Here is a 115343-nt window from a genome sequence, read left to right as displayed (position 1 = left end):
GGTGTACCCGTTGTACCGGGCCGTGACCGAGCGCACCGTCGCGGGCACCTCGACCGAGGCGGAGCGCTGGCTCAGCGCGACCGTCTGGGTCCAGCCGTCACCCGAGAAGGTCACGGTCCCCGCGACGTCGCCGCGGTCGGCGGCCGTCACGGTCGCCGTCGCGGTCCGCCCCTGGGCGGTCAGTGCCGTGGTCGACGACACGGCGGCGACCGACGACCAGGTCCGCATCGCGGTCAGCACGCCCTGATCGACGCTCACGAACGAGCCGTGCCGCGGGCTGGCCGGCAGACCCCCGATGGGCCGGACGTTCCAGTCCGCCCGGCGCGACAGCCGGTCGCTCTGCGAGCTGCTGGCGATCGCCTGCCCCGTGGTCACGAACGCGCGGTAGCCGCCGGCGCTGAAGTTGTCCACCAGGAAGGCGTAGCCGTCGTTCGCCGCGTTGTTGTTGGGGTCGCCGGCGTTCAGCTTGATGATCTGCGGACCCTCGCCGACCTCGTTGGTCTCGAGGCGGGTCATGTACGTGTCCGTCAGCTGCCACGTCTTCTCGGGGTCGGCGTTCCAGTCCGAGCGCGTCGTCGGCGCGGTGAGCACCTTGGACCGCTCGAGGAAGATGTCCTTGCCCGCCTCGAGGCCGTCGGCGGCGCCGCCCTCCTCGTTCTTGGTGAAGCGGTAGTAGTAGTCGCCGATCTTCTGCACCGTGGAGTCGATGCGCGCGAAGCCGGTGTTCTGCCACTCGGTGGGCGGGTAGGTGAAGGTCTTGAAGTCGCGCGTGAGCACCGTGAAGACCCGCGCGTGAAGGTTGTCGGTGTTCGTGTGCGCCGCGTCCTTGTACAGGCGCGACGAGAAGTGCACGACGTACGACTGCAGCGCGTCGTCCCAGTACGCCTCGGGAGCCCACGTCATGCCGGCCTCCGGCTGGTTGATCGTGATGCCCTCGTTGGCGCCGTTGGTCCGGTCCCACGTCACGAGGTCGGTGGACTCCCACACCTCGATCTTGAGCGAGCCGTTCGACTGCGCCGGACCCCAGCCCGTTCCGCAGCTGATGCAGAGGTCGGTGGCGACCATGTAGTACTTGTCGCCGTCCTTCGACCGGAGGATGTACGGGTCGCGCAGGCCCTTCGTGTCGGTGGTCGACGTGATGACGGGCTGGCCGCCGTTGACCGGGGAGAACGTGAAGAAGTCGTTGCCCGACGTCGCCGCCTGGTAGATCTTCTCGTCGCCGTCGGACTTGAAGTAGGCCGCCGCGTAGCCGGCATCCGGAGCCCAGCGTCCCTTCTCGGCGACCGTGACGTCGAACGACTTCTGCGCGGTCTGCCCGTTCAGCGTGGCGGTGGCCGTCAGCGTGACCTTCGCGTCACCGGCCCCGTAGGCGGGACGCGACACCAGGCCGCCGCCGCGGAAGGGGTCGGCCACGCCGACAGCCGGGGCGACGTAGTCCGCCTTCGTCCCGCTGACGAGGGCCGAGTTCGACGACGTCCACGTGATGGCGGCGCCGTTGACGGCACCGGTGGTGGCCAGCGGCAGGTTCTCGGTGGTCCGGGATGCCAGGGCGATGGCATCCAGGTCGGCGGCCACGTTCGGCGCGATGACCGTGACGTCGAAGGTGAGCGTCCCGAGCGAGCTCGTCGCGGTGAGGGTGACCGGGGTGTTCGTCGTGATGCTCCGCGACACCACGCCCGTGGTCGAGACCACCGCGGGGTTCGAGGACGACCACGTCAGGGCGACGCCGTTCACCGAGGGGGCGAGGTTCAGGTTGCTCGAGACGCTGTCGAGCGAGGTGTTGGCGCGCAGCATCGTGGCGAGGACGTCGCCGCGCAGAAGAGCGGCGGTCGTGGAGGACTTCTGCGCGGCGGTGGGCATGCTGGAGCCGACCTGCTCGGCGGAGAGGGCGGTGTCCCAGACCTTCACGTCGCTGACGTCGGCGCGCAGCAGGGCGTCGCCCTGGTAGAGCGACCGGCCGAGGTAGCCGAGCACGTTGCCCGACGGGATGATCGAGCTCAGCGCGTTGCTGTGCGTCAGGGTCGAGATGACGCTGCCGTCGCGGTAGAGCGTCAGGGTCTGGCCGGAGCCGACCATGGTCAGGGTGGTGAAGCCGGGGTTGAGGCCGCCGCCCGCGGGCATGCGCGTCTCGCCGTTGCTGCTGCCGTTCTTGACGCGGATGGCCGCCAGCACCTGGTCGCTGTAGCCGCCCTGGGCGGAGCGCGGGCTGAGGAAGATGTGGTTGCCGAGCTGCGTCGTGTTCCACGGTCCGACACCGTCGCCGATGACCCACCCGAAGTGGTTCGCGGAGGTCTGCGACGCGACGGTGTACTCGACGGTGAAGTCGTTGTCGGTGCCCGTGATGAGGCCCTTGGGGAGGGCGGCGTAACCGTCGGCCTTGAACCGCAGCACGGCGTCGCCGGCCGCGTCGGCGAACGACGCGTCGGTGAAGCCGGTGAGCGCCGCGTTGCGGCCGTTCCCGGAGACGTCGAGCAGGGCTGCACCGGAGTGCGACATGTCGTAGTGGGCGGTGGGGGCCGGCACCTCGGCGGCGTGTGCGGCCGGGGCGATGAGGCTGAGCGTCGAGGCGACGAGCACGCCGGTCAGCGACGCGGCCACCGCCTTCGGCGCGCGGCGGGAGCGGACGGCTCCAGGGGGACGGGGGGCCAGTGATCTCATCGGCGAGACCTTTCTCTCGGATGCGGGGCCGATACCTCCGTCGCCCGCCGGGGAGCCGGGGCGGGGAGGGCGTGCCGAGACGCGCGGTCCGCTGCCGTCGAGCCGGGGCGGAGGAGCATCGGCCGGCGTCAGCCGGACCGTGAGACGGGCACCGATGCACTTCTGCGATCCGTCGACGGACAGCGGTCTCATCTTCGACGTTAGCGGTAACGAGGAGCCTCGACAACACATGCGCCGACCGAATCCGTCCGGTCGATACCGCATGACGGCTTTTCTCCTCGCGCACGGGCGCGAACGGGCAGACTGTACGCATGAGCAGTCGCGCAGGACAGCCCGCCGAGGCATCCGATCTCATCGACATCGACGACCTGATCGCCGCCTACTACGACCGCAAGCCGGATGCCGCCGTGCCCGAGCAGCGCGTCGCCTTCGGCACGAGCGGTCATCGCGGCTCGTCGCTGAGCACCAGTTTCAACGAGGACCACATCCTCGCCACGACCCAGGCGATCGTGGACTACCGCGCCGCGCAGGGCATCACCGGGCCGCTGTTCCTCGGCCGCGACACCCACGGGCTGTCGCTTCCCGCCGAGCGCAGCGCGATCGAGGTGCTCGTCGCCAACGGCGTGGACGTCCGCGTGGACTCCCGCGACGCGTGGGTCCCCACCCCGGCCCTCAGCCACGCGATCCTCACCTACAACCGCGGGCTCGCGGTCGACGACCCCGGCCGGGCCGACGGCATCGTCGTCACCCCGTCGCACAACCCGCCGCGCGACGGCGGCTTCAAGTACAACCCCCCGCACGGGGGCCCCGCCGACACCGACGCGACCGGCTGGATCGCCGACCGGGCGAACGAGCTCATCACGGCGGGACTGGACGGCGTCCAGCGCACCCCGCACGCCGACATCGACCTCGAGGGGCTCGGAAAGTACGACTTCCGCGACGCGTATGTGCGCGATCTGGCATCCATCATCGACGTGGATGCCATCAGGAACGCGGGCGTCCGGATCGGCGCCGACCCGATGGGCGGGGCGTCGGTGGAGTACTGGGCCCTCATCGCCGAGGTGTACGGCCTGGACCTCACCGTCGTGAACCCGGACGTCGACCCGACCTGGAAGTTCATGACGCTGGACTGGGACGAGAAGATCCGCATGGATCCCTCCTCGCCGTCGGCGATGGCCTCGCTCGTCGCGCGCCGCGACGAGTACGACATCCTCACGGGCAACGACGCCGACGCCGACCGCCACGGCATCGTGACGCCCGACGCGGGGCTGATGAACCCCAACCACTACCTCGCCGTCGCGATCGACTACCTGTTCTCGCACCGCCCGGGCTGGCCCGCGGACGCCGCCGTCGGCAAGACGCTGGTGTCGTCGATGATCATCGACCGCGTCGCCGCGTCGCTCGGCAAGACGCTGCTCGAGGTCCCGGTGGGCTTCAAGTGGTTCGTGCCGGGTCTGCTCGACGGCTCCGTCGCCTTCGGCGGGGAGGAGTCGGCGGGAGCGTCGTTCCTGCGCCTGGACGGCACCGTCTGGACGACCGACAAGGACGGCATCCTCCTCTGCCTGCTGGCGGCCGAGATCCTCGCGGTCACCGGCACGACGCCTTCGCAGCGCTACGCCGAGCTCGAGGCCGAGTTCGGGTCGTCGGCCTACCAGCGCGTGGACGCCCCGGCGACGCCGGCGCAGAAGTCCGCGCTGTCGAAGCTGTCCCCGGACGCCGTGACCGCGACCGAGCTGGCCGGCGAGCCGATCACCGCCAAGCTCTCGCACGCCCCCGGCAACGGCGCGGCGATCGGCGGGCTGAAGGTGCAGACCGAGTCGGCGTGGTTCGCCGCGCGGCCCTCCGGCACGGAGGACGTCTACAAGCTGTACGGCGAGTCCCTCCGCGGCGAGGAGCACCTGCGGGCGGTGCAGGAGGAGGCCCGCGCGGTCGTCTCCGCCGCTCTCGGCCAGGCCTGACCTCTCCGCCCGCAGCGGCGTCGCCCTCCGGGGCGGCGCCGCTGCCGCGTTTCCGGCGACGTCGACGGCTGGCGTCCCGCCACCAAACGCTTCCTCGCGCCGGAAACGCCGCGTCACGGCGTTTCCCCCGCGCGAGAGCGTTTACCCGGATCGAAACGGGAACGCCACGGCCCCGACGCTCCGCAGAACGTCGGGGCCGTGGCATCCCGATGTCAGGACGCGAGCGTGGCCGTGTCGATGACGAAGCGGTAGCGGACGTCGCTCTTCAACACGCGCTCGTACGCCTCGTTGATCTGGTCGGCCGAGATGAGCTCGGTCTCCGGGGCGATGCCGTGCTCGGCGCAGAAGTCCAGCATCTCCTGGGTCTCCTGGATGCCGCCGATGCCCGAGCCCGCGAACGAGCGGCGGTTCGCGAAGAGGGTGAACACCTCGATGGGCAGCGGCTCCGGCGGGGCGCCGACGTTCACCATGATGCCGTTGCGGGCGAGCAGACCCAGGTACTGCTTGAGGTCCAGCGGCGCGCTCACGGTGTTGACGATGAGGTCGAAGGTGTTCTTCAGCGTCGTGAAGGTCTCCTCGTCCTTGGTCGCGTAGTAGTGGTCGGCGCCCATCTTCAGGCCGTCGTCCTTCTTGCTGAGCGTCTGCGAGAGCACCGTGACCTCGGCGCCCATGGCGTGGGCGATCTTGACGGCCATGTGACCGAGACCGCCGAGGCCGACGATCGCGACCTTCTTGCCGGGACCCGCGTTCCAGTGGTGCAGGGGCGAGTAGGTCGTGATGCCGGCGCACAGCAGCGGCGCGGCCTTCTCGTAGGGGATCGACTCGGGCACGCGCAGCACGAAGTCCTCGTCGACGACGATCTTCTCGCTGTAACCGCCCTGGGTGATCGTGCCGTCGACGTCCTTCGCGCCGTAGGTGCCGATGTTGCCCTTCAGGCAGTACTGCTCCTCGCCGGCCTGGCAGTTCTCGCACTCGCGGCACGAGTTGACCATGCAGCCGACGCCGACGCGGTCGCCGACCGTGTGCTTCGTCACGTCGGAGCCGACCTCGGCGACCGTGCCGACGATCTCGTGGCCGACGGTCAGGGGGTAGGGCACCTCGCCCCACTCGCCGCGGATGGTGTGGATGTCGGAGTGGCAGATGCCGGCGTAGGCGATGTCGATGAGGACGTCCTTCGGGCCGACGTCGCGGCGCTCGATGGTCGTGGGCTCGAGGGGGGAGGTCGCGGACGACGCCGCGTAGGCGTTGACGTGCATGGTTCTCCTGGGGTCGAAGAGGGGTCAGGGTCCCATCCTGCGATATCGCCCCTCCCGTTCCGGAACCCTTGACGAGGGATGCCACGGCGTCCAAAGCCCGCCGACACCGCTCCGGGCAAGAGCAGCGGAGGGATGCCACGGCGTCCTGCACCCGCCACCGGACATGCCGGGAGGGGCGGCGACCACGTCGCCGCCCCTCCCGTCCTTCCGTCAGCGGCAGGTCGCCGCCGGCACCGCGACCGTGGTCGTCGACGGCGTGCCGCCGACGGTCGCGGTGATCGTCGCGGTCCCCGCGGGGACGGACGCCTGCCGGGTGGTGAACGACGAGGAGACGCGAGCGCCGGGCTCCAGCGCGCCGAGGCTCTTGACGCCGTACCGGGTCTCGACCTTCACGTCGGCACGGGTCGTGCCGGTGTTCTGCACCGTCGTCACGACGACCGCCTTGCCCGCGACGCAGCGGGTCGCGGCCGTGCCGGTCACCGTGGCCGCGGGGGCGCGGGTCACGGTCACCGTGTACGTGCGCTCCGTGCCGTCGGGCGCGGTCACCCGCACCGTGCCGACACCGCCCGCATCAGCGGGCTGGACGATCCGGACGACGGCATCCTGGTCCACCGCCTGCGCGTTCAGGACGGGCCAGACGTCGCCCCCCGAGGTGACGGCGTAGTCGGTGCGCGCCGGGTCGAAGCCCTCCACCGCCGACGGGCCGACCGTCAGCCGCGCGAGGTCGGCGATGCCGGCCGGCGACGGCGCCGAGGCGAGGATCTCGACCTCGGACACGACCATGTACGACCCGGACTTCGCGTTCAGCACGACGCGCACCTCGTCGGCGGTCGCGCCGTTCAGCGCCACCTCCACCTTGGGCGCGCCCGTCGCGGGCGTCGGGACCGTCTGCAGCGCGCCCTGGACCCAGGTGCCGCCCGCCGTGCGGTGGTCGACGCGCAGGGTGTCGGCCCAGCTCGCACGACCGTCGCGGTAGAACTGCACGGAGACGCGCTGCAGCGTCTCGGTGCCGGCCAGGGCGTACGTCAGCGTGTCCTGGGCGTTCGAGCCGTTGGAGCGCCAGTTCGACCAGCCCTTGTCACCGGTCTGGCCGTTGATGGTGCGCTCGACCGGGTAGCCGCTCTCCGTGAAGGTCGCGGACGGACGGGACTGCGGAGCGACGTTGCGCTCGACGGCCGCGGTGACGATGACGGTCAGCCGGGCCGGGAGCTTCTCGCCGCTCGGCCCGGTCGCGGTGCCGTTCACGACGACGGTGCCCGTCTTCGCGAATGCGGCGTCGGTCACGTCGCCCCAGGCCCAGACCACGTCGGTCCAGAAGCCGGCGCCGTCGGCGCGCACCTCGGCCTGCACCGAGCCGGGGGCGGCCGCCTTCACCGCCGCGAGGGAGGTTCCCGTCGCGACGGTCATCGAGAGGGGGCGTGCCGCGGTGTAGGCGCCGATCTCGACGGTCGCGATCGCCTCGACGGTCGCGCCGAAGACGTCCGTGCCGGTTCCGCGGACGGTGACGGTGCCCGCCTTCGACCAGTCCTTGCCGTCCAGCTGCCAGGTGACGGGGACCGAGCGGAGGGTCGCCCCGGCGTAGCGCGCGGTGACCTCGGCGGGCAGGCTGGGCGCCTTCCCGACCGGCGTGCTCACGGTGACCGGCTCGACGCCGAGGACGGCGGTGCCCGACAGGCGCCACGACTGGTTGCCGCCGCCGTTCGAGGTCCAGAGCCCCACGCGGGCGTCGGGCTGCGTGCTCGCGCCGTTGACGTCCAGCACCCGCTCCGCTCCGACGCTCAGGAGCGAGAAGGCCGCGCCGTCGGTGGTGGATGCCATCCACTGCAGGTTCCGATCGGCCGCGGCGGCCGCCGGGTCGGAGTCGACGAGGGTCGTGCCCCCGTTCGTCACGGCGAGGTACTGCCCCGCCGCGTTCTCGAGGGTGAAACGGTGACGGTTGGTGCCCGCGCCGCTGAGGGTGCGCACGGTCCACGTCTGCGTCGCGGCCGCGGCGGCGGTGGTGGCGGCCGGACGGATGGCGAGCGAGGAGCCGCCGTCCAGGACGAGTCCGCTCTGCACGCCGGTGAGCTGCACCGCCTGGCCGTCGCGGAACGCGGCCGCGCGGTCGGCCACGCCGGACACCCCGTCGATGACGAAGGTCGTCACGGAGCGGGCCGGCACGGTGAGCAGCGCCGTCTTCGTGGCCGGGTTCACGGTCACGGCCGTCCCCTGCCGCAGAGCGTTGGCGGTCGGGTCGGCGAGGGTGGACTGCGTGGTCACGATGGGGGTGACGGTGGCCCCGGGCGCCACGGTCCCGAAGTCGTTGAGGTCGATCTCGACGGTGTGCTCGGCCGTCTCGCTGTTCACGTGCACGACGGTCGCGCCGGTGCCGTCGGCGTCGATGGCCGCGGTCGACTGGTCATCGGAGCTGGCGACCAGGCGGTCCCCCGGCTCGATGTAGTGGGTGAAGTTGCGGACCGTGTTGAACTTCTCGTTCGTGAGCACCTTGCAGCTCGGGTCGGCGTCGCCGTCGCGCAGCCGCCGCTCCGAGTTCCCGTCGGCGTTGCAGTCGAAGTCGATGAAGACGCTGCCCCAGTTGAGCTTCTCGACCTTCTCCATGTTGTAGAGGTCCTCGACGGGCTGCCAGAACACCCACGCGTCGGGCTCGAGCTCGCGCAGGTCGTCGACGATGTGCTCGGCCATGCCGAGCCCGTTGCCGATGTCGACGGGGTTGAAGCCCGTCCCGGGGGTCCAGTTGCCCTCGACCTCGCTCATCCAGAGCGGCTTGTCCGCGGCCTTGGCGATGTCGCGCACCACCGGTCGGCCGCTCGTGCCGTAGGTGTGGACGTTGAGCTGCTCGACGGCGTTCTTCGCCTCGGGCGACCAGGTGTTCCAATTCGTCGCGAAGAGGCCGGGGTTCGTCTCGTCCATCGCGGAGATGACCGCGTCGGTCTGCGTGTCGGGGTCGGCCAGGCGGGCGGCGAGCACCTTGATCATCTCGTCCTGCCGCTGCGGCCCGATGTGCGCGCCCTCCTGGCGGCTCGCGCTCGTGGGCCAGGTCTGGCCGGCGGGGATGTTCGTCGACCAGTAGTTCGTGTTGGGCTCGTTGAACGGATCGATCGTGTCGAACGAGATGCCGTGCTCCTTCTCGAGCTCGTCGACGACGGTGGTCAGGTACCCCGCGAACTTCTCCATGTCGGCGGTGGCCAGCTGCTCGCTCGTGGCGTTGTTGATCCCGCCCGAGACGAAGCCGCTCTGGGTGAGGAAGTAGGGCGGCGAGTTGCTGAAGGCCTCCCAGTGGGTGACCTTGTCCTTCAGCGCGTCGATCCACCAGCGCTGCGCCTCGTCCGCCGTGAAGTCGTAATGGGTCGGGTCGTCCGGGTTCCACGCCGACTTGTACCGCTCGCGGTCCGCGTAGGTCGACGTGATGGCGCCCTGGGCGTCCGTGGCGGGCAGCTCGGGGTTCCAGAATCCCGGCACCGCGCCGCCGGGACGCAGGTAGGGCGGGACGTCGGTGGCGTTGCCGCCGCCGATGTTGTAGCGGGCGATGTTGAGGTTGAGACCCTCCTCGCCGAACACCGCGTCGAACAGCTGCTGCCGCACGTCGGCGGGATAGCCGCCGGTCGCGTTGGCGAACCAGACGAGGCTCGTCCCCCATCCCTCGAACGGCTCCGACGCCGTCGCGGGGTTGGGGGCGATGCGCACGGGCGGCGTGGCCGCCGCGCTGCTTTCCGGGGGCGACACGAAGGTCGCGGCCGTGACGGCACCGGCGGTGAGCGCCACCGCACAGGTCATGGCCAACAGTCGAGCTGACTTCATCGTCATTCCGATCCGGCCGCTCCGATGCGGCCTCAGGGGGATGTTGACGTCAACATGCGACGTCGAGCACAGCCTACGCGGCGGATGTGAGCGCGCACAAGAGGGGTCAGCGCGGCCCGGAGCTCGCCCGGACCACGAGCGACGTCGGCACGAGGGTGCGCTCGTGCGCTCCTCCGCCGCCCTCGATGTCGGCGATGAGGGCGCTCATCGCCTCCTCGCCCACGCGTTCGAAGCGCTGCCGCACGGTGGTCAGCGGCGGCCAGAAGTTGGATGCCTCCGGCATGTCGTCGAAGCCGACGACGCTCACGTCGCCGGGCACGGCCCGACCCGCCTCGTGCAGGGCCCGGATCACCCCGAGCGCCATCTGATCGTTCGCTGCGAAGACGGCCGTCACCGCCGGGTCCGCGGCGAGCGCGGTGCCGATGCGGTGCCCGGACTCCGCGGTCCAGTCGCCGATCTGCACCTCGGGCACACGGCATCCGCGTTCCTCCAGCGCCGCGCGCCAGGCGTCGCGCCGACGCTCGGCGGCGAAGGACTCCGGCGGGCCGGACAGGTGCCAGACCGTCTCGTGACCGAGGTCGAGCAGATGCTCGGTGGCCAGGCGCGCGCCCTGGGCCTGGTCGTTGTCGACGACCGCGTACGGGTAGTCGGCGCTGGAGTCGACGACCACCACGGGCAGCCCCGTCGGCAGCGACAGCTCGTTCTCGCCCAGGCGGTGGGTCTCGATGAGGATCGCGATGCCGTCCACCGCGTGCTCGCGCAGCCGCGAGAAGGCGCCCGACACGTCGGACTGCGTCGCCGAGCGGACCGTGATGAGGGTGATGGAGTACCCGGATGCCGCGGCGACCGAGGCCAGCGCGTCGAGGGTGCGCGTGTTGCCGTACGAGCCGAGCGAGAACATGATGACGCCGATGCTGCGGAACCGCCCGGAGCGCAGCGCGCGGGCCGCGCTGTTGGGCCGGTAGCCGAGCGTCTCCATGGCGTCGAGCACGCGCTGCCGGGTCTCGGGGTCGACGTTCGTGCGACCGTTGGCGACGCGCGACACCGTCTGTCCGGACACGCCGGCGGCCGCGGCCACGTCGGCCATGGACGCGTCGCGGCGTCTGCCGCGCGTCGACACCGCGGTCGACACCGTCGTCGTCTCGCTCACGTCTACCTCCAGGGATGTTGACGTTGACATGGTAGCGGCCCCGGGTTATGTTTACGTCAACATTCCGTCGACCCGGACGGAATGCGCATCACTGAAGAGGCACTGGACGATGACGACCACCGCGGCACCCCCTCCCGCCCTGCGCACCCCACCGCGCCGACGGCGCCGGCGCATCGAGGAGCGGGGCTGGCTCTTCGTCGCTCCATTCGCGATCGTCTTCGCCCTCGTGTTCCTCGCGCCGCTCGCCTACTCGCTCTACCTGAGCCTGTTCCGCGACCAGCTCATCGGCGGCAACGCCTTCGTCGGCTTCGACAACTACCTCACCGCCTCCGCGGACCCGAAGTTCTGGGAGGGCTTCGGCCGCGTCGGGATCTTCCTCGTCGTGCAGGTCCCGATCATGCTCGTCCTGGCCCTCGCCGCCGCCCTGGCGATCGACAGCGCACGCCTGCACGCCGCCGGCTTCTACCGCATGGTGATCTTCCTGCCCTATGCGGTGCCCGCGGTCGTCGCGGTCCTCATGTGGGGCTACATCTACGGCGACCAGTTCGGCCTCGCCGGCAACCTGAACAGCCTCCTCGGGTCCGACGTCGTCCAGCCCTTCGTCCCCGAATGGATGCTGGTCTCGATCGGCAACATCGTCACGTGGCAGTTCGTGGGCTACAACATGCTCATCTTCTACTCGTCGCTGAAGACCATCCCGAGCGACCTCTACGAGGCGGCATCCATCGACGGTGCGGGCGCGTGGCGCACGATCTTCTCGATCAAGATCCCCGCGGTGCGCGGCGCCATCGTCATCGCCACGATCTTCTCGATCATCGGCAGCTTCCAGCTGTTCAACGAGCCGAACATCCTGAAGCCCCTCGCGCCGAACACGATCTCGACGTTCTTCACGCCGAACATGTACGCCTACAACCTCTCCTTCGCCGGACAGCAGTACAACTACGCGGCGACCATCGCGATCATCATGGGCGTCATCACCGCCGTCATCGCCTACGTCGTGCAGCTGCGCGGCTCACGTCAGGAGGCGCGATGACCACCGCGACCGCACCCCGCACCGACACCGTCGCCGTCACCACCGGTCGCCGCTCCCCCCGCACCGGAGGCCGGCCCTCGTTCGCCCGCACCTCCCCCTCGCAGGGACGCAAGTCGCTCGTCCTCAGCATCGTGATGGGCCTGTACCTGCTCTACACGCTGGTCCCGCTGTTCTGGCTCGTGATCAACGCCACGAAGACGCAGCCCGACCTGTTCTCGTCGTTCGGGCTGTGGTTCGGCGACAGCTTCGCGCTCGGCGACAACATCGTCCAGACGCTGACCTACCGCGACGGGATCTTCGTCCGCTGGCTCGGCAACACGCTGCTCTACGTCGTCGTCGGCGCGGGCGGGGCGACGCTGCTGGCCACCCTCGCCGGCTACGGCCTGGCCAAGTACAACTTCAAGGGACGCAAGGCCGTCTTCGCCGTCGTGCTGGGCGCGATCGCCGTGCCCGGCACCGCCCTCGCCGTGCCCACGTTCCTGCTCTTCAGCCAGCTGGGCCTCACGAACACCCCGTGGGCGATCATCATCCCCTCCCTCATCAGCCCGTTCGGCCTCTACCTGATCTGGGTCTACGCGACCGACGCGATCCCCACCGAGCTCCTCGAGGCCGCGCGCATGGACGGGGCGGGCGAGTTCCGCACCTTCTTCACCATCTCGATCCGGCTGCTCATGCCCGGCATCGTCACCGTCCTGCTGTTCGCCGTCGTGGCCACGTGGAACAACTACTTCCTGCCGCTCATCATGCTGAGCGACCCGGCCTGGTACCCCCTGACGGTCGGTCTCAACCAGTGGAACGCCCAGGCCACGGGCGTCGGCGCCCAGCCGATCTACAACCTCGTGATCACGGGAGCCCTCCTGTCGATCATCCCCATCGTCGCCGCATTCCTCGTACTCCAGCGCTTCTGGCAGTCGGGTCTGAGCGCCGGAAGCGTCAAGCAGTGACCGCGCCCCGAAGCGCCGGTCGCCGCTGACGCACACCCCACCAGCACCGGAGCGCCCTGCTCCGGACTCCAAAACAACGAAGTGAAGGAATCCCGATGACATTCATGCGCAAGGGCACCGCCGTCCGGCGGGCCGCGTTCGCCGTCGCCGCCACCGCGCTCGCGGCCGGCTCGCTCGTCGCCTGCTCCTCCGGCAACGCCGGAGGCGGCAACGGCGGCAGCGCGGAGGACATCGAGGCGGCTCTCGAGCAGGGCGGCGAGATCACGTACTGGTCGTGGACGCCCTCCGCCGAGGCGCAGGTCGCCGCGTTCGAGAAGGCCTACCCCAACGTGAACGTGAACCTGGTCAACGCCGGCACGAACACCGAGGAGTACACCAAGCTGCAGAACGCCATCAAGGCGGGATCGGGCGCTCCCGACGTCGTGCAGATCGAGTACTACGCGTTCCCCCAGTTCGCCCTCTCGGACTCGCTGCTCGACCTCGCCCCCTACGGCTTCGGCGAGCTCGAGGACGACTACAGCCCCGGCACCTGGGGCGCGGTCGACTTCGACGGCGCGATCTACGGCCTCCCCCAGGACTCGGGCCCGATGGCCCTGTTCTACAACAAGGAGGTCTTCGACCAGTACGGCATCGCCGTGCCCACCACGTGGGACGAGTACGTCGCCGCGGCCGAGAAGCTCCACGCAGCCGACCCCACCAAGTACATCACCGCCGACACCGGCGACTCCGGCTTCACCACCAGCATGATCTGGCAGGCGGGCGGCCAGCCCTTCCAGGCCTCGGGCACCGACGTCACGATCGACCTGCAGGACGAGGGCTCGCAGAAGTTCGCCGACAACTGGAACCGCCTCATCGAGGGCGGTCTGCTGTCGGACACCCCCAGCTGGTCGGACGAGTGGTTCAAGGGCCTCGGTGACGGTTCGATCGCCTCGCTCGTGATCGGCGCCTGGATGCCGGGCGTGCTCGAGAGCTCCGTCGCCGACGGCGCCGGCAAGTGGGCCGTCGCGCCCATCCCGACGTACGACGGCGAGCCGGTGACGGCGGAGAACGGCGGCGGCGGTCAGGCCGTGACCAAGCAGAGCCAGAACCCGGCGCTGGCCGCCGGCTTCCTCAAGTGGCTGAACAACGACGAGGAGAGCCTGCAGATCTTCGCCGAGTCCGGCGGCTTCCCCTCCACCACCGCGCAGCTGAGCGACCCCGCCTTCGTCGACGCCGAGAACGAGTACTTCGGCGGCCAGAAGATCAACCAGGTGCTCACCGAGGCGTCCAGCCAGGTGCGCGAGGGCTGGAACTACCTGCCGTTCCAGGTCTACGCCAACAGCATCTACAGCGACACCGTGGGTCAGGCCTACGCGAACGGCAGCGACATGAACGCCGGTCTCGAGGCGTGGCAGGAGCAGCTGGTCCAGTACGGCAACGACCAGGGCTTCAGCGTCAACAAGTAAGTCCGGACACGGGGGCGGGTCGCATCGTTCGCGAGCGGCCCGCCCCCGCTCCATCCGCGCCGCCATCCCGAGGCGCGCGCGCCCCATCCCTCCCAGGAGAGACGAATGACCTCCCCCACCCGCATCTCGGTCGATCGCACCGCCCTCGGCGCCGTGGTCCCCCGTCGCCTGTTCGGCACGTTCGTCGAGCACATGGGCCGCTGCGTCTACGACGGCATCCATTCGCCGGATCACGCGACGGCGGACGGCGCGGGCTTCCGGGCCGACGTGCAGGAGCTCGTCCGCGAGCTCGGGGCGACCGTCGTGCGCTACCCCGGCGGGAACTTCGTCTCCGGCTACCGCTGGGAGGACGGCGTCGGGCCCCGCGCGGAGCGTCCGGTGCGCCTGGATGCCGCCTGGCACAGCACCGAGACCAACGAGGTGGGCCTGCACGAGTTCGCCGACTGGGCGGATGCCGCGGGCCTCGAGGTCATGGAGGCGGTCAACCTCGGCACGCGCGGCGTGGCCGAGGCCGCCGACCTGCTCGAGTACGCCAACCACCCCTCCGGCACCGCGCTGAGCGACCGCCGCCGCGCGAACGGCCGCGAGGAGCCGTTCGGGATCCGGTTGTGGTGCCTCGGCAACGAGATGGACGGTCCGTGGCAGATCGGCCACAAGACCGCCGACGAGTACGGCCGTCTCGCCGCCGAGTCGGCGCGCATGATGCGCTTCCTCGACCCGTCGGTCGAGCTGGTGGCCGCGGGCAGCTCGAATCACGAGATGCCGACCTTCGGAGAGTGGGAGCGCACCGTGCTCCGGCACACCGCGGGCCTCGTCGACCACATCTCCGTGCACGCCTACTACGAGGAGGACCCCGCGGATGCCGCGAGCTTCCTCGCCAGCGGCGTCGCCCTCGACCGGTACATCGGCGAGGTCGCCGACATCATCGACGAGGTCGGGGCGACCGGCCCGGACGGCCGTGCGATCGGCATCAGCGTCGACGAGTGGAACGTCTGGAACCAGACCCGCTGGAACGAGGTCGACAAGCCCCGGGTCTTCACCGGTGACTGGCCGGTCGCGCCGCGCCTGATCGAGGACGACTACACCGTCACCGACGCCGTCGTCGTCGGGTCCCTCCTCATCACGCTCATCCGGCGGTCCGACCGGGTCTCGATGGCGAACCTGGCACAGCTCGTGAACGTCATCGCCCCCATCCGCACGGAGCCGGGCGGCGGCGCCGCCTGGCGGCAGACCACCTTCCACCCGTTCGCCCTCACCGCGGCGGCGGCGACGGGCCGCGTCGTCCACCCCCGGGTCGACGGAGCGACGATCGACACGGCCCGGCACGGCGCCGTGGACGCGGTCGACGCCGTCGCGACCGTGGACGGCGACGCCATGACCGTCCTCCTCGCTCACCGCGAGCTCGACGCCGCCACCGACGTCGAGCTCGACCTGGGCGCCGTGACCGACGTCGAGGCCGTCGTCCTCACCATCCCCGACGGCGGCGACCGGCACACGACGAACGCGGCCGGCGCGGAGCGCGTCGCGCCCGTCGCGCTCCCCGTCGAGGTCGGCGCCGACGGCATCCTCCGCTTCCCCCTCCCCCCGCTCGCCTGGGTGCGCCTGCGCGCCCGCCTGCGCTGAACGCCCCCGCGCGGAACCCCCGACCCGAAAGACACCGTGACCACCTTCACCATCGGCGACACCGACTTCCTGCTCGACGGACGGCCGTACCAGGTCATCTCCGGCACGCTGCACTACTTCCGCATCCACCCCGAGCACTGGCGCGACCGCATCCGCAAGGCGAAGGCGATGGGCCTGAACACCATCGAGACCTACGTCGCCTGGAACGCCCACGAGCCGGTCCGGGGCGACTGGGATGCCACCGGGTGGAACGACCTCGGACGCTTCCTCGACCTCATCGCCGACGAGGGCCTGCACGCGATCGTGCGCCCCGGCCCGTACATCTGCGCGGAATGGCACAACGGCGGGCTGCCGGTCTGGCTCACCTCGACGCCGGGCATCGGCATCCGCCGGTCGGAGCCGCAGTTCCTCGCCGCCGTGTCGGAGTACCTCCGCCGCGTGTACGAGATCGTCGCGCCCCGGCAGATCGACCGCGGCGGCAACGTCGTGCTCGTCCAGATCGAGAACGAGTACGGCGCCTACGGCTCCGACAAGGACTACCTCCGCGAGCTCGTGCGCGTGACGAAGGACGCGGGCATCACCGTGCCGCTGACCACCGTCGATCAGCCGATGCCGTGGATGCTCGAGGCCGGCAGCCTGCCCGAGCTGCACCTCACCGGCTCCTTCGGCTCGCGATCCGAGGAGCGTCTGGCGACCCTGCGCGAGCACCAGCCCACCGGTCCCCTGATGTGCTCGGAGTTCTGGGACGGCTGGTTCGACTGGTGGGGCAGCATCCACCACACGACCGACCCGGCGGCATCCGCCCACGACCTCGACGTCCTGCTCGCGGCCGGTGCCTCCGTCAACATCTACATGGTGCACGGCGGCACGAACTTCGGCACGACGAACGGCGCGAACGACAAGGGACGCTTCGACCCGATCGTCACGTCCTACGACTACGACGCCCCGCTGGACGAGTCCGGCCACCCCACCGCGAAGTACCACGCCTTCCGCGAGGTCATCGCGAAGTACGCGCCGGTCCCGGACGAGGCCCCCGCCTCCCGCCCCGACGCCCCGGCGTTCGAGGTGGCCCTGTCGGGCGAGGGCGAATGGATGCCGCCCGCCCACGACTCCGCCCCCGCCGACGCCCCCGCGACGTTCGAGCAGCTGGGTCACCTCGGGGCGCTGGTGCGTTACGACGTCGACCTGCCCGCGTTCGACGGCGACCGGGCGGTGCTCGCTTTCGACGAGGTGCGCGACATGGCGTGGGTCCATGTCGACGGCGCCTTCGTCGGGCGGCTGTCCCGCACCCTGCACGAACGGGCAGTGGCCATCCCGGCCGGCGCCCGGCTGACCGTGCTGGTGGAGGACCAGGGCCGCGTCAACTATGCGGACCGCCTCGGCGAGCACAAGGGGCTGCACGGCGCGGCGACGCTCGACGGCCGCCCGCTCACCGGGTGGACCGCCACCCCGATCGACCTCGCGGCCGCCGCGGGCACCGGCGACGGCGCGGCCGGTCGCGCCCTCCTGCGCGGCTCGTTCGACCTCGACGCCCCGAGCGACCTGTTCCTCGACACCGACGCGTGGACCAAGGGCTTCGCCTTCGTCAACGGCTTCTTCCTCGGCCGGTACTGGCGGCAGGCGCCGCAGCGCACGCTGTACGTCCCCGCCCCGGCGACGAAGGCCGGCGCGAACGAGCTCGTGCTGCTCGAGTTGGAGCAGGCGCTATCGCTGACGGCCCGGTTCGTGGCCGAGCCCGCGCTGGGGCAGCGCGAGGAGTAGGCCGTCGCGAGAACAGGCGTGTACGCCGAGAACAGGTCGATTCCGCGTGGATCGGCCTGTTCTCGTGGCATCCCCTGTCCTCGTCGCTCCCCCTGCGCAGGCGCGTTCGAGAGGAGCAGGATGGAGGCATGACGATGGCTGCGGGGATCCGGTCGATCCCTCCCTCCGTGTGGGGGCGGGAGAGCGACGAGTGGCAGCCGTCGACTCCGACGACCGAAAGCGGGAACCGATGAGCGACTACGAGATTACCGAGATCGGCGGACTGGGCGACTGGCGCGACCATTTCGGGGGTTTCGCCCCGGCACGCTCCCGCGATGGGCGGCGCGTCGTCGATCAGGAGCTGACCATGCAGTTCATCGGGATGACGGCGAACGCCCTCCTGCCCGGCGAAGAGGCCGGCTATTGGCACACGCACACCCGGGTCGAGGAACTGTACGTCTTTCTGGAGGGGCGCGGACAGATGGGTCTCGACGACGACGTGGTCGACGTCGGTCCCGGCAGCGTCGTGCGGGTCGGACAGAACGTCTGGCGCACCTGGCGCGCGACCCCGGGCGGCGACAGCGAGCTGCGGTGGCTCTGCATTCGCGCGGGCGGCGAGGCGCTCTCGCCCGTGCCCGACGACGCCTCCCGCGACCCCGAGCGGCCGATGCCCTGGAGCGACGAGGCCTGACGGCGGCTTCGCCGCGGGCTCGCGATCTCGCGTGGTGGCGCGTGACGCGGTTGCGGTCGCCGTAGCCGGCGGCGAGCGCGCCGCACCGGCCGAGGCGAAGACGTCAGGCCGTCATCGCGACCTGGATGCGCCGGTCGAGGTCATCGAGCTCGGCCAGCAGTTCCGATGCGACCCAGACACGATCGCGTTTGCGTCCCGTGATCTCCCTGAGGAATCCGGCCCTGGTGAGGTGATCGATGGCCGAGTAGGCAGCGGGCCTCGGCGGGTGTCACACCGTGATTATCTGAGACGTTAATAAACTTTGCAATGACCAAACTAAAATAACAAGAGTCTTACTTCAGGTCGCACCGTGCGCAGAATCGGATCACGGCTGCAGAGTCGGACGCACTTCAGCATCTCGTCCGACTCCGCGGCCGTCATCCGATTCCGCCGACGCTCCGAGCCGCGACGGACTCGCGAAGCGCGCCCGCCCGATGACCACGGCCGCGGCGAGCATGAGCACCGCCCCCAGCACGTACGGCGACGCGTGGGCGATGTGGGCGTAGAGCAGCCCCGCCAGCAGCGGGGCGACGGCGCCGACCGCGGCGTTGACCGACTGCGCGGCCCCGGCAATCCACCCCTGCTCGTCGTCTCCGACGGCGGTGGACAGCAGCCCGTCCATCGTCGCGGTGGCCGCCCCCTGACCCGCGGCGAGCGTCAACGCCCCGACGGCGAAGAGCCACGGCTCCGCCAGAACGGAGGCGACCGCCGCCAGGGCGACGAGACCGACGGCCTGCGTGACGATGCCGCCGACCACCACCCCGCGCTCCCCGATCCGGGGCAGCAGAAGACCGAGCAGCGCGCCCTGGATGACGATGTCGATCACGCCGACGCACGCGGTGAGCAGGCCGATGGCCGTCGGGGTGGCGCCGATGGCATCCAGTCCCAGGACGCTGAAGTTGTTGACGAAGAAGCCGAAGGGCAGGCCGACGAGCACGAGTCCGAGCATGAGCGCGCGCAGCTCGGGGCGGCGCAGCACGCCGCGGAAGACGGCGAAGGGGTGCACCTGCCGGAGGTCCAGGGACGCGATGCGCTTCTCCGGCGCAAGGCTCTCGGGGAGGAGGGAGATGCTCAGGACCGCCACCGTCGCCGCCAGAGCCGCCGTCACGAAGACCGGCAGGTCGAGGTCGATCGCGGCGAGCGTCCCGCCGAGGGCGGGACCGACCATCGTGCCGATGCCCGCGGTCGCGCCCAGGACGCCGAACCGTCGCGCACGCTTCTCGGGCGGGGTGATGTCGGCGAGGTAGGCGAAGAGCGCGGGCAGGTCTCCGGCCGTCACGCCCTGCACGACACGACCGAGGAGCAGCACCCAGAGGGCGCCGCCGAGCCCGAAGAGGACGAACCCGACGGCCGCGCCGAAGCCCGCCACGATGATGACCGGCCGACGGCCGAAGCGGTCCGAGAGACGTCCGAGGAAGGGGGCCATCAGGAAGGCGCACAGGGCGTTCACCGTCTCGAGAATGCCGACCCACACGGCCAGGTCGGCGGGGTTCGAGACGTAGCGGAGGACGACGAAGGGCAGCACTGGGAGGACGACGGTCATGCCCGCCGTCGTGAGCGTCGTGATGACGACGAGCATGATCCACGCGCGGCGTCCGTTCCCTGCTGCGAGAGGAGGAATGGTTTGCGAAGTCATGCCGTAACTGTAGTCATACCAGTTTCGGTGTCAAGACAGTTTCGACATCGCGCCAGTAAGATGGTCGACATGAGCGAGACGATCGGGCGTCGGGAGCGCAAGAAGGCCGCGACGCGGAAGGCGATCTCGGACGCGGCGACGGCGCTCTTCCTCGAGCGCGGGTTCGACGAGGTGAGCATCCGGGAGGTCGCGGATGCCGCCGACGTCTCCCCCACCACCGTGTTCGCCCACTTCCCGCAGAAGGAGGCGCTGGTCTTCGACGAGGACGACGCCCAGCGCGACCTGCTCGTCGACGCGGTGCGCGATCGCGCACCCGGGACCACGGTGTCGCAGGCGCTGCGCGACCTCTACCGTCGCGAGCTCATCGGCCTCGCCTTCGACCCGGACGGCGAGCACCGGCGCCTCTTCATGCAGCTCATCGACTCGACCCCCGCCCTGCGGGAGTACGCCGGCCGCATGTGGCTCCGCCACGAGGACGCCCTCGCCGATGCCATCGCGGAGACGACCGGCCACGCGGAACCCGACGCCGAGATCCGGGTCTACGCGCGGATGGTCCTGCAGCTGCAGATCCTGGCGTTCGAGCACGACGACGCTGCGGCCACGATCGAGGCCGGGTTCCGCATCCTCGACCGCGGCTGGCACGAGGGCTGAGCCCCTCGCAGGATCACAGATCCCGCCGCGGAGAGTGCGAAGAAGGGATGCCGCCGCGAGAGACGCGTGTGCCGGCGGGTGGTCAGCGGCTCCCGCTGCTCGCGCGCACGACGAGCGACGTCGGCACCGACTCGGCGACGGGCGCACCCCCCTCGATCGCCGCGACGAGGGCGGCGACGGCACAGCCACCCAGCTCGTCGAAGTCCTGGCGCACCGTCGTGAGCGGCGGTCGGTACTGAGCGGCATCCACGATGTCGTCGAAGCCGACGACGGCGACATCCTCGGGAACGCGTCGACCCGCGTCGGTGAGGGCCCGCAGGACGCCGAGCGCCATCTGGTCGTTCGCGACGAAGAGCGCCGTGGCCCGGTCGAGGTCGTCGACGGCGGCGTACCCGGATGCCGACGTCCAATCGCCGCGCACGGGATCGGGCATCGCCGCCCCGGCGTCCGCCAGCGCCGCCCGCCATCCGCGCTCGCGCTCGGCCGCGGCGAAGGACCCCACCGGTCCGGCGAGGTGGTGCACGGTGTCGTGACCGAGGGACAGCAGATGCGCGACGGCCGCCCGCGCTCCGCCGGCATGGTCCGTCTGCACGATGGAGTACCGCGCGTCGGCCGGCGAGTCGACGACCACGAGGTGGAGGTCGGCGGGCGGGTCGACGTCGCGGGCGAGCTCGGTCGCCTCGTTGAGCACGACGGCCCCGTCCACTCCCTGCGAGCGTAGGCGGGCGAAGGCGTCGCGGATGCCTCTCTCCCCGACGGTCACCACGGCAAGGGCGTAGTCGCGGGCCGCGGCCGCTTCGGAGATCGCCTGCAGCATGCGCGAGTTGCCGACGGAGGCGAGCGTCGAGACGACGAGGCCGATCGTGGAGGTCTGGCCGGTGCGCAGCGCACGAGCGGCGCGGTGCATGCGGTAGCCGAGGTCGCCCATGGCCTTCTCCACGCGGAGGCGCGTACCCGGGTCGACGCGGGGGCTGCCGTTCGCCACGCGTGAGACGGTCTGCGCCGAGACACCCGCCCTCCGGGCCACATCGGCCATCGACACCGGCATCCCACCACCTCCATGTTGACGATAGCACGCGCGGGATGTAGCGTGTTATCGTGAACACGGAGACCTCCCCCGCCGTGACCCTCGGCAACGGTGTCGTCAAGCGCTCGACCCGCCTCGCCGACGGCCGCGAGCTGCTCTACTTCGACGACCCGGGCACCGCGCTCGGCGCCGAGCGCGCCGTCGACGCCCGCACCCTCGACCCGCGCCCGGCGACCGCGACCATGCGGCAGGACGTGCTGACCGGCGACTGGATCACCGTGGCATCCAATCGTCAGAACCGCGCCTTCCTCCCGCCGGCGCACCTCGATCCGCTGTCGCCGCAGACGCCGACGAACCCGTCCGAGATCCCCTCGCTCTACGACGTCGCCGTCTTCGAGAACAAATCGCCGTCGTTCGGACCGGCCCTGGATGCCGCCACCGCCGACGCACCCGCGGCCGACGACCCGCCGCGCAGCGCGGACGACCTCGAGCACCTCGGCCTCGGCCGCACCCGCACCTCGGTCGGACGCTGCGAGGTCGTGTGCTTCAGCCCGGCGCACGAGGGGTCGTTCGGCTCCCTCACCCGGACCCGCGCCCGCACCGTCATCGAGGCCTGGGCCGATCGCACCGCGGCGCTCTCGGCCCTCCCCGGCATCCGGCAGGTCTTCCCGTTCGAGAACCGCGGCCAGGAGATCGGCGTCACACTGCCCCACCCCCACGGCCAGATCTACGCCTACCCGTACGTCACCCCTCGCACCCACCGCCTGCTCGACACGCTCTCGCGCACGTCCGACGACCTGTTCGCGCGCATCCTCGAGGTCGAGAGCGCCGGGGAGCGCGTCGTGCTGCGCGGCGAGCACTGGACGGCCTTCGTCCCCTTCGCCGCCCGGTGGCCGATCGAGGTCCACGTCCTCCCCCACCGCCACGTTGCGGACCTGGCGGAGACGACGGATGCCGAACGCGACGAGCTCGCGCCCTTCTACCTGCGGCTGCTCCGCGGCATCGACGCGCTGTACGAGACCCCGACCCCGTACATCGCCGCGTGGCATCAGGCCCCGGTGGACCGCGCCCGCGAAACCGTCCGCCTCAGCCTGCAGATCACGTCGCCCCGTCGCGCCGCCGACAAGCTGAAGTACCTCGCCGGATCCGAGGCCGCCATGGGCGCCTGGATCGGCGACGTCACCCCCGAGTCGCAGGCCGAGCGCCTGCGCGCCGCCCTCGACACCGTTCCGGAGGTGACGGCATGACCGCCGTCGACGACGCCCGCGCCCTGCTCGCCAGCCTGACCGATGCCCCGCCGGCCGGGGTGTGGTCCGCCCCCGGACGGGCCAACCTCATCGGAGAGCACACCGACTACAACGAGGGCTTCGTGCTCCCCTTCGCCATCGCGCAGCGGACCGCCGCCGCGATGTCCCTGCGCGACGACGACCTGATCCGCGTCCGGTCGACCTTCTCGTCGACCGGCGTCGACGTGTCGCTCGCCGACCTCGACGCGCGGATCGCCGCGGGCGGGCTGGACTGGGCGGGCTATCCGCTCGGCGTGGCGTGGGCGCTGCGCGCCGAGGCTCCGGATGCCACCCCTCGCGGCCTCGACATCGCCGTGGCCTCGGAGGTCCCCGTGGGCGCCGGGCTGTCGTCCTCCGCGGCGATCGAGGGCGCCGTCGCGTCGGCGCTGAACGACCTGTGGGACGCCGGACTCGACAAGGTGTCCCTCGCCCGCGTCGGCCGCATCGCCGAGAACGACGCGGTCGGGGCACCGACGGGGATCATGGACCAGATGGCATCCATGCTCGGCGTCGCCGACGCGGCCACATTCCTCGACTGCCGCACGCTCGCGACCCGGCCCGTCGCCCTCGGCTTCGCCGAGGCGGGGCTGCAGATCCTGGTGATCGACACGCTCGTCGAGCACGCGCATTCCTCGGGCGGGTACCGCGAGCGCCGGGCGTCGTGCGAGAAGGGGGCCGCCGCCTTCGACGTCGCCGCGCTGCGCGACCTCGGCGTCGACGACCTGCCCCGTGCGGCGGAGATCCTCGACGACGTGACGTTCCGGCGCGTCCGGCACATCGTCACCGAGAATCAGCGCGTGCTCGACACCGTCGCCGCCCTCGACGCGGACGGGCCCCGGGCGATCGGAGACCTCCTCACGGCGTCGCACGTGTCGATGCGCGACGACTTCGAGATCTCGGTGCCCGAGCTCGACCTCGCCGTCGAGACGGCACTGTCGTCCGGCGCGCTCGGCGCCCGGATGACCGGCGGCGGGTTCGGCGGCGCCGCCATCGCGCTTCTCGACAGCGAACTCGTCCCGGTGGCCACCGAGGCCGTCCTCACCGCGTTCGCGGCAGCCGGGTTCCGCCGTCCGAACATCTTCACGGTCACGCCGTCGGAGGGCGCGCGCCGCGACGTCTGAGGTCGCCCCGCCGGTCCGTTCCCGGGGTCGGGGGCGTCGCCTCCGCCGGCGCGGACCAGGCCGTTGGGGGCGGTTTTCACCTCGGCCCTCACCCGCTCACGCGTGGCGGTTCACCCCTTTCGGCCTGTTCCCCCGTCGACGCGTCGGCGACCGGCGGCTGCGCCGTCCGCGCGCGGGCCGGCGGACGCTCCCCGAGCGGGTCCAAGCGGACCCCGATCGTCGGTGCGGCCGAAGCTTCGGCCGGCTGCGCGGCGACGGGCGGTGCCGGCTCGCCGCCCTCGAGTGCGTCCCGGATGATGCGCCGAGGGTCCATCCGGCGCGGGTCGTACGACCGCCAGTCGGGCGCGAACTGGTCGAGCTCCCCCACCACCTGCGCCTTGCCGGCGCGATAGGCCTCCCGCGCGCGGCCGAGGAACTGCACCGCCGAGCGGCTCCAGCCCATGAGCCGCTCGGGACCCGCCACGAGTCCCACGAGCATCGCGACCAGCAGCAGCTTGTCCCATCCCATGTCGAACATCAGCGACGCCTCCCGTTCGCGGTGATCGTGCGACGGTATTCGCGCCGCGTCACCGGCGGCGGAGCCCCGGTGGCGCCGTCCCCCGGCTCGGCGCGGCTCGCCACGACCAGGGACGGTCCCGTTCCCCGGGCGTCGACGCCCGCGGCTCCGCTCCCCGCCAGAGCTCGCCGGAGCCCGCTCACGACGGCGCCCGTCCCTCCGGAGACGCCGCCCGGACCGCCGTCCGCGAGCCGGCCCGGCAACGCGTTCCCGGACGCCAGGATCGAGGACACCGCCTGCACGCTCTGGCGCTCGAACGCCTGCCAGACCGAGGGCGGACGCGAGACCGGGTCGACGATGCCGTCGTCGCCCTCGGCAACATGTCGGTCCTTCGTCCGCAGCGACGCGGCGGCCGCGACGAGGGAGTGCCAGTCCGTCGGCGAGAGTCCGGCTCCGCGGACGGCCTCGAGGAGGCGCCCGAACTCCCGCACCGTGAACACCGTCGAGACGAGGTCGGGACGCATCCGCAGGACCGCGCGGCGGTGACGCCGCTCCGCGCAGAGGATGACTGTCTGCCCCTCGAGGGCCGGTTCGACGAGACGCTCCGCCCGATGCGCGGAGAGGTCGAGGCCGTAGACGCGTGCGACGTCGAGCAGTTGCGCCTCGGCCGAGGTTCCGAACCGCGCGGAGACGCCCGCGCTCGTGACGACGACCGGGCCCGCGGGCGTCGGGTGCAGGCGCGTGCGCAACAAGGCCGCGACGAACGGCGAACGGATGACGTTCGCCGTGCACACGACGAGGATGCGCGTGGTGGGTCCGCTGCGGATCGGCATGTACTCCCCCTTCGCCGTGGACTGCGGCATCGCGACAGTCAAGCCGCCGGCGTACACGAGGCCGGCGAGCGGTCACGTTCCGAGAGCGGGTGAATTTCCGGGGTCGGCCGGGCGATGTTCCCAGTGGATACGGGCGAAACCGGGAGCGAGTCCTCGACCATGGACCCTTCGCACCCCACCGACCGGAGGTTTCCCGTGGGCATGTTCGGCAACGCATTCTCGGGATGGCATCTCATCCTCATCCTCGTTCTCGTCCTCCTCCTCTTCGGCGCGGCCAAGCTGCCGGCGCTGGCCAAGAGCGTCGGAGAGTCCGTGCGCATCATCAAGAAGGAGTCGCGCACCGCCAAGCAGGAGCAGGCGGAGGATGCCGCGGCCACGACCGCCGCCCCCGCGGCCGTCACCCCGGCACCCGCTGCCGCCCCGGCGACCGCTGCCCCGGCGCCGACCGCTCCCGCGGAGAGCGGCCACCGTCCCGAGTCGGGCAGCTCATCGCCGGCGTGACCCTCGCGCCGCGGCGTCGCTTCCTGGGCTCGGCCGGCCGGCCGAGCGACGGAGCGATGTCGCTCCGCGAGCACCTGCGCGAGTTCCGCACCCGCGCGATGATCTCCGCGATCGCCGTGCTGGTGACGGGGATCGTGGGCTTCCTCCTCTCGGACGTGATCATCCAGGCGGCGGCCGCGCCGCTGTCGGAACTCGACCTCGGCGACCACGCCGCCCTGAACTTCACGCGGGTCGGCGAGGCTTTCGACCTGCGGTTCAAGATCGCGCTCACGGCCGGGATCGTGCTGGCGACCCCGGTCTGGCTCTACCAGCTGTGGGCGTTCCTCGTCCCCGGCCTGACTCCGCGCGAACGCCGGGCCGGTGTCCTCTTCGTGGGCACCGCCGTGCCGCTGTTCGTCTCGGGGGCGGCGTTCGGGTGGTGGATCATGCCGCACATCGTCGTCATGCTCGCCGGCTTCGCGCCCGAGGGATCGACCACCCTGCTCAGCGCGACCCAGTACTACGACTTCCTGCTCAAGCTCGTCGTCGCCGTCGGGATCTCGTTCGTCTCACCGCTGGCGATCATCGCCCTCAACGCCGTCGGAGTGCTGTCCGCGCGGAGCATCGTCCGCGGGTGGCGCGCGGCGCTCGTCGTCATCATCATCTTCTCGGCCGCGGTGACGCCCGCCTCCGATCTCCTGAGCATGGGACTCGTCGCGCTCCCGCTGTGCCTGCTCTACGCCGCGTCGGCCGTCTGGACCACCCTGCACGACCGCCGCCTGGCGCGCCGCACGGCAGCTGCATCGGCATGACGTCCCCCCGGCCGCGTCGCGTCCTCCACGTCGTGGACCGCATCACGGGCGGCGTCCCCGTCGCGGTGCGCACGTACATCGCGCATTCGCCGCCGGACGTCGAGCACGTCGTAACGTCCCCCTTCGTCGACGGGGCGCCCGCGGCCGTCTGGCGCGCCGACGACGGTGCCGCCGCCACGTTCCTCGACTGGGACGTCCGCACGCCCGCGCACGCCGCGGCGGCGCTGTACCGTCTGCTGCGGCGCACCGACGCCGACGTCGTCCACGCCCACTCCAGCTTCCCCGGCGCGTACGCCCGTCTCGTCCGCTCGCGCAGCGGACCGCGGCTGGTCTACACCCCGCACTGCTTCGGGTTCGCCCGCACGGACATCTCGCGCCCCGCCCGCCTCGCCTATCGACGCGTCGAGCGCCTCCTCGCCGGCCGGACCGACGTCCTCGCCGCCTGCGGCCCCGGCGAGGCGGCCACCGCACGGGCGCTCGGCAGCCGCGTCGGAACCGTCACGGTGATCCCGAACGTCGCCTCCCTCGTCCCGCTCCCCTCGCCGGGCGACCGCCGCCCCGGGCCGCTGCGCGTGGGCATGATGGGCCGCTGGTCCCCGCAGAAGGATCCCGCGTACTTCGCCGCGACCGTGGATCGCCTGCGCCAGGAGATCGGGACGGTGGATGCCACCTGGATCGGCGGCCCGCCCGACGACACCGCCGCGGGGATCGAGATCACGGGCTGGCTCGACGGCCCGGACGTCGGCTCCGCCCTCGCCTCTCTGGACGTGTACCTGCACACGGCGGCGTGGGAGGGCTTCCCGATCGCGTTGCTGGACGCCCACGCCGCCGGTCTCCCGATCCTGGCGCGGCGGATCGCCGCGCTCCCCTGCCTGCCGGCGCCGCTGACGATCGAGGACGGGCTGATCGACCTGGTCCGCGCCGTCCGGACGGACGACGTCGACGCCTGGCGCGCGCGCACGGTCGCCGCGTGGGACCACTACCTGGACGGCAACACCGTCGACGCGCAGCGCGCGGCCCTCGGGAGGGTCTGGGCGCCGACCGTCGATCTCTGGCCCCGCCGCTGACGTCGGCGGCATCCGGAACACGACCCGGGCGAGCGGGAGCGGACAGCCGGGCACCCATCGTCGGATGGGCACCCGGCGTCCGTGTCACTCGTATCCGAGCTCGCGCGCGATGGCGACCGGATCGGTCGCCTGACCGTACGGGTGCCGGGCCGGCACGTTACTGCGCACCCGGGCGCCCAGGCGCATCTTCCACAGCTTCCACGGCACCCGCTCCAGCGGGGCGATGAGCGTCGTCAGGGGCAGACGCGCGCGCCACTTGCGCCGCATGTACCGGTGGGCGAGGGCGTACCCGCCGCCCAGCGACGTGATCGGCTTCGCGTGGTGGACGATGCGCATCGGCAGCGCGTACGACGTCGCCCCCGCGCGCTTGGCGTTCTGGACGATGTCCACGCCGTAGAGGTGGAAGTGCGGCAGGGCGGTGTCCACGAACGGCAGCGCGCGGCGGGACAGCACGAGGAGGCACTCGTCGAGGCACTCGATCGGCGCGGGTCCGGCGATCGGACGGCCCACCACCATCCCGCGGTCGGTGCTCCATACCTCGCCCTTGTCCTCCAGCGCCGCGTCGCGTCCGATGGCGCCGACGACCGCCCAGGCGGGATCGGTCTCCTCGAGCTCGGCGAGCTGCCGGGCGAGGATGTCGAAGAACCCCGTCGGCAGGTAGACGTCCTGGTGCGCGTAGACGACGAAGGGCACGTCCATGTCGGTGAGGGCGTCGGCGATGACGGTGGGCGCGGAACGGGCGTCCAGGACCGTCCGGAGGCGCACCGTGCCGTCGGCGATGTCGGGGGATGCCGCCAGGCAGCGCCGCAGCGTCTCCGGCTCGTTCACGGGGGAGACCACACCGAAGCTCTCGGGGGAATACGGGTTCACCTGTCGTCCTGTCGTCGCCGGGTCGGGGATGCTCACTCTCACACCGCCTCCGTCGACGGTTCCGCGACGGGGCACCCCGGGGCGGGCGGGTGAACCTCCTCCGCGAACAGGCGGGTCAGCGCGTCGCGGAACGCCTCGTCCGAGAACTCGCGCCGCGCCCAGTCCCGCGCGCGGTCGGCCACGGCCGTCGCGTCGTCGGGCGAGAGCGCCGCGTCGATGAGCCCTCGGGCGAAGGCCTCCGGCGTCTCCGCCTGCCGCCAGACGAGGGCCGGGTCGTCCGTGATGCCCTCGAGTCCGACGGCCGTCGAGACGACGGGGCACCCCTGGAGCATGGCGACGACCGTCTTGAACTTCACGCCGGCCCCCTGTCGCATCGGGATCGCGACCGCATCCGCGGCGAGATACTCCTCGTCGAGGCTGTCGAGGTAGCCGGTGACCGTGACGGTCTCGTCCCGCGCGGCGAGGCCGCGCACCTCCTCGGTCGGGTCGCCGCCCGCCAGGACGAGCCGGGCGTGGGGCAGACGGGCGACGACGCAGGGCCACACCTCCCGCGCGAGCCAGAGGGCCGCGTCGGCGTTGTCGCTGCGACGGAACCACCCGACCATGAGGACGCGGAACGTGGATGCCGCCCCCGCCCGCGGGGGCCGCTCCTCGATCCCGGCGGCGAGCGGAGGGCGGACCACCGTCACCACGTCGCTCCCCCGCCGGCGGAGAACGCGGGCCTGAGCGGCATCCTTCTCGCTGAAGACCACCACGGCGTCGGCGCCGGCGACGGCCCGCCGTTCGACGGCACGCACCGCGAGGTGCTTCAGGAGGCGCTGCGCGCGGAGGCCGAGGGATGCCGCGGTGTCCGCGAGCTGTCGGCGCGTCTGCTGCGTCATGACGTCGTGCAGCACGACGATGCGACGCGCGGTGCGGAATCCCCGGCGGGAGAGACACCGGGCGAGGGTCGCGGCCTGCGTCCACTGGTACTCCACGGCATCCGCGAGGGCGACCTGACCGCGGACCGCCGGGTCGCCCAGGATCGCCCGCCGCTCCCGAACCGTCACCACGGCGGGAACGATCCGCAGGAGCAGGCGCTCGGCGCGGGTCAGCGCGGAGAGGTCCCCGTCGCCGTACAGCAGCACGCCGTCGGGGGCGAGGGCCGCGGCGCGCTCGTTGTCGGCGGTGCGGGGCGCGACGATCGTCACGCGATGGCCGAGGGACCGCAGGGCGGTGACGTGGCGCAGGTAGTACTCGCCGCCGGCGTGGGTGATGCCGGGGTGGGGCACAGAACGGGTGACGCTGACGATGTGCATGGGGTCTCTTCGAGGCGGGGAAGGGGCGGGCGGGTCACCGTCGGAGGACGAACTCGCGAAGCGTCCGGAGATCGCCCCGGCCGCAGACTGCGCTCATCATGAGGGCGGCGGCCGCCCAGGCGCCGACGCCGATCACCAGTCGGGTGAGGTCGTCGGCGGCCCCCGCCCAGACCGATGCCGCCCCCCACCCGGCCAGGCCCGCCGTGCCGAAGATGACCACGGGACGGATGCCGGGAGCCGCGAGCGCCCACCCGTCCAACCCCGCCCGCGGGAGGAACACGGTGGTGGCGACGAGCCAGATGAGGACGTGTCCCACCGCCAGCGCCGCCGCCACCCAGAGCGGGCCGAGAGGCACGAGGGCGACGGCGAGCACGATCATCGCGATGCGGCCCGCGGCCTCGGAGATCAGCAGCATCCCGGACCTGTCGCGCGAGACGAAGCCCCAGTAGCCGACGTACCCGAGGGTCTGGAAGAGCGCGCCGATCGCGAGGACCGGCACGTACGGGGCGGCATCCCTCCAGGCGCTTCCGAGCACCGTGACGATCGCCGGCTCGGCTGTCGCGACGAAGACGCTGAGGTAGGCGAGCACGGGGTAGCAGAGCACGGTCTGGAAACGACGGAGACGGGACAGCAGGTCGTCGGCGTCCACGGCGTCGACGAGCCGGGGGACGACGATGCGGGTGAGGGGGGTCGCCAGCTGGTCGATCGGAAGATTCACCAGCTGATTCGCCCGACCGAAGAATCCGACTACTCCGTTGCCGAACTGCTGGCCGATCACGATCGTGCCGACGTTCGCCGAGGCGTAGTTCAGCACGTGCGTGGCGAAGGTGTTCCCGCCGAACGAGAGCAGCCCCCGCATCTCGGCGTCGCGGCGCGGCCGGCCCGGCCGCCATCCGCTCAGCACACCGGCCACGACGAGGGTGAGCAGCGCCGCGACGGTGCCCTGCAGCGCGAGGCCGACGTACCCCGCCCCGGCGAGCGCGAGGGCGGCCGCGACGACCAGGCCGAGCGCGTCACCCGCGAACTCCGACACCGCCAGGCGTTCGAGCCGGTGCGACCGGTTGAGCTCGACGCGGAACTGCACGCTCGCCGCCCGCAGCGCGAAGGCCGGCGCGAGCAGCGCCATCACGACGACGAGGCGCTCGTCGCCGTAGAGGGCTGCCAGGGGCGCGGCGAGCGCGACGACGAGCCCGGCGGCCACCAGGCCGACGACGGTGTTGATCCAGAAGAGGTTGTCGCGCTGCGCCGGGGAGAGCGTCGGCGCGCGGAGGGCGGCGAGACTCAGACCGAAGTCGCCGAGCACCGCGGCGAGTCCGGCGAGTGCGGCGCCGAGGGCGACGAGCCCGAACTCGTCGGGCGCGACGAGGCGCGCCAGCAGGACGATCCCGCCGACCTGCAGCGCATAGCGCCCCCACTGGGCGACGAGCAGGGCGATCGCGCCCCGTCGCCTCGAGCGCGACTCCACGGCGGCGGTCATGCGGTCTCCCCAGGATTTGTACTGTGTCGGGCGTGCACACAGTAATGACGGCCGCGCCGGTCGCCTCCCCCGCCCCCGCAGCGCCGCGGGGGTTGAATCCGGGCCCCGTTCCTCGCCGGCTGCTCGTGGCGCTGCTGTGGCTGTACTCGACCGCCGGGCCGATCGCCGAGGCCCTCACCACCAACCGCGCGTTCTATACGGAGGGCGAGGCGGTGGTCGCAGCGCCGCCGGTCGCCCTGACGTACTCGCTGGTCGGCATCGGCGTACCGCTCCTGGCCCTCGCCATCGCCGGCGTCGCTCTGCTGTTCACCCGCGTCAGCCTCCTCGCGGTGACCGTGGTGACGCTGCCGTCGGCGGTCCTCCTGGTGTCGCAGTTCCTCTTCGAGAGGGGTCTGGTCGTCTCGATCCTCGTTCCCGCGGTGGTCGGGCTCCTCGTCGTGGCCACCGGCATCCGCCTGTCCGACCTCGTCGTGCTGGGGTATCTCGGCGGCCTCGTCGCCGTGGTGTCGCTGGTGGGGACGGTCGTCGCTCCGCAGAACGTGTTCATGTCGGCCGGCCTCGCGCAGGTGGAGAAGTCGATCACGGGAGCGCCGCTGCTGGCGGGCATCTTCTCCCACTCGAACATCCTCGGAATGTTCCTGGCGATGTCGCTGCCTTTCGCCTTCCTGGTGAAACGGTGGGTGATTCAGTTCGCGATCGTCGGTGCGATCGGGGCGGCCCTCGTGCTGACCTCGTCGCGGACGGCGCTGTCGGGGGCCGTGGTCGTCCTCGCTGTCGTGGTGGTCGGCTGGCTCCTCCCCCGCGCGCCGTGGCGGGTCCTGTGCACGGCTGGTTTCGCGGTCGCCGTGGTCGCGCTGTTCCGCATCCCCTTCGGCGAGACGGACCCGTCGGCGTACACGTACCGCGGCGGCATCTGGATGTTCAACATCGAGAGGTGGCACGAGAACGAGCTCTTCGGCCTCGGGGCGACCTGGTACACCGACCACTACGCCGAGCTGCGCCGCTACCTCTCGAGCGCCGCGAGTCACGCGCACAACGAGGCTCTGACGCTGCTCGTCCAGGGCGGCGTGGTGCTCGTCGCCGCGGTGGCGGTCGTGGTCACGCTCGCGTTCGTGGGAGCGGCCCGCCAGACCCGCCGCTCGCGCGGCATCGCGGCGATGTCGTTCGTCCTCGGCTTCCTCGTCATCAGCTTCACCGAGACGACGTTCCCGATCCTGAAGTACGGGCCGACCTCCGCCGTCTCCCTCGTGCCGCTGCTCGTCCTCGCCGTCGACGCCTGTCGGCGAGCGGCATCCCCGTCTCCGCTCGCACCGCCGGCCCTCGACGGCGACCCGGCGGCGGCGCGCTGGCGGTCCTGGGCCCGTTGAGGCCCGTCGCGCACGGCGGACGACGCGCACGGCTCGACCTCTGCGCGCCGTGCCACCTCTGAGAAGAAGCGCGGGATGCCACGGGCCGCAGCCGCGCGACCCGTGCGCTACCGGTGCAGGGAGGTCCGCAGCCATCCGCGTGCGCCGCGCACGATACGACGCAGCCGCGCCCGCACCGATCCGCCCGCGCGGTCGCCCGCGCGACGCGCGGACTCCGCGGCGACGTCGGCGTTCGGCCACAGCAGCCGGAACATCAGCCGGAGCCGCAGCCACAGCCGCTGCTCGCGCAGGGCCACCCAGTACGCGCGGACACGGTCCGGCTGGCCCCGCCAGACCCAGTCGCGCGGGGTGCCCTGGTCGTATCCCCGCAGCTCGGACGGGGACACGACCTCCAGCAGCTCGGTCCGCAGAGCGACGACCGCGCCCAGGTCCTTGGCGCACGCCAGCGTCCCCGGCCGGGACAGGAGCCGGACGGCGTTCTCGGACGCCGCGGCGTCCCGTCCGAGGCGGCCGATCTCCGGCCGGACGCCGTGCAGCGCCGACACGACGGCGTGCATCGGCGGAGTCGGGACGCGCACGCGCACCCCCGCGAAGGAGACCTCCGAGGAGTGGCGCCAGAGCGCGGCGAAGGCGCGCTCGTCGTCGTGGACTGCGCCCGGCATGCGCCGGTGGACGTCGATCTCACACCCCCAGAGGAGGGGCGTCATCGTGGCCGAATGGTTCACGCTCGTGCCGCGCCACGGGTCCGCCTCGCGCCGCCACCCTCGCGTGGCGAGGGCCTCGGCCAGGTCGTCCCAGCGGTCCGGCTCGCACCACACGTCGACGTCGCCCGAATGCTCACGCTCCCGCAGCCCCTGCAGGTGCAGGGTGGGCCCCTTGATGAAGACGCAGCGGATCCCCCGCTCGCGGGCGACGTTGGCCACCACACCGTAGACGAGCTCGTGCAGCGGCGACGACAGCGTCGGCACGCAGAGGTCCGTCACGACGGTCGGCGGCCGCCCGCCGAGATGGGTCAGCCCCACGACGCGCATCTCCTCCAGGAGCGAGACGTCCGCGGCATCCAGGGCGCTCGGCTCCCACGGGCCGCTCCCGATCAGTCGTCGCCACAGCTCCGCGCCGTGGCCGATGAGCGACACGGGTTCGACGGCTCCGACCGGGACGACGACGATCTCGGCGCCGCCGTCGAACGCGTCGGATCCGCGCACGTCGAGGGAGCCGTCGGCGACGGCCCACCAGGCGACGCGACCGTCAGCGGGTCCGGGGAGGGCGGCGTCAGATGTCGGCATAGCGGGGCAGCGCCGGCTCGCGGCGGGAGGAGACGGAACGGATCGCGGCGACGATGCCGCGCAGATGCTCGCCGGTCCGCGCGGAGGCGAACGGGACCAGCGGCACGCGGAGGAGGAGGGCCGCGACGACCACGCGCGACGCTCGGCGTTCCGCGACCCCGACGGCGCAGAGATACCGGAACGCGGAGAACGCGATGGCGGGCAGGACGGTCCGGATGTGCTGCCCCGTGCTCGCGGACTTCTCGTGGCGGATCCCGACGTCCACGCAGACCGGCTCCCGACCGCCCAGGGCCCGGTGCCGGCGGACGAAGAACGCGTCCTCGTAGCAGAACACGAACCGCCGATCGAGGCCACCGACGCGTCGCCAGGACGCGCGCGAGATCGCGACCGCGCTGAAGGAGCGATAGGTGGATGCCACCCCCTCGCGGCCCCGTCGGGCGGAGCGACGCTCGCGCCCCGCCTGGTCCGCCCGTCCGAAACGGTGCCGCAGCGCGTCGAGCAGCGACACGGAGGCGAAGACGCCGCCGACGGTCGGCAGCGCCCGCGCCGGCTCGTCGTCGAGGTGCACGATCGCCGCGTCGGCCTCGTCGTGGTCGGCCAGGACCCGGCGGATCGCGGCCGGTGCCGTGGGAGCCAGGTCGAGGTCGTCGTTCATGAGGATCAGCCAGTCCCACGCGGGCGCGCCTTCGAGCGCGGCGACGATCGAGCGGGAGAAGCCGGGGTTGGCCCCGGTGTCGACGACCGTGGCGGACAACCGCGGGGCGCAGGCCGCGGCAGACGCGGAGTTGGCGACGACGCGAACGTCGAACCCCTCCGCCGTGAGCGCGGCCAGCCAGGTGCGAGCCCGCTCGAGGCGGGACGCGCTGATCGACGGCACGAGCACCGTGACGCGGACGGAGTCGCTCACGAGGTCGCCGGCATCCGGTCGTAGAGCTCCGCGTGCGCGTCCACGACGGCCGACCATCCGAGCGCCGGGTGCACGAAGTCGCGCGCCCGTGCGCGGATGGCGGGGAGCTCGTCCGAGGTCAGGAGCTCCAGGATGCCTCTGGCCATCTCACCCGCCCCCGCCCCGCGGGCGATGAGGCGGGGCGACAGCCCCCTCACGACCTCGGGATTCGCGCCCACCGGGGTCACGAAGGCCGGCGTCCCGCAGGCGAGGGCCTCGACGGTCGACAGTCCGAAGCCCTCCAGTGCGGCGGTCGGGGTGACCGCGAGGTCGGCTCGTCGGTACCAGTCCCGCAGCTCGACCTCCGACACGCGGCCGAGGAGCCGCACGCGGTCGCGCAGTCCCCAGCGGTCGATGTCCCGTTCGAGCTCTGTGCGGAGCGGTCCGGCGCCGGCCACGACGAGACGGGCCCGTGGCTCGCGCGCGAGCACGTGCGGCATCGCCCGGACCAGACGGTCGACACCCGTCCGCTCGACCAGACGCCGGGCCGTGAAGAGGACCACTTCGTTGGACGACCCGCCCCGGACGGCTTCGTCGGGGGAGAACCAGTCCGTGTCGAGACCGCCGGGGATGCGGACGACGCGGTCGGCGGCCAGCGGGCTCAGCTCCGCGACCTCGGACCGGACGAAGTCGCTCAAGGCGATGAGGGTGTGGGCGCGATGGATGACGCGCCGCTCCGCGGCCCGAAGACCCGCCACGGCCGCCTTCTGCACGGGAGCGGGGAGGAAGTACGACCCGCGGCGCTCGGACAGCACCTCCTTGTAGACCGGCGCATGACACGTGTACACGTACGGCCCGCGCCGGGTCGTGAGACCGAGCATCGGGACGGGGAAATGCCCGTGCACGATGGCCCTCCGGGCACCGGCGTCGGCGAGCGCGGCGCGCATCGCGCGGTCGACTCCCCGCGTCACGGCGAGGGGGTAGCGCACGCCGAAGAGGGGGTCGGACTTGGACGGCGGCACGTAGCGACGTATGCGGACGCCGTCTTCCCCGTCCTCGACCAGGGGCTGCGCGGCATCCGTTCGCTTCGCGACAACGGTGACGGTCGTGCCGATCCGGACGAGTGCCGCCGACAGCTCGCGGACGTATCGCTCGAGCCCGCCGAGCTTGTCCGGGGCGACGGCGTTGGTCACCATGACGACGTGGGGGGACGTACTGCTCACGCGGGGTTCCTCACTCCGGTGCAGGGATGACGCTCGCGCGTCGGCGGATCCCTGGACTCACGAGAGGAATACCCGGGTGCGGCCGGCCTCCCCGCCCGGGCGCGGCTCTGATGCGGTCCCCGGCCCCGCGTTTCGCCGTGCACCTCACCCGGTGGAGCTTCCGCGTTCACCCGGCTCGCACGGACGCCGTTCCGCCCCGTTCTCACCACCCCAGGTGACCTGCTGACCGGCGGGCGGACCACGCTGCGGGTGAATCCGGGCAGGCGGTTGCCGCGCGGTGCCCCGCGCCGCCTCGCGGCGGCGGCGATCGCCCGGAGCGGCGCTCGTACGCTCCCCGGATGCCGGCTCCCGCCCCCTCCCCCTCCGAACCCGCGACCCGTCGCCACGCCGCCCCGACCTGGGCCGACCGACGACGTCGGCGGCGCCGCCGACGGCTGATCGTCGTCGGCTCGGCGACCGTGCTCCTCGTCGCCGCGGGGGCCGTGGGTGTCGCGGCCTGGACTCTCTGGGGAGAGGCGCGCACCGCGCGCGACCACCTGACCGCAGCGAGAGAGGCCGCGGGCGGGATCGCCGCCGCCGTCCGCGACCGCGACGCCGACGCCGTCCGCGCCCTGACCGCACAGGTGTCCGACCAGATCCGGGCAGCCGACGACATCGTCCAGGGCCCCCTGTGGGAGGCGGCCGCGAATCTCCCCGCGGTCGGGCCGAACATCGACGCCGTGCAGACCATGACGGGCGCCGCGACGGTGATCGACGACAAGGCCCTTCCGGCCGGCGTGACCCTCATGACCGACCTGTCCACCGGATCCCTGTCGGCCGACGGGGCGGGGATCGATCTGACGCCGCTGCGCCACGCGAAGGACGCCGTCCCTGTCATCTCCGCCGCCGTCGACGAGGCCGCTGCCATGATGACCGGGGTCGACTCCACGGCGGTGGTCCCCGAGATCGCGGACGCGGTGACCTCGTTCTCCACGCTCATCGGCGACCTGCGTCCGACGCTCGACGACCTCAGCGCGTCGCTCCCGACGCTGCTCGACATGGCGGGCGCGGACGGCCCGCGCTCCTACCTGGTCCTCTTCCAGAACAACGCCGAGGTCCGTGCCACGGGCGGCAACCCGGCCGCGATGACGCTGCTGCGGGTCGACGACGGCCGCCTGTCGCTCGACGAGCAGGCGGACTCGTCGACCTTCTATGCCGCCGGTCTCGTCGGACGCGACATCGCAGAGATCCCGGCGGAGACGCGGGCCCTCTACGAGCGCGACACGTGGCAGTTCCCGCAGAACTACACGCGGACCCCGGACTTCCCCCTGACCGCCCATCTGTTCGATGCGATGTGGACCGAGGTGACCGGCAGCCCCGTCGACGGGGTCGTCTCACTGGACCCCGTCGCCCTCTCGCACATCCTCGAGGTCACCGGCCCGGTCACGCTCGACGACGGCGAGGTCATCAGCTCGGACAACGTCGTCACGGTCCTCCTCCGCGACGCCTATGTGCGCTTCGGGGCGGACGGGCCCGCAGCTGACGCCTACTTCCAGCGGGTCGTGCGGAGCATCTTCGCAGTGCTGTCCAAGGGCCAGTGGGCACCGATCCCCATGATCGAGGCGCTCTCCCGCGGGGTCCAGGAGCAGCGCGTGATGGCCTGGATGCGCTCGGAACCGGAGGAGCAGACGATCGAGCGCGCCGGCCTGGCCGGGACGTTCGCCGCCGACGGTCGCGACCTGGGCGTCTTCGTCAACGATGCGTCCTACAGCAAGCTCGAGTACTACCTGGCCTCGTCCGTCACCGTCACCTGCGACGCGGCCGCGGGGACCGTCCAGACGAGCATCGCGCTCACCAACAGTGCGCCCCGCGACGGTCTTCCCCCGTACACCGAGGGGCACCGCAACAGGTCCATGGGGCTGCCCACGAGCACGATGCTGCTCGACGTCCTGTTCTTCTCGCCGCGCGGGCAGACCGTCCTCGCCACGGATCCCGCCCAGGGCGACGTGCCGTCCTGGGACCGCAGCGGCGTCGACGGGGGGCGGAACGGACGCAGCGTGACCGTCGCCGTCCCGGCCGGCGGAAGCACCACGGCCACCGCCACCTCGACGTACGACCCCGCCGCGGGGATCGGCTCGGTCCGGACGACGCCCGGCATTGCGAACACGCCCGTCTCGGTGTCCGAGACGTGCCGCTGAGCCGGTCTTCACCCGCCCCGGAGCCGATCGCCGCCGTCCGGGCGACCCGCGCCGGGCACGGCAGTCTTCCCGAGTCACCCGCCACCCTCCTGCCGTCTCCTCCCTCGAGCGCGGCCCCAGGACGACGCTTTGGAGCACGATGGACCACAGCCTGTCGACGATGACCCGCCCGACGACCATCCGGCCCGCACGGACGAGCACCCGTCCGTGGCAGAGCCGATACGCGCTGCTGCTGCTCGTGGCGGACGTGGTCGCGGTCTTCATCGCGGTGTACGGCATCCAGGGCCTGTGGGTCGGCCTGCACCAAACAGAGGTCGCCGGGTCGCCGTTGAGCTACGAGCTCTTCTCGGCCGTGCTGGGGCTCGCCTGGGTGGGGGCCCTGACGCTCTTCAACACCCGCGCGCCGCGCGTGGTGGGCTACGGCGCGATCGAATACCGCCTGGTCATCAGTGCGTCCCTGCACCTCTTCGGTCTGGTGGCCATCGCCAACTACCTGGCGGACACCGAGCTCTCGCGCGGCTACTTCCTTCTGACGCTGCCGCTGGGCACGGCCCTCGTGGTCGGCGGCCGGCTCCTCTGCCGATGGTGGCTGCGGGCGGAGCGTCGCCGGGGGCGGATGTCCGCCCGCGTCCTCCTCGTCGGCGACCGCGACGAGTGCGCCCGCGCGATCTCGGAGCTCGAGCGGCAGCCCGGCTCGGGTCTGCGCGTCGTCGGCACCCACGTCACCGATGTCGGCGACAGCGACGGCGAGTGGTCAGAGACCGACACCCGCCGTCTGCGCGACTCCCTGGCGACGGTCGACGCCGACACCGTCCTCGTGTCTGGAGGTGCCGCTCTCGGCGCGCACCAGATCCGCCGGATCGGCTGGAGCCTGGAGCCCGGCCGGCAGCATCTCGTCGTCGCGGTCGACCTCGTGGACGTGGCCGGGCCTCGCATGCACACGCGACCCGTCGCGGGTCTGCCGCTCGTCCACGTCGAGACACCGCGCTACTCGCATCGCCAGTTCCTCCTGAAGCGGGGAATGGACATCATCGGCGCAGGCGTGATCCTGCTGCTGCTCTCGCCCGTGCTCGCCACCGTCGCCGCGCTGGTGCGCCTCTCCGGCCCCGGGCCGATCCTCTACCGGCAGCGTCGCATCGGCCAGGGCGGCGTGCCGTTCGACATGGTCAAGTTCCGGTCGATGGTGGACGGCGCCGACGCCCGCCTCGGCGCGCTGCTGGAGGCGCAGGGCCGCGCCGACCAGCCGCTGTTCAAGGTCACCGACGATCCCCGGATCACACCTATCGGCCGCATCCTGCGCAAGTACTCCCTGGACGAGCTCCCACAGCTGTGGAACGTGCTCTGCGGGCAGATGAGCCTGGTCGGCCCGCGTCCGCAGCGGGAGGCCGAGGTGGCCTTCTACGACGATGCCGCGCGCCGTCGCCTGATCGTCCGGCCCGGCATGAGCGGGCTCTGGCAGGTGAGCGGTCGCTCCGCTCTGTCGTGGGACGACGCGATCCGCCTCGACCTCTTCTACGTCGAGAACTGGTCGCTGGTCGGCGACATCCAGATCCTCGCCCGCACCTTCAAGGCCGTCCTGTCCCCGGGCGACTCCGCCCACTGACCGTCGGCCACGGGGGGATCGCCAGTCCCTTCCGTATGTATGCATGCTGTTTCACCCGCGAAATCATCACACCGCTCGTCAGGCGCCGCCCGTGCGCTGAGGTCGAGCGACCCCTCCGAGAGCTCCGACGGACGCGCCACCCTGGGACTCCACTCATCACGGAGGAGACACCATGCCTCGTTCTCGCCCCACGTCCCCGAGCTCGTCGGCGCCTGATCTCGTCATCAACGGACGGTTCCTCACTCAGCCGCTCACCGGGGTGCAGAGGTTCGCCCTGGAGATCACCCGGCACCTCGCCCATCTGCGCCCGGTCGAAGTGCTCCGCCCACCCCTCCCGGGTGGCACCCTTCCGGTGGACCCCGCGACACTCACCGTGGTCGGTCGTCGGTCCGGGCAGGCCTGGGAACAGTTCGAGCTTCCCGCCGCGCTGCGGCGCCGCGGGCGCCCGCTGCTGTTGAACCTGGGGAGCACGGGACCTCTGGCGTACGGACGACACATCTCGACCCATCACGACATCACGTACGTGCGCCACCCGGAGAGCTTCTCGCGGCTGTTCCGAACGCAGTACCGCGCGATGATCCCTCCGCTTCTGCGAGGGGCGCAGCGTGTGCTCACCGTGAGCGAGTTCTCCCGCGGCGAACTGGCAGTGCACTTCCACCTCGACCCGACCCGGATCGAGGTCGTGAACAACGCGGTCGCACCGGTGTTCACGGAGGAGGGACCACTCCATCGGGAACGCGAGCCGTATCTGCTCGGGGTGTCGTCGCCCAACGCCCACAAGAACTTCCGGCGTCTCGTCGAGGCGTTCCGACGGGCGACGCGGCATCGCATCCGACGGCTCCTCATCGTCGGAAGCCAAGCCCCCGCCTTTCGTAGCGCGTCGCTCGGCAACGACGACGAGGTGGTCATGCTCGGACGGGTGGGCGACGACGAGCTCGGGCGGCTCTACCGTGGGGCGGCGGCCTTCGCCTTCCCGTCGCTGTACGAGGGGTTCGGTCTCCCGCCGCTCGAGGCGCAGGCGTGCGGGACGCCCGTGATCGCGGCACGCGCAGCCTCGATCCCCGAGGTCCTCGGCGACAGCGCCCTCTACTTCGACCCGTTGTCCGTCGCCTCGATCGCGGAGGCCATCGAAGCCGTCGACGCCTCTCCCGCCGTCGGTCGACGTCTGATCGAGGCGGGGCGGCAGAACGTGCGGCGCTTCTCGTGGGAGCGGTCTGCGGAGATCGTCTCGAACGTCGTCGACGACGTGCTCGCAGCCTCCGCTCGCGGGACGCGCGCGACATGAGGGCTGCGGCGACGTCAGAGCTCCCGGCGTCGGCCCAGCCGTCCGGTCACTCCGTCGCGGACGGCGTGCAGGATCACGCGCGCCTTGTCGCCCCTCCGGGTGAGGACGAGACATGCGCCGCACAGCACGACGAAGAGCCCAGCGTTCACGACGCGCGCGGTCGTCCACCGGGGGCCGGAGCGCAGCTCGCGGACGACGCGGTTGCGAAGGAAGTAGTAGAGCAGAGCGTCGTTGCGAGACCGGAACATGGCGAGGACCTCGAACCCGGGAGGCATCCATCTGTCCCCCCGGGGGTCGACGACGACCGCTTCCGGCACGAGCTCCAGGCGCCCGCCGGCCGCCGGGATGCGGGACGTGTACTCGAGATCGTCCCCGTAGAGGACGAACGACTCGTCGGGAGCACCGATGGCCTGGACGACGTCGGACCCGATCAGCAGCCCGCCGTATGGAGCGGACTGCAGTGACGACGAGCGGGCGGGCCTCGGCCGTCGCAGGCCCGTCCGCTCGAGCAGCCGCCGCACGAACACCCGGGTGTCGACGCCGGCGAAGGCGACGGCGTCGCGAACAGGTTCGCGCGCGCTGTCGTCGGCGATGGCGCGCGCGACGACGTCCGGCTCCGCGGTCGCCGATCGCGTGGGAGCGACGGCGCAAACGCTCCGCCCGGCATCGCGCAGCGCCTGCTCGCGGCGACGCAGAGCCGTCAGCGCGCCCGGGACGGGGAGGTTGTCGTCGTCCAGGAGCCATATCAGGTCCGCTCCGGCCCGTCGTGCTTCCGCCAGCGCGGCGGAGAACGCCGGCGCGGAGCCGTCGTTCCGAGGACGGCGACAGAGTGTGATGACGCCGGCGTGAGCGTCGCGGAGCGTCTCCAGCGCGGACGACGAGGACGGGGCCGAGCCGTTGTCGATGACGACCACGTGGTCCACCCCCTCCCCGAGCATGGCCTCGACCGTCGCGCGACACGAGGCGGAGCGGTCCGCGTAGGTCACCGTCGCCCCCACGACGCGGGCCCGTCGGACGGTGGGGCGAGAGGCATCCATCAGTCTTCTCCTGATCGTGTTCGGTAGAGCGCGGCAAGGTGCCGTTCGAAGCGTTCGGGCGAGAACTCGGCCGCGGCCTCGCCCTGGACGGCGCGTGCCCGCTGCCGGGCCGCGGCGGGGTCGTCGAGCGCACGGCAGACGGCGTGCGCCAGACCGGCGGCGTCATCGGCCACCGCGAAGGCACGGATGCGGTGGTCGTCGACGATGCCCTCGACGCCGACGGAGGTGGAGACGACGGGGATGCCGCGGACCATCGCCTCGACGGTCTTGAACTTGACGCCGGCACCCGACCGCAGGGGCACGAGCACGACGGCCGCCGACTCGTAGAACGGCTCGAGATCGCGCACCCGGCCCGTGACGTGGATCGTCTGGGCCTCGCGTTCGAGCATGGACGGCGGAGGATGCGCGCCCGCGAAGACGAAGCGGGCATCGGGATGCCGCCGATGCACCAGCGGTGCGATCTCGGTCATCGCCCAGACCGCGGCCTCGGCATTGACCGACCGGTCGAACGCACCGACGAAGAGGACGTCGCCCGCGGTCGACGGTGCCGTCCGTTCCCGCACGGTCACCGCAAGCGGAGGACGGACGACCTCGACGGCAGCCGCTCCCGCGGTCACCCGGTCCACGAGACGCGCGTCCTTGGAGCTGAAGACCAGCACGACCGACGCTGCGCGGTAGATGCGCGCCTCGTCGCGGCCGACGGATCGGACGCGCCACGCGGCGAGAACGCCGCGCGGGGACGCCCTCCGGCGGACCAGGGCTCGGTGCCTCTCGTAGGACTGCGTCAGCACGTCGTGCGCGACGACCACGGTGCGTGCGTCCGTCCATCGGCGCAGCCCGCGGCCGATCCAGGCCGTCTCGGTCCACTGGAACTCCACGACGTCGGCCTCACGAAGAAGCCGCACCAGCGAAGGGGCGGAGAGAGACCGGGGATGCCAGTCCACGGGGCGCGCGGGATGGAGGCGGCGGGCCCAGCGCGCGCGGATCCGACCCGCCCGCGTCGTGGGCGAGCGCGCGGGGAGCAGGACGACCGCGATGCCGTCAAGACGGGATCGCGCCTCCCTGTTCTCGGCGGTGTCGAGCGCCACGACGGTGACCTCAGCACCACCGCGGCGGAGGGCGCGCAGGTGTCGCAGGTAGTACTGCCCCCCGGCGTGCGCCACCTCCTCGCTCGGCACCACCGGGGACACGCTCACGACCCTCACACCTTCTCCTTTCCGTCGGCCGACGCCCTGCGATCCAGCGTGTCTGATGGGGGGCGGGAGGGATGCCGTCGCGCGGACGAGCGGAACGGGTGAGGCCGGCCGGTAACACGGATGAGGCGCCGCATGAATCTGGAAGGTCTCGCACCGTCAAGGTCGTCGCCCCGCCCGGTCGTGACGCTCATCCGCGCCTACCCTCGCCGGGACGGAGGAGCCGCGGCTCCGTGCATGCAGCCCGGTCCTCACGGCGCCGCAGCGCGGTCCGGCGGGAAGGAGACGATCGTGCGGGTGACCCACGTGCACAGCTCACTCGTCGCTCCGCTCGGCGGGGCCGAGGCCTATGTGATGACGCTGGCGTCGGCCCAAGCAGCTCGTGGGCACAGTGTGCGCATCGTATGCGGCGCCGCGGATGCGCAGACGGTCGCTGACGCGGCTGCGGCCGGCGTCACGGTGGACGTCCGCCCCGTCTGGCGCCCCTATCCCGCCCATCGACACGGTGCACGCGTGATCGAGCGCCTCCTCTTCCATGCCCTCGATCTGGTCGGCGCGGTTGCCACGCCGGCTGCCTACCGGCATGTGCAACGGTCGTCGGACGTCGTCCACGTCCACCGCTTCCAGGGCATCGGCGCCCGTGTGCTCCGGTCCAGGCACAGCGCGGTCGTTCACACCACCCACGACTACGGGCTCGTCGACACCCGATCGACGACCGTGCGGGACGGGCGTTGGCCGGACCGGCTCGAATGGGTGCAACGCCGACGGGCGGCCCTGCTCTGGCGGTGCGCTCGGCGCGCAGACGTCATCGTCTTCCCCAGCGAGCGCACGCGCGCTCGTCATCTCGAGCTGGGCCTTCCCGTCGACGAGACCCTCCTGCACGTCGTGCCCCACGGATGGCCCCGCCCGGCCGGCCGCAGCCGCATGCGGCAGCGCTCCCGCCCTCGCTTCGTCTTCCTCGGCAAGCTCGAAGGCGTCAAGGGCATCCACTTGCTTCTCCGGGCCTGGGAGCTCGCGGGCATCGACGGGGAGCTCGTCATCGCGGGCGACGGGCCCGAACGCGGGCGGGTCCAAGCGGCGGTGGGGCGGACCGTGACCTACGCGGGGTGGGTGGACGGCCTCGAGAAGACGGCCCTCATCGCCTCTGCCACGGCGCTCGTCTTCCCCTCGCTGTGGCCCGAGACCTTCGGGCTGGTCATCGCTGAGAGCATGCTCCTGGGGCGTCCGGTGGTGGCGACGCACGCCGCCGCCGGCTCCCTGGTGAGAGACGGCGAGAACGGGGTGGTCAGCGCGGACACGACACCCGCGGCGTTCGCCGCAGCGCTGCAGAGGATCGCGGAGGACTCCGCCCTGCGCCGGACGTTGGCGCGCGGTGCCGCCGCGACGGCCCGCGAGCTCGGTTTCGCCCTGCACGTCTCGCGCATCGATGAGGAGTATCGCGTGGCGCGCGAGACATTCGCGGCGGCTGGTCCGGACGGCATCGGGTGACTCGCGGGCACCCGGAACGTTCCGGGCACCCGCTCAGCGCTACCGCTTGCCGTGCTCAGCGCCGGGGCTGCTGAGCACTCGGACCGGCCCCGTCGTCGCCGATGCAGGCGCGGGGCGCAGCAGCTCCTGCAGACCGACCTCGATCCCCGAGCTGTCGGCGTCGATGCGCGGACCCTCCTCGAACGTCCGTCGACGAGCCGCGCGCGACGCCGTCGACGTCGGCGGGCCCGACTCCGTGCGGGCGGCAGGCTTCCTCGCTCGACGCTTCCGCGCCTGCACGAGTCGCTGCCACCTCGTCTGCGCGTCGTGATCGTGTCCGTAGTACCGCGAGTACTTGCCGTAGTACCCCGCGTCGACGCTGCGACGCGGGACGCGGTTCATCACCACGCCGAGAAGGTGCCCCTTGGTCTTCGCGATGTTGTCCACCGCGCGCTTGAGCATGTCGTCGGTGGTGCGGCCGGCCGTCAGGACGAGGAGCACCCCGTCGGCCCAGCTGGCGATGATGGCCGCGTCGGCGACGGCGAGCGTCGGCGGCGAGTCGATGATGACGATCATCTCCTCGCTGATCCGCCGGACCAGGGTGCGCATGCGCTGCGACCCCACCATCTCGCTCGGGTTGGGGGGTGTACGCCCCGCGGCGACCACGAAGAGGTTCCCCTCGTCATCGACCTTGTGGGCGACGTCCTCGATCTGCGTCCGTCCCGCGAGGACCTCCGACAGGCCGACGTCGTCGGAGAAGCCGAAGATCCCTCCGACGACGGGTCGGCGCAGATCGGCGTCGATGAGCATGACGGCCTGCCCGGTCGCCGCGATGCTGACGGCGAGGTTGGCGGCGGTCGTCGACTTGCCGTCGCCGGGAAGCGGGCTGGTGACGACGATGACCCGGGCGGGATCGTCCACGTCGACGTACTGGAGGTTGGTGCGCAGCTCCCGCATGGCCTCCTTGTGGGCGAACGATCCGCGCCCGTCACGGACGTCGTCGAAGGAGAACACTGCGCGCTCCCCGACGAGCTCCTTGTCGAGCGGGAGCATCCCGATGACGGAAGCGCCGCAGCTCTCGGTGACGTCGCGGCTCGAGCGCAGCCGACGGTCGAAGGTGCGACGGATCAGTGCGAAGAGGATGCCGCTCAGCAGACCAGCCATCAGGCCTGCGGCGACGGCGATGCGCACGTTCGGCGACGACGGTCTCTGCGGCAGCTGCGCCGAGTCGCCCGCGATGAGCTGCACAGCGCTTTCGCCCTTGTCGTCGGCCTCGAGCCGGTTGATCTCCTCCGTCATGGCCCGCAGCCACGCCTGCGCGAGGTCGCGCGCCGCCTCCGGCGTCGGACCGGACGCCTCCGCCCGCAGCGTCGCCGTCTGCGCCGGGTTCGTCACCTTGACACGTCGGCTGAGCTCGTCGACCGAGTCGGTCAGCCCGAGCTGCGCCTTCGCGGACTCGGCGACCGACCGCCAGCGTCCGATGTCGATGTAGGAGAGCACCTTGGACTTCGCGAGCTGGTCGCCCGCAAGGGCGGCTCCGGTGGACGCCTCCGACTGCACCGCCGAGACGTACCCGGTGGCATCCGCCGTATAGACACGGGGCTGCACCGCGCTCCACCCCCAGCCGGCGGCGGCGCCCAGCACGGCCAGGACGAGGATCGTCACCCAATACGCGCGCAGGATGCGCACCATCTTCAGCAGGTCCACCCGTTGTTCCACCCTTCTGCGGCCTCGCAGAGCGCGACGGCCGTCTGCACAGTACGCAGAGCCTTCGCCGAACCACCCGCCGGGCGGCGAGCGCGACCACCGGGCGATCACGGGGGCCTGAGCCTCTTTGCCTACCACCGGGCGGAGCGGGATCTCCGGCCGCTTCGCGGGACGACACGCGGGGGCGGGCCGGGCTTCGTTCTTCGCCTCACCCGTCCCCACGCAGAACCTCACCCGTTGCCGTTCGCGGGCGTGGGCGGCATCCATCCGCCTGGCACCCGCATGCATCTGCATAGGGTGCTCGCCATGCAGGTCGCCCACATCGCCGCCCTCGGCCGCCGCCTCGCGCTGCACTTCCCCGACGGCGCCGACTCGTCGCTCGAGTCCGCCGTCCGCCGGGCCTGGACGGGGGCGATGCTCCCCGACACCGTCTCGACCGCCGACGTCGACGTCCACGTGCCGCCGCCCGGCGCCCACGCCGAGCAGGCGCTCTCGGACCTGACCGCCACGGTCACGCGCCGGGCCATCGACCGGCGCCGTGGCGAGATCTGGATGACGCACGCCGGCGGCGTCGCCGATCCCGACGGCCGGGTGTGCATGCTCGTCGGCCCGTCGGGCGCGGGCAAGACCACCGCGACGCGCCGCCTCTCCCGACGCTTCGGCTACGTGTCCGACGAGACGGTCGCCGTCGAGCCGGGCGGACGGGTGCTGCCCTACCGCAAGCCGCTGTCGCTCGTGGTCGACGGGGAGAGCTGGAAGCGGCAGATCGCCCCCGAGGAGCTGGGACTGCGGGCTCTGCCGGACACCCCGTTGCGGCTGAGCGCGGTCATCGTCCTCGACCGCTCGCGGCACGCCCCCGCGACACCGCGGGCCGTCCCGCTCGACACCCTCGACGCGCTGATCGCCGTCGCCGAGCATTCGAGCGGTCTGAGCAGTATGCACCGCCCCCTGGCGACGATCGCCGCGTGCCTGGCGGCCGCTCCCCCGTATCGACTCGAGTACCGGAACGACGCGGATCTGACCGGGATCGTCGAGGACCTGCTGTCCGCACCGAGCCCGCGCCGCGCGGGCGTCCGGCACGAGTCGCCGACGGACGAGGTCGCTCGCGCCGCCGACCTCCCCGGCCTCCCGCCCGGGTTTTACCGCCGCGCGCCCTTCGTGGACGCCGTGTCCGACGACACGCGCCTCGCCGTCCTCCGCCACGTCGGCCACGGCGAGGGCGAGCTGACGGTGATCAGCGGCATCGCTCCGGAGATCTGGCGGCAGTGCGCGACCGACTCCGACCTCCGCACCATCGGCGAGCGGATCGCCTCGGTGCACGGTTCTCCCCCTCCGGGTGAACCCGCGGATGAGCTTCTGCAGGTGGGCCTGGACGACCTGGTCCGGTCCGGCGTGCTGCTCCGCGGCTGACCCTGCGCAGGGGTGAAGACGGGAGGGATGCCACTCCCCCGGCTCTCACCAGGGTGACCCGGAATTTCGCCTTCTCGGCGGCCGAAGGGTGAGAAACAGGGTGATATCACTCTCGCGAAGATGAGAAGCGGGAGCCGACAGCCGAAATATCGGACTCGATACAACCCGACTGTTTCACCCGCTCGGGACGACGTCGCTCCGCAGCCGCACGGGGCGGCCGAGACCCGGCTCACCCGTCAGGAGTCCCATGCTCATCGATTTCGACGCGCATCTCGTCAGCCCTCGTGGATCCCGTCGCCTCAGCCGATTCTGGGCCCCGCGCACCGACACGGTCGCGCAGATGCGGGAGGCCCTGGCCCACGACATCGTGCTGCTGCGCGGTCCCGCGGGCGTCGGCAAGACCTCGCTCCTGCAGCAGTTCGCCTTCGAGCTCGGAGAGGACCCGACGGTCGGCGTCCAGTTCGTCAACGGCCCGGCCACCACCGCGCAGTCCCTGGCCCGCGTGGCGGGGGGGTTCCGCGGCGGGCCGGCCGAGCACGTCCTGATCGTCGACTCGCACCGCGACGACGGCCTCGGGATCACCTCGGACGACCTGCTGGGGCTCCTCCGCGAGGACCCGTCGCTCCGCATCGTCGTCGCGACCCGTCACGTCACGGGGCTCGAGAGCCCGCTCATCGCGCTCGAGTTCGACTCGTTCGTCCTGCCCGCGGCGAGCATGCTGATGACGCGCGAGGAGATGACCTCGGTCCTGCGACGCAATGGCATCCATTTCAGTGATGACGCCGTCGAGACCCTCTACGAGCGCACGCACGGATGGCCCGCCCTGGTCCAGCTCGCCGGCGCGCACCTGCGCCTGGAGGACCTGTCGATGCGCACGCAGGAGGAGGCCGAGGCGATCGCCGACTACGCGGCGTACGCGTTCACGTCCGACATGGAACGCCGCCTCCCGGGGTGGGCGGCCAAGGACCTGACCATGCTCGCGATCCCGCCGTACGTCACGCCCGACGTGGCCGAGGCGGTCGGCATCGACGCAGACACCGGCTCGCTCGCCGACCTCATGGACGCGCTGCGCGAGGAGGGCTTCGTCTGGCCGAGTGCGACGCGGCTCGTGCTCGCCGAGCCGGTGCGCGACCGGTGGCTGCGGCAGGTCCTCCGCGACCGGCCGGAAGCGGTCGAGGACGCACGGCTGGCGCTGTCGGCCTACCTCGTCTCGGCGGGCGAGCCGTTGCTGGCCGCGCGACTGGCCCAGGAGTCAAAGAACTGGCCGGGACTCGCGTCCATCCTGCGCTCGGCCGGACCGCAGATCTGGCTGCGCGACGCCGACGCGTTCGCCGAGCTGGTGAGCGCGCTCCGTCTCTTCGGCGGGACCGCGCCCGACGTCGCCGAGGTCCTGCTGACCCTCGACCCGGAGGCCGCGCAATCGCAGGACGCGCCGAGCCTCGCCGTGGCGGCGCTGGCGAAGCTGCCCGACACGAAGACCGCCGCGCAGACCGACCCGGCGGCGCTGGTGTCGCGCATTCACCTGCTGCGGGCGTCGGGGCGCTTCGCCTTGGCCGCCGAGGCCGTGACCCTCCTGGTGGACGGCCTGCGCCGCCGCATCTCGCCCGACGGGGTGTTCCTCGCCGAGGCCTGGTACCAGGTGGCGATGACGCACCTCGCGACGGGCAAGCTGCGCGACGCGAGCATGGCCCTCGGGCTGTCGTTGCGTTCCGCGGAAGGGCCGGCCCGGCTGCGCACGCGCGGCGCCGCCGCGATCATCTCCCTCCTCGAGGGCGACGTGAACACCGCCGAGGCCTTCGTCGCGGGACCCGACGGCGACCAGTGGCGGGAATCCCCGTGGGGCGAGCCGACGCGCTTCGCCGCGGCGTGGCTGCAGCTCGAGAAGGGCGAGCCGGATGCCGCCCTCGAGTCGCTCTCGCGTGTATCGATGACGTTCACGGCTCGCGAGTTCTGGCCCATGGCGGCCGCTCTCAACGCGATCGCGCTGCTGCAGGCGGGTGTCTCGGCGGACGCCCTGGGCGCGCTGCGCCTGTGGTCCAAGCGGACGCGGATCACGCCGCCGTCCCACTACCACTCGACCCTGGTGCTGGTGGCCCGGGCGAAGGTCATGATCGCGCTCCGTCAGGCGCGCAAGGCGATCGCCCTGTTCGAGGGGCCCTTCGGTCTGTCGCCGATCACCGCCCCCACGATCGCCCTGTCGTTGCTGTACGCGGGCCGCGCCCACGACGCCTACGTCATGGCGATCAAGTGGGGGATGCAGACCGACGCGACGCCGCGCGCGAGCCTCGAGTGCCTCGTCGTCAGCCTGATCGCCGACGTGCGACTGAACGGCCCCGGCTCTCCTCGCCAGTCCAGCCGACGTGCGGAGGCGCTGAGCTCCCGCAACGCCCTCTGGAGCCCGTGGAGCGTGGTCGGACCGGAGGATCGCACGCCGCTGTTCTCGATGCTGTCCGAGCCCGCCCAGCGCGAGGTCGCCCGGCGCCGGTCGGTGTTCGAGTCCGCGGTGAGCGTGCCGCACCTCACCCGCCGGGAGCAGGTGGTCCTGAACCAGCTCACGCCGAACGCCACGATCTCGGACATCGCCCAGGTGCTCGTCGTGTCGCCGAACACGGTCAAGACGCAGCTGCAGAGCCTGTACCGCAAGCTGCGTGTGACCGACCGGTCGAGTGCGATCCGCGCGGCTCACGCCTGGGGGCTCATCACGCCGACCGGGACTTCTGACACGCGTCGCGACGCGCACCGCCGCCCCGTGTCTTCCGGGGCGGCGGTGCCGTTTCCGGCGGCCTCCCCGAGGTCACCAGACGCTTCACCCCAGAATGGATGCCACTCTCCCGAGCCTCACCCTCCCGCGGTCGCGCCGGGGGTCGGCACCGGTGTCGGGGGCGCCGTCGGGGAGGCGAGGGGGGTCGCGGTCGGCTTCGTCGTGCGGGTGGGCGTCGTCGCGGGGGTGGGCGTCGAGGTCGCCGGGGGCGGCGCGTCCGTCGCAGCGGAGCCCGGGTCGACGGAGCAGGCGAAGACGAACTCCTCGGACTCCGCCGTCACCCGCGGACGGACGTCCAGCGTCACCGAGCAGAAGCGATCGGTCTGCGCGTGCAGCGGAACCCAGAAGCCGATGTCGCCCGTCACGCTCTCCCCGGGGCCGACGGTCTTCGACGTGAAGGCGTCCGGCAGCCGCACCGGCGTCTCGGCGATCTGATGACTCGACACCGTCCACCCCGCCGCGGCCAGCGTCGCGTCGAAGATGGACGGGCTCGCCCGCTCCGTGCTGACGTTGGTGGCGGTGAGGTGGACCACGGCCCAGCCGTACCCGTCCGGGACCGACGGGGCGTGGGGGTTCGCGGCGAGGATCGACGGGGTCCGGTCCCAGAGGACGGGGCCGACGATCCACGACCAGCGTCCGGCCGCGACCGGTGTCCCCGGCGGCAGGGTCGCGTCCGTGGGGATGGCGGTGGGCGTTCGGGCGACGGCGGGCAGGGGTCCGCTGCCCGTCGCCGCGGGGACGGACAGCAGCCCGCAGCCGGCGAGGAGCGGCAGCACGGCGAGCAGCAGGGGGGCGATGAGGCGGCGGGGCATCTTGTCTCACAACGAAGCGCGAACGGAGCAGGGCTGCGCCGAGGGTAGGAGCGTGAGGAGAAGCGCTTCCGTGGACCGCTGTCCGCGGGGACCGGGTGAGAAGAATCGCCGAGCGGGCGGTACACCGGGTGAAGAATGCGCGATCGCCACCGGAAAAGAGTGCGGCCGCTTCCGCTCCGCTTCCATGCTGAGGGCAGAGCCCGTCAGCACCGCCATCTCGTCCGGTCCCACCCGGGCCGCAGGGAGAAGAATGAGCGCCGCCTACATCGTCCTCGCCGCCGTCGCGGCGCCGTTCCTCCTCGTGAGCGGCGTGGGGAAGCTCGCCGCGCTGGACGACGCTGCAACGACCATGCGGTCGCTCCGTCTGACGCTGCCTCTCCCCCGACTGCTGGTCGGAGCCGTCTCGATCGGCGAGATCGGTCTGGGCGTGCTCCTGCTGGTGTCCGACGGCGTGACGCGCATCCTGGCCGCCGGCGTGGTCACCCTGTCGATGCTGGGCTTCTGGGCCATCGCGAGACGTGCGGTCCGGGCGGGATCGACGGCGGACTGCGGATGCCTCGGTCGCGTCGCCCCGACGCCGCTCTCCCCCGCGGTCTCCCGCCGCAATCTGCTCTTCGCCATGCTCGCGGGCGCGATGACCACCGCTGCCGTCCTCGCGACCGCCGAGCAGGCGTCGTCGGTCGTGGGTGCGCTGTTCCAGAACCCCGTCCGTACGTTCGCGCTGATCGTGGCATCCCTCGTCGTCGCCCTCGTCGCGGGCATGACCGTGGCGGCGACGCACCGGCCGGTTGCCGACGCGTCGCCGCTGGCCGCGCACCCGCGTCCGGTCCTCATCCGTGAGGACGGGCTCGTGGTCGACGTGGTGCAGGCGGCTCTGCGGGAACGGGCGCAGCTGCTGCTGTTCTCGCAGCCGTTGTGCGGCCGATGCGAGTCGGCGCAGGCACTGCTCGACCGCGACCACGCCGAGCTCTCCTCCTTCGTCGACGCCCGCATCGTGTACGCCGCCGGCCACGAGGTGGACTGGAACGGTCCCGCCCGTTCGGCAGACGGTCCGCGCACCCCCAGTGCCATCGACCCCGCCGGTCTCCTCGCCCACACGCTCGAGATCGGCTCGGAGCGCCCCGTCGCCGTCCTCATCGGGACCGACGGCCGACCCGTGCGGCCCTACGCGAACGGCCCGGAGGAGCTCGACCAGCTGCTCGCGGTGCTCGCGGCGTCTCGCACGCCCGAGGTGGTGCAGGAATGACGGACATCATGGCGTTCCCGACGCCGACGTCCGAGATCCCGCTGGGCTCGTGCCTGTCCGACGTGGTGGTCGACGCTCTGGGCGCGAAGGTGGCCCTGCGCTTCTCGCCCGACATGACCACCGGGTTCCACGACGTGGTCAGCCGAGCCTGGGAGGGCGCCTGGGCTCAGGATGCCGACAGGCCCGACCTCGTCGTCGAGGTACCGGATCCGCGACTGGACGGCGGTCATGACCGCGCGCTGTCCGCCCTGTCGAACGAGGTCACCCACCGCGTCATCGCCCACCGACGGGGTCAGGCCTGGATGGTCCACGCCGGTGGCGTCGCCGACGCTCGAGGGCGGGTGTGCATGCTGGTCGGCCCGTCGGGTGCCGGCAAGACCACGGCGGTCCGACGGCTGTCGCGGGCCTTCTCGTACGTCTCCGACGAGAACGTCACCGTCGAGAGCGACGGACGCGTCCGCCCCTACCGCAAGCCTCTGTCGATCGTGGTGTCGGGTGAGCGGTGGCGCTGCGAGATCCCGCCCCGCGCTCTGCGGATGGGCGACCTGCCCGACGAGGACCTGCGACTGGCGGTGGTCGTGTTCCTCCGGCGTTCGCCGGGCGCCCCGGCGACGCCGCGTCCGACGCCCGTAGACACGCTGACCGCGATCGAGGAGGTCGCGCGCCAGTCGAGCAGCCTCGTGCGCCTGCCGGCACCGCTCGCGACGATCGCCGCACACCTCCGACGGGCTCCGGTATTCCGTCTCGAGTACCGCGACAACACGGAGCTTCGGCCGTACATCGCCGAGCTGTTGAACGGCGATCACGCCGGGCCCACGACCGAGGTGACCGTCGAGCCCGCCTCGTTCGAGCTCGCACAGACCCCGCTCGCGGGGAGGCTCGTGACCGCACCGTTCGTCGACGCCGTCTCGGACGCGTCGGACATGCTCGTGCTGCAGCGGACGACGGGGGATGCCGGAGCGGTGACCCGTCTGACCGGGATCGCCCCGACGATCTGGCGGGCGTGTCACGGAGGCGCGACCCATCGCGAGATCGCGGCCGCCGTCGTCACGGCACACGGGCTTCCGCCGATGGGGGTGCCGTTCGCCCGCTCCCTGCAGTCGACGATCGACCTCATGCAGCGCGGCGGCCTCCTGTTCGACTAACGGAGTCGCGGGCAGCTGATGCGAGACGAAGAACGGTGGTCCCCGCAGCTGCGGGGACCACCGTTGTATCCGCCGGTGAGGCGGACCGCGTTCCCGGGGTCAGGTCAGGTCAGCACGTCAGCTTCTGACGCCACCCGAAGATCTTCTGGTTCTTCGAGCCCCAGTTGGTGTACTCCGCCTGAACCGCCTCGACGTCCTTCGCCGCGATCGAGCCGTCGTCCCCCCGGTAGATGGTGGTCCCGGACTGCCAGTAGATTCCGCCGGCAAGGGGCGTCGCGTTGGACGGGATCTTGTCGCTCGGAGTGCCCGCCGAGGGATCGGACCCGGAGGTGTGCACCTCGTTGTGGAGCTTGCCATCCGAATCGGTCCAGGCGACGACCGACTGGTTGGCGGTGCCCCAGTTGTTGAACGTCGCAGAGACCTTGGCGGCGTCGGTCGTCACCTTCGTGCCGTCCTGACGGTAGATCGTCTTGCCGTCCTGCCAATAGAGACCGCCGGCGAGCGGGGTGGACTTGTCGGGGATCTTCCCGCTTGCGCTGGCGTCCCCCTGGGACGGGTCATCTCCGGACGTCCAGACCTCCTCCTTCAGCTTCCCGGAGGTGTTCGTCCAGGCGATCCGCTTCTGGTTCTTCGTACCCCAGTTCGTGAAGTCCGCCGAGACGGTGTCCACATCCTCGGCGACTTTCGTCCCATCCTGACGGTAGACCGTGTTCCCGGACTTCCAGTAGTACCCGGCAGCCAATGGCGTCGCGCCGCTCGGGATCTTGCTGTTCGCATCGGCCTGCGCGGGATCCTGGCCTTGCGTCCAGACCTCGTACTTGTTCTCACCCTTCGAGGTCGTCCACGCCAGGTTCCTCTGATTGCCGTCACCCCAGTTGTTGAAGTCTGCGGTGACCGTCTTCGCATCCGTGGTCGCGACCGTGCCGTCTTGACGATAGATGGTGGAACCCGACTGCCAGTAGTACCCACCGGCCAGCGGGGTGGCGTCCTGGGGGATCTTGTCGCTGGGCTGATACTGCGCGGGGTTCGAGCCGGATGTGAACACTTCGAAGTGCAGCGGATTCACCTTCGGCGATGTCGCGGTCGAGCTCGCCGAGGTGGACCCCGAGGTCGCGCTGAGGGGAGAGTCGCCGCCTTTCGCAGGAACCTTGATGTCGGGCAGGGTGATCGAGCCGTCGGCTCCGGATGTCCCGGTGTAGCTGGTCGAGCCGTCACTGAACGTGTAGCCGTTGCTGAGCGTGACGGTGATCGACTCTCCGGGTGCCGCGACGTTGTTCCGGGTGGCCGTGACCTTCACCCCCGAGATCGTTCCGCAGGCCTTTCCGCTGTACGAGGTCTTGTCGAACGCCAACTTCAGATCGTTCGTCGCCGCGAAGGCGGGGCTGGCCGTGGCGACGGCGATGACGGGAACGCTCCAGGCCGCACCGGCCAGGATCGTTCGTCGCTTCATGCCGGCGGCGACGTCGTCGCCGACCGGTGCGGTGGTGTCACGCATGGTTCTCCCTCAGGGATCGGGTCGAGCGGCCGGTTGCCGGTATCGACGGGCCTCGCTTCGCCCCAGGTCGGGCCGCGATGGACTGCACACACTCTCGGCAACCCGATCCCCCGTCGGCCGTCTCGGGTCGCGAAATCCTGACTGTGTCCGTAAGACCTGTCGGACTTCACCCCTCCGTCACTTGTCGCCTATTTCGAATGCGCTCCCCTCACTCATAAGGAGGTCGGGAGGTGAAGCTCGAGACGCTGAGGGGTGAACCCGCGGATGTGGTCAGCGGGCGAAGCAGTCACCCCGCATCCTCACTGAGTCACCGTGGGGGAGGTGAACAGAGGGAAGGTCCGGCACGTGAGACAGACGCAGGTCCCCGGCGCCCCAAGCACCGTCGCCGGGGTGGGCCGCTGGTTCGACGACCACGGATGGACGGCGGACGTGCGGGGTAACGCGCCGTACTGCTTCGCGGACGAGGCCGCGCATCTGACGACGACCGTGCGTCGTATCGCCCACTCCCCGCTCGCGGCGACGCGCCGGGTCACGCCCGCATCGAAGATCCTCGTGTCGATGCAGGCCGAGGGCGAGACGACCTTCTGCACCCGGGACGGCGCGACACATCACGTCGAAGAGGGCGGCGTCCTCGTCTGCGCCCTGCCGCACGTCCTGGAGCTCCGCGCGGACGGACCGTCCGCCCGAGTGGAGGTCGAGATCTCCGCCGACGTCGCCGCTTTCGACCTGCCCGACACGGTCGTGCTCACCGCGCCCGCCCACGACTCCCGCGCCGTCCACACCCTGAGCGCCGTGGTGATCGCCAGCCTCAACGTGACCCGGCGCGTGTCGCCGACCGTCGACGCCCACCTGCAGGCGGCGGTCGCCCACCTCGCGGCATCCGTCGTCGATGAGCTCGTGGCGCGCGGCATCCCTCCCGCTCCCGACGAGGCGCGCGACCTGCTCGCCCGGGCCCGCGCCCTCATCGACGCGCGCGCCGGCACGCCTGGCGTGACGGTGCAGGCGTTGGCGTCCGAGCTCGGCGTGACACCGCGCCACCTCGCTCGGGTCTTCCGGATCGCCTTCGCCGCCCCCAAAGCGGCGCTCACGGAACGCCGGTCGATCGCCGCGCAGCTCCTCATCTCGGGCGGGACGGATGCGTCGCTGACCACGATCGCGCACGCCAGCGGCTTCCCCTCGGCGAGCGCCCTGCGATACGCCCTGGGGAGGACGGTCGAGGGCGCTGAGGTGCTCGACCCCGCCATCGGGTGAATTCGTTCTTCCGAGCGGATGATTTCCTCGTCCGCGCTCGATCCCTGCGGCGACTCGTGGCAACGATCAAAGGACGCCTGCTCGCCCGAGACGGCCCGACCCCTGGAAGTTCGATGACGACTGCCGCCAGCCGCCCCACGCGCTACGAGGGTGCGGCGATGGAGGAGTGGTTCTCGGAGCACGGATGGCGGGCGACGACGGACCTCGCCGTCAGCTACGCCTTCGTCGACGAGGCGCAGCTGCTGTCGACGGTGCTGCGACGGGTGTGGCACACCGCGTCGGCCTTCGAGCGTCGGCCGAGCAGCGAGCCGCGGCAGCCTGTGATCTGCGCGCTGCTCCAGATCGAGGGCGAGACGCACCTGCGGACGAACCTCGGGGAAAGCCTCACCCTCTCCCAGGGGTCGGCGCTCGTCTGCGTCGCGGCACAGCTCACCGCACTGCTCTGCACCGCGCCCTCTGCGCGCATCGAGGTGGAGCTGCGCGTGGCATCCCCGGATCCCGACCGCACCCCTCTGACGGCCACGCGGATGGACGAAGGCGTGCCGTGGGCCGCCTTGACGTCGGCGGTGAACGGCATCTTGAACTCTCGGCCGGATGCTTCCCCGACCACGGGCTTCGCTCTGCAGGCGGGCATCGTCGGACTCGTCTCGGCGCTGCGGGCGGAGATGACCGAGAAGGTCCGCCGGGATGCTTGGGTCTCGCCGGATGCCACCCTGTACGACAAGGCGCTCGCGTACATCGACGAGGGCTCGAGCGATCCGGACTTCACCATCCAGACGCTCGCACGGCGCCTGGGGGTGAGCCCGCGTCACCTGTCCCGGACGTTCGAGGAGCACGGTGCCAGCCCGCGCGAGGTCCTCGCCCGGCGCCGGCACCGGGCCGCCCTTCTGCTGATGCAGGAGGAGCCGCGACCGCCGCTCGCGCAGATCGCGCGGGAGGCGGGGTTCTCGTCCGCCGACGCCCTGCGCTATCAGCTGCGGCACCGGCGCGGTCGGAACTGAGCGAGCGCCCGCCTCACGAGTGGCGGACGGCGATCCCGGGGTAGTCCACGATCAACCCGGCGCCGTCGTAGCGCAGCTTGCAAGCGAATCCGAACGTGGTCGACGCGTAGTGGAAGGTGAGCGAATCGGCCGACCTCGCGAGCAGCGTGTATCGCTGTTCGAGCCGTTCCACGCGGAGGTCGTCGGCGCGGACGAAGACCGCCGGGACGTCCACGCCGACACCCTCGCCGAGGGCGAGGCGATGAAGCGGGAGCGTGTTCGTGACTGCGGACGACTCGAAGTCGACGTCGTGGCATCCATCGAGGTCAGGTCGGAACTCGCCGTCCACCGACCACCTGCCGCCGTCGCACCGCAGCGCGACGTCCCGCTCGCCGCCCTCTGTGAGCGTCGTCGCCCGGACACGGGTCGTGGTCCAGGCGGCATCCACCTCGACCTCGTACCCCACCGACCACCTCGTGGAGTCCTCGTCCGCGGACGTGTGGCCGCTGATGCGGTACCCGGAACCGAGCGGGCGGAAGAAGGCCACCTCGAACCCGTCCCTCGCCCCGCGATGGGACCACGCCGCACCCTGCGGCAGTCGCTGCAGCTCCATGATGCGACCGGCCCGCGGGGTCAGGAGCCGTGGGCCTCCTCGGACACCGGCTGCCACTCGCGCCAGGTCTGCAGACGGGACTCGTAGTCCTTCTCGGCGATGCCCAGGGGCGCCTTGCCGAAGAAGATGCGCAGCGGCGGGTTCTCCGCATCCACGACCTTCAGGATCGCGGCACGGGTCGCCTCCGGCTTGCCGGGGTCGGCAGCCGAGGGACGCTTCGACGCCTGCTCGCGGACGTCGGCGTAGGCCTCGATCTCCTCGCTGCGCTTGGCGGACGGGCCGGACCAGTCGGTGGAGTACCCGCCCGGCTCGACGAGGGTCACATGGATGCCGAACCCGGCGACCTCCTGCGAGAGCGACTGCGACAGTCCCTCGAGGGCCCACTTCGACGCGTGGTAGGCGCCCACCGTGGGGAACGCGCTGATGCCGCCGATGCTCGAGACCTGGATGATGTGGCCCGAGCCCTGCTCGCGCATGACGGGGAGGGCGGCCTGCGTGACCCACAGGGCGCCGAAGAAGTTCGTCTCCAGCTGCGCGCGCACCTCGTCCTCGGTGAGCTCCTCGACCATGCCGAAGTGGCCGAAGCCGGCGTTGTTGATGACGACGTCGAGCCGCCCGAACTTCTCGTGGGCCTCACGGACGGCATGCCGGTCGGCCGAGCGGTCCGTGACGTCGAGCTGCAACGCGAGGAAGTTGTCGGGGTAGGCGTCGACGAGCTCCTGCACATCGTCGAGGTTGCGCGCGGTTCCGGCGACGTTGTCGCCCCGCTCCAGCGCCGCCTCGGCCCACTCGCGGCCGAAGCCCTTGGATGCGCCGGTGATGAACCAGGTCTTGCTCATGGGAGTCCTCCGAACAGGTGAGGGGGTGAACGCGGCGACGCTACGCCCCTCCCCTGCGCCCGCGGCGGGCTTGACACCCGGGGTGGTCGGGGGAAGGGCGCCGGCCCCGATGGGATCCTCCGCGTGGGCGAAGGGACCCGCCGGGGCCGGCGCTGTCGTCAGGAGGTCAGAGACCGTCGTGGTGCATGGCCTGCACGAGGCGGACGTTGCGGTCGAAGTTGGTCTCGTTGTACTCGTTGGAGTAGTTCAGGCCGTAGGGCCAGAAGTGCGAGCCCCCGCAGTTGATGCGCGCGTCGGGACCGTCCCACGAGCGCAGCAGGGGAAGCGCCGACGGCCAGTCCTGCGCGTCGCACTTGGCCTGGAAGTGCCCGGCGGTGCCGACGCCGACGGTGTGCGAGATCTCGTGCAGAGCGGTCCCCTCCTGCATGAAGCCGCGGTTGGAGCCGAAGCGGATGTTGCCGTTGATGCTCGCGTCGGCCGTCTGCACCCACGGGGCGTACTCCACCGTCAGGTGCCGGTGGGTGTTGTTGAAACGGTTGTAGCGGGCGACGGCACGGTCCATCGCGTCGGTGATGCGGGCGTAGGCGTCCGCCTCGTCCTCGGTCGGGTTCGCCGACCGCGCGAGCGAGTAGGTGAGCTTCGACACGTTCGGGTCCGTCAGACGCCAGCGCTGAACACCGGAGTTGTTGCAGGTGGTCTGCACGAGCAGTCCGCCGTCGGTGGGAGCGGTCGCGCTCTGCAGGCAGAGATTGTTGTAGCGGTTGCGGATCTCGGTCCACCCGCCGCCGACGTCGGTCAACGCCCACTGCTGCACCTCGTTGCGGAGGCAGGTCCACTGCCGGACCTCCGACCCGGGGGCGGTGGCGAAGTTGAAGTTGTCCAGGCAGAGGTTGCTGTGCCTGTTCTTGATCTCGGCGAAGCCGTTGCCGAGGTCGGTCACGGCCCACAGCTGATTGACGCCCTCGAGGCACGTCCACTGGCGGACCTCGGCGCCGGGCTGGGTGTTGAATCCGTAGTCGTCGAGACAGAGGGTGTTCTGCTGGTTGCGGATCTCCTGGTTGGGACCGGTGCCGACCGGCGCGGCCGCCGAGGCGGGCGCGGTCGCGCCGAAGGTGGTGAAACCGATTGCGAACGCGACGACGAGCGCGCCCAGCGCCCGGGTCCTCGTGTACCGCTTCGGACGGGTGGACGTCGATGTCCGGAACATGGTGTGCCTCTCAAGCACGGAGCCCGTCAGGGCTGGAGTGGGGGAATCTCGCGCGCGCACGCCGAGGCATCGGAGTGCACGTTCGAGCACGGGGCGACGTCTCCTCCTCGAGACGACGAGACGGCCGGGGGACCGCCTGGGTGTGCCAGTTCTCTTCGGGATGATCGCTCATGTTTGCGCTAACATCCTGCCGGAATCATGGCAACGAGCGCTTCGCCTGTCAAGGTCCGGCCGCCGACGAAGCGTGACATTTTTCGCTCGCAACCCATATGATGGCTGACGCCTGACCACTGCCGGTGGTCGCCAGGAAGAGCGAAGGAGCTTCTCATGACCGCCGCCTACACCGTCACCGTCCTGGGGCTGGGGGCGATGGGCCTCCCCATGGCCACGCGTCTCGCGACCGGACTCACCGTCCACGGCTTCGACATCGCGGAGGCCCGTCTGCGCCTCGCGGAGGAGCAGGGCGTGACGCCGTTCCCCTCCGCGCGCGAGGCTGTCGCGGACGCGGACGCGGTCCTGCTCGCCGTCCGTGACCAGTACCAGCTGGACGACGTGCTCTTCGGCGACACCGGCATCGCGACGGCGCTCCGCCCCGGCTCGGTCGTCATCCTCACCAGCACCGTCGGCACCGCGGGGATCCGCCCCGTCGCGGAGCGTCTCGCCGCCGACGGGATCGACCTCGTCGACGCTCCCCTCTCGGGCGGCCCCGTCCGCGCCGGGCAGGGCGACCTGCTCATCGTCGTGGGCGCCACCCCGGCCGCGCGTGAGAAGGCCGCCCCGGTGCTGGAGCTCCTGGCATCCACTCTCACCGTCGTCGGCGACAACGCCGGAGACGGACAGGCGCTGAAGACCGTCAACCAGCTCCTCTGCGGCGTCCACATCGCCGCCGCCGGAGAGGCTCTGGCCCTCGCGGACGCCCTCGGACTCGACCCCGAGAAGACGCTCGAGGCCCTCATGGGCGGGGCCGCCGCCTCGTTCATGCTCGGCAACCGCGGTCCGCGCATGCTGCAGGCCTACGACGAGGAGGGCGCCGAGGTGCTGAGCGCGCTCGACATCTTCGTCAAGGACATGGGGATCGTCGGTGACGCCGCCCGCCGCGTCGGTCTGCCCACCCCGGTCGCGGCCGCCGCCGAGCAGCTGTACCTCACCGGTCGCTCGCAGGGCCTCGGCTCCCGCGACGACTCCTCCGTCATCCGCGCCGTGGCCCCCGAGCGCCGTCGCGGCTGACCCTCACCTCTGCCCGGAATCGAAGGAGATCCCGACGTGTTCATCCACACCGCGGACACCCCGCCCATCGCCCCCGCCGTCGAGTTCGGCACCGGGGCGCTGCTCGCCATCGCCGCGGCCGGCATCGCCCTGCTGCTGGTGCTCATCATCCTGTTCAAGGTCCACGCCTTCGTCGCGCTGCTCATCACGAGCGTCGCGGTGGCGCTGTCGGCGCAGATCCCCGCGGGCGACGTCTTCACCCTCGTCGGGAACGGCGTCGGCTCGACCATGGGCAAGGTGCTCATCATCATCGCGCTGGGCGCCATCCTCGGTCGGTTGATCGAGGTGTCCGGTGGGGTGCAGCACCTCGCCGAGAGCTTCACCGACCGCCTCGGCCCTCGCCGGGTGGCCGTCGCGCTCACGATCGTCGCGTTCGTCGTCGCCATCCCGGTGTTCTTCGAGGTGGGCGTGATCGTGCTCGTGCCGATCCTCTACGCCTTCAGCAAGATCGCGGGCGTCAAGCCGATCGTCTTCGGCCTGCCCATGTTCGGCCTCATGCTCGCCGTGCACGTCGCCGTCCCGCCGCACCCCGGCGTCGTCGCGGGCGCCGGCGTCTTCGGCGCCGACCTGGGTCTCGTCACGGCGATCTCGCTGCCGATCTGCGCCGTGCTCGGACTCCTCTGCTTCTGGGTCGCGCGGATCATGAACCGCACCGACTACGCCCTGGCTCCGCGGGTGGCGGCGCAGATGGCGGAGTTCGGCCAGACCAGCACGGTCATCGAGTCCCGTCGCCCGGACGGCACCGTGATGGCCCCGCCGCGCGCCGGCACCGTCATCGGCCTCATCGCCCTGCCGATCGTGCAGATCCTCGTCGGCACGGTGCTCTCGCTGAGCCTGCCGGCCGACTCGGCCGGGCGCGGAGTCGCCACGTTCATCGGAACGCCCGCCCTCGCCCTGCTCGTCGCGGTCCTGGTGGCGTTCTTCGTGCTCCCGGTCCGCCGTCGCTGGGGCCTGGCCCGGACCAACGAGGTGTTCGAGAGCTCCATGCCCCCGATCGCCTCGATCCTCCTCGTCGTCGCCGGCGGCGGCGTCTTCGGAGCCGTCCTCCAGGCGTCGGGCATCGGCACCGCCCTGTCGGTCACCCTGGAGAACCTCGGCGTGCCCCTCCTGGGGGCGGCGTTCCTCATCACGCTCGCGCTGCGCGGAGCCCAGGGCTCGGCGACCGTGGCGATCGTGACGACCGCGAGCCTGCTGTCGGCGGGCGTCGCCGAGGCCGGCTACAGCCCGCTGCAGATCGCCGCGGTCGCGGTGGCGGTCGGGTTCGGCTCGCTCGGCCTGTCCATGGTCACCGACGCCGGCTTCTGGATCGTCACGCGCTACCTCGGGCTCACCGTCGCCGACGGCCTGCGCACCTGGACCGTGCTCACGACGATCCTCGGTGTCGCCGGGTTCCTGCTGACCTGGGCGGTGTTCGCCCTCGCCGGCTGAGGTCTGCCGCTCCGCCGGGGCGGGGACGCATCGCGGTGGGTCCGAGGCGGTGTTCGTGCATCGGGCGGGGTGAGCGCACCCCAATGCAGGAACGCGCCCCGGACCGACCCGATCTTCCCCGGCCCGGCGATTAGGTTGGACCGGAAAGGGGATGCCATGGCACGACGTTCACGCGTCGACGAGGTCGTCGACGGTCTCTTCGACGACATCATCGCTCAGCAGCTGACCGCCGAGCAGGCTCTCCCCAGCGAGGCCGAGCTCGGCGAGCGCTTCGACGTCAGCCGCGTCACGGTCCGCGAGGCCATCAAGACCCTGCAGGCACGCGGCGTCGTCCGCGTCGAGAGCGGCCGCGGGTCGTTCGTGCAGCCCCTCGCCCGGTGGACCTCGCTCAGCGCCGTCCTCGCCGCCACCTCCGCCAGCGCGGACGCGTCCGCGGCGGAGCAGCTCATCGAGCTGCGTCGCATCTTCGAGACCGGTGCGGCCGCGCTGGCCGCCGAACGGGCGCAGGACACCGAAGTGGATGCCATCGAGGCCGACCTCGCGTCGATGAGGGAGGCGCACCGGGCCGACGACCTCGACGCCTTCGTCGCGGCCGACCTGTCCTTCCACGACCGGATCCTCTCAGCATCCCGGAACCCGTTCCTGCGGGTGATGTTCGCGCCGCTGACGGAGGTGCTCTCGGAGCGGCGGGCGCAGACGTCGCGGGTCCGGGTCATCCAGGAGCACGCCATCGCCGAGCACGAGCGCGTGCTCGAGGCCATCCGCAGCGGCGACGCCGACGCCGCGCGACGGGCGATGGACGGGCACATGCAGCAGACGCTCGACGACCTGCGCCAGCACGTCCTCCGCGCGGGCGACTGACCGGGCGCGCGGCGGGAGCCGTCAGGCGTGCACGTCCGCATGCGGGAGACGCTTGCGCATGACCGCCACCGCGTCGGCGTTGTCGTCGATGAGCACGGAGCGGCGGCCGAGCGGCGACGCGACCGCCCCGAACGTGCCGCTGCCGGCGAACATGTCGAGCACCCGGTCGCCCGGACGGCTCGAGGCCTGCACGATCCGGCGCAGCACGCCCTCGGGCTTCTGCGTCGGATACCCCGTCTTCTCGCGGCCGGTGGTCGGCACGATCGTGTGCCACCACACGTCGGTCGGGAGCTTGCCGCGGGCGGCCTTCTCGGGCGTGACGAGGCCCGGCGCCATGTACGGCTCGCGGTCCACCGCGTCGGTGTCGAAGAAGTAGCGGTCGGGGTTCTTCACGTACACGAGGATCGTCTCGTGCTTGGTCGGCCAGCGCCGCCGCGACTTCGCCCCGTAGTCGTACGCCCAGATCAGCTCGTTCAAGAAGCGCTCGCGCCCGAACAGCGCATCGCACATGACCTTCGCGTAGTGCACCTCGCGGTAGTCCAGGTGGAGGTACAGCGTGCCGTCGTCGGCGAGCAGCCGCCACGCCTCCACCAGCCGCGGCTCCAGAAAGCCCCAGTAGTCGTCGAACTTGTCGTCGTACGTGCGCAGGTCCCCGCGCAGCCGCGAGTACTCGCGCCCGTGGAAGCCCCGCTGCACGACGGGAGCGGGCGCCTCCTCGTCGACCTCGCCCGGGAGGAGGAGAGGGGATGCCACGGGCTCGGGGGCAGCGGCATCCGGGGTCTCGTCCGCCGGAGGCGTCCACTTCGCGGACTCGACCGCCTTCTGACGGGTGCGCCCCGTGTTGAAGGGCGGGTCGAGGTAGACGAGGGTGAACGTCCCGTCGGCGAACGTGCGCGTGACGTCGAGGTTGTCGGCGTGGTGGATCTCGACGGCGCCCTCGTCGAGGATGCCGTCGATCGTCTCGGCGCTCACGGGACGCGCTGCAGCCACGCGTCGGTGGCGAACTTCGACGCGACGAGGGCCTCGGCCTCGGCGTACTCGTCCGGAGTGACGTTGCCCGGGGTCGCGCCGTACAGCGTGGTGAACGTCTGGATGAAGCGCTCGATGATCTCCTCGCGCGACAGACCGGTCTGGCTGCGGAGCGGGTCCACGCGCTTGGCGGCCGAGACGGTGCCCTTGTCGCTGAGCTTCTCGCGGCCGATGCGCAGCACCTCGGTGAGCACCTGGCCGTCCATGTCGTAGCTGAGCGTCGCGTGGTGCAGCACGCCGCCGTTCGCGAGACGCTTCTGCGCCGCACCGCCGATCTTGCCGTGCGGACCGGCGATGTCGTTCAACGGCTGGTAGACCGCGTCGATGCCCAGCGAGCGGAGCGCCTGGAGCACCCAGTCGTCGAGGAACGCGTACGAGTCGGCGAACGTCATTCCGGCGACGAGGGATGCCGGGACGTAGAGCGAGTAGGTGACGATCGAGTTCGCGCCCATGAGCATCGCACCGCCGCCGGAGATGCGGCGGACGACGTCGAAGCCGTGCTTCTGCGCCCCGGCCGGATCGACCTCGTTGCGCAGCGACTGGAACGAGCCGATGACGACGGCGCTCTCGTCCCACTCCCACAGGCGCAGCGTCGGCTTGCGCAGGCCGGCGCCGACGCGGGTCGTGAGCACCTCGTCGAGGGCGAGGTTCATGCGGGGCGAGACGGGGCCGTCGTGGACGACCTCCCACTCGAAGTCCGCCCAGCCGGGGGCGGTGACGAGCGCGCGTCGGATGGCCGTGGCGACGGCCTCGGGCGTGAAGCCGAGCAGCTGCGCCCCCTCGGGCAGGGCGGCGCGGATGGCCGCGGCGATCGTCGGGACGTCGGACTCGATCGGGAGTCCGTTCACGGCCGCGTCGATGTCGTCGAGGGCGTCGTCGGGCTCGAGGAAGAAGTCGCCCGCGAGATGGAAGCCGGAGATGCGTCCGTCGCGTTCCTCGAGGTCGACGACGACCAGCTTCCCGCCAGGGACCTTGTACTCGCCGTGCATGCGTTCAGCCTACGCGGGGCGTCGGCGAGGTGCCGTCGGGGCGCCGTCGTGCGGGGTCGGGGCGCCGTCGTGCGGAGTTCACGGCCGACACGCCGGTACGGCCGAGTCTGCCCGCGGCGTGTCGCCCCGAACTCCGAAGGACGGCATCGCGGGGGCCGCGGGAGAGGACGGCGGCGGGTCCGCGGCGGGGAGCGGGCGGACGGGCCGGGAGCCGGGCCACCAGTTCGCCCGTCCGAGCAGGGTCATGACCGCGGGCAGCAGCAGGCCGCGGACGACGGTCACGTCGAGGACGACCGCGACGACCATGCCCACGCCGATCTCCTTCATGGCCACGAGCTCCCCGAACGCGAAGCCGAGGAACACGATGCAGATGGCAGCCGCGGCCAGGGTCACGACCGGACCGGTCCGCGCGATCCCGTGGCGCACGGCCTCGGCGTTGGCCCGGCGGGGGTCGACCGCGCGGTCGCGGGCGCGCCAGCGCTCCGTGATGCGCGCGAGCAGGAACACCTCGTAGTCCATCGTCAGGCCGAAGGCCAGCACGCCGATGAGCAGCGGGGTGGTGAGGTCGAGCGCGCCGGTCGGGGTGAACCCGAGCAGCGCCCCGCCCCACCCCCAGGAGAACAGCGCGACGAGGACGCCCAGCGTCGCGGACACCGTCAGACCGGCCAGCAGGAGCGCCTTCACCGGGACGATCAGCGAGCGCGTGAGGGCGAACAGCAGGGCCACGGCCGAGACCGCGATGACGATCGCCGCCCACGGGGCGCGCTCGCGCAGATGGTCGCGGGAGTCGACGAGGAAGGCCGCCGGCCCGGTCACCCGTACGGCGACCGCGGCATCCATCCCCCGCACCTCCTCGACGAGGCGCACGGCCTCCGCCCCCGTCGCGGAGTCCCCGACGGGACGGAAGTCGACGACGGTGACGTCCGCCGGCAGGCCCGTGACGAGGTCCGCGTCGGCGACCTCGGGACGCGCGGCGATGCGGTCGAGGAGGTCGGTGACGGCGGCATCCTGGACCGAACCCTCGACGAGGACCGTGACGGGCTCGACGCCGAGACCCGTGAACCCGGTCGTGACCGCCTCGTACGCGCGCCGCTCCTCGGCGGCGGCGGGCAGGGACCGGATGTCGGAGGAGTCGAGGGAGAGGGATGCCAGCGGTGCGGCGAGCGCGAGCAGGGCGGCCGTGGCGCCCACGGTGACGAGCAGCGGCCGTCGCTGCGCGAGCCGGGTCGAACGGACCAGGAGGCCCTCGCGGGACCGCCCCGGACGGCCGGCCCACGGCCGGGCCCAGGTGCGGGCGTGCCGTGCGGGGAGGGCGCGGCATAGGTAGGACAGGGCGGCCGGGACCAGGGTCAGGCCGGCGAACGTGGCGAACAGGACGACGACGGCCCCGCCGAGCGCCATCCCGGACAGGAGCGGGTCGCCCAGGATCAGCAGGCCCAGCAGCGCCACCCCCACGGCGAGCCCCGACACGAGGACGGCCCGGCCCGCTCCGGCGAGCGCGCGGCCGACGAGGTCGTCGACGGGCGCCTCCGGCGTCGCGGCCCGCTCCTCGCGCAGCCGCAGGACGACGAGGAGGGAGTAGTCGACGGCGAGGCCGAGGCCGAGGATCGTGACGACGTTGACGGCGAACTCGTTCACCTCGGCGATGCGGGCGAGACCCCCGAGGACGGCGAGGGTCGGCGCGACCGCGGCGAGCGCCGCCAGGACCGGCAGCAGTGCGATGCGGATCGAGCCGAGGACCACGGTGAGCAGGGCGACCAGCCCGAGGAGGGCGATCCCCTCCCCGACGGCCGCGTCGGTGGTGGCGCGGTCGACGAAGGCCGCCTCCGCGAGCAGCTCGCCGCCGACGAGCACCTCGGGAGCGTCGATCGTCCGCAGGACGTCGGCGACACGGGATGCCACGGCGTGGGCCTCGTCGCCGTCCAGGCCCTGCGCGAGCTCGACGACGACGAGGGACGAACGGCCGTCGTCGCCGATCGCGCCGCCCGCGGTATAGGCGTCGGTGACCTCGCCCACGCCGGGCAGCGCCCGCACCTCGGCCATGACGGCCGTGGCGCTCTCGCGCAGCGCCGGGGCGAAGAAGTCCTCGCCGGAGATGACGGCGGTGACGATCTCGCCCTCGGGGTCGAGGGCGTCGAGGCGTTCCTGGGTCGTGCGGGACTCCGACCCCGCGGGGGCGTCGGCGACGGAGACGGCGCGGTCGAACACGTCGCCCGCGAGGGCGGAGCCGCCCGCGACGAGGACCGCCCAGGCGACGAGGACGAGGAGGCGGTGCCGGCTCATCCGGCGACCGAGGGAAGCGAGCATCGGGGGTCTTCCTGAGAACGGAGGAGCGCCTCCGGCGACGGGCTCGGAGGAGCCCGCCACCGGAGGCGCGTGGGGGATCAGCCGCAGCTCTTGGCCGCGTACGCGGCCGTGGCCTCGCCGGTACGACCGTCAGCGGTCGCGCTCACCGTGGCCTCGCCGGCCGGGACGGACGCGGCACGGGTGGTGAAGGTGTGGAACACGGACTTGCCCGGCTGCACATCCTCGATCACCCGCTCGCCCCACGCCGAGGTGAGGGTCACGTCGACCGGCACCGTGTCGGTGTTGGTCGCGCGCACCGTCAGCGACGCCTTCTTGGCGAGGCAGCGCAGCTCCGCGGACGCCGTCAGCGCGAGCGGCGCCGGCTCGTCGATGTCCATGACCCGGATGTTCCGGTAGGACACCGCCTCTCCACCGCCGTGGTTCTGCACGCCGATGAAGCCCTGAGAGATGTCGCGCGCCGGGTCGGTGCTGGTGAAGTCGTTCACCAGCGTCCCGTTGAGGAAGACCTTGATGGTCTGCCCCCGCACGACGATCTCGTAGGCGTTCCACGAGCCGACGGGGTTGAGCGCGGCCTCCACGGCATCCAGGTCGGCGCCCTGGAACGTGTAGATCGCCCCGGTCGTGCGGTCGTCGGCATCCGTCGCGTCGATCTGGATCTCGTAGCCCTGGTTGACCGCCACCCACGGGTCGCCCTTGGGGTCGGGGAACCCGACGAAGACGCCGCCGTTGTGGTCGGCCACGAGCTTCCAGTCCAGCTTGAGGCTGTAGTCCTCGAGCTCGCCGCCCTGGTGCCAGAGCAGGCCGAGCCCGCCCTCGCCGCGGATGCTGCAGTCGTCCTGACGTCCGAAGCCGCCGGGGCCGGCCATGCGCCACCCGTCGAGGCTCGTCAGCGTGCCGTCGAAGAGCGGACGGTACCCCTCCTCGATCTGCGCCGGCGTGCAGATGTCCGCCGCACCGAGCGAGAGGACGTCGACGTTCAGGTTGCCCTTCGTGCCGGTGTCGTACTTCAGCGCGATGGTGTTGCTGCCCGCCTGCAGGTCGAGGTCGCGGGTCACGGTGCGCCACGTCTTCCAGTCCGTCGTGGAGGGGAACTCCCACGGGCCGATCTTCTGCCCGTTGACGTAGAGGTTGACGTCCTTCGCGCCCGGAGCCGGGTTCGGACCGTTCGCGTACCGGACGTTCACGGGGTAGGTGCCCGCGGCATCCACGTCCACCGTGAACTCGAAGGCCGAGCCCACCGACCACATGCCGCCGGCGAAACCGGCGCCCGAGTAGCCGCTGTGCTCCCAGTCGACCTTGGCGCCGCCGGTGAGACGCGCCTCCTCGGCCTCGTACCAGCCGCGGTCGGCCGGGGAGACGTAGCCGGGCAGGCTGTTCAGCGTGTACCAGGCCTCGGTGCTCCACAGCTTCTCGCCCGTCGCGGACGCGAAGGGCTGCGGCGAGCGCAGGTGGACGACGCGTCCCTGCTTGAGGCCGTCCAGCGTCAGCCGCACCGTCCGACGGTCCTCGGAGACGGTCGCCGCCGACACGCTGAGCACCTCCTCGTCGAGCTTGGGCCCGCCGTAGGTGGACGTGGGGAGGTAGCGCCACTGCTGCGCGCGGTAGGCCCGCGCGATGTTCGCGACGGTCTCGTCCGAGAGCGGCTGCGTGTAGGTGACGTCGAAGCCGCCCTCGACGACCTCCATCGAGACGATGTCGAACGCGTTGTTCTGGTTCGGCACGAGCTTCTGCAGACCGTACGTCAGCTTGCCCGCCTCGCCCCAGTTGCCGCCCTCGCCGGTCCCGCCGACGTAGAGGGACTTGTCGGGGCCCTCGATGACGCGGTTGACGCCGACCTCGAAGCCCGCCGAGTGACGAAACACGGCGCCCTGGAACTCGCCGTCGACCTTCTCGAGGAAGGCGCGCTGCAGGCCGCCGTAGGTGACGTCGCCGAACATCATCTGGCCGGCGAACGGACCGTTCTCGAGGAGGATCGGCGTGCTCGGGGAGTTGCCGATCTCGTTCTGCGGGATCCAGACGGCCGGCTGCGTCACCGGCTGGTCGTCGAAGGGTCCGGCGGGGTTCGTGAAGTGGTTGAAGAACCGTCCCTGCTCGACGTGGACGAGCTTGGAGCTCGGCAGCCACGCGCCCTGGTTGTCCATGGCGAACAGCTCGTCCTCGGGACCGAAGGCGATGCCGTTCGGGGTCCGCAGCCCACCGGCGACGTACTCGATCGCACCGGTGGCGCGGTTGATCTTCACCGTCGTGCCGCGGTTGGCCGCCGGCTGCGGGTTGGTCGTCGCTCCCCCGTTGTCGATGGCGACGGAGAGGTTGACGTAGAAGTTCTCGTCGTCGTGGATCAGCCCGAACGCGAACTCGTGGAAGTTGTTGCCCGAGGGGTAGGAGGCGACCGTGCGCTTGCTGTCGAAGACGCCGTCGCCGTCGGGATCGCTGAGCTCGGTGAGCTGGTAGCGCTCCGAGACGTAGATCTTGTCGCCGATGACGTCGATGCCCATGGGGTTCTGCAGGCCGCTGGCGATCTCCACCGCGGTGACGTCCTCCGGGCCGTCGGCCGCCTGGACGTTCTTCATCAGGAAGACCTTGCCCGGCGTGCTGGTGTCCCATCCGCCGGAGTTGACCGATCCCGTGGTGAGCACCGCGAGGTCGCCCGCGTCGGTGAAGTCGAGAGCGGCGACCTTGGGCGTGAAGCCGGCGGGGCGCAGGTCGACCAGCGTGTAGTTCGGGTTGACGGCATCCAGGCGGAGACCGTCGCCGGCGGAGTCGGCGCTGCCCTCGCAGTACTTCGTGCCGGGCGCCGTCACGCGGACGACGCCGGTCTCGGTGCTGAGCACGTTCGCCGGGATGACCGTGAAGCTCGAGCTCCCCGGCGTCTTCCACTCGACCGTCAGCTGCTGGCCGTTGGTCGCCTCGAACATCTCCACGAAGAGGTCGTGGACGCCGACGTCGAGCGTCGCCGTGCCCTCCACGGCCTCCGGGCCGTGCAGTCCGTCGTTGTCGATGATCTGCGTGCCGTCGAGCGTCAGGCGGGATCCGTCGTCGCTCGTGAGGCGGAAGGCGTACTCGCCGGGCTGACTGACCGTAAGGTTCGCCAGCGCGTGGGTGATGAAGTTGTCGCCCGCGCCGAACTGCTCGTCGGTCGTCCAGTCGATCGTCGACATCAGCTTGTCGACGTTCGGGGTCTGGCCCGATTTGAGAGTGCACACTTCGGTGAGGGGCGGGGTGCTGTAGGTGCGCAGGGTCACGCCCTGCTCTTGCTGGGGGAGATCCGCCGGTGTGTTGACGGCGGGGTCGACGGCGGCGCCGGCGGGCAGGATCGCTCCTGTCGCCACGAGCGCTCCGCCCAGGAGACCGGCCGCGAGGGTCCTCGCGACGCGGGTGCTGCGCCGGCGGGTGCCGGTCGAGGCAGCGGGTATGGGCATCATTGCTCCTTCGGATCGTCGTCGCGGCCGACGCACGATCTCCGTCGCCCTCGACGGTCGTCATCGTAGGTGGCTTTTACCAACACGTCTACAAAACCTGGCAGATAGGCGTTTAGAATCAGCAGCACTACTGGGGTTGTGGGTCCACCGCTCCGCTGCATTGGTGTACGGTCAAAGGATTTTTCCCGGCTGCAGGCGTTTTTACCGGCTGGCTCGGCTGTTCGACGTGCGTGCATCTTTTGCTTGACCGTTGTGTGATGCGGGGCTACTGTCGGCTCGAACCCGCAGAACCGACCCGTGACAGCGCCGTCACGAGGCTTCCAGCCGACGTGCGCCGCCGACGACCGGCATCTCGTTCAGCGGCCGTCCCCGGCGGCCGTTCCCCACCACGAGTCGCCTCGTGCGACAGCACCGCCCCGGCGGTGGCAGAACGGAGCTCCCCATGTCCACGACCCTTCGCCGCAGTCTCCTCGCCCGTCTCGGCGCCGCCGGCCTCGGCGTCTGCGCGCTCGCCGTCGTCGGTGCCGGCGCCGCCGTCGCCGCCGACGAGGACACCGTCGACGTCCGCGTCGAGATCGCCCCCGACGCGGAGCCCGGCGTCCTCGCCCTCACGGTCGCGAACGACTCGACCTCCCTCACCGAGGCCGAACGCGACGGCACCGACCGCACGTTCACCGGAAAGCTGCCGACCGTGACCGTGACCGACACCCGCCTCCCCGAGAACATCGACCCGTCGTCGTACTGGTACGTCATGGGGTCCATCACCGACTTCGCGGGCACCGCGGGTCAGCCGCCCATCCTGGCGGCCGAGTCCTTCGGCTGGTACCCCGACATCGTGTCCGGCAACCCCGAGGGCGGCGACCAGGTCGTCGCGCCCGGCGACCCCGTCGACCCGGGCATCGGCGGCTTCGTCGAGGCCGAGCTGCTGGCGAGCGTCGACAGCGCGAGCGACGCGGCGGGCGGCGCCTACTCCGCCACCGCGGACCTGCTCCTGCGCACCCCGGCCGACGTCGCCGCCGGCTCCTACGCCGCGACGATCACCCTGACCCTGCTGCAGGACTGACCCTCGGGCGGCGGGGCGGGCGGACGGCTTTCGGGCCGTCCGCCCGTTCGTCTTCCCGTCCGTCCGTCGTGCGGTCCGCCGCCTTTTCGTCCGTGGTCGTGAGGTCCCGCCGTCGTGCGGAGAATCGGGCGACACGCCGACCCCAAGGACCCGATCACCCGGCGTGTCGGCCGCACCTCCGCAGGACGGTGAGAAGGGTGGATGCCGTTGCCGTGGCATCCATCCCTCACCTACCCGCGACCGGCCCCACCGTCGTGCGGAGAATCGGGCGACACGCCGCCCCCGACGACCCGATCACCCGGCGTGTCGGCCGGATCTCCGCAGGACGGTCCAGCAGAAGCCCGGACCGACGGTCCCGCAGAGGGCGGGGTCGACGGCTCGGCAGAAGGAACGACCGGCGGCACGACAGGGGGCCGGACCGACGGCTCGGCGCGCAGCGCCTCCCGCACGATGCGCCGCGGGTCGTACCGGCGGGGGTCGAGACGTTGCCAGTCGACGTCGGCGGCCTCCGGGCCGAGCTCCTCGCGGAGACGCCCCTGCGCGGCCTGACCCCATCCCCGCGCCCGGCGGGTGAGCCGTCCGAGCGCCTCGGCCGCCGCGGGCAGCCGCTCCGGACCGATGATGAGCGCGGCGAGGACGGCGATGAGCAGCAGCTTCTCGATCGTCAGCCCGAAGGTCACGCCGCCACCTCCGCCTGCGCCGGCGCCGGAGCCAGGGCGCGGGCGCGCCGCCGGTCGAGCAGGAGCGCGACCCCGGCTGCCCCCAGGTAGAACAGCGTCAGCGTGCCGGCCAGCAGCAGCATCGACATCACGTCGGCCGCCGGGGTGGCCAGCGCGGCGAACACGGTCGCGACGAGCACCGCGACGCGCCAGCCGCGGAGGATGGTCCGTCCGCTGAGCACGCCGGCGACGTTCAGCGCCACGAGGAACACCGGCAGCACGAACGCGACCCCCACCGCCAGCAGCAGCTTGAGGACGAAGTCGTAGTAGACCGCGGCACCGTAGAGCGCGGCGCCCTGCGCCGGCACGAACCGCGCCATGAGCTCGATGATGTGCGGCATCAGGAGGAGCCCCGCCGCGCAGCCGGCGAAGAACAGCGGCACGGCCGCGCCGACGAACGCGAGGCTCCGCCGCACCTCGCGGCGGGTGAGGCCCGGCATGACGAATGCCCAGACCTGCCACAGCCAGACCGGCGCGGACAGGAGGATGCCGACGGCGAACGACATCCGCATCCGCAGGTCGAACGCGGCGGTGACGGAGTCGAAGTTGAGCGCGACGAGGTCGCTCTCGCGCGCTTCGGAGACGGCGCGGATAGGCGCGGTGAGCACGGCGATCAACGGGTCGGTGCAGAAGAACGCGATCACCGTCCCGACGACCACGGCGAGCGCCGCGATCGTGAGTCGCCGCCGGAGCTCGACGAGGTGTCCCCCGAGCGAGAGGCGCCGTTCGCGCCACTCCGGGGACCTCCGGATGCGGCGCATCATCGCGTCAGGGGGTGCGCGGGGGCTCGGGGAGAGCCGTCGCCGCGGCGGGGGACGGAGGGGTGGATGCCACTCCCTCGGCGCCGTCGTCGGCCTTCATCGCCTGCATCTCGCCCTTGAAGACGCGCGCCGACTGTCCGACGCTCTTGGCCAGCGCCGGCAGCTTCGCGGCGCCGAACAGGAGCAGGATCACCGCGAGCACGATCAGCAGATGCCATCCGGTCATTCCATGGAGCATGAGCCCTCCTTCGGGCTGGCCGGCCTCATCGCTCGGCACATCGTGGGGGAATGCGATGCCGTGGGGCACCGGGTGGGCCGATGCTAACCCTGGACGATCAGGGATAACAAGACTCGCGTCATGTATTCGATTCCTGATCGCACATTACGCAACTTTTGATTGACCGATGGACGAACTTCGGTCAGGATGACCACCAGAGCAGCCCCGCTTCATCCCCTCGCGGAGCACTCGTCCCCCCACCCCGGGTCGTCCACGTCAGCCGCCGTACGAGGCGCTGCTCGTCGATCCGTCCGAACTCGATGAAGAGCGGAGGAGAACAGGCGCGCGGCCGGACGCCGCCGCTGCGAAGGGCCCGGGTCGCCACGATCAGCCGTTGAGACCGGCTGGTGACGACCCGGTGAAAACAACTCGAACGCATTCACAGGAGCTGTTTCACGATGCACTCTACTTCTCGGCATCCCGCCGTGCGGTCCCGGTTGACGGCGGTCTTCACCGCCGTCGCCCTCGGGCTGACCGCCGTCGGCGCCACCTCATTGCCGGCCGTCGCCCACGAGGGCCACGACCACGGGACCGACCCCGGCGGCGATCACGGCGATCCCACCGACCCGGGCGTCCCCGACCCCGATCCCGGCGACGGCGAAGGCGCCCTCGACTGGTCCAACTACGAGCGTGTGCTGCTGACGAAGGACGTCGGCGAGCCGATCGACCTGGCCGTCCTGCCGGACGAGCGCGTGCTGCACACCGCCCGCAACGGCGACCTGCGCCTGACCGACCCCTCCACCGGCGTCACGACGGTCGTCAACACCCTCCCGGTGTACCTCAACTCCGAGGACGGCCTCCAGACGGTCGCGCTGGATCCCGACTTCGAGGAGAACAACTGGGTCTACCTCGTCTACTCGCCGCTCGACGCCGACGGGGACGGGCAGAACGACGTGCCCACCGGGAACGCGCCGAACACCCTCCCCGCCGGGGCCGACGAGTCCTACTGGGACCAGTGGAAGGGCGTGAACCGTCTCTCGCGCTTCCAGTGGAACGGCTCTTCCCTCGACACCGCGTCCGAGCAGGTCATCCTCGACGTCGAGGTGCAGCGCGGGCAGTGCTGCCACGTCGGCGCCGACATCGACTTCGACGGCGACGGCAACCTGTACCTGTCCACGGGCGACAACACCCCGGCATCCACTCCGGGCGCCAACGGCTTCGCGCCGAACAACGACGCTCCCGGCTTCAACCCGGGCTTCGACGCGCGCCGCGGCGCCGGCAACACCAACGACCTGCGCGGCAAGATCCTGCGCCTGCACGTCGAGGACGACGGCTCGTACACGATCCCCGAGGGCAACCTGTTCGCCCCGGGCACCGAGCTGACCCGCCCGGAGATCTTCGTGATGGGCGTGCGCAACCCGTTCCGCATCGAGGTCGACCCCGCCACCAACTCGCTCTCCTGGGCGGACTACGGTCCCGACGCGACCAAGGCCGTCGCCGAGACCGCCGGTCGCGGCCCCATGGGCTACGTGGAGTGGAACGTCGTCAGCCTCGACGAGCCGCACAACGCCGGCTGGCCGTACGTCCACGCCGACAACTTCGCCTACAACGACTGGGACTTCGCCACGGCGACCCCCGGCACGTTCTTCGACCCCGAGAACCTCGTCAACGAGTCCCGCTGGAACACCGGACTGAGCGAGCTGCCGCCCGCCAAGGCCGCCACGCTGTACTACGGCGACAGCCCGGGCGACCAGCCCTGGGACGAGCTCGTGAACTTCGGCGCGGGCAACGGCCAGGGCCCCATGGGCGGTCCGGTGTACCACTACGACGAGGCCAACCCGTCGGAGACCAAGCTCCCCCGCCACTGGGACGGCAAGGCCTTCATGGGCGAGTTCTCGCAGGACTACATCGCCGCGTTCACGGTGGACTGGGATGCCTTCGACGTGACCGCGATCGAGGACTTCCTGCCCAACGCCGCCCTCACCGCCAACGGCCAGCCGCCGCACGACAACCCGATGGACATGGAGATCGGCCCCGACGGCTCGATGTACGTGCTCGACTACGGCGACGGCTTCTTCCGCGCGAACCCCGACGCCGGCCTGTACCGGATCGACTACGTCGCCGGGAACAAGTCTCCCCAGGCGAGCTTCACCGCCACGCCGACGTCGTCGTCGACCGCGCCGCTGACCGTGGAGTTCGACGCCACCGCGTCGGTCGACCCCGATGGCGACGAGGTCACCTATCAGTGGGACTTCGACGGCGACGGGACGTTCGACGCCACCGGCGCGACCGCGTCGCACACCTACACCGAGATCGGCAACTACACCGCCCGCCTGCGGGTGTCGGACCCGGCCGGCCGCTTCGGCCTGACCACCCGCACCATCTCGGTCGGCAACCAGGCGCCCGAGGTGACGATCGCGTTCCCCGAGAACGGGTCGTTCTTCGACTGGGGTCAGGCCATCCCGTTCCAGGTGACCACCTCGGACGCCGAGGACGGCGACGCCACCGACTGCGCCCGCGTGGCGTGGACCTACGGCCTCGGCCACGACGAGCACGCCCACCCCGAGGTCTCGGGCACCGGCTGCACCGGCGTGTTCCGCACCGACCCGAACTCGCCCGAGCACGGCCCCGGCGCCCTGCTCTACGGCGCGGTCGTGGTGACCTACACGGACCGGGGCGCGAACGGCCTGCCCGCCGCGACCGGTGAGGCGACCCTCCGTCTCAACCCGAAGGAGCAGCAGGCGGAGCACGCGATCCGTCGCCAGGGCGTCGTGAACTACGCGGATGCCACGGCCTCGGGCGGCAACGCCGTCCGCGGTCTCGGCGCGGGCGACTTCCTCGCCTTCGACCCGGTGAGCTTCGCCGGCATCGACGGTGCGGTCATCCGCGCCAACGGCGCCGGAGAGGTGCAGCTGCGCTGGGGCGCGGCCGACGCCGAGCCGTTCGCCACGGCCGCCATCCCGGCGGGCCAGGGCTGGCAGGACGTCGAGATCGCCTTCGACGCCCCGGAGGGCACCGGTGCGCTGTACGTCACGTCCGGCGACGAGCTCGCCCTGGACGCGCTGACCATGGTCGGCGACGGCGTCGGCGACGTCACGGCTCCGACCGTGGCGCACACCCTCGCCCCCGCCGCCCCCACGGGCGTCGGCGGCGTGTACAACGAGCCGGTCCGCTTCTCGGTGCAGGCCGCCGACAACGGCACCCTCGCCAGCGTCCAGTACTCGCGCGACAACGGCGCGACCTGGTCGAACCTGGCCGCCGGCGAGCAGTACGGCGTGACGTTCTCCGAGAACGGCACGTACGACATCCGCTACCGCGCCACCGACACCGGCGGCAACGTGTCGGAGCTCGGATCGGCGACGTTCACCATCGACCTCGACGCTCCGAACGAGCCGACGGTCGAGAGCCGGACGCTCGTGACGCTCGCCTCGCCGCGTGCCACCTACGGCGCCCCCGGTGACGTGACCGTCTCGGTCCGCGGCGACGGCGGCGTCCCCTCCGGCGAGGTCGTGCTGACCGCCGGCGAGCGCGAGCTGGGCCGGGCGGCCCTGGACGCGGACGGCAACGTCGTCTTCGCCCTCCCGGCCGACCTGCCCGTGGGCACGCACACGCTGCGCGCGACGTACGGGGCGGACGAGACGTTCATCGGCTCGGCCGGCATCGGTCGCCTGACCGTCTCGCAGGCCCGGTCGACGACCGCGCTCGAGGTCGCACCCAACCCGGTCAAGCCCGCCGTGGCCGCGACCGCGACGGTGAAGGTCACCTCCTCGACGGGCATCGCGCCCACCGGCGAGGCGACCGTGACGGTGCGCCGCAACAACGCGGTCGTCGCCACCCTCACCGGCACCCTCGGCGCCGACGGCAGCGTCCGCGTGACGCTGCCGAAGCTCGGCACCGTCGGCAGCTACCAGGTGCAGGCGGCCTACACCGGTTCGACCGGCGTGGCCAAGAGCAGCGCGATCGCCGGACTGACCGTCGCGCGGTAACACCCGGCGGGGGTCGCGTCTCGACGCGGCCCCCGCCCCCCGGCCGACCCGGGTCCCCCGGGCGGACACACCTCAAAGGAGAGTCATGAGTCACCACCACGACCACGCGCACCCGACGGTCTCGGCGAAGCCGATGAGCCGCCGGACGCTGCTGAAGGCACTGGCCGCTTCGTCGGTCGCCGTCGGCATCGGCGCCGCCGCCGCTCCGGCGGCCACCGCCGCCACCGGAATCGGCGCCCGCGCCGCCGCCCCCAGCGTCAGCGCCGGCAAGCGCCTCGTGCCGGTCAACCGCATCGGCATCCAGCTGTTCACCGTCCGCGACAAGGTCAGCTCCCTCGGCTTCCGCGCCGTCTTCGAGGAGCTGGCGAACATCGGCTACTCGGAGATCGAGTTCGCCGGGTACACGCAGGGCCAGGTCGGCGCGATCACCCCGCAGGAGATCCGCCAGCTGCTCGACGACAACGGCCTGCGCGCCGCCGGCTCCCACGTCAACCTGACCCCGGCGAACATCGACCAGCAGCTCGAGATCGCGCACATCCTGGGCACGCCGCACCTCGGCCAGGGCGGACCCATCGCCGGGGGCTACGGCGGACCCATCCCCCGCGACCAGTGGGTCTCGGCCATCGAGACCTGGAACCAGATGGGCGCCAAGGCCAAGGCATCCGGGATCAAGCTCTACTCGCACAACCACGCGCAGGAGTGGGGCTTCACGTCGGACACCAACGAGCGGGTGTACGACCTGCTCTGGGACGGCTTCGACCGCGAGTCGGTGTTCTTCGAGATGGACGTCTACTGGGCCCACGTCGGCAAGCACCTGTACCCCGGGTTCGAGCCGATCGACTACATCAAGCGCGACCCCCGGCGCTTCCCGATCCTCCACCTCAAGGACGGCAAGCTGAACCCGGAGAGCGCCAACGGCTACGACATCATCGAGTTCGGCGCCGGGAACATCGACTACACCGCCTTCCTGTCGCAGCTGCGCGACCGCGGGCAGCGCTACGGCATGTTCGAGCAGGACAACGCCGCCACCTCGGCCGTCGGCGGCAACCCGCTGAACTCCCTGGCCAACGCCGACCGCAGCTACGACCAGATCGCGTCCCTGCGCGCCTGAGGGACGAGGAAGAAGAGATGAAGAACCTCACCAAGATCACGACCGTCGGCCTCCTCGTCATCGGGGGCAGCGTCGTCGCGGTCCCCGCGTACGCGGCCGACCTCTCCTGCACCGGCGACCTCGGCAGCCAGACCGTCTCGGGCACCCTGACCGTCCCCGGCGGCGTGGACTGCGTGCTCGGCGGCGCGACCGTCGAGGGCGACATCATCGTCGAGCCCGGCGGCTGGCTCGACGCGACGTCGGTCACCGTCACCGGCGACGTCATCGCCACCGACGCGTACGGCGTCTCCCTCGACGGCACGAGCGTGGCCGGGGACATCAGCGCGTACTCGGCCGACACGACCGTCGGGTTCCTCTACGTCACCGACCTGCGGGTCGGCGGCTCGGTCGAGGCCGGCGGCATCGACGTCGAGGTGACCGACAGCGCCATCGCCGGGTCGCTCACCACGCAGCAGGCGACGTACGTCGACCTCGTGCGCACCTCGGTCGACCAGGACGTCTCGATCGACGGCTCGGCGTGGGGCGTCTCGCTCACCGGCGCGATCGTCGCGGGCGACGTCTCGGTCAGCGGCAGCGGACGGGACGTGCTCATCGGCGCGACCGCCGACGGCGGAGCGGATGCCTTCGCGAACACGATCGGCGGAGGCCTGACGCTCTCGGGCAACAACGCCAACCTGCGTGTCGCCGCCACGACCGTGTACGGCGCTCTCGCGCTCGACGGGAACACCCCGGCCGCGGCGTTCGGGACCGGCGTCCGCGCCGGCTCGACCACCGGCGACTTCACCGGCGAGGCCCCCACGGCCCCGCCCGCGGGCGACCAGTCGATCGCGGTCACCGTGCCCGACCAGGGCTCCGGCGAGCTCACGTGGTCGATCGAGGGCACCTCGAATCTCGTCGACCTGGGGGTGGCCGAGGAGAAGCTCGATCACTACCACGCGGCCGGTTCGATCGTCCCGATCCGCATCCAGGACACCCGTCCCGGCAACCCCGGCTGGTCGCTCACCGCGCAGGTGTCCGACTTCCTCGCCGGCGGCGAGGCGGTGTCGAGCAAGTACCTCGGATGGACGCCCGAGGTGCTCGAGACCCAGGGCGGCGCCGTCGCCGGCGCTCCGGTGCCCTCGGGCTTCGACAGCGGCCAGGGCCTCTCGGTCGCGCGCACCCTCGCCCAGGCCAACGACGGCCACGAGCGGGGCTCCTCGCTCGTGAGCGCCGACCTGGATCTCAAGCTCCCGCTCGAGACCCCCCGCGGCACCTACACCGCGACCATCACGCTGACCGCGCTCAGCTGATCCCCCCGCCGGGGCCGTGGACCTGCTCCACGGCCCCGGCCCCTCTTCCTCTCGCAGAAAGCCCCGCCCATGTCCCTGGCGCCCCGCTCCCCCGTCCTCTGCTCCCCGCTGTCCACACCGTCTCCTGCCGCCCCGATGGATGCCACGGGGCCCGCGCTCGTCGAGGCCGCTGCCCCGTCCGATGCCCTGACTTGCCGCAGATGTACGCCGCGCGGCGGTGTCGACGTACATGTGCGACAAGTCAGCGCTGCGAGAAAGGGGCTTCGGGCCCGGGCGGGGGTGCTGGCGGCGGCGGTCGTGCTCGCACTGGCGGCACCCGCCGCGGCGGCCGCACCGGCGGCGGCGGCGGTGCCGGCGGCGTCATCCTCGGTGCTGCGGGCGGCACCCTCGGTGCTGGCGGCGGCGGCGGCGGACACCGCCCCCGACACGACCGTGACCTGGAGCGTGCGCCCGGCGGACACCGCGCAGGGGCGCGACCGCCCCAACTACGGCTACGACCTGGCCCCCGGCGGGACCGTCGGCGACGCCCTCTCCGTGACCAACCGCAGCGCCGAGCCGATCACGCTCGCCGTGTACGCCGCGGACGGCTTCCTCACCGCCGACGGAGCGCTCGACATCCTCGCCGGCGGCGAGGAGTCCACCGAGCTGGGCAGCTGGATCGACATCGCCACCCCGCAGCTCACCCTCGACAGCGGTGCCACCGCCGAGGTGCCGTTCTCCCTCGCCGTCCCCGCGGACACCCCGCCCGGGGACTACGCGGCCGGCGTCGTGGCATCCATGCTGGTCACCGGCGACGACGGCACGGTCACCGAACGACGTCTCGGGTCCCGCGTGCACCTGCGCGTGATGGGCGACCTCGCTCCCGCGCTGTCCGTGACCGACGTCGCCGTGGACTACCACGGCACCCTCAACCCGGTCGAGGCGGGCAGTGCGACCGTCACCTACACGATCCACAACACCGGGAACTCGCGCCTGGACCCCGACGTCGACGTCGCGCTGGGCGGTCCGTTCGGGTGGGCCGCGGTGACGGCCGAGGACGACGCCCCCGAGCTGCTGCCCGGCAGCACGCTGGAGCGCACCGTCGAGGTGGCGGGGGTCCTCCCCCTCGGCCTGCTGGCCGCCGACGTGACCGCGACCTCGCAGGTCGTCTCCCGCACGCTGGAAGGCACCGAGGCGTCGACCTTCGACCCGCTCGTCACCGTCGGCTCCGCGTCGACCGCGGCCGTTCCGTGGACGGCGCTCGCCCTCCTCCTTCTCGTCGCCGGGTTCGTCGCGTGGCGCATCGTCGCCGGACGCCGCCGGAAGGCCGCGCACGAGCGGGAGATCGCCGCCGCGGTGGCCGCCGCGACCGCCGGACGCGAGGACGGCACCGGTGCGGGTCACGACGCGCCGTCCGAGTCCGTTGCCGCCGTCGTCGCCGCCCAGGGAGTGCCGGCCGCCGGCCCCGACGGAGACGCGGATGCCGCCACGACCGCACCCCGGTCGCCCTGAGACCACCCGCGGCGCCGAGAGGGACACTCTGCGCCGCGGGTGACCCACCCGACGCCCGTCGCGCCCCGCGCGGCGGGCGTCCCCATGCCGTGACTCGGCGCACATGTACGCCGCGGCGGGGGCGGGGCGTGCATTTGGGGCAAGTCACGGCAGCTGTGTGGGGCCTCGCTCGCATGCCGTGACGTGGCGCACATGTACGCGAAAGCCGGTGCTGCGCGTGCATTTGGGGCAAGTCACGGCATCCTGACCAGGCTCCGCTCGCGTGCCGTGGGTGAGGGAGAGGGTGAAAAGACGGCCGGAGGGCGCCGGCCCGTGACGAGATCGTGTGTCGTGGCGGGTGGCATCCCTGCATCCCACCCGAAGGGACGGTCCCGTGCTGCCGTTCGTCCTCGTCCGCGCGCTCGCCCACCGCGAGGTCCGCCCCCGCCCCTGCCGCTACTGCGGCACCCCCGTCACGCTGCGCGGGTCCACCGCCGCGGGGCATCGCGGCTTCTGCAGCCGCGAGCACGCCGCTCTCGAGCAGGAGGAGACGCCGTTCTGACCACCGCGTCGCCGGGCGTCTGCAGGACCCGTGGGGCTCGTGCGACCTGCGGGGGCGGGTGAGGCAGCGACGAAGGCATCGGTCCTGCAAACCGACGATTCGGCGAACCGCCGCGCGTCTGCAGGACCGGTGGGGCGGGTGCGACCTGCGGGGGCGGGTGAGGCAGCAACGAGGGCACCGGTCCCGCAAACCGACGATTCGGCGAACCGCCGCGCCGGCGTCAGACGCGGAGGAAGCCCGTGCTCAGCGACTCCGGCGACAGGGCGTGCTCGACCGCGAGCATGCTCGCCCCGACGACGCCCGCGCGCTCCGCGGCGACCGACTGCACGATGGAGAGGTACTCCGTCGCCAGCGGCGTCGACCGCGTGTACACGACCTCGCGCACGCCGGCGATGAGGTGCTCGCCGACGCGGGCCATCGATCCGCCGATCGCGATGACCGAGGGGTTCATCAGGCTCACGCAGGTCGTCAGCACCTCCCCGATGTCGCGACCGGCCTGACGGACCGCCTGGATCGCGTCGATGTTGCCGCGCTTGACCAGGTCGACCACGTCCGTGCCGGTGTGCGCCTCGATCCCGTCGCGTCGGAGCGCGCGGGCGATGGCGGGTCCGGATGCCAGGGCCTCGAGGCATCCACGGTTCCCGCACTGGCATGGGATGTCCGCGCCGCGCGCGACCTGCACGTGGCCGATGTCGCCCGCGATGCCCTGCGCGCCGCGCTGGAGCTCGCCGCCGGAGATGATCCCGGTGCCGATGCCGGTGGCGACCTTGACGAACATGAAGTGGTCAACGGACGGCCAGGCGACGCTGCGCTCGCCCAGGGCCATGATGTTCACGTCGTTGTCGACGAGCACGGGGACGGCGAGGTGCTGGTTGATCCAGCCGGGGATGTCGAAGCGGTCCCACCCGGGCATGATCGGCGGGTTGACCGGCTGCCCGGTCGAGTGCTCGACGGGTCCGGGGACGCCGATGCCCATGGCGGCGACGTCGGATGCCGAGCGGCCCGAGGCCGCCAGCAGCTCGGTCGTCGCCTCGACGAGCCACGACAGCACCGGCTCGGGGCCGAGCGCGATGTCGAGGGCGCCGGTCTTCTCGCTGAGGACCTTGCCGGTGAGGTCCGCCATGGCGACGATCGCGTGCGAGGCGCCGATGTCCACGGCCATGACGACCTTGGCCGCGGGGTTGATCGCGAACTGGGACGGCGGCCGTCCCCCCGTCGAGACGGCGTCGGCCACGGGGGTGATGAGGCCCATGCGCATCAGCTCGTCCACCCGGACCGCGACCGTCGAACGGGCCAGTCCGGTCGACTTGGCCAGCTCGGCCCGCGTGCGCGGTACGCCGTCGCGCAGCAGCTGGAACAGCTGGCTGACACCGGTCACCGGCGCGGCAGAATCCGTGGTCATCCTTCTCACGCCCTCAGTACACCATTAGTTGATCTGGATCCGATCCATCTACCGACGGCGACTGTCCGTGAAACGCAGTCGCCGTCGGTGTCGACGGGGTCAGCCGCGGCCCGGCGGGCGGGAGAAACGCTGCTGCAGGAGGACCGCGACGACGATGATGACGCCCTTCGCGACGGCCTGCACCGACGACGACAGATTGTTCTGGACGAACACGTTCGACAGCGTCGCGAAGATCAGGACACCGAAGACCGTGCCCGTGACCGTGCCGCGACCGCCGATGAGCAGCGTACCGCCGACGACGACCGCGGCGATCGCGTCGAGCTCGACGAGCGTGCCGTGGGTCGAGGTGCCGGCCGTGGTGCGACCGAGGATCATGACGGCGGCGATGCCCGAGCACAGGCCGGTGAGCGCATAGAGCAGCATCGTGTGGCGCTTTACGTTGATGCCGGCCAGGCGTGCGGCCTCGCGGTTGCCGCCGACGGCGACGGTGCGACGGCCGAAGGTGGTGCGGTTCAGCAGCACCCAGCCGAGCGCGGCGACGATGGCGAAGATCCAGATGAGGATGTCGACGCCGAGGATGTCGCCGTTCATGAAGGTGATGAAGCCGCGGTCCTGGACGACGAGGGTCCGGCGCTCGGCCAGGATCTCGGCGAGACCGCGCGCGCCGACGAGCATGGCCAGCGTCGCCATGAAGGCGACGACGTTCCCGTAGGCGATGACGATGCCGTTGATGAGACCGGCGCCGACGCCCACGGCGAGGGCGATGACGATCATCACGCTCCAGTGCAGCGAGTCGGCGAGGTCCTGCACCGCCGCGAGCGTGGCGACGACGGAGGCCAGGCCCATGACCGAGCCGACCGAGAGGTCGATGCCGCCGGCGATGATCACGAACGTCATGCCGATGGCGATGACGCCGATGATGGAGGCCTGGCGCAGGATGACCAGCATGTTGTCGAGGCTGGTGAAGGACCCCTGCGCGGTGACGGCACCGATCACGACGATCAGCAGCAGCGCGACGACGAGGCCGAGGTTGCGTCCGGCGGAGCCGGAGAGGAGGCGGCGCCACGCGGGGACGGCCTCCGGGGCCGGCGTGACGCCGGTCTCGGTGGGCACGGTCCGCGCACGGGTCGGGGTGGTCGGCTCGCTCACGCGGCGGATCCTTTCATGACGAGGTCGAGCACTCCGTGCTCGTCGATCTGGTGGGAGGGGAGGGTGCGGAGGATCCGGCCGTCCGCGACGACGAGGACGACGTCGGCGAGGCCGAGCACCTCCTCGATCTCGCTGGAGACGACGACGACGGCGTTGCCTGCCGCGGCCAGGTCCCGGATGAGGGCGTAGATCTCGGCGCGGGCGCCGACGTCGACGCCGCGGGTGGGTTCGTCCAGCAGCAGCACGTCGGTGCCGTGCACGAGCCAGCGGGCGAGGAGGATCTTCTGCTGGTTGCCGCCCGACAGGGTGCGGGCGGGACGGTCGGGGTCGGCCGGGCGCAGCTCGAAGGCGTCGATCTGCTCGCGGGCGATCTTCCGGGCGGCGCGGTCGTCGAGGAAGCCGCCCTTGGCGAAGCGCTTCATGGATGCCAGGGAGATGTTGACGAAGATGGGCTCGTCGAGCACGAGTCCCTGGCTCTTGCGCTCCTCGGGCGACAGGCCGATGCCGGCCCCGACGGCGGCGCGCACCGACCCGCGGGGCAGGACCTTGTCACGGACCCGCACGCGTCCGGCGGTCGCCTTGCGCGCGCCGTAGACGGTCTCGAGGATCTCGGACCGGCCCGAGCCCACCAGACCGGCGAGTCCGACGACCTCGCCCGCGCGGACGGAGAACGACACGTCCGAGAACACCCCGTCCAGCTCCAGTCCCTCGACGTCGAGGACGACGGGGGCATCGGATGCCACGGGGGCGCGCTCCGGGAAGACGTTGGCGACCTCCCGGCCGGTCATGAGCCGGATGAGCTCGGCGGTGGGCGTCTCGGCGGCGGGCAGGCCGACCGCGGTCGTGCGTCCGTCCTTGAGGACGGTGATGCGGTCGCCGATCTCGCGGATCTCCTCGAGACGGTGCGTGATGTAGACGACGGCGATCCCGGCTCCGGTCAGCTCGCGCACGACCGCGAAGAGGTTCTTCACCTCTTCGGTGTCGAGGACGGCTGAGGGCTCGTCCATGATGATCAGCTTGATGTCGTGCGAGAGCGCGCGCGCCATGCTGACGATCTGCTTGTTCGCGGCGCTCAGGGAGCCGACCTCGGTGTGCGGGGACAGGCTCGCGTGGCCGAGTCGCCGCAGCAGCTCGGTGGTCTGCCGAGCCGCCTCGGACCGTCGGGTGAAGCCGCCCTTGGCGATCTCGTGCCCGAGGAAGATGTTCTCGGCGATGCTGAGGCCGTCGACGACGTCGAGCTCCTGGTACATGGTGGCGATGCCGAGCTCGATGGCCGCCTGAGGGCTGTCGATCTCGACGTCCTCCCCGAGCCACGAGATCTGCCCGCCGTCGGGACGGTGGACCCCGGCCAGGGTCTTGATCAGCGTGGACTTCCCCGCGCCGTTCTGGCCGAGCACGCAGTGCACCTCGCCGGGCCGCACCTCGAGGTCGACGCCCCGCAGGGCGCGCACGCCGCCGAACGACTTCGTCACGCCGCGGACGTCGAGTAATGACGATGTATGGTCAACTTTGATCACCCGGCGAACATAACACGCCGCTTCTCCGTCGCGCGACCCCTCTTCTCCGGATGCCGCCCCCGTCCGGCCCACACCGCTCCCCCGGCGATCTTCCGCGTGGTGAAGGGGATACGAGAGGGATACGGAACTTATAACCGTGAGATAACAAAAGTTGACCACCGAACCGTCACTTCTGCTAGCGTGACCGAGGTCAGAGTGGACCCTCCCGTACGGATGACCCGGGGCCTCGCTGACCCCTGCTGCATCACATTTCAAGGAGGAAACACATGCGCACTCGAATGACCTCGCGCTCTCGCCTGATCCTGACCGGCGCGGCCATGGTCGCCGCCGTCGCCCTGCTCGCCGGCTGCACGGGCTCGGACGGCGACAGCGAGAACGTCGTCGACCAGGGCACCAGCGCCGAGGAGAACGCCGCCGAGGGCGACACCGTCACCATCGGCTTCTCGGGCCCCGCCGCCGACCACGGCTGGCTCGGCGCCATCAACTCCGGCGCCCTCGCCGCCGCCGAGAGCTACTCGGACGTCGACCTGCAGGTCGCCGAGGGCACCAACGACGTCACCGCGCAGATCGCCGCCGTCGAGACCTTCATCAACGACGGCGTCGACGCCATCGTCCTGCTGCCCAGCGACGGCGCGGCCCTGACCGAGGTCGCCATTAAGGCGATGGAGGCCGGCATCCCCGTCATCAACGTCGACCGCGAGTTCTCCAGCCCGTTCGCCGCCCGCACCACCGTGCTCGGCGACAACTACGGCATGGGCGTCAGCGCGGGCACCTACATCTGCGAGCAGCTCGAGGGCCAGAGCGACGCCGTCGTCGCCGAGATCGCCGGCATCGACTCGCTGCCGCTGACGCAGGACCGCTCCGCGGGCTTCGCCGACGCTTTGTCGGACTGCGGCCTCGAGGTCGGACCCCGCGTCGCGGCAGACTTCACCGTCCAGGGCGGCGAGTCCGCGACTTCGCAGCTGCTGTCGGCCAACCCCCAGATCGACGCCATCTGGAACCACGACGACGACCAGGGCATCGGCGTCCTCGCCGCCATCACCGCCGCGGGCCGCGACGAGTTCTTCATGGTCGGCGGCGCGGGCAGCCGCAACGCCATGGAGGCCATCCAGGCCGGCGACACCCCGCTGCAGGCCACGGTCATCTACCCCTCGACCCAGGCGGCGGACGGCATCGCCCTCGCCCGACTGATCGCCCAGGGCAAGACGGCCGGCGACCTCATCACCCCGAGCGTCCCGAACCGGATCGTCCTCGACGCCCCGGTCGTGACCGCCGACAACGTCGACTCCTACATCGACCTCGCGTTCAACTCCTGACCGGCCACGGGGGACGTCCGCGACTCCGCGGGCGTCCCCCCGCCGTCCCTCCCCCCACCAGAAAGACACCACCACCGTGACCCAGCCACTCCGCATCGCCATGGTCGGCGCAGGATTCATGGGCGCCGCGCATTCCCAGGGATGGCGCGTGGCCCCTCGGTTCTTCGAGCTGCCCCTCGCCCCTCAGATGAGCGTCCTCGTCGGACGCGACGCCGACCGCACGAGCGAGGCCGCCGAGTGCTGGGGCTGGACAGAGTCGGCCACGGACTGGCGCGAGGTCGTCGCGCGCGACGACATCGACGTCGTCGACGTGGTCACGCCGGGCGACACCCACGCCGAGATCGCCATCGCCGCGCTCGAGGCGGGCAAGCACGTCCTCTGCGAGAAGCCCCTCGCCAACACCGTCGACGAAGCCCGGCGGATGGCCGCCGCCGCCGAGAGCGCACGCGCCCGCGGCATCCGGAGCATGGTCGGCTTCACGTACCGCCGGGTGCCGGCCACCACCTTCGCCCGCGACCTCGTCGCCTCGGGCCGGATCGGCGAGGTCCGGCAGGTGCGCGCCGAGTACCTGCAGGACTGGCTGAGCAACGCCGAGGCCCCCCTCACGTGGCGCCTGCAGAAGGAGCGCGCCGGTTCCGGCGCCCTCGGCGACATCGGCGCCCACGCCGTCGACCTGACCGAGTACATCACCGGGCAGCGCGTCACGCGGGTCTCGGGCGTCCTCGAGACGATCGTCTCGGAGCGCCCCGTGCTCGTGGAGTCCTCGGGCCTGTCCGGCTCGGCCGGATCCGAGCGCGGCGCCGTGACCGTCGACGACCTGGCCCTGTTCACCGGTCGCCTCGATTCCGGCGCGCTCGCCTCCTTCGAGGCATCCCGGTTCCGCACCGGACGGAAGAACGCGCTGCGCATCGAGATCTCGGGCTCGCGCGGAACCCTCGCCTTCGACCTCGAACGCCTCAACGAGCTCGAGCTGTACGACGCCACGGAGCCGGAGTCCGAGCAGGGCTTCCGCCGCATCTACGTCACCGAGCCGAGCCACCCTTACGTCGGCAACTGGTGGCCGACAGGGCACATGCTCGGCTACGAGCACGGCTTCGCCCACCAGGCGAAGGACTTCGTCGAGGCGGTCGGCTCCGGCGAGGACCCCCGTCCGTCGTTCGCGGACGGGCTGCACGTGCAGAGCGTCCTGGACGCCGTGAGCCGCAGCTCGGACGCCGACAGCGTCTGGGTCGACGTCGACTGACCCCTGACCCCGCGAGAGAGGACACCGCGATGGCGCGACCGATCACCCTGTTCACCGGCCAGTGGGCCGACCTGCCGTTCGAGGAGGTGGCCCGTCTCGCCGGCGAGTGGGGCTACGACGGCCTCGAGATCGCCTGCTGGGGCGATCACCTCGACCCCTGGCGCTGGGACGACGACGCCTACGTGCAGGGCAAGCTCGACGTGCTGGAGCGCAACGGGCTGAAGGTGTTCACGATCTCCAACCACCTCAAGGGGCAGGTCGTCTGCGACGACCCCATCGACCAGCGGCACCGCGACATCGTCTCGGACCGCGTCTGGGGCGACGGGGATGCCGAGGGCGTGCGCCAGCGGGCCGCCGAGGAGCTCAAGAACACCGCACGGCTCGCTGCGAAGCTCGGCGTGAAGACGGTGACCGGCTTCACCGGGTCGAGCATCTGGAAGTACGTCGCGATGTTCCCGCCCGCCACGGAGGAGATGGTCGCGGCCGGCTACCGCGACTTCGCCGACCGGTGGAACCCGATCCTCGACGTGTTCGACGAGGTGGGCGTGCGCTTCGCGCACGAGGTGCACCCGTCCGAGATCGCCTACGACTACTGGACGACGAAGCTCGCCCTGGAGGCCATCGGCCACCGCGACGCGTTCGGGTTGAACTGGGACCCGTCGCACATGGTGTGGCAGGACATCGACCCGGTCGCGTTCCTGTGGGACTTCCAGGACAAGATCTTCCACGTCCACTGCAAGGACACCAAGAAGCGGCTCTCGAACGGCCGCAACGGCCGGCTCTCGTCGCACCTGCCGTGGGCGGACCCGCGACGCGGGTGGGACTTCATCTCCACCGGCCACGGTGACGTGCCGTGGGAGGACGCCTTCCGCATGCTCAACGCGATCGGCTACGACGGCCCGCTGTCGGTCGAGTGGGAGGACGCCGGGATGGACCGCCTCGTCGGGGCGCCCGAGGCTCTCGCGTTCGTGCAGCGCATGTCGTCGTACGAACCGTCGGGGGCCGCGTTCGACGCGGCCTTCAGCCAGCGCTGACGCGGGGGGCGATCAGCGGGAAGCGATGAGGAGGGGCCGGGCGCGCGAGCGTCCGGCCCCTCCCGCGTGTGCGGGCCGCGAGCGCCCGGAACAGGCGGCGCGGCCGGGACAGGCGGATCCACGCCGGATCCGCCTGTCTCCGGCGCGGTGCCTGTCCCCGTCCCGGGACGCCCGGGGCGATGGGCGCGCTAGCCCGCCGCGCCGAGCGCGCGCAGCAGGAGGTCGCGGACGTCCGTGGCGGCGACCGACTCCGCTCCGTCGGGCAGCAGCGCCGCGTCCGAGGTGAGGAGCATCGGCGCGTCGGCCCGGGACGACGGCAGGCGCCCGTGGGTGCCGCGCACGCAGGCGGGGTCCAGCGGGACCGTGCTCATCGCGTACCGCAGCCCGACCTTCTTCTTCACCAGGTTGGCGCCGGCCTTCGCCTTCGCGAGCCGGTCGGCCGGGTCGAAGAACAGCTCCGCCGGGTCGTACCCGGGCTTGCGGTGGATGTCGACACCGCGGGCGTACTCCGGCGCGCGGTCGTCGTCGAGCCAGAAGTAGTAGGTGAACCACGCGCCGGGCTCGGCGACGACGACGAGCTCCCCGGCGCGCTCGTGGTCCAGTCCGTACCGGGCCTGCCCCTCGCGGTCGAGCACCTCGTCGACCCCCTCCAGCCCGCGCAGCAGCGCGGCGACGCGGCCGATGTCGGCGGCATCCGGGACGTAGACGTGTGCGACCTGGTGGTCGGCGACGGCGAAGGCGCGCGAGGTCCAGGGGTCCAGCTGCTCGCGGCCGTCTTGCACGTAGACCTCCAGCAGCCCCTCCCGGCGCAGCGCGCGGTTGACGTCGACCGGGCGGGACGCGTTCTCGATGCCGTACTCCGACAGCGCGACGACCGTGTACCCGCGGTCCTCCGCGTCGTCGAGGAGCGGGGTGAGGGCGGCATCCAGCTCCCGGGCGGCCCGGTCCGCCTCGGGCGCGTCCGGTCCGAAGCGCTGCAGGTCGTAGTCCAGGTGCGGCAGGTAGGCCATGGTGAGGTCGGGGGCAGCCCCCCACCGCTCGCCGATCACGCCCCGGGTCGCCTCCGCCAACCACGCGCTGCTCTCGATGGATGCCGTCGGCCCCCAGTACTGGAACAGGGGGAACTCCCCCAGCGCCCCGGTCAGCCGGTCGTGCAGGGCGGGGGGACGGACGTACGCGTCGGGGCTCTTGCGCCCGTCCGCGTGGTAGATCGGACGCGGGGTGACCGTGATGTCCGTGCTGGCCCCCATGGCGTACCACCAGCCGAGGTTCGCCGCGGTCAGACCGGGGCGGTGCCGGCGCGCGGTCTCCCACACCTTCTCCCCCGCGACGAGCCGGTTGTGCTGGCGCCACAGCAGCGGGTCGCCCAGGTCGCGGAAGTGCCAGCCGTTGCCGACGATCCCGTGTTCTCGCGGCATCGTGCCGGTGAGGATCGTGGACTGCACGCTGCACGTGACGGCGGGCAGGATCGTGTCGAGCCCGACGGCCCGGCCGCCGTCGGCGAGGCGGCGCAGGCGCGGCATGTGCGCGAGGGTGCGCGGCGTGAGCCCGACGACGTCGAGCAGCAGGACGGGGGCCATCAACGGCTCCTCTCGAGGGGGATGGATGCCGCTCGCGCGACGTCGACGTCGGGGCGGGCCGGCGCGGGCTCGGGCGCGGCCGGCGACGGGACGTCCGGCGCGAGGGCGTGCGGGAGCGTCTCGCACACCCACCGCAGCTCGGCCGCGATGCCGTCGACGAGCGTCGGGGGCTGCAGGGCGGCCGGCAGCACGGACCAGGTGTACGTCTCGACGTCGAGGTGGGCCTCGTCTCCGTGGGGCGCGGCGAGCACCGCGTCCACGGCCGCGCGCAGCACCTCGGTCGTCGCGCGCAGCGGCGGCGCCGGCCGGGCGTGGAGAGGGATGTGCACGTGCACCCGCCAGGGGGCGTCGACGGGCCAGGGGTCGGCGGCATCCAGGACCTCCGGCAGGTCGTCGGCGGAACGGATGCCACGCGCTTCGCGCACCTGATGCACGTAGCGTTCCTCCGCGAAGGGGGCGAGCGCCTCCGTCGTCCGAGAGTCCGCGGGGTCGGGGACCTCGAGCGCGACGGAGGCCTGCACCTTCACCACCCGGACGCCGGCGGCCGTGGCCGCGGCGACGGCGTCCGCGGGATCGGCGAACGACACCGCGAGATGGCACGTGTCCACGCAGAGGCCGAGGAAGCCGTCGGCGGTCAGGTGCGGTCGCGCTCCCAGCCAGGCGACCACGTCGGCGACGTCGTCGAGGATGCAGCCGGGCTCCGGCTCGATCCCGACGCGGACCGTGCGACCGGTCGTGCGCTCGATGTCGCGGAGGCCCGCGACCAGGCGGGACAGGGCGTCCTCGGCGGCCGCGTCGGCGGCGGCATCCCATCCGGTCCGCCACCCCAGCGGCAGGGTCGAGATGCTCCCGGAGGCGCCGGGCGGCAGGAGCGCGGCGAGCGCGCGGGCGACGTCGAGGGTGTACCGCAGGCGGTCGGGGGTCGTCCAGTCGGGACGGTAGACCGCGAGCTTGACGACGTCGTCGTGGAAGCCGCGGAAGGGGAACGCGTTGACGGTGCGCAGCTCGAGGCCGTTGCGCTCGAGAGCCTCGGCCAGCAGCCGCCGGGCGGCGGGGTCGTCCGCGAGCACCGCTGCGGCGTCGGCAGGGAGCCACAGCCCGACACCGAGCCGGTCGAGTCCCGCGGCGATGCGCACGGGTCCGGCGTGCTCGTCGAGCTGACGGACGATGCCGGCGACGTCCTCGGCCGGGTGGACGTTGGTGCAGTACGACAGCTCCACTCAGGCCCCCTGGCGCGAGGCCGTGCCGCGCAGCACGGAGTTGCCCGCGAAGGTGTCGGGCCCCTGCTGGGCGGGCGCGAAACCGGGGATCGGGTCGGTGACGACGCGGCCGCTCTGCCCGTAGAAGGCCACGGGGTTGCGCCACAGGATGCGGTCGACGTCGTCGTCGGTGAAGCCGGCGTCGAGCATCGCCAGCCCGGTCTTCGCCGTCTTGAGCGGGTCGGAGCGTCCCCAGTCGGCGGCCGAGTTGACGATGATGCGGTCGAGCCCGATGCGCTGCATGATGGCGACCACGCGCTGCTCGTCCATCTTCGTGTCGGGATAGATGGAGAAGCCCATCCACGCCCCGCTCGCCGCCACGTCGTCCACGCACGTCTCGTTGAGATGGTCGACGAGGACCCGCTCCATCGGGATGCCCGACTCGGTCACCACGTCGAGGGTCCGGCGCGTGCCGACCGCCTTGTCGCGGTGCGGGGTGTGGACGAGGACCGGCAGGTCGAACTCGATGCCGAGGGCGAGGTGCTCCGCGAGCACCTCGTCCTCCTCAGGGGTCATGGAGTCGTACCCGGTCTCGCCGACCGCGACGACGCCGTCCTTGGCGAGGTAGCGCGGCAGCTCCGCCATGACCTCCCGGCAGCGCGGGTCGTTCGCCTCCTTCGGGTTCAGCGCGATCGTGCAGTGATGGCGGATGCCGAACTGCGCGGCGCGGAACCTCTCCCACCCGATGAGGGTGTCGAAGTAGTCGAGGAAGGACCCGACGCTCGTGCGGGGCTGACCCAGCCAGAAGGCGGGTTCGACCAGAGCGCGCACGCCCGCGTCGTACATCGCCTCGTAGTCGTCGGTGGTCCGCGCCGTCATGTGGATGTGGGGGTCGAAGATGCGCACGTCGGGCCTTTCATGGGTGGGTGGGTGTCGGCGCTGACATGGCGGAGATGTACGGCGCGGGGGGTGTTCTGTGTGCATCTGCGCCAAGTCACGGCTGGGGTGTGGGGGGCTGGTCCCCCGGCGCTGACTGGGCGGAGATGTACGGCGCGGGGGGGTGTTCTGCGTGCATCTGCGCCCAGTCACGGTTGGAGGGATTTCGGGGGGCGAGGTCAGGTCTGGCTGAGGGCGGGGAGGACGAGGGCGAGATCGTCCGGGACGGAGCGTCCGGCGGCGCGGCGCTCCTCGGCGAAGCGCGCGGCCATCGCGGCGAGCTCGTCGTCGGCCCGGCCGGTCAGGTCGTGGACGACGGAGAACGGGATGCCGAGGAAGGCGAGCTTCAGCACCCCGTGCCGCCACGCGTGGTCGTCGAGGTGCCGCGCCGAGAAGGCGCCCATCGCGACGGCGACGAGACGGGTGTCGTTCGTCCGGAGCGCGTCGAGCATGAGGGCGCGGCCGGCGTCCCGCCAACGGGGATCGAGATCGCCGTCGACCAGAGCGTTCAGCCCGCGCAGCACGCCGCGCCGCTCGGCGTCGTCGCCGCGGTCGTACAGCGCGGTGACGACCGCGGGGTCCGTGCCCTCCTCCGCGAGAGCGACGATCAGCGCGGCGCGGGCGGCGTCGTCGGCCGTCGGGGCGTACGGGACGTCGTCGAGCGGATCACGTCCGACCTGGCGGCCGGCCTCGGCGAACAGACGCGCCGCGCGCGCGGCATCCGTTCGGACCGTCTCGACCGCCGCGACCGTCCAGGGGTGCGGGGCGTCGAGGACGGAGGGGATGCCGGGAGCGGAGGACGATTCCGCGGGGGACGGTCCTCCCCCGGCCGCGTCCCCTCCCGTCGGCGACGTCGCCGCGGTGTCGGGAGCGGAGGGGATGCCGGGAGCGGAGGACGATTCCGCGGGGGACGGTCCTCCCCCGGCCGCATCTCCTCCCGTCGGCGACGCCGCCGCGGTGCCGGGAGCGGAGGGGATGCCGGGAGCGGAGGACGATCCCGCGGGGGACGGTCCTCCCCCGGCCGCATCTCCTCCCGTCGGCGACGCCGCCGCGCCAATGCCCGCCGCCGTCGCCGGGAGAGATGCGGCCCGGAGGGCGTCGAGACTGTGCCGCGCCAGGGCCGGAGCGGCGTGCGAATGGCGAGGCAGCTCCACGGCGACGACGCCGCGGTACCCGATCTCGCCGAGCGTCGCGAGGGCGGCGGTGAGATCCAGCTCGCCCTCCCCGAACGGCAGGTGCTCGTGCGCGTCCGGCCGCATGTCGTCGGCCTGGACGTTCCGCAGCAGCGGGCCGGCCGCGCGGAGGGCGCCGACGACCCCCTCCGGCTCGACGACCACGCAGTGTCCGAGGTCGACGGTGAGGCCGAGGTTCGCCGGGTGTCCCAGCCGCGCGCGCACGGCGACGGCGTCGGCGACCGTCTCGACGAGCATCCCGGGCTCGGGCTCGAGGGCCAGGACGACACCGTGCGACGCGGCGAACCCGACGATCTCGGCGAGCCGCGCATCGAGCAGGACCCGGGCGGCGTCGGCGCCGACATCGTCGGGCAGGACACCGCTCCAGAGCGAGACGCAGTCGGCATCCAGGATCTCCGCGATCTCGATCGCTCGCCGGAGGAACGCCATCCGTCGTTCCGCATCCCGGTCGACGAGGGTCGGACGGTGCTTCACGAACGGGTCGAGCAGGTAGCGGGCGCCCGTCTCGACGACCACGCGGAGGCCGCGGCGGCGCAGATCGCCGGCGAGGGCGGTCGCCTCCGCCCGCCAGTCCGACGCGAACGGGTCGAGATGCGGGTGCCCGAGGGTCAGGGCGACGGCACCGTAGCCGGTGGCCTGGAGCACGTCGAGCGCGTCGGGAAGGGCGTGGTCGGCGAAGCCGTTCGTCCCGTACCCCCACGTCCAGGGAACGTCGGTCATGTGATGTCTCCTCTCGTGCGGCGGCGGCTCAGGAGCCGGCCGACCGTCTCGACCGCGAGCAGGAAGGCCGTGGCGACGGGCGCCCCGGCCCGTGCGGTCAGGGCCGACTGCAGCGGGACGACGGCGCGGATGCCGGCCCGGGTGGCATCCCTCGCCTGACTCGGACCGGGTTCGCGCGCTACGGCGAGCTGTCCCGGCAGGACGGCGGCGAGATAGCGGACGCCGCCGAGGAGGGCCGCGGCGCGGTCGCCGCGTCCGAGGAGTCCGGATGCCGCGACGGCCACGCTCGCGACGACGGCGGCGCGACCGGTGGTCACGGTCGTGCCGCTGACCTCACCCCGAGAGACCGCGGTGACCGCGACCGTGTGCACCGCGACGGCCGCCGCGGGCAGGATCGCCCCGCGCCAGGACGGACCGGCGGCGCCGAGCAGCACATCGAGCCCGCGACACAGGGCCATGACCGCCGGACCCGCCGGCGTCGCCTTGAACACGAGATCGTACGACCAGAGCGAGGCGGCGAGCGCCAGGGACACGAGCCCCGACGCCCGGCCCGCGGCGAAGGCCGCGCCCACCCCGGCCGCGGTCAGGACCACGCCCGTGGCGAGGGCGCGCTCGCGGCTGATGCGGCCCGACGGGATCGGCCGTTCGGGGCGTTCCACCGCGTCGAGGTCGGCGTCGGCGTAGTCGTTCAGGGCCATGCCCGCGCTGTAGAGGCAGACGCTCGCCCCGGCGAGGGCGACGGTGCGGACCGGGGTGGCGGTGCGGACCGGGGTGGCGGTGCGGACCGGGGTGGCGGTGCGGACCGGGGTGGCGGCGCGTCGGGAGCCGCGCGGGAGCGCCGCGGGGCGGGGCGGGGCAGCCGGGGTGGCGGTGCGCCGGGACCCGCGCGCGAGCACCGCGGGGCGGGGCTGGGGCGGGGTGGCATCCATCGCCCGGGGCCCGCCGGCTGCGCTCACCGCGCCGACGAGCGCGTCGCCGAGGACGGTGAGCGAGGCGGGGGCGCGGACGAGGTCGAGGTAGTCCGCGACGCGGGTCACGGGGCGGTGACCGGCTCGGGGGCGCGGACGGGGGACGCGAGGTCCTCCGCGCGGCCGGTCGATGCGGAGGTCGCGTGCGCGAGCGAGGCGGAGGTGCGGAGCGTCCAGTCGACGAAGCGCGTGGTCTGCTCGGCGAAGGCGTGGACGTCGCTGCCCCACGGGTCCTTGAAGAAGCAGCCGAGGTCGGCGACGACACCGGCGTGCCCGGCACGCGTGGCGAGGGCGAGGGCGCGGACCAGGTCGATCACCAGCGGCGCCGCGAGGGCGGAGTCGTACGCGCTCCAGGTGGTCTGGAGGGTGACGCGGCTGCCGAGGAAACCGGCGGCGTGGACGTGGTCCCACGCCGTCTTGACGTCACCGAGGTCGGGCACGTTGTCGATGTGCAGCGGGGCGACGACGTCGTCTCCGACGAGAGCGTGCAATCCGCGGTTCTTGGAGACGAGCTTCGAGCGCACCGCCTCGGGGTCGGCGAGGGTGGCCCCGTCGCCGCCGCCGAGGAGGTTCGTCCCTGCCCACGAGCGGACCGAGAAGCCGCGGGCGGCGAACATCGGCGCGAGCACCGTGCGGAGGAGGGTCTCGCCCGTCTTGCCGTCCTGACCGGCGTACGCGATGCCGGCGCGGTCGGCGCGGTCGCGGAGGGCCGGGAGGTTCAGCGACGCGGACGGCGTGAAGGCCGCGTAGGCGACACCGGCGGCGACGGCGGCCGCCGCGGCGCGCGAGCTCGGCGGGAGGATGCGGACACCCGGGGTGCGGAGCGCGGCGGTCAGCACCTCGTCGGACTCGAAACCCGGGTGGTACGGCGGAAGGGGCTCCGTGGAGGAGACGTCGACGACGACCACTTCGCGCAGTCCGTGGCGGTCCCGGAAGTCCCGGATGTCCGCGGCGAGGAGATCGATCTCCTCCTGCTGGGTCGTCAGGCCGCTGGGGACGCGGCGGATGTTCTGCTCGGTCGCGACGAGCGCGCTGCGGACCTTCTCGACCAGGGAGGCGGGGAACATGCCGCCGTCGGCGAGGGCGAAGGCCTTCTCGACGAGCGGAGTGTCGGAGATGTCGTGACCGCCGACGACGATCCCGGCGATCGGGGGGAAGGCGGCGTCGCGGACGGCGTCCGTCTCGGTCACGAGACCTGTCGGCTCCACCAGGCCCGCGCTGAGGGCGTGGATGCCGATCGTCGCGGTGGTCGCCAGTGATCCGCGGGCGCCGATGAACCAGGCGCCGACGTCGGGGACGGTGTTGTGCGAGCTGTTCACGTGGGGAATCCGTTCTTCATCGAGGGACGTGAGTGCGCAGGCGCGCGGCAGTGCCGCACGGCGGTGGATGCCACCGGCGAGAGAGCGTCCGTGAGGGGGGGAGCACGGACGGGGTGCGAGGCCTGACCTTTCTCTTCGTCGAGGAGCCCTGGCGTTCTCGACACTATTCGCGCTTTTGCGGAATGGCAAGCAAAAGTCGATGAGTCATTGGACAGCTATTGCGAGCGGGAGGGGTCGGCGCGGTGGGAGCGTGTTCGCACGGTGACCGCGGGCTTCGGGCGGCGGGAGGAGGTTGGTGCGGGGAGTGTTCTTCGGACCGGGGGTGCGGCGGGGCGGGGGGGTGAGGGACGCGTGTCGTCCGCGCGGGACGCACGGTGTCGGCGCGAGGTGCGTCAGGGGCGGGCGGGGACGCGCGCATCCAGCCAGGTCAGCAGATCCTCTCGGACCTCGGCCTGCTGCACCTCGGCGAAGATCTCGTGACGGGCGCCCGGATAGACGAGCGTCGTGACGTCCGTCAGCCCCGACCGGGACCGATAGGCGTCCGCTAGCCGGTGGACGCTCCGCGGACCTCCGACGGTGTCGTCCCTCCCGACCATGAGCAGCACCGGCACATCGCGACCGAGGGCGCGCTTCGGCCGCCCGAACAGCCGGGCCGCCTCGATCGGGCCGAACAGCTTGAGGAGAGGCGCATCCGTCGTCAGAGGGTCGGACACGAAGTCCACGCCCACCTGCTCGTCGCTCGACAGCCACTCCATCCCCGACACGGCGTCCTTCTTCCAGGGCGCGTTCAGATCCCCGGCGTTCAGCGAGCCCGGCATCCGCAACGCGGACCCGCTCAGGACCACGGCATCGAAGGCCTCCGGATGCCGGTCCAGGATCATCTGCGCCAGGAACGAGCCCCACGAATGACCGAGCAGAATGAGCGGCAGATCGTGATGCTCCTCCTGGATGCGCTGGGTCACGGTCCAGACGGCATCCCGGGCGGCATCGTGACCGCCGGACCCCAGACGGCCCAGCTTGGAGTGATCGCCGCCCCACTGACGCAGGCCGGTGCGGCCGTGACCTCGATGGTCGTCGGCGTAGACGACGTACCCGGCCGCGGTCAGGGCATCGATGAGCGCGGCGTATCGACCGGCGTGCTCTCCGACGCCGTGCAGCAGCTGAACGACGCCGCGAGGGCGGTCGACCTCGTACACGTCGTAGACGATGGTGACCCCGAAGGCATCGACGAATTCCGGCATGCGCCGAGTCTAGGCGGGGTGCACCGAGCGGCCTCGGCTTTCCACAGGCGATCGGGGGATTTTCGGGGTGGGGAGGGATGGTGAGGACGCGTCGCCTCCTCCCCAGGAGGGGAGCCTGACGACCTTTCCACCAATCACGTCGACGGGGAGGCGAGAGGCTCTTCCCGCACCTAGCGTGGGGACATGCTTTCGAATGTCGCACCGTCCGCCGCTGGCCCCGGGGCCGCCGCAGCCGCCGCTCTGGCCGAGATCGTCCGGGGCGTCCAGCGCCTGGACGCGGCGATCGCGGCAGCCGAGGCCGGGCGTGTGCGACTCCTGCATGAGGCGTGGGAGTATGCCGAGGCGATGGCGGCGGAGCAGCGCCCCTCGGTGGCGGCGCAGGACATGGCACTGCGATCCGTCGCATGGGAGATCGCCGCGGCCACGAACGCGTCGGACCGCTCGCTGCAGCGGCAGATCACCGAGGCGGCGACCCTGGTCCGCCACTACCCCGACACCTTGACCGCCCGGGAAGCGGGAGCGATCAGTCGAGCGCACGTTCGTCAGATCCTGGAAGCCGGCGCGCACCTGCCCGGCCGGGCGAGACCTGCGTTCGACGTCGTGGCGGCGGCGATCGCGCGCACGGGCAGTCCCGCACGGGCCCGGGCGCGCATCCTCGCGGCGGCCGAGGCGGCGCACCCGCGAACCGTCACCGAACGACACCGTGACGCGCGCGAGACCCGCACGGTGCGGGTGATCCCCGGCGCCGACGGCATGTCCCAGCTCATCGCGACCCTGCCGACCCCGCTGGCGCGCGCAGTCGAGGACCGCCTGCAGCGCATGTCGCGCGTGATCATGGACGCACGCCGGGACGCCGCCCGAGCGCCCTCCGCCCCCGGAGCGAGCACCGACGGGAGCAGGACAGGAGCGGCCGGCGACGACCCCCACGGGGCGAACGCGGCGGGCGACGACCCCCACGGGGCGAACGCGGCGGGCGCCGACGGCGACGGGGCGAACGCGGCGGGCGCCGACCCCCACGGGGCGAACGCAGCGGGCGCCGACGGCGACGGGGCGAACGCGGCGGGCGCCGACCCCCACGGGGCGAACGCAGCGGGCGCCGACGGCCACTTCATCGGACCGGCGGTCGATGACGCGAGCGCGACGGAGAGGACGGGCGTGGATGCCGTGACGGCCGACACACGCACGGCGGACCAGATCCGCGCCGACGTGCTCACCGACCTGCTCCTCAGCGGCACCCCCGCTCTCGACCCCACCGCGACCGCCGACGGACCCGGAACGCTCGGCGCCATCCGCGCGCGTGTTCAGATCACCATCCCCGCCTTGAGCATGCTGCGCCCGGCCCGTGAGAACCTCGACCCCGCAGAGCTCGTCGGCCACGGACCGATCGACCTCGATCTCGCCCGCCGCATCGCCCAGGCCACGTCCACCCCATGGGATCGTGTGATCACGCATCCCGCGACCGGAGCGGTCCTGCATACCGACACGTACCACCGCACCGCCGCGATCGATCGCTTCATCCGTGCACGCGATCGAACGTGCCGGGCGCCCGGGTGCGCCCTCCCCGCTGTCTCCTGCGAAGTGGACCACACCGAGGACTACGCGCGTGGCGGACCCACGGTCGTCGCCAACCTCGCGACGCTCTGCCAGCGGCACCATTCGATGAAGCAGTTCACCGCCTGGCGCGTGGAGCAGCTGCCCGGCGGCGTCCTGCGCTGGACCTCCCCGGCCGGGTACGAATACACCGACCGGCCGCTGCCCTATCCCCGCGCGCCGCGGTTCCAGCCTGACTGCGCGGACGAGGACGAGCGCGAGGAGGACGGGGGCGAAACGGGGGACGACATGGGTCCACCACCGTTCTAGGGACGCGCGATCCGCCGCAAAGCGCCGTGCCTCGGCCGGAAAGCGCCCACCCTGAACCATTAGCAAGACTAATAAGCTAGGCTAACGATCGAGACAATGAATGACAGCGTCGACGAATCCCCCACCCGTGACCTGAGTGCGCACGCTTCCGAGCTGCGCATGGCCACTTTCCGTCTCGCCCGTCGGCTGCGCGCAGAGCGCGCGGTCGACACCATGAGCGATGGGCAGTTCGCCGTGCTCGCCGCCTTGACGGTGCACGGCGAACACACCCTCGGTCAGCTCGCCGACCGCGAGCGGGTGACCGCGCCGTCGATGAATCGCACGGTGTCGCTGCTCGAGGATGCCGGCTTCGTGTCCCGGACGCCGGACCCGGCGGACCGTCGACGCGTGACGATCAGGCTCACGGAGGACGGCGTCGCCGTCGTCGACGAGACCGTGCGCCGACGCGATGCGTGGCTCGAGCACGCACTCGCAGAACTGGACGAACGCGAACGGCAGACCCTCGCCGACGCAGCGGAGATCATGAGAAAGGTGGCGGACAGGTGAGCTCAGCCATGTTCCGGTCCTTCGCGGTCTTCAACTACCGCGTGTGGTTCATCGGCGCCCTGGTGTCCAACATCGGCGCCTGGATGCAGGCGACCGCGCAGAACTGGGTCGTCCTCACCGAGCTGACCGACAACGACGCCGCGGCGATGGGCGTCACGATGGCGCTGCAGTTCGCCCCACCCCTGCTTCTCGTGGGCGTCACCGGGTGGGTGGCGGACCGCTTCGACCGTCGCAAGCTCATCATGTGCACGCAGACGGCGCTGCTCCTGCTGGCCGTCGCCCTCGGCATCCTGGTCCTGACCGGGGTCATGACCCTGCCGCTCATGTACGGGTTCGCCTTCGCCCTCGGCGTCATCACCGCGTTCGACAACCCCGCCCGCCAGACGTTCGTCTCCGATCTCGTGGCCCGGGAGAACGCGTCCAACGCCGTCGCCTTGAACGCCGCATCCTTCAACACCGCCCGCCTCATCGGCCCGGCCGTGGCCGGCGTCATGATCGTCGTGCTCGGCACCGGCTGGGTGTTCCTCGTCAACGCCTCCACCTTCGTCGCGATGATCGTCGCGCTCGTGCTGATGCGGACGCACGAGCTCATCCCCCATCGCCGCGGAACGGGCCCGGCACGCCTCGCGGACGGGTTCCGGTACGTCGCCCGCCGTCCCGACCTCGTCGTCATCTTCGTGATGGTGTTCCTTCTCGGCGCCTTCGGCATGAACTTCCCCATCTTCGCCTCGACGATGGCCCTCGAGTTCGGTCGCGGCGCGGACGGCTTCGGGCTTCTGAGCTCGTTCGTGGCGATCGGCTCCCTCGCCGGCGCCCTGCTCGCCGCCCGCCGCGAACGCGCCCGCATGCGGGTCGTCGTCGTCGGCGCCGGCGGCTTCGCCCTCGCCTCGTTCGCGTCGGTCGTGGCACCGAGCTACGGCGCGTACGCGGCCACCCTCGTCTTCACGGGCTTCTGCGTGGTCACGACCCTCACGACGGCGAACGGCTACGTGCAGACCAGCACGGACCCCGCCCTGCGCGGCCGCGTCCTCGCGCTCTACATGGCGATCCTCCTGGGCGGGACGCCCGTCGGCGCCCCCGTCGTCGGCTGGGTCGCCGCCGAGTTCGGTCCCCGCGTAGCCATCGGACTCGCGGGCATCATGGCCCTCGTCGCGTGCGGCATCGGGGTGGCGTGGACCCTCGCCTCCGGCCGCGTGCACCGCCACGAGACCCGCCGCTTCCTGCTGACCCTCGACGAGACGCGTCCCATCACGACGATCACGCCCGAACCCGAGGACTTCAGCGACGAGGTCGCCGGCACGACCGCGATCCCCCTCCCGGCGAACGAGCGCACGCCGCGGACCACCCGCACGACCGGAGCCCACCCGCGCCCGACGGCATAACCGGGGCGACGGAAGGACCAGGCGCACCCGTCGGCTCACCGGGCGACGGCAGGATCAGCCACACCCGACGCCGTGACCGGGCGACGGCGGGACCAGCCGCACCGACGCCACCATCGAACTAGCTAGATAAGCTAGCTACATGGCGCAGATCACTCCGAGCCGCCGATGGGCCGGGCTCGTCTTCATCAGCATCGCGGTGTCGCTCATCATCGTCGACAGCACCATCGTGAACGTCGCGATCCCCCCGATCGTCGACGACCTCGGCATCACCTCCACTGAGGTGCAGTGGGTGCAGGAGGCGTACACCCTCGTCTTCGCCTCCCTGCTGCTGGTCTTCGGCAGCCTCGCCGACCGGTTCGGCCGTCGCCGGCTCCTGCAGACCGGTGTCGTCGTCTTCGCCCTCGCCTCCGTCGGCGCGGCGCTCGCCCCCACCGGCGGGCTGCTCATCCTCGCCCGGCTGGCGCAGGGCGTCGGCGGTGCGATGATCCTCCCGACCACCCTGTCGCTCATCAACGCGACCTTCCGCGGACGCGAACGAGGGATCGCCTTCGCCGTCTGGGGATCGACGATCGGCGGCATGGCGGCCCTCGGCCCGCTCCTCGGCGGGTGGCTCACCACCGCGTTCTCCTGGCGCTGGGCGTTCGGCATCAACATCCCGCTCGGCCTGCTCATCCTCGTCGGCGTCGCCCTGACCGTCGCCGAGTCGCGCAGCGACGAGCGCGAGCGCATCGACGTCGTCGGGGCCGTCCTGTCCGTGCTCACCATGGGCCCGCTCGTCTTCGGTCTCATCGAGGGCCGCACCTACGGCTGGTGGACCACCGCCACCGCCCCCACCCTCGGCGACGCCACCTGGCCCTTCGCCCTCTCCCCCGTCCCCGTCGCGTTCGCCGTCGCCGCGACCGCCCTCGCGGCGTTCATCGCCTGGGGCCTGCACCGGCAGCGGACCGGGCGCTCCACCCTCCTGGCGTTCCGTCTCTTCTCGCTCACCTCATTCCGCAACGGCAACATCGCCGCCGCGGTCGTCTCCCTCGGCGAGTTCGGCATCATCCTGGCGCTGCCGCTCTGGCTGCAGTTCGTCCTGGGCTTCGACGCGCTCCAGACGGGACTGCTGCTTCTCGCCCTCGCCGTCGGCTCGTTCGTCGCGAGCGGGCTCGCCGGAGCACTGACCGGTCGCGTCGCCCCCGTCCATCTCGTCCGCGGCGGGCTCGTCGCCGAGATCGTCGGCGTCGCGGGCGTCGCCCTGCTCATCTCGCCGGATGCCGCCTGGGGGCCCCTCGTCCCGGCGCTCTTCGTCTACGGGCTCGGCGTCGGACTCGCCACGGCCCAGCTGACGGGGGTCGTCCTCGCCGATGTCCCCGCCTCCGCGAGCGGACAGGCATCGGGGACGCAGTCCACCTCGCGGCAGCTCGGCGCCGCCCTCGGGGTCGCCATCCTCGGAACCGTCCTCTTCTCCACGACGGGAGCGGCCCTGGCATCCGCTCTCCAGGACGACGGCGTCCCCGCCGACCGCCGCGACGAGGTCGTGTCCCTCGTCGTCGACAGCGCGGGCGCGGCCATCGCCGGCCTCGACCGGTCGCCCCAGACGGAGCAACTCGCCGACGCCGCCCGCGCGGCCTTCAGCGACGGCACCCGGGCCGCCGCCTTCACGGCCGCCGCCTTCCTCACGATGGGCCTGCTCTCGACCCAGACCCTCGGGTCGGCCGCCGCCTCGGCGCCCGCCTCACGCCGAGCGACAGGCCCGACCCGGCCCTGATCTCATCCCGCAGACCACCCTGTCAAGCCGTCCGGCGCGTCGCACGAGAGCCAAGGCCTTTTCCCTAGCCTTCCGGTGTTCGCATCCATCGATCTTTTGGGGAGATCTGCAATGTCGACATTCAGCCGGAGATCGTCGCGCCTGGCCACCTGGATCGCCGTTCCCGCCGCCCTCGTCGCGGCCGGCATCGTCGTGTCATCCAGCTCGTACGCCGCGTTCTCGGACACCACGTCGAACGACGGCAACTCGTGGCGGGCCGGGACCGTCCAGCTCGACGACGACGACGCCGGACAGGCGCTCTTCACCGTCCCGAACGCCAAGCCCGGCGACGGCGGCACCACCTGCATCACCGTCACCTCGACCGGTTCGCTCGCCTCCGACGTCCGCCTCTACGCCGTGGATGCCACCGGCTCCAACGCCCTGCCCGACCACCTCGCGCTCGCGGTCGAGGTCGGCACCGGCGGCGGGTCGGGGTCGTGCGACGGCTTCCAGCCCGAGGGCGACGCCGTCTTCCGCGGCACCGTCGCGCAGTTCACCTCCGCACACACCTCGTTCGCCGACGGCGCACCGTCGTGGAACCCGACCGGCGCGCCGCCGGAGAGCCGCACGTACCGCTTCTCCTGGCAGCTCGACGCCGACGCGCCGAACAGCGTCCAGGGCGGCACGGCGAGCACGACGTTCGTCTGGGAAGCGCAGAACAGCTGACCCGTGCCGCCCCGCCGCTTCGCCGCGGGAACGGCGTTCGCGGCGGTGGCGGTCGCGCGCGCCGTCCTCGCCTTCGCCCTCGGTCTGGCGTTCTGGGCGGCCGTGCCCGCGGTCGTCGGGTGGATGCCGACCAGCGTCATGTCGGCATCCATGAGCCCGGCCATCGAGGTCGGGGACGTCGTCGTCGCGATGCCGGTCGGCCCCGAGGACCTCGTACCGGGGAGAGTGCTCCTCGCCGTCGACCCCGACCGTCCGGACCGCTTGCGCCTGCACCGGCTCGAGTCGGTCCGGGCGGACGGCATGCTCGTCACCCGCGGCGATGCCAATCCGGCGGCGGACAGCACCCCGGTCTCGCCGGAGGCGGTGTCCGGCGTGGGGGTCCTCCGCGTTCCGTGGGTCGGGCTGCCGTCCGTGTGGGCGCGGACGGGGAACGTCGTCCCCCTCGCCGTGACGGCGGTCGTCCTCCTCGGGTGCCTCGCCGTCGGCACCCGCCGCGGCCGCGACGACGACGAGAACGCCGGTGAGGACGCCGACACCCCCGACGACCCCGGCCGGCCGGGAGAGGCGGGCGTGCCCGGCGACGACAACCCCCGCCCGACCAGGCGCAGAGACCTCCGCCTCGCGGCGGTCGCCGTCGTGCCCGCCCTCCTGCTCTCCCCCGCCCCGGCCTGGGCATCGTGGAGCGCGGGGACGGCGGCATCCGGGACCGTCGTCGCCCGGCAGATGATCCCGCCCGCTGTCGTCGACTGCGTGGACGACTCGAGCGGACCGATCATCGTCTGGCGGCAGGACGGCCCGGCGGTGGCGGAGTTCGCGATCCTCGTCGACGGGGTCGAGGTCGCCCGCGGCATCCCGGGGAACGCACGCGCGGCCTCCATCCCTCGGGACCGCTTCTTCTTCCCGTTCGAGCGATCGACGGTCACCGTCCGTGCGTACCTGTCATCGCGATGGACCGCCGACGCCAACGGCTCGGTGCGCATCGGCGGCGGGTTCCTCGGCCTGGGCTGGCCCGTCTGCCGCTGAGCGCGAGCCGCCTACGGCGCGACCGGTACGAGGCGCGTCAACTGCGTGACGTGCCGCGGCTCGAGCTCGTCGAGCGACGACACCCCCAGCAGGGTCATGGTCCGCTCGATCTCGCTCCGCAGGATGGCGATCGTGCGGTCGACGCCCTGCCGTCCCCCGGCCATCAGGCCGTAGAGGTACGCGCGCCCCACGAGGGTGAACCTCGCGCCCAGGGCGATGGATGCCACGATGTCGGCGCCGTTCATGATCCCCGTGTCGACCATGATCGTGGCGTCCTTCCCGACCTCGCGCACGACCGACGGCAGCAGCCGGAACGGGATCGGCGCACGGTCGAGCTGACGACCTCCGTGGTTCGACAGGACGATCCCGTCGACGCCGCGGTCGATCAGGCGGGCGGCATCCTGAACGTTCTGCACCCCCTTCACCACGAGCTTTCCGGGCCACATCCCGCGGATGACGTCGAGGTCGTCGTAGCTGATCGTCGGATCCATCGCGGCGTTCAGGAGCTCGCCGACGGTGCCGCCGGTCGTCGTCAGCGAGGCGAACTCGAGCTTCGGCGTCGTGAGGAAGTCGTACCACCACCACGGGCGCGGGATCGCGTTGACGATGGTCCCGACCGTCAGCTGCGGGGGGATGGAGAAGCCGTTGCGCTTGTCGCGCAGGCGCGCCCCCGCGATCGGGGTGTCGACGGTGAACATGAGCGTGTCGAAGCCGGCGGCCGCGGCCCGCTCCACCAGACCGAACGAGAGCTCGCGCTGCCGCATGACGTAGAGCTGGAACCAGTTGCGCCCCACGGGGTTGGCCGCTTTCACCCCCTCGATCGACGTCGTGCCCAGGGTCGACAGGGTGAACGGGATGCCGGCCGCTGCCGCGGCGGACGCCCCGGCGCTCTCACCCTCGGTCTGCATGAGACAGGTGAACCCCGTCGGGGCGATCCCGAACGGCAGAGCGGACGGGCCGCCGAGGATCTCGCACGCGGTGTCGACCTCGGCCGCCGGGCGGAGGATGTCGGGGTGGAACTCGATGTCCTCGAACGCCCTCCGCGCGCGGTCGAGCGACAGCTCCCCCTCGGCGGCGCCGTCGGTGTAGTCGAACGCCGCCTTCGGCGTCCGCCGCTTGGCGATCGTGCGGAGGTCCGCGATCGTCAGGGCCGCCTCGAGCCGTCGCGTCCGCGGATCGAGCTCGGGCTTCTTGAACTGCATGAGCTCGAGGAGCTCGCCGACCTTGGGCAGCTGCCGCCGGACCATGGACACCCCCGCACGTCGAATGTGGTCAGACCACGCTACCGGCTCGCGAGAGCACACGCTCCTGCCGAGACGGTGCCGTCAGTGCGCGGTGGGCGCCGGGGCGGAGGCGGGGGTCGGCGTCCGCACGAACGCGGCCAGGACGATCACGGCCAGGGACAGGCACGCGGCCGTGAAGAACGCCGAATGGATGCCGCTCGCCGTGGCATCCACCGTCGAGGTCCCCCCGTCGGCCAGCGCCGACGCCGAACCGACCGTCATGAGCGTGACGAACACCGCCGTGCCGGCGGCACCGGCCAGCTGCTGCACCGTCGAGACGATCGCCGACCCGTGGGGGTAGAGCGGCCGCGGCAGCGAGCCCAGCGCCGAGGTCATCAGCGGGGTGAACATGAACGCCAGGCCGAGGCTCAGCAGGCAGTGCACCGCGACGACCAGCCCGACGGGCGTCGAGGCCGACAGCGTCGCGAAACCCCACAGCGCGAGGCTCGCGACGATGGAGCCGGGCAGGACCAGCGGCCGGGCGCCGAAACGGTCGAAGAGGTTGCCGACGATCGGGGCCATGAGGCCCATGAGCAGACCGCCCGGCAGCAGCATGAGCCCGGTCGGCAGGGTGCCGAGGCCGAGGACGTTCTGCAGGTACAGCGGCAGCAGGATGAGCACGCCGAACAGCGTGGTCATGGCGACCACGACGAGCACGACCGCGATCGAGAACGTCGAGTGCCGGAACACGCCGAGGTCGAGCAGGACGCGGTCGGTCCCGGCCAGACGCAGCTGGCGCACGACGAACGCCGCGAGCGCCACCGCGCCGAGGACCAGCGGGATCCAGACGGGGACGACCGCGTGGCCGCCGGCGGCCTCGCCGATGCTCGACAGACCGAAGATGATGCCGCCGAACGCGACGGCGGACAGGACGACCGAGAGGACGTCGAGGGTGACGCGGGCGGTGTCGGTGAGGTTGCGCACCCAACGGGCGCCGAGCGCGATCGCGACGAGGGCAATCGGGATCATGACGATGAACATGGCCCGCCAGGGGAACACCGACAGGATCAGCCCGGACACGGTCGGACCGACCGCCGGGGCGACCGAGATGACGATCGAGATCAGGCCCATCATGCGGCCGCGGCGGTGCGCGGGGACGACGTTCAGCACCGTCGTGAACAGCAGCGGGATCATGATGGCGGTTCCGGAGGCCTGAACCACGCGACCGACGAGCAGCACTCCGAAGCCGGGCGCGACCGCGGCGACGACCGTGCCGAGGGTGAACAGCCCCATCGCCGCGAAGAACAGGGAGCGCAGCGGGAACCGCTGGATGAGGAATCCGGTCACGGGGATGACGACGGCCATCGTCAGGAGGAAGGCCGTCGTCAGCCACTGCGCGGTGGCGGCGGTGATGTCGAGCTCGCGCATGAGCTCGGGCAGGGCGACGCCCATGATCGTCTCGTTGAGGATGACGACGAACGCGGCGACGACGAGGAGGGCGATGACCGCGCCAGGGCGTGCGGCCGGGCGCGAGGAGGACGAGGAGGCGGTGGGAACCGTTCCGGTGGCGACCATGGGGGACCAATCTGAGCAGACGAAGACAAGTTGACAGTCACTGCCAATAAGACATGGACTACTCTAGCCGCATGGAGACCGACCCGGCACCCCTCGGCGGGCTGCGCGATCGCCGACGCCGCGAGACGTCGCTGGAGATCTGCGCCGCCGCCCTCGACCTGTTCGAGGAGAAGGGTGTCAGCGGGACCACCGTCGACGAGATCGCCGCACGTGCAGGCGTCTCGCCGCGGACGTTCTTCCGCCTCGCGGGCACGAAGGAGCAGGCCGTCTTCGTCGATGACGCCCGCTTCGTCGAGGCCCTGGCCGGCGTCGGCGAGGAGGGCGACGACATCGCCGCCCTCACGGCGGCGCTCCGCGCGGTGTTCCAACGCGAGCTCGGTCAGCTGGACGCGGACGCGGACGCCCGCGAGCGCTATTTGCGCGTGCGACGGCTCCTGGCCCACGAGCCCGCGCTGCTCGGCGCGGCGATCCGCCGCGAGATCACGTCGTCCGACCGCTTCATCCCCGAGATCGCGGAGCGCATCGGCGCCTCCGAACTCGACGTGCGCACCGCCGCCGGCCTCGCAGGCGTCGAGATGCGCATCACCCTCGACGAGTGGGCGCGCCGGAACGAGCTCGGCCAGCAGCACAGCCTCGTCGATCTGCACCGCGAGGTGCAGGCACGCGTCGCCGGCGCCGTGGCCCCGTCGGGGACGCGGAGGGGACCGCGCGTCACGTCTCGCGGGTGATGGTGACCTTGACCTTGAGCTGGCTCTTGCCGGGACCCGCGTAGACCCCGCGCAGCGGCGGCACGTCGTTGTAGTCGCGGCCGCGCCCCACGAGCACGTGCCGGTCGCCGATCTCGATGTTGTTCGTCGGGTCGAACCCCTGCCAGTCCCCTGCGAACCACTCCACCCAGGCGTGGGATTCGCCGGTGACGGCCTCTCCCACCTCGGCGGACGGACGCGGGTGCAGGTAGCCCGAGACGTAACGGGCCGGGATGCCGACCTCGCGCAGGGCCCCGAGCGTGACGTGCGCGATGTCCTGGCAGACGCCCTTGCGGGCCTCCCACGCGTCGGTCGCGGTGGAGTGGACGCCGGTCACACCCTGCATGTATTCGATGGCATCCCCGACGGCCTCGGCGATGGCGTGCGCCGCGGGGCCCGGCCGGTCGTGCTGCGCGGCGATCGACCGGGCGAGCTCGACGACGTCGGGATGCGGCATCGTGCGGCGGGTCTGCGTCAGCTGCTCGACCGTCTCGAGCGAGCCGGACGCCTCGGCGGCCAGCGCCTCCCACGTCATGTCGGCGTGCTCGATGGGGCGCGGACGCACCTCGACGAGCGACCGTGCCGTGATCGTCAGCGACGAGTGCGGGGTCAGCACGTCGAAGGCCGCGACCCGCGTGCCGAAGTAGTCGACGTACTGGTTCACCGACGTCGACGGCTCGATGTCGAGCGACGAGCTCAACACGAACTGGCTGTCGGTGGAGTGCGGGAGCATCCGCGCCTCGTTGTACGAGGCCGTGGCGTCGCCCTGGTAGACGAAGCCGGTCTGGTGCTCGATGCGCAGGCGCTTCATCGCTCGCCTCCCGCGGGGGTTCGACCGCTGGCATCCATCATGAGATCTCTCCGATCCACGCCGGCTCCGCCTGCGTCGGGAAGAAACGGGAGCGGATGGCCTCGGATGCCTCCCGCGTCACGGTCTGCACGCGCTGCATGTGCTCCGGCAGCTCGGCGAGGATGTCGCTGACCGGGCGGTACTCGAGGTCGTTGCGGATCTGCCCCAGCGCGCGCAGCACCGTGTTCGAGTGCCCGACGCGGTCGGCGCGGGGGTCGATCGCGCTCATGCACTCCTCGGCCCGCTGGATCGAGTAGATGATCGACCGCGGGAAGAGGCGGTCCAGCAGCAGGAACTCCGCCGCGTTGCGCGCGCTCGGCATGCCGCGGTAGGTGCGGAGGTAGGCCTCGTAGGCGCCGCACGAGCGGAGGATGGTCGTCCAGGACGGCCCGGACACGTCCGTGAGCGACCGCGTCGCGAGCAGCCGCGCCGTCATGTCGGTGCGCTCGATGCTGCGGCCGAGGGTGAAGAACTGCCACGCCTCGTCGCGGTTCGTCGACGAGTCCACGGTGCCGATGGCGAGGGCGGCGCGCTCGCGCACCCACTGGAAGAACTCGTGCACCTTGTCGGTCTGCAGACGCCGCGGCATCCGGGAGTTCGTGGTGTTGAGGATCTCCCACAGCTCGGTGGACACGATCTCGCGGGCCCGGCGGGCGTTCTCCCGGGCCGCGGCCAGCGAGTACGCGATGCTCGACGGATTCATCCGGTCGACGGCGAGACGGGCCAGCACGTCGTCGCGGCGGACCGTGTCGAGGGTCGCGGGGACGCCCGAGCCCATGACGCTGAGCAGCGACCGGCAGGCGGTGTCCTCGTCGATCCACGGGTCCTCGAGCAGCAGCTGGAGGTGCACGTCGAGGATGCGGGCGGTGCCGTCGCTGCGCTCGATGTAACGGCCGATCCAGAACAGGCTCTCGGCGATACGGCTCAACACGCGGGCACCTCCCGGGTCTGCTGCTGCTGCTCGGCCTGCGGGCCGTGCTGCACGGACGCGTCCTGCTGCTGCTGCTCCTGCTGGTCGCGGTCCGGGCGGTGGTCGCGCGGCGCCGTCGCCGGGGCGGGCTGGCCGTCGTAGATGATCGGGATCGACTCGGTCACGGCGGCCTGGTCGGCGACGAGGCCGGAGACCCCGTTGCCCTGGCCGTACTCGACGTGCGACGGCGCCGCGCCGCCGACGACCCAGGTGTCCTTCGAGCCGCCGCCCTGGCTGGAGTTCACGACCAGCTGCCCCTCGGGGAGGGCGACGCGGGTGAGACCGCCGGGGAGGACCCAGATGTCGTCGCCGTCGTTCACCGCGAACGGGCGGAGGTCCGCGTGCCGCGGGCGCATCCCGTCCTCCACGAGCGTGGGGATCGTCGAGAGCATGACGACGGGCTGCGCGATCCAGCCGCGCGGATCGGCCAGCAGGCGCGTGCGCAGGGCGTCGAGCTCGGACGGAGAGGCATCCGGTCCCACGACCAGGCCCTTGCCGCCGGACCCGTCGACGGGCTTCACCACGAGCTCGTCGAGCCGGTCCAGCACCTCCTCGAGCGCGCCCGGGTCCTCCAGGCGCCAGGTGTCGACGTTCTTGAGGATGGGCTCCTCGGCCAGGTAGTACCGGATGAGGTCGGGCACGTAGGTGTACAGCAGCTTGTCGTCGGCGACGCCGTTGCCGACCGCGTTCGCGATGGTCACGTTGCCGAGCCGTGCGGCGAGCATGATGCCGGGCGCGCCCAGCATCGAGTCGGCCCGGAACTGCAGCGGGTCGAGGAAGTCGTCGTCCACGCGGCGGTAGATGACGTCGACGCGCTGCGGCCCGCGGGTGGTGCGCATGAACACCTTGCCGCCGATGCACAGCAGGTCGCGGCCCTCGACGAGCTCGACGCCCATCAGGCGCGCGAGCAGCGTGTGCTCGAAGTACGCCGAGTTGTAGACGCCGGGCGTCAGCACGACGATGTTGGGGTCGTCGATCCCGGGCGGGGCCGAGGCGCGCAGCGCGGCGAGCAGCTTGTTCGGGTAGTCGCCGACGGGGCGGACCCGCATGGAAACGAACAGCTCGGGAAGGGTCTGCGCCATGACCCGGCGGTTGGAGATGACGTAGCTCACACCCGAGGGCACGCGCACGTTGTCCTCGAGCACGCGCATCTCGCCGTGCTCGTCGCGGATGAGGTCGATGCCCGACACCTGGATGCGCACGCCGTTGGCGGGACGGATGCCGGCGGCCTGACGGTAGAAGTACTGCGACGACGAGATGAGACGGGCGGGCAGGATGCCGTCGCGCACGCAGTGCTGGTTGCCGTAGGCGTCGTCGAGGAACGCCTCCAGCGCCCGGACGCGCTGCTTGACCCCGGCCTCGATCCGCGACCACTCGTCGTAGGCGATGATGCGCGGCACCGCGTCGAGGGGGAACGGCCGCTCCTCCCCGGCGAAGTCGAACGTGACGCCCTGCGCGAGATAGGAGCTGGCGAGCGACTCGGTGCGCCCGCGCAACTCGTCCTGCGTCATCTGCGCGAGGGTCTGATAGAGCTCCCGGTAGTCCTCGCGCGACCGCGCCGTGCCCCCGGCGGCGGCCGGGTCGCCGAACATCTCGTCGTACGCCGGGATGCCGGAAGCGGTCTTGCGCGGCGCCGTCGCGGAGCCGTAACCGTCGAACAGGTCACCCATGCTGCGAGCCTACCCACGCCCGTGTTGCGGGGACGTTTCACCGCGCCCGCCGCGGCGGGGAGACACGGGACGACGGGATGCCGAGACATCGGCCCCCCACGCGACGCGTCTCCCGCCGGCGGTGAGTGTGCCGGCTCAGGCCCCCGGGCGCAGGACGACCTTGATGCAGCCGTCCTCCTTCTTCTGGAACGTCTCGTACAGGCCGGGGGCGTCCTCGAGCGGGGCGTGGTGGGTCACGAGATCCATGACGCCGAGCGGGTCGGCGGGGTCCTCCACGAGCGGGAGCAGGTCGTCGACCCAGCGCTTGACGTTGCACTGCCCCATGCGCAGCGCGATCTGCTTGTCGAACATCGTCTTCATCGGGAGCACGTCGGCCTCGCCGGCGTAGACGCCGCTCAGCGACACGGTGCCCCCGCGGCGGACCAGGTCGATCGAGGCGTACACCGCGGCGAGGCGGTCCAGGCCCGCCTTGTCCATGAGCTTCTGCGCGAGCGCGTCCGGCAGGAGTCCCACCGCGTTCTGCGCGAGGCGGATGCCGCCGTTGCCGTGCGCCTCCATGCCGACCGCATCCACGACGCCGTCCGCGCCGCGCCCTTCGGTGAGGTCGACCAGCTCGTCGACGACCGTGTCGGTCAGGTCGTACGTCAGGACGCCGTGGCGCTCGGCCATCGCGCGACGCTCGGGCTCCGGCTCGATCGCGAGGACGCGGTAGCCGAGGTGCACGCCGATGCGCGCCGCGAACTGTCCGACCGGTCCGAGTCCCATCACGGCGAGGGTGCCGCCCTCGGGCACACCGGCGTACTTCACGCCCTGCCAGGCGGTGGGGACGATGTCGCTGAGGAAGAGGTAGCGGTCGTCGGGGAGGTCTTCGCCGACGCGGATGTGGTTGTAGTCGGCCAGCGGGACGCGGAGGTACTCGGCCTGACCGCCGGGAACCTGACCGTAGAGCTTCGTGTAGCCGAAGAGGGCGGCGCCGCTGCCGTACTCGCGCACCTGCGTGGTCTCGCACTGGGACTGCAGACCGCGACGGCACATGAAGCAGTGCCCGCAGGAGATGTTGAACGGCACCACGATCCGGTCGCCGACGGCCAGCTGCGCCACCGCGGAGCCGACCTCCACGACGACCCCCATCGGCTCGTGCCCGAGGACGTCCCCCTTGTCGATGAACGGGCCGAAGAGCTCGTACAGGTGCAGGTCGGAGCCGCAGATGGCGGTCGAGGTGATCTTCACGATCGCGTCGGTGGGTTCGAGGATCGTGGGGTCGGGGACCTCCTCGACGCTGACGTTCCGCTTGCCCTGCCAGGTGAGTGCTTTCATCGCATTGCCTTTCGTTCCGGGGGATGGCCAGTCTGCGCGTCCCGCGTCCT

The 115343-nt window shown here is 71.9% G+C and carries 87 protein-coding genes (1 of these 87 cut by a window edge); 43 read left to right on the top strand and 44 right to left on the bottom strand.

Annotated elements, in window-relative coordinates; all coding sequences use genetic code 11:
* On the bottom strand, nt 1-2658 hold the 5' portion of the coding sequence (locus MRBLMI1_RS11430; RefSeq protein ID WP_367732867.1) for an immunoglobulin-like domain-containing protein. 327 nt of this gene lie to the left of the window's left edge; 2658 of the gene's 2985 nt are visible here — the first part of the coding sequence; it begins with the start codon at nt 2656-2658; the stop codon falls past the left edge of the window.
* A gap of 311 nt (nt 2659-2969) precedes the next feature.
* Here MRBLMI1_RS11430 and pgm point away from each other — a divergent pair, with 311 nt between their 5' ends.
* Nucleotides 2970-4616, top strand: a complete 1647-nt coding sequence (pgm, locus tag MRBLMI1_RS11425; RefSeq protein ID WP_367732864.1) for a phosphoglucomutase (alpha-D-glucose-1,6-bisphosphate-dependent) — start codon at nt 2970-2972, stop codon at nt 4614-4616.
* 212 nt (nt 4617-4828) lie between these two features.
* Here the strand turns inward: pgm and MRBLMI1_RS11420 are convergent, their stop codons facing one another.
* From MRBLMI1_RS11420 to MRBLMI1_RS11410, 3 genes are all read right to left on the bottom strand, one after another.
* Nucleotides 4829-5872 (bottom strand): NAD(P)-dependent alcohol dehydrogenase, encoded by a 1044-nt coding sequence (locus MRBLMI1_RS11420; RefSeq protein WP_367732861.1) that lies wholly within the window; start codon nt 5870-5872, stop codon nt 4829-4831.
* 210 nt (nt 5873-6082) lie between these two features.
* Nucleotides 6083-9646, bottom strand: a complete 3564-nt coding sequence (locus tag MRBLMI1_RS11415; RefSeq protein ID WP_367732858.1) for a glycoside hydrolase — start codon at nt 9644-9646, stop codon at nt 6083-6085.
* A 130-nt stretch (nt 9647-9776) separates the two neighbouring features.
* Complete coding sequence (locus MRBLMI1_RS11410) at nt 9777-10757, bottom strand: LacI family DNA-binding transcriptional regulator (protein ID WP_367733683.1); 981 nt, start codon at nt 10755-10757, stop codon at nt 9777-9779.
* Between the two features lie 172 nt (nt 10758-10929).
* Here MRBLMI1_RS11410 and MRBLMI1_RS11405 point away from each other — a divergent pair, with 172 nt between their 5' ends.
* From MRBLMI1_RS11405 to MRBLMI1_RS11380, 6 genes are all read left to right on the top strand, one after another.
* Complete coding sequence (locus tag MRBLMI1_RS11405; protein WP_367732855.1) at nt 10930-11853, top strand: carbohydrate ABC transporter permease; 924 nt, start codon at nt 10930-10932, stop codon at nt 11851-11853.
* On the top strand, nt 11850-12797 hold the full coding sequence (locus MRBLMI1_RS11400; protein ID WP_414685862.1) for a carbohydrate ABC transporter permease: 948 nt from the start codon (nt 11850-11852) through the stop codon (nt 12795-12797). The genes MRBLMI1_RS11405 and MRBLMI1_RS11400 overlap by 4 nt, the downstream gene beginning before the upstream one ends.
* Before the next feature lie 95 nt (nt 12798-12892).
* The gene (locus MRBLMI1_RS11395) at nt 12893-14242 is read left to right on the top strand and encodes an ABC transporter substrate-binding protein (RefSeq protein WP_367732852.1); all 1350 of its coding nucleotides are present in this window, start codon (nt 12893-12895) and stop codon (nt 14240-14242) included.
* Nucleotides 14243-14347: 105 nt separating this feature from the next.
* A complete protein-coding gene (locus MRBLMI1_RS11390) occupies nt 14348-15865 on the top strand; it encodes an alpha-N-arabinofuranosidase (protein WP_367732845.1) in 1518 nt (505 codons plus the stop codon).
* 36 nt (nt 15866-15901) lie between these two features.
* Complete coding sequence (locus MRBLMI1_RS11385; RefSeq protein ID WP_367732842.1) at nt 15902-17626, top strand: glycoside hydrolase family 35 protein; 1725 nt, start codon at nt 15902-15904, stop codon at nt 17624-17626.
* A 229-nt stretch (nt 17627-17855) separates the two neighbouring features.
* Nucleotides 17856-18296, top strand: a complete 441-nt coding sequence (locus tag MRBLMI1_RS11380; protein WP_367732839.1) for a cupin domain-containing protein — start codon at nt 17856-17858, stop codon at nt 18294-18296.
* A gap of 364 nt (nt 18297-18660) precedes the next feature.
* Here the strand turns inward: MRBLMI1_RS11380 and MRBLMI1_RS11375 are convergent, their stop codons facing one another.
* Complete coding sequence (locus MRBLMI1_RS11375; protein WP_367732836.1) at nt 18661-19971, bottom strand: MFS transporter; 1311 nt, start codon at nt 19969-19971, stop codon at nt 18661-18663.
* 69 nt (nt 19972-20040) lie between these two features.
* On the opposite strand from MRBLMI1_RS11375, the gene MRBLMI1_RS11370 reads away from it, so the two are divergent.
* A complete protein-coding gene (locus tag MRBLMI1_RS11370; RefSeq protein ID WP_367732833.1) occupies nt 20041-20622 on the top strand; it encodes a TetR/AcrR family transcriptional regulator in 582 nt (193 codons plus the stop codon).
* Between the two features lie 82 nt (nt 20623-20704).
* On the opposite strand, the gene MRBLMI1_RS11365 is transcribed toward MRBLMI1_RS11370, so the two are convergent.
* Entirely contained in the window at nt 20705-21670 is a 966-nt protein-coding gene (locus MRBLMI1_RS11365; protein WP_367732826.1) for a LacI family DNA-binding transcriptional regulator, read from the bottom strand.
* 50 nt (nt 21671-21720) lie between these two features.
* Here MRBLMI1_RS11365 and galT point away from each other — a divergent pair, with 50 nt between their 5' ends.
* Together galT and galK are read left to right on the top strand one after the other, a co-directional pair.
* On the top strand, nt 21721-22896 hold the full coding sequence (galT, locus tag MRBLMI1_RS11360; RefSeq protein ID WP_367732823.1) for a galactose-1-phosphate uridylyltransferase: 1176 nt from the start codon (nt 21721-21723) through the stop codon (nt 22894-22896).
* On the top strand, nt 22893-24056 hold the full coding sequence (gene galK / locus MRBLMI1_RS11355; RefSeq protein WP_367732820.1) for a galactokinase: 1164 nt from the start codon (nt 22893-22895) through the stop codon (nt 24054-24056). The genes galT and galK overlap by 4 nt, the downstream gene beginning before the upstream one ends.
* Before the next feature lie 88 nt (nt 24057-24144).
* Here the strand turns inward: galK and MRBLMI1_RS11350 are convergent, their stop codons facing one another.
* Together MRBLMI1_RS11350 and MRBLMI1_RS11345 are read right to left on the bottom strand one after the other, a co-directional pair.
* On the bottom strand, nt 24145-24573 hold the full coding sequence (locus MRBLMI1_RS11350) for a Sec-independent protein translocase TatB (protein WP_367732817.1): 429 nt from the start codon (nt 24571-24573) through the stop codon (nt 24145-24147).
* Nucleotides 24573-25415 (bottom strand): hypothetical protein, encoded by an 843-nt coding sequence (locus MRBLMI1_RS11345; protein WP_367732814.1) that lies wholly within the window; start codon nt 25413-25415, stop codon nt 24573-24575. Before MRBLMI1_RS11345 ends, MRBLMI1_RS11350 begins: the two co-directional genes overlap by 1 nt.
* A gap of 171 nt (nt 25416-25586) precedes the next feature.
* Between MRBLMI1_RS11345 and tatA (MRBLMI1_RS11340) the strand changes: the two genes are divergently transcribed.
* From tatA (MRBLMI1_RS11340) to MRBLMI1_RS11330, 3 genes are read left to right on the top strand one after another with little or no spacing between them, the layout of a single operon-like run.
* Complete coding sequence (tatA, locus tag MRBLMI1_RS11340; protein WP_367732812.1) at nt 25587-25886, top strand: twin-arginine translocase TatA/TatE family subunit; 300 nt, start codon at nt 25587-25589, stop codon at nt 25884-25886.
* Complete coding sequence (gene tatC / locus MRBLMI1_RS11335) at nt 25883-26677, top strand: twin-arginine translocase subunit TatC (protein WP_367732805.1); 795 nt, start codon at nt 25883-25885, stop codon at nt 26675-26677. Before tatA (MRBLMI1_RS11340) ends, tatC (MRBLMI1_RS11335) begins: the two co-directional genes overlap by 4 nt.
* On the top strand, nt 26674-27744 hold the full coding sequence (locus MRBLMI1_RS11330) for a glycosyltransferase (protein WP_367732802.1): 1071 nt from the start codon (nt 26674-26676) through the stop codon (nt 27742-27744). Before tatC (MRBLMI1_RS11335) ends, MRBLMI1_RS11330 begins: the two co-directional genes overlap by 4 nt.
* An 84-nt stretch (nt 27745-27828) precedes the next feature.
* Here the strand turns inward: MRBLMI1_RS11330 and MRBLMI1_RS11325 are convergent, their stop codons facing one another.
* The 3 genes from MRBLMI1_RS11325 to MRBLMI1_RS11315 are packed head-to-tail and all read right to left on the bottom strand — an operon-like array spanning nt 27829 to nt 31389.
* Nucleotides 27829-28650, bottom strand: a complete 822-nt coding sequence (locus MRBLMI1_RS11325; RefSeq protein ID WP_367732799.1) for a hypothetical protein — start codon at nt 28648-28650, stop codon at nt 27829-27831.
* 2 nt (nt 28651-28652) lie between these two features.
* Nucleotides 28653-29912 (bottom strand): glycosyltransferase family 4 protein, encoded by a 1260-nt coding sequence (locus MRBLMI1_RS11320; protein ID WP_367732796.1) that lies wholly within the window; start codon nt 29910-29912, stop codon nt 28653-28655.
* A gap of 34 nt (nt 29913-29946) precedes the next feature.
* Nucleotides 29947-31389, bottom strand: a complete 1443-nt coding sequence (locus tag MRBLMI1_RS11315) for an oligosaccharide flippase family protein (protein WP_367732793.1) — start codon at nt 31387-31389, stop codon at nt 29947-29949.
* Nucleotides 31390-31421: 32 nt separating this feature from the next.
* On the opposite strand from MRBLMI1_RS11315, the gene MRBLMI1_RS11310 reads away from it, so the two are divergent.
* The gene (locus tag MRBLMI1_RS11310) at nt 31422-32756 is read left to right on the top strand and encodes an O-antigen ligase family protein (protein ID WP_367732791.1); all 1335 of its coding nucleotides are present in this window, start codon (nt 31422-31424) and stop codon (nt 32754-32756) included.
* Between the two features lie 107 nt (nt 32757-32863).
* On the opposite strand, the gene MRBLMI1_RS11305 is transcribed toward MRBLMI1_RS11310, so the two are convergent.
* Genes MRBLMI1_RS11305 through MRBLMI1_RS11295 form a run of 3 tightly spaced genes read right to left on the bottom strand, consistent with a single transcriptional unit; the run spans nt 32864 to nt 36151 of the window.
* Entirely contained in the window at nt 32864-34042 is a 1179-nt protein-coding gene (locus MRBLMI1_RS11305) for a nucleotidyltransferase family protein (protein WP_367732788.1), read from the bottom strand.
* The gene (locus MRBLMI1_RS11300) at nt 34029-34949 is read right to left on the bottom strand and encodes an NTP transferase domain-containing protein (RefSeq protein ID WP_367732784.1); all 921 of its coding nucleotides are present in this window, start codon (nt 34947-34949) and stop codon (nt 34029-34031) included. Before MRBLMI1_RS11300 ends, MRBLMI1_RS11305 begins: the two co-directional genes overlap by 14 nt.
* Nucleotides 34946-36151 (bottom strand): glycosyltransferase family 4 protein, encoded by a 1206-nt coding sequence (locus tag MRBLMI1_RS11295; RefSeq protein WP_367732774.1) that lies wholly within the window; start codon nt 36149-36151, stop codon nt 34946-34948. Before MRBLMI1_RS11295 ends, MRBLMI1_RS11300 begins: the two co-directional genes overlap by 4 nt.
* Before the next feature lie 338 nt (nt 36152-36489).
* Here MRBLMI1_RS11295 and MRBLMI1_RS11290 point away from each other — a divergent pair, with 338 nt between their 5' ends.
* The 3 genes from MRBLMI1_RS11290 (at nt 36490) to MRBLMI1_RS11280 (ending at nt 41216) form a co-directional block, all read left to right on the top strand.
* The gene (locus tag MRBLMI1_RS11290) at nt 36490-38328 is read left to right on the top strand and encodes a DUF4012 domain-containing protein (RefSeq protein ID WP_367732772.1); all 1839 of its coding nucleotides are present in this window, start codon (nt 36490-36492) and stop codon (nt 38326-38328) included.
* A gap of 160 nt (nt 38329-38488) precedes the next feature.
* Nucleotides 38489-39931 carry a sugar transferase gene (locus MRBLMI1_RS11285; RefSeq protein ID WP_367732770.1) on the top strand — a complete coding sequence of 481 codons (1443 nt, stop codon included), beginning with the start codon at nt 38489-38491 and terminating at the stop codon, nt 39929-39931.
* Between the two features lie 172 nt (nt 39932-40103).
* A complete protein-coding gene (locus tag MRBLMI1_RS11280; protein ID WP_367732767.1) occupies nt 40104-41216 on the top strand; it encodes a glycosyltransferase family 4 protein in 1113 nt (370 codons plus the stop codon).
* Nucleotides 41217-41230: 14 nt separating this feature from the next.
* Here the strand turns inward: MRBLMI1_RS11280 and MRBLMI1_RS11275 are convergent, their stop codons facing one another.
* Together MRBLMI1_RS11275 and MRBLMI1_RS11270 are read right to left on the bottom strand one after the other, a co-directional pair.
* Nucleotides 41231-42253 (bottom strand): glycosyltransferase, encoded by a 1023-nt coding sequence (locus MRBLMI1_RS11275; protein ID WP_367732764.1) that lies wholly within the window; start codon nt 42251-42253, stop codon nt 41231-41233.
* Complete coding sequence (locus MRBLMI1_RS11270; protein WP_367732761.1) at nt 42253-43449, bottom strand: glycosyltransferase family 4 protein; 1197 nt, start codon at nt 43447-43449, stop codon at nt 42253-42255. Before MRBLMI1_RS11270 ends, MRBLMI1_RS11275 begins: the two co-directional genes overlap by 1 nt.
* A 120-nt stretch (nt 43450-43569) precedes the next feature.
* Here MRBLMI1_RS11270 and MRBLMI1_RS11265 point away from each other — a divergent pair, with 120 nt between their 5' ends.
* Nucleotides 43570-44934, top strand: coding sequence for a glycosyltransferase (locus MRBLMI1_RS11265; protein ID WP_367732759.1), 1365 nt, complete (start codon nt 43570-43572; stop codon nt 44932-44934).
* A 39-nt stretch (nt 44935-44973) separates the two neighbouring features.
* On the opposite strand, the gene MRBLMI1_RS11260 is transcribed toward MRBLMI1_RS11265, so the two are convergent.
* Complete coding sequence (locus MRBLMI1_RS11260) at nt 44974-46620, bottom strand: polysaccharide biosynthesis tyrosine autokinase (protein WP_367732757.1); 1647 nt, start codon at nt 46618-46620, stop codon at nt 44974-44976.
* 306 nt (nt 46621-46926) lie between these two features.
* Here MRBLMI1_RS11260 and MRBLMI1_RS11255 point away from each other — a divergent pair, with 306 nt between their 5' ends.
* The 4 genes from MRBLMI1_RS11255 (at nt 46927) to MRBLMI1_RS11240 (ending at nt 53994) form a co-directional block, all read left to right on the top strand.
* Entirely contained in the window at nt 46927-48030 is a 1104-nt protein-coding gene (locus tag MRBLMI1_RS11255; protein WP_367732755.1) for a hypothetical protein, read from the top strand.
* 247 nt (nt 48031-48277) lie between these two features.
* Entirely contained in the window at nt 48278-51226 is a 2949-nt protein-coding gene (locus tag MRBLMI1_RS11250) for a LuxR C-terminal-related transcriptional regulator (RefSeq protein WP_367732753.1), read from the top strand.
* 627 nt (nt 51227-51853) lie between these two features.
* Nucleotides 51854-52849, top strand: coding sequence for a MauE/DoxX family redox-associated membrane protein (locus tag MRBLMI1_RS11245; protein ID WP_367732751.1), 996 nt, complete (start codon nt 51854-51856; stop codon nt 52847-52849).
* Complete coding sequence (locus MRBLMI1_RS11240; RefSeq protein WP_367732748.1) at nt 52846-53994, top strand: hypothetical protein; 1149 nt, start codon at nt 52846-52848, stop codon at nt 53992-53994. Before MRBLMI1_RS11245 ends, MRBLMI1_RS11240 begins: the two co-directional genes overlap by 4 nt.
* Before the next feature lie 109 nt (nt 53995-54103).
* Here MRBLMI1_RS11240 and MRBLMI1_RS11235 read toward each other — a convergent pair whose 3' ends face one another.
* Nucleotides 54104-55489, bottom strand: a complete 1386-nt coding sequence (locus tag MRBLMI1_RS11235) for a hypothetical protein (RefSeq protein ID WP_367732746.1) — start codon at nt 55487-55489, stop codon at nt 54104-54106.
* 345 nt (nt 55490-55834) lie between these two features.
* Here MRBLMI1_RS11235 and MRBLMI1_RS11230 point away from each other — a divergent pair, with 345 nt between their 5' ends.
* Both MRBLMI1_RS11230 and MRBLMI1_RS11225 read left to right on the top strand, forming a co-directional pair.
* Nucleotides 55835-56740, top strand: a complete 906-nt coding sequence (locus MRBLMI1_RS11230) for a helix-turn-helix domain-containing protein (protein WP_367732744.1) — start codon at nt 55835-55837, stop codon at nt 56738-56740.
* Between the two features lie 113 nt (nt 56741-56853).
* Complete coding sequence (locus MRBLMI1_RS11225) at nt 56854-57741, top strand: AraC family transcriptional regulator (RefSeq protein WP_367732742.1); 888 nt, start codon at nt 56854-56856, stop codon at nt 57739-57741.
* 13 nt (nt 57742-57754) lie between these two features.
* Here MRBLMI1_RS11225 and MRBLMI1_RS11220 read toward each other — a convergent pair whose 3' ends face one another.
* From MRBLMI1_RS11220 to MRBLMI1_RS11210, 3 genes are all read right to left on the bottom strand, one after another.
* A complete protein-coding gene (locus MRBLMI1_RS11220) occupies nt 57755-58333 on the bottom strand; it encodes a putative glycolipid-binding domain-containing protein (RefSeq protein WP_367732740.1) in 579 nt (192 codons plus the stop codon).
* Between the two features lie 20 nt (nt 58334-58353).
* A complete protein-coding gene (locus MRBLMI1_RS11215) occupies nt 58354-59172 on the bottom strand; it encodes an SDR family oxidoreductase (protein WP_367732738.1) in 819 nt (272 codons plus the stop codon).
* Nucleotides 59173-59338: 166 nt separating this feature from the next.
* Nucleotides 59339-60379, bottom strand: a complete 1041-nt coding sequence (locus MRBLMI1_RS11210; RefSeq protein ID WP_367732707.1) for an RICIN domain-containing protein — start codon at nt 60377-60379, stop codon at nt 59339-59341.
* Nucleotides 60380-60706: 327 nt separating this feature from the next.
* On the opposite strand from MRBLMI1_RS11210, the gene MRBLMI1_RS11205 reads away from it, so the two are divergent.
* The 3 genes from MRBLMI1_RS11205 to MRBLMI1_RS11195 all read left to right on the top strand — a co-directional run bounded on the left by MRBLMI1_RS11205 (nt 60707) and on the right by MRBLMI1_RS11195 (nt 63934).
* The gene (locus tag MRBLMI1_RS11205) at nt 60707-61606 is read left to right on the top strand and encodes an NAD(P)-dependent oxidoreductase (RefSeq protein ID WP_367732705.1); all 900 of its coding nucleotides are present in this window, start codon (nt 60707-60709) and stop codon (nt 61604-61606) included.
* A 36-nt stretch (nt 61607-61642) separates the two neighbouring features.
* Nucleotides 61643-63073 carry a GntP family transporter gene (locus tag MRBLMI1_RS11200; RefSeq protein ID WP_367732703.1) on the top strand — a complete coding sequence of 477 codons (1431 nt, stop codon included), beginning with the start codon at nt 61643-61645 and terminating at the stop codon, nt 63071-63073.
* 156 nt (nt 63074-63229) lie between these two features.
* Entirely contained in the window at nt 63230-63934 is a 705-nt protein-coding gene (locus MRBLMI1_RS11195; RefSeq protein ID WP_367732701.1) for a FadR/GntR family transcriptional regulator, read from the top strand.
* 21 nt (nt 63935-63955) lie between these two features.
* Here the strand turns inward: MRBLMI1_RS11195 and MRBLMI1_RS11190 are convergent, their stop codons facing one another.
* From MRBLMI1_RS11190 to MRBLMI1_RS11175, 4 genes are all read right to left on the bottom strand, one after another.
* Entirely contained in the window at nt 63956-64906 is a 951-nt protein-coding gene (locus MRBLMI1_RS11190; protein WP_367732699.1) for a DNA-methyltransferase, read from the bottom strand.
* The gene (locus tag MRBLMI1_RS11185; protein ID WP_367732697.1) at nt 64903-65952 is read right to left on the bottom strand and encodes a lipoate--protein ligase family protein; all 1050 of its coding nucleotides are present in this window, start codon (nt 65950-65952) and stop codon (nt 64903-64905) included. The genes MRBLMI1_RS11190 and MRBLMI1_RS11185 overlap by 4 nt, the downstream gene beginning before the upstream one ends.
* 78 nt (nt 65953-66030) lie before the next feature.
* Nucleotides 66031-68259: an MMPL family transporter gene (locus tag MRBLMI1_RS11180; RefSeq protein ID WP_367732695.1), complete on the bottom strand. Its 2229-nt coding sequence runs from the start codon at nt 68257-68259 to the stop codon at nt 66031-66033.
* A 77-nt stretch (nt 68260-68336) separates the two neighbouring features.
* Nucleotides 68337-71678 carry a family 16 glycoside hydrolase gene (locus MRBLMI1_RS11175; RefSeq protein WP_367732692.1) on the bottom strand — a complete coding sequence of 1114 codons (3342 nt, stop codon included), beginning with the start codon at nt 71676-71678 and terminating at the stop codon, nt 68337-68339.
* 442 nt (nt 71679-72120) lie between these two features.
* Between MRBLMI1_RS11175 and MRBLMI1_RS11170 the strand changes: the two genes are divergently transcribed.
* A complete protein-coding gene (locus MRBLMI1_RS11170; RefSeq protein WP_367732690.1) occupies nt 72121-72741 on the top strand; it encodes a hypothetical protein in 621 nt (206 codons plus the stop codon).
* Between the two features lie 230 nt (nt 72742-72971).
* Here MRBLMI1_RS11170 and MRBLMI1_RS11165 read toward each other — a convergent pair whose 3' ends face one another.
* Genes MRBLMI1_RS11165 through tatA (MRBLMI1_RS11155) form a run of 3 tightly spaced genes read right to left on the bottom strand, consistent with a single transcriptional unit; the run spans nt 72972 to nt 74459 of the window.
* The gene (locus MRBLMI1_RS11165) at nt 72972-73421 is read right to left on the bottom strand and encodes a twin-arginine translocase TatA/TatE family subunit (protein ID WP_367732687.1); all 450 of its coding nucleotides are present in this window, start codon (nt 73419-73421) and stop codon (nt 72972-72974) included.
* Nucleotides 73418-74224, bottom strand: coding sequence for a twin-arginine translocase subunit TatC (gene tatC / locus MRBLMI1_RS11160; protein ID WP_367732684.1), 807 nt, complete (start codon nt 74222-74224; stop codon nt 73418-73420). The genes MRBLMI1_RS11165 and tatC (MRBLMI1_RS11160) overlap by 4 nt, the downstream gene beginning before the upstream one ends.
* Before the next feature lie 4 nt (nt 74225-74228).
* A complete protein-coding gene (tatA, locus tag MRBLMI1_RS11155; RefSeq protein ID WP_367732680.1) occupies nt 74229-74459 on the bottom strand; it encodes a twin-arginine translocase TatA/TatE family subunit in 231 nt (76 codons plus the stop codon).
* Between the two features lie 437 nt (nt 74460-74896).
* On the opposite strand from tatA (MRBLMI1_RS11155), the gene MRBLMI1_RS11150 reads away from it, so the two are divergent.
* The 5 genes from MRBLMI1_RS11150 (at nt 74897) to MRBLMI1_RS11130 (ending at nt 82856) form a co-directional block, all read left to right on the top strand.
* Complete coding sequence (locus tag MRBLMI1_RS11150) at nt 74897-78424, top strand: PQQ-dependent sugar dehydrogenase (RefSeq protein ID WP_367732678.1); 3528 nt, start codon at nt 74897-74899, stop codon at nt 78422-78424.
* An 85-nt stretch (nt 78425-78509) separates the two neighbouring features.
* Nucleotides 78510-79535 (top strand): sugar phosphate isomerase/epimerase family protein, encoded by a 1026-nt coding sequence (locus MRBLMI1_RS11145; RefSeq protein ID WP_367732676.1) that lies wholly within the window; start codon nt 78510-78512, stop codon nt 79533-79535.
* Nucleotides 79536-79552: 17 nt separating this feature from the next.
* Nucleotides 79553-80824 carry a hypothetical protein gene (locus MRBLMI1_RS11140; RefSeq protein WP_367732674.1) on the top strand — a complete coding sequence of 424 codons (1272 nt, stop codon included), beginning with the start codon at nt 79553-79555 and terminating at the stop codon, nt 80822-80824.
* 297 nt (nt 80825-81121) lie between these two features.
* Nucleotides 81122-82315 (top strand): DUF916 domain-containing protein, encoded by a 1194-nt coding sequence (locus MRBLMI1_RS11135; protein ID WP_367732672.1) that lies wholly within the window; start codon nt 81122-81124, stop codon nt 82313-82315.
* A 373-nt stretch (nt 82316-82688) separates the two neighbouring features.
* Nucleotides 82689-82856, top strand: coding sequence for a hypothetical protein (locus MRBLMI1_RS11130; protein WP_367732669.1), 168 nt, complete (start codon nt 82689-82691; stop codon nt 82854-82856).
* Nucleotides 82857-83076: 220 nt separating this feature from the next.
* Here MRBLMI1_RS11130 and MRBLMI1_RS11125 read toward each other — a convergent pair whose 3' ends face one another.
* The 3 genes from MRBLMI1_RS11125 to MRBLMI1_RS11115 all read right to left on the bottom strand — a co-directional run bounded on the left by MRBLMI1_RS11125 (nt 83077) and on the right by MRBLMI1_RS11115 (nt 86879).
* Nucleotides 83077-84258, bottom strand: a complete 1182-nt coding sequence (locus MRBLMI1_RS11125; protein WP_367732667.1) for an ROK family transcriptional regulator — start codon at nt 84256-84258, stop codon at nt 83077-83079.
* Nucleotides 84259-84357: 99 nt separating this feature from the next.
* A complete protein-coding gene (locus MRBLMI1_RS11120) occupies nt 84358-85407 on the bottom strand; it encodes an ABC transporter permease (RefSeq protein WP_387052923.1) in 1050 nt (349 codons plus the stop codon).
* The gene (locus MRBLMI1_RS11115) at nt 85404-86879 is read right to left on the bottom strand and encodes a sugar ABC transporter ATP-binding protein (protein WP_367733679.1); all 1476 of its coding nucleotides are present in this window, start codon (nt 86877-86879) and stop codon (nt 85404-85406) included. The genes MRBLMI1_RS11120 and MRBLMI1_RS11115 overlap by 4 nt, the downstream gene beginning before the upstream one ends.
* A 311-nt stretch (nt 86880-87190) precedes the next feature.
* On the opposite strand from MRBLMI1_RS11115, the gene MRBLMI1_RS11110 reads away from it, so the two are divergent.
* The 3 genes from MRBLMI1_RS11110 to MRBLMI1_RS11100 all read left to right on the top strand — a co-directional run bounded on the left by MRBLMI1_RS11110 (nt 87191) and on the right by MRBLMI1_RS11100 (nt 90517).
* A complete protein-coding gene (locus MRBLMI1_RS11110; protein WP_367732665.1) occupies nt 87191-88240 on the top strand; it encodes a substrate-binding domain-containing protein in 1050 nt (349 codons plus the stop codon).
* 100 nt (nt 88241-88340) lie between these two features.
* A complete protein-coding gene (locus MRBLMI1_RS11105; RefSeq protein WP_367733678.1) occupies nt 88341-89483 on the top strand; it encodes a Gfo/Idh/MocA family protein in 1143 nt (380 codons plus the stop codon).
* A 29-nt stretch (nt 89484-89512) separates the two neighbouring features.
* Complete coding sequence (locus MRBLMI1_RS11100) at nt 89513-90517, top strand: sugar phosphate isomerase/epimerase family protein (RefSeq protein ID WP_367732663.1); 1005 nt, start codon at nt 89513-89515, stop codon at nt 90515-90517.
* A 188-nt stretch (nt 90518-90705) separates the two neighbouring features.
* On the opposite strand, the gene MRBLMI1_RS11095 is transcribed toward MRBLMI1_RS11100, so the two are convergent.
* From MRBLMI1_RS11095 to MRBLMI1_RS11065, 7 genes are all read right to left on the bottom strand, one after another.
* Nucleotides 90706-92097 carry a nucleotide pyrophosphatase/phosphodiesterase family protein gene (locus MRBLMI1_RS11095; RefSeq protein ID WP_367732659.1) on the bottom strand — a complete coding sequence of 464 codons (1392 nt, stop codon included), beginning with the start codon at nt 92095-92097 and terminating at the stop codon, nt 90706-90708.
* Nucleotides 92097-93317: a metabolite traffic protein EboE gene (gene eboE, locus MRBLMI1_RS11090; RefSeq protein WP_367732657.1), complete on the bottom strand. Its 1221-nt coding sequence runs from the start codon at nt 93315-93317 to the stop codon at nt 92097-92099. Before eboE ends, MRBLMI1_RS11095 begins: the two co-directional genes overlap by 1 nt.
* Complete coding sequence (locus MRBLMI1_RS11085; protein ID WP_367732654.1) at nt 93318-94202, bottom strand: TatD family hydrolase; 885 nt, start codon at nt 94200-94202, stop codon at nt 93318-93320.
* Between the two features lie 209 nt (nt 94203-94411).
* Nucleotides 94412-96145, bottom strand: a complete 1734-nt coding sequence (locus MRBLMI1_RS11080) for an EboA domain-containing protein (protein ID WP_367732652.1) — start codon at nt 96143-96145, stop codon at nt 94412-94414.
* Nucleotides 96142-97182, bottom strand: coding sequence for an SCO3242 family prenyltransferase (locus MRBLMI1_RS11075; protein WP_367732650.1), 1041 nt, complete (start codon nt 97180-97182; stop codon nt 96142-96144). The genes MRBLMI1_RS11080 and MRBLMI1_RS11075 overlap by 4 nt, the downstream gene beginning before the upstream one ends.
* Nucleotides 97179-98432, bottom strand: a complete 1254-nt coding sequence (locus MRBLMI1_RS11070; protein ID WP_367732648.1) for an inositol-3-phosphate synthase — start codon at nt 98430-98432, stop codon at nt 97179-97181. Before MRBLMI1_RS11070 ends, MRBLMI1_RS11075 begins: the two co-directional genes overlap by 4 nt.
* A 392-nt stretch (nt 98433-98824) precedes the next feature.
* Nucleotides 98825-99673, bottom strand: a complete 849-nt coding sequence (locus MRBLMI1_RS11065) for an alpha/beta fold hydrolase (RefSeq protein WP_367732646.1) — start codon at nt 99671-99673, stop codon at nt 98825-98827.
* A gap of 183 nt (nt 99674-99856) precedes the next feature.
* Here MRBLMI1_RS11065 and MRBLMI1_RS11060 point away from each other — a divergent pair, with 183 nt between their 5' ends.
* The 6 genes from MRBLMI1_RS11060 (at nt 99857) to MRBLMI1_RS11035 (ending at nt 106942) form a co-directional block, all read left to right on the top strand.
* Entirely contained in the window at nt 99857-101533 is a 1677-nt protein-coding gene (locus MRBLMI1_RS11060; RefSeq protein WP_367732644.1) for a DUF222 domain-containing protein, read from the top strand.
* 96 nt (nt 101534-101629) lie between these two features.
* Complete coding sequence (locus tag MRBLMI1_RS11055; protein ID WP_367732641.1) at nt 101630-102079, top strand: MarR family winged helix-turn-helix transcriptional regulator; 450 nt, start codon at nt 101630-101632, stop codon at nt 102077-102079.
* 8 nt (nt 102080-102087) lie between these two features.
* A complete protein-coding gene (locus tag MRBLMI1_RS11050) occupies nt 102088-103461 on the top strand; it encodes an MFS transporter (RefSeq protein ID WP_367733677.1) in 1374 nt (457 codons plus the stop codon).
* Nucleotides 103462-103600: 139 nt separating this feature from the next.
* Nucleotides 103601-105214 (top strand): MFS transporter, encoded by a 1614-nt coding sequence (locus MRBLMI1_RS11045; RefSeq protein ID WP_367732639.1) that lies wholly within the window; start codon nt 103601-103603, stop codon nt 105212-105214.
* A 111-nt stretch (nt 105215-105325) separates the two neighbouring features.
* Nucleotides 105326-105919, top strand: coding sequence for a TasA family protein (locus MRBLMI1_RS11040; protein WP_367732637.1), 594 nt, complete (start codon nt 105326-105328; stop codon nt 105917-105919).
* 3 nt (nt 105920-105922) lie between these two features.
* On the top strand, nt 105923-106942 hold the full coding sequence (locus MRBLMI1_RS11035; RefSeq protein ID WP_367732631.1) for a signal peptidase I: 1020 nt from the start codon (nt 105923-105925) through the stop codon (nt 106940-106942).
* A gap of 11 nt (nt 106943-106953) precedes the next feature.
* Here MRBLMI1_RS11035 and MRBLMI1_RS11030 read toward each other — a convergent pair whose 3' ends face one another.
* Both MRBLMI1_RS11030 and MRBLMI1_RS11025 read right to left on the bottom strand, forming a co-directional pair.
* Nucleotides 106954-108189: an alpha-hydroxy acid oxidase gene (locus MRBLMI1_RS11030; protein WP_367733675.1), complete on the bottom strand. Its 1236-nt coding sequence runs from the start codon at nt 108187-108189 to the stop codon at nt 106954-106956.
* 78 nt (nt 108190-108267) lie between these two features.
* Nucleotides 108268-109740 carry an MDR family MFS transporter gene (locus MRBLMI1_RS11025; RefSeq protein WP_367732626.1) on the bottom strand — a complete coding sequence of 491 codons (1473 nt, stop codon included), beginning with the start codon at nt 109738-109740 and terminating at the stop codon, nt 108268-108270.
* Nucleotides 109741-109811: 71 nt separating this feature from the next.
* On the opposite strand from MRBLMI1_RS11025, the gene MRBLMI1_RS11020 reads away from it, so the two are divergent.
* Nucleotides 109812-110468 carry a TetR/AcrR family transcriptional regulator gene (locus MRBLMI1_RS11020; RefSeq protein WP_367732624.1) on the top strand — a complete coding sequence of 219 codons (657 nt, stop codon included), beginning with the start codon at nt 109812-109814 and terminating at the stop codon, nt 110466-110468.
* On the opposite strand, the gene MRBLMI1_RS11015 is transcribed toward MRBLMI1_RS11020, so the two are convergent.
* From MRBLMI1_RS11015 to MRBLMI1_RS11000, 4 genes are all read right to left on the bottom strand, one after another.
* Complete coding sequence (locus tag MRBLMI1_RS11015; RefSeq protein ID WP_367732622.1) at nt 110452-111297, bottom strand: transglutaminase family protein; 846 nt, start codon at nt 111295-111297, stop codon at nt 110452-110454. The two genes, MRBLMI1_RS11020 and MRBLMI1_RS11015, sit on opposite strands and share 17 nt — an antisense overlap.
* A 37-nt stretch (nt 111298-111334) precedes the next feature.
* On the bottom strand, nt 111335-112267 hold the full coding sequence (locus tag MRBLMI1_RS11010) for an alpha-E domain-containing protein (RefSeq protein ID WP_367732616.1): 933 nt from the start codon (nt 112265-112267) through the stop codon (nt 111335-111337).
* Complete coding sequence (locus MRBLMI1_RS11005; RefSeq protein ID WP_367732614.1) at nt 112261-113976, bottom strand: circularly permuted type 2 ATP-grasp protein; 1716 nt, start codon at nt 113974-113976, stop codon at nt 112261-112263. Before MRBLMI1_RS11005 ends, MRBLMI1_RS11010 begins: the two co-directional genes overlap by 7 nt.
* A 135-nt stretch (nt 113977-114111) precedes the next feature.
* A complete protein-coding gene (locus MRBLMI1_RS11000; RefSeq protein ID WP_367732612.1) occupies nt 114112-115293 on the bottom strand; it encodes a zinc-dependent alcohol dehydrogenase in 1182 nt (393 codons plus the stop codon).
* Between the last annotated feature and the right edge of the window lie 50 nt (nt 115294-115343).

Origin of the sequence: Microbacterium sp. LMI1-1-1.1 (assembly GCF_040815675.1) — a bacterium.
In the GTDB taxonomy this organism is placed as follows: domain Bacteria; phylum Actinomycetota; class Actinomycetes; order Actinomycetales; family Microbacteriaceae; genus Microbacterium.
Note: the sequence above shows the minus strand (reverse complement) of the source record. Positions and strands in the feature narration are given on the sequence as shown.

Excerpts from the sequence above, each read along its gene's own strand:
- pgm (WP_367732864.1), top strand. The coding sequence starts at position 2,970 with ATGAGCAGTCGCGCAGGACAGCCCGCCGAGGCATCCGATCTCATCGAC.
- MRBLMI1_RS11420 (WP_367732861.1), bottom strand. The coding sequence starts at position 5,872 with ATGCACGTCAACGCCTACGCGGCGTCGTCCGCGACCTCCCCCCTCGAG.
- MRBLMI1_RS11415 (WP_367732858.1), bottom strand. The coding sequence starts at position 9,646 with ATGACCTGTGCGGTGGCGCTCACCGCCGGTGCCGTCACGGCCGCGACC.
- MRBLMI1_RS11410 (WP_367733683.1), bottom strand. The coding sequence starts at position 10,757 with ATGGCCGACGTGGCCGCGGCCGCCGGCGTGTCCGGACAGACGGTGTCG.
- MRBLMI1_RS11405 (WP_367732855.1), top strand. The coding sequence starts at position 10,930 with ATGACGACCACCGCGGCACCCCCTCCCGCCCTGCGCACCCCACCGCGC.
- MRBLMI1_RS11400 (WP_414685862.1), top strand. The coding sequence starts at position 11,850 with ATGACCACCGCGACCGCACCCCGCACCGACACCGTCGCCGTCACCACC.
- MRBLMI1_RS11395 (WP_367732852.1), top strand. The coding sequence starts at position 12,893 with ATGACATTCATGCGCAAGGGCACCGCCGTCCGGCGGGCCGCGTTCGCC.
- MRBLMI1_RS11390 (WP_367732845.1), top strand. The coding sequence starts at position 14,348 with ATGACCTCCCCCACCCGCATCTCGGTCGATCGCACCGCCCTCGGCGCC.
- MRBLMI1_RS11380 (WP_367732839.1), top strand. The coding sequence starts at position 17,856 with ATGAGCGACTACGAGATTACCGAGATCGGCGGACTGGGCGACTGGCGC.
- MRBLMI1_RS11375 (WP_367732836.1), bottom strand. The coding sequence starts at position 19,971 with ATGACTTCGCAAACCATTCCTCCTCTCGCAGCAGGGAACGGACGCCGC.
- MRBLMI1_RS11370 (WP_367732833.1), top strand. The coding sequence starts at position 20,041 with ATGAGCGAGACGATCGGGCGTCGGGAGCGCAAGAAGGCCGCGACGCGG.
- MRBLMI1_RS11365 (WP_367732826.1), bottom strand. The coding sequence starts at position 21,670 with ATGCCGGTGTCGATGGCCGATGTGGCCCGGAGGGCGGGTGTCTCGGCG.
- galK (WP_367732820.1), top strand. The coding sequence starts at position 22,893 with ATGACCGCCGTCGACGACGCCCGCGCCCTGCTCGCCAGCCTGACCGAT.
- MRBLMI1_RS11350 (WP_367732817.1), bottom strand. The coding sequence starts at position 24,573 with ATGTTCGACATGGGATGGGACAAGCTGCTGCTGGTCGCGATGCTCGTG.
- MRBLMI1_RS11345 (WP_367732814.1), bottom strand. The coding sequence starts at position 25,415 with ATGCCGCAGTCCACGGCGAAGGGGGAGTACATGCCGATCCGCAGCGGA.
- tatA (WP_367732812.1), top strand. The coding sequence starts at position 25,587 with ATGTTCGGCAACGCATTCTCGGGATGGCATCTCATCCTCATCCTCGTT.
- MRBLMI1_RS11330 (WP_367732802.1), top strand. The coding sequence starts at position 26,674 with ATGACGTCCCCCCGGCCGCGTCGCGTCCTCCACGTCGTGGACCGCATC.
- MRBLMI1_RS11320 (WP_367732796.1), bottom strand. The coding sequence starts at position 29,912 with ATGCACATCGTCAGCGTCACCCGTTCTGTGCCCCACCCCGGCATCACC.
- MRBLMI1_RS11315 (WP_367732793.1), bottom strand. The coding sequence starts at position 31,389 with ATGACCGCCGCCGTGGAGTCGCGCTCGAGGCGACGGGGCGCGATCGCC.
- MRBLMI1_RS11305 (WP_367732788.1), bottom strand. The coding sequence starts at position 34,042 with ATGCCGACATCTGACGCCGCCCTCCCCGGACCCGCTGACGGTCGCGTC.
- MRBLMI1_RS11290 (WP_367732772.1), top strand. The coding sequence starts at position 36,490 with ATGCCGGCTCCCGCCCCCTCCCCCTCCGAACCCGCGACCCGTCGCCAC.
- MRBLMI1_RS11285 (WP_367732770.1), top strand. The coding sequence starts at position 38,489 with ATGACCCGCCCGACGACCATCCGGCCCGCACGGACGAGCACCCGTCCG.
- MRBLMI1_RS11280 (WP_367732767.1), top strand. The coding sequence starts at position 40,104 with ATGCCTCGTTCTCGCCCCACGTCCCCGAGCTCGTCGGCGCCTGATCTC.
- MRBLMI1_RS11275 (WP_367732764.1), bottom strand. The coding sequence starts at position 42,253 with ATGGATGCCTCTCGCCCCACCGTCCGACGGGCCCGCGTCGTGGGGGCG.
- MRBLMI1_RS11265 (WP_367732759.1), top strand. The coding sequence starts at position 43,570 with ATGAGGCGCCGCATGAATCTGGAAGGTCTCGCACCGTCAAGGTCGTCG.
- MRBLMI1_RS11255 (WP_367732755.1), top strand. The coding sequence starts at position 46,927 with ATGCAGGTCGCCCACATCGCCGCCCTCGGCCGCCGCCTCGCGCTGCAC.
- MRBLMI1_RS11250 (WP_367732753.1), top strand. The coding sequence starts at position 48,278 with ATGCTCATCGATTTCGACGCGCATCTCGTCAGCCCTCGTGGATCCCGT.
- MRBLMI1_RS11245 (WP_367732751.1), top strand. The coding sequence starts at position 51,854 with ATGAGCGCCGCCTACATCGTCCTCGCCGCCGTCGCGGCGCCGTTCCTC.
- MRBLMI1_RS11240 (WP_367732748.1), top strand. The coding sequence starts at position 52,846 with ATGACGGACATCATGGCGTTCCCGACGCCGACGTCCGAGATCCCGCTG.
- MRBLMI1_RS11235 (WP_367732746.1), bottom strand. The coding sequence starts at position 55,489 with ATGCGTGACACCACCGCACCGGTCGGCGACGACGTCGCCGCCGGCATG.
- MRBLMI1_RS11225 (WP_367732742.1), top strand. The coding sequence starts at position 56,854 with ATGACGACTGCCGCCAGCCGCCCCACGCGCTACGAGGGTGCGGCGATG.
- MRBLMI1_RS11220 (WP_367732740.1), bottom strand. The coding sequence starts at position 58,333 with ATGGAGCTGCAGCGACTGCCGCAGGGTGCGGCGTGGTCCCATCGCGGG.
- MRBLMI1_RS11215 (WP_367732738.1), bottom strand. The coding sequence starts at position 59,172 with ATGAGCAAGACCTGGTTCATCACCGGCGCATCCAAGGGCTTCGGCCGC.
- MRBLMI1_RS11210 (WP_367732707.1), bottom strand. The coding sequence starts at position 60,379 with ATGTTCCGGACATCGACGTCCACCCGTCCGAAGCGGTACACGAGGACC.
- MRBLMI1_RS11205 (WP_367732705.1), top strand. The coding sequence starts at position 60,707 with ATGACCGCCGCCTACACCGTCACCGTCCTGGGGCTGGGGGCGATGGGC.
- MRBLMI1_RS11195 (WP_367732701.1), top strand. The coding sequence starts at position 63,230 with ATGGCACGACGTTCACGCGTCGACGAGGTCGTCGACGGTCTCTTCGAC.
- MRBLMI1_RS11185 (WP_367732697.1), bottom strand. The coding sequence starts at position 65,952 with ATGCACGGCGAGTACAAGGTCCCTGGCGGGAAGCTGGTCGTCGTCGAC.
- MRBLMI1_RS11180 (WP_367732695.1), bottom strand. The coding sequence starts at position 68,259 with ATGCTCGCTTCCCTCGGTCGCCGGATGAGCCGGCACCGCCTCCTCGTC.
- MRBLMI1_RS11175 (WP_367732692.1), bottom strand. The coding sequence starts at position 71,678 with ATGCCCATACCCGCTGCCTCGACCGGCACCCGCCGGCGCAGCACCCGC.
- MRBLMI1_RS11170 (WP_367732690.1), top strand. The coding sequence starts at position 72,121 with ATGTCCACGACCCTTCGCCGCAGTCTCCTCGCCCGTCTCGGCGCCGCC.
- tatC (WP_367732684.1), bottom strand. The coding sequence starts at position 74,224 with ATGATGCGCCGCATCCGGAGGTCCCCGGAGTGGCGCGAACGGCGCCTC.
- tatA (WP_367732680.1), bottom strand. The coding sequence starts at position 74,459 with ATGCTCCATGGAATGACCGGATGGCATCTGCTGATCGTGCTCGCGGTG.
- MRBLMI1_RS11150 (WP_367732678.1), top strand. The coding sequence starts at position 74,897 with ATGCACTCTACTTCTCGGCATCCCGCCGTGCGGTCCCGGTTGACGGCG.
- MRBLMI1_RS11145 (WP_367732676.1), top strand. The coding sequence starts at position 78,510 with ATGAGTCACCACCACGACCACGCGCACCCGACGGTCTCGGCGAAGCCG.
- MRBLMI1_RS11140 (WP_367732674.1), top strand. The coding sequence starts at position 79,553 with ATGAAGAACCTCACCAAGATCACGACCGTCGGCCTCCTCGTCATCGGG.
- MRBLMI1_RS11125 (WP_367732667.1), bottom strand. The coding sequence starts at position 84,258 with ATGACCACGGATTCTGCCGCGCCGGTGACCGGTGTCAGCCAGCTGTTC.
- MRBLMI1_RS11110 (WP_367732665.1), top strand. The coding sequence starts at position 87,191 with ATGCGCACTCGAATGACCTCGCGCTCTCGCCTGATCCTGACCGGCGCG.
- MRBLMI1_RS11105 (WP_367733678.1), top strand. The coding sequence starts at position 88,341 with ATGGTCGGCGCAGGATTCATGGGCGCCGCGCATTCCCAGGGATGGCGC.
- MRBLMI1_RS11100 (WP_367732663.1), top strand. The coding sequence starts at position 89,513 with ATGGCGCGACCGATCACCCTGTTCACCGGCCAGTGGGCCGACCTGCCG.
- MRBLMI1_RS11095 (WP_367732659.1), bottom strand. The coding sequence starts at position 92,097 with ATGGCCCCCGTCCTGCTGCTCGACGTCGTCGGGCTCACGCCGCGCACC.
- MRBLMI1_RS11080 (WP_367732652.1), bottom strand. The coding sequence starts at position 96,145 with ATGACCGACGTTCCCTGGACGTGGGGGTACGGGACGAACGGCTTCGCC.
- MRBLMI1_RS11065 (WP_367732646.1), bottom strand. The coding sequence starts at position 99,673 with ATGCCGGAATTCGTCGATGCCTTCGGGGTCACCATCGTCTACGACGTG.
- MRBLMI1_RS11060 (WP_367732644.1), top strand. The coding sequence starts at position 99,857 with ATGCTTTCGAATGTCGCACCGTCCGCCGCTGGCCCCGGGGCCGCCGCA.
- MRBLMI1_RS11055 (WP_367732641.1), top strand. The coding sequence starts at position 101,630 with ATGAATGACAGCGTCGACGAATCCCCCACCCGTGACCTGAGTGCGCAC.
- MRBLMI1_RS11050 (WP_367733677.1), top strand. The coding sequence starts at position 102,088 with ATGTTCCGGTCCTTCGCGGTCTTCAACTACCGCGTGTGGTTCATCGGC.
- MRBLMI1_RS11045 (WP_367732639.1), top strand. The coding sequence starts at position 103,601 with ATGGCGCAGATCACTCCGAGCCGCCGATGGGCCGGGCTCGTCTTCATC.
- MRBLMI1_RS11040 (WP_367732637.1), top strand. The coding sequence starts at position 105,326 with ATGTCGACATTCAGCCGGAGATCGTCGCGCCTGGCCACCTGGATCGCC.
- MRBLMI1_RS11030 (WP_367733675.1), bottom strand. The coding sequence starts at position 108,189 with ATGGTCCGGCGGCAGCTGCCCAAGGTCGGCGAGCTCCTCGAGCTCATG.
- MRBLMI1_RS11025 (WP_367732626.1), bottom strand. The coding sequence starts at position 109,740 with ATGGTCGCCACCGGAACGGTTCCCACCGCCTCCTCGTCCTCCTCGCGC.
- MRBLMI1_RS11020 (WP_367732624.1), top strand. The coding sequence starts at position 109,812 with ATGGAGACCGACCCGGCACCCCTCGGCGGGCTGCGCGATCGCCGACGC.
- MRBLMI1_RS11015 (WP_367732622.1), bottom strand. The coding sequence starts at position 111,297 with ATGAAGCGCCTGCGCATCGAGCACCAGACCGGCTTCGTCTACCAGGGC.
- MRBLMI1_RS11005 (WP_367732614.1), bottom strand. The coding sequence starts at position 113,976 with ATGGGTGACCTGTTCGACGGTTACGGCTCCGCGACGGCGCCGCGCAAG.
- MRBLMI1_RS11000 (WP_367732612.1), bottom strand. The coding sequence starts at position 115,293 with ATGAAAGCACTCACCTGGCAGGGCAAGCGGAACGTCAGCGTCGAGGAG.